The organism is Amycolatopsis sp. NPDC028719, from assembly GCF_055565395.1.
Genome location: NZ_JBVHUL010000001.1, coordinates 147,963 through 260,081 on the forward strand (window position 1 = coordinate 147,963; position 112,119 = coordinate 260,081).

General features: G+C 70.4%; 108 protein-coding genes and 3 tRNA genes (1 of these 111 cut by a window edge). 49 read left to right on the forward strand and 62 right to left on the reverse strand.

From position 1 onward, the window contains the following. Positions 1–137 precede the first annotated feature (137 nt). Both ACZ4TR_RS00715 and ACZ4TR_RS00720 read left to right on the forward strand, forming a co-directional pair. Positions 138–608, forward strand: a complete 471-nt coding sequence (locus tag ACZ4TR_RS00715; RefSeq protein ID WP_465285190.1) for a copper resistance CopC family protein — start codon at positions 138–140, stop codon at positions 606–608. A gap of 2 nt (positions 609–610) precedes the next feature. After that, complete coding sequence (locus ACZ4TR_RS00720; protein ID WP_465285191.1) at positions 611–1,639, forward strand: copper resistance D family protein; 1,029 nt, start codon at positions 611–613, stop codon at positions 1,637–1,639. Between the two features lie 211 nt (positions 1,640–1,850). On the opposite strand, the gene ACZ4TR_RS00725 is transcribed toward ACZ4TR_RS00720, so the two are convergent. Further along, positions 1,851–2,738 (reverse strand): phosphotransferase enzyme family protein, encoded by an 888-nt coding sequence (locus ACZ4TR_RS00725; RefSeq protein ID WP_465285192.1) that lies wholly within the window; start codon positions 2,736–2,738, stop codon positions 1,851–1,853. Positions 2,739–2,760: 22 nt separating this feature from the next. Beyond that, a complete protein-coding gene (locus tag ACZ4TR_RS00730) occupies positions 2,761–4,146 on the reverse strand; it encodes a helix-turn-helix transcriptional regulator (protein ID WP_364518364.1) in 1,386 nt (461 codons plus the stop codon). A 337-nt stretch (positions 4,147–4,483) separates the two neighbouring features. Here ACZ4TR_RS00730 and ACZ4TR_RS00735 point away from each other — a divergent pair, with 337 nt between their 5' ends. Continuing rightward, positions 4,484–4,819 carry a hypothetical protein gene (locus tag ACZ4TR_RS00735; RefSeq protein ID WP_364518366.1) on the forward strand — a complete coding sequence of 112 codons (336 nt, stop codon included), beginning with the start codon at positions 4,484–4,486 and terminating at the stop codon, positions 4,817–4,819. 12 nt (positions 4,820–4,831) lie between these two features. Beyond that, a complete protein-coding gene (locus ACZ4TR_RS00740) occupies positions 4,832–5,257 on the forward strand; it encodes a hypothetical protein (protein ID WP_364518367.1) in 426 nt (141 codons plus the stop codon). 380 nt (positions 5,258–5,637) lie between these two features. Here the strand turns inward: ACZ4TR_RS00740 and ACZ4TR_RS00745 are convergent, their stop codons facing one another. Together ACZ4TR_RS00745 and ACZ4TR_RS00750 are read right to left on the reverse strand one after the other, a co-directional pair. Further along, positions 5,638–6,906 (reverse strand): MFS transporter, encoded by a 1,269-nt coding sequence (locus tag ACZ4TR_RS00745; RefSeq protein WP_465285193.1) that lies wholly within the window; start codon positions 6,904–6,906, stop codon positions 5,638–5,640. Continuing rightward, a complete protein-coding gene (locus tag ACZ4TR_RS00750; protein ID WP_465285194.1) occupies positions 6,896–8,230 on the reverse strand; it encodes a GH1 family beta-glucosidase in 1,335 nt (444 codons plus the stop codon). The genes ACZ4TR_RS00745 and ACZ4TR_RS00750 overlap by 11 nt, the downstream gene beginning before the upstream one ends. A 129-nt stretch (positions 8,231–8,359) precedes the next feature. Here ACZ4TR_RS00750 and ACZ4TR_RS00755 point away from each other — a divergent pair, with 129 nt between their 5' ends. Then, positions 8,360–9,007, forward strand: a complete 648-nt coding sequence (locus ACZ4TR_RS00755) for a TetR/AcrR family transcriptional regulator (protein WP_364518373.1) — start codon at positions 8,360–8,362, stop codon at positions 9,005–9,007. 357 nt (positions 9,008–9,364) lie between these two features. On the opposite strand, the gene ACZ4TR_RS00760 is transcribed toward ACZ4TR_RS00755, so the two are convergent. Then, a complete protein-coding gene (locus ACZ4TR_RS00760) occupies positions 9,365–10,549 on the reverse strand; it encodes an amino acid deaminase/aldolase (protein ID WP_465285195.1) in 1,185 nt (394 codons plus the stop codon). Between the two features lie 85 nt (positions 10,550–10,634). On the opposite strand from ACZ4TR_RS00760, the gene ACZ4TR_RS00765 reads away from it, so the two are divergent. Beyond that, a complete protein-coding gene (locus ACZ4TR_RS00765; protein ID WP_364518377.1) occupies positions 10,635–11,930 on the forward strand; it encodes a D-arabinono-1,4-lactone oxidase in 1,296 nt (431 codons plus the stop codon). Here the strand turns inward: ACZ4TR_RS00765 and ACZ4TR_RS00770 are convergent. The 3 genes from ACZ4TR_RS00770 to ACZ4TR_RS00780 are packed head-to-tail and all read right to left on the reverse strand — an operon-like array spanning position 11,927 to position 14,210. Further along, a complete protein-coding gene (locus ACZ4TR_RS00770; RefSeq protein WP_364518379.1) occupies positions 11,927–12,877 on the reverse strand; it encodes a ribose-phosphate diphosphokinase in 951 nt (316 codons plus the stop codon). The genes ACZ4TR_RS00765 and ACZ4TR_RS00770 overlap by 4 nt on opposite strands. Beyond that, positions 12,874–13,524 (reverse strand): SDR family oxidoreductase, encoded by a 651-nt coding sequence (locus ACZ4TR_RS00775; protein ID WP_465285196.1) that lies wholly within the window; start codon positions 13,522–13,524, stop codon positions 12,874–12,876. The genes ACZ4TR_RS00770 and ACZ4TR_RS00775 overlap by 4 nt, the downstream gene beginning before the upstream one ends. A gap of 32 nt (positions 13,525–13,556) precedes the next feature. Then, a complete protein-coding gene (locus tag ACZ4TR_RS00780; RefSeq protein ID WP_465285197.1) occupies positions 13,557–14,210 on the reverse strand; it encodes a hypothetical protein in 654 nt (217 codons plus the stop codon). A 421-nt stretch (positions 14,211–14,631) separates the two neighbouring features. Here ACZ4TR_RS00780 and ACZ4TR_RS00785 point away from each other — a divergent pair, with 421 nt between their 5' ends. Then, entirely contained in the window at positions 14,632–15,702 is a 1,071-nt protein-coding gene (locus ACZ4TR_RS00785; RefSeq protein ID WP_465285198.1) for an HpcH/HpaI aldolase/citrate lyase family protein, read from the forward strand. Next, on the forward strand, positions 15,699–16,547 hold the full coding sequence (locus ACZ4TR_RS00790) for an HpcH/HpaI aldolase/citrate lyase family protein (protein ID WP_465285199.1): 849 nt from the start codon (positions 15,699–15,701) through the stop codon (positions 16,545–16,547). The genes ACZ4TR_RS00785 and ACZ4TR_RS00790 overlap by 4 nt, the downstream gene beginning before the upstream one ends. Positions 16,548–16,587: 40 nt before the next feature. Here the strand turns inward: ACZ4TR_RS00790 and ACZ4TR_RS00795 are convergent, their stop codons facing one another. From ACZ4TR_RS00795 to ACZ4TR_RS00840, 10 genes are all read right to left on the reverse strand, one after another. Beyond that, positions 16,588–17,457 carry a CU044_5270 family protein gene (locus ACZ4TR_RS00795; protein ID WP_465285200.1) on the reverse strand — a complete coding sequence of 290 codons (870 nt, stop codon included), beginning with the start codon at positions 17,455–17,457 and terminating at the stop codon, positions 16,588–16,590. Continuing rightward, positions 17,450–17,971: an RNA polymerase sigma factor gene (locus ACZ4TR_RS00800; RefSeq protein ID WP_465285201.1), complete on the reverse strand. Its 522-nt coding sequence runs from the start codon at positions 17,969–17,971 to the stop codon at positions 17,450–17,452. The genes ACZ4TR_RS00795 and ACZ4TR_RS00800 overlap by 8 nt, the downstream gene beginning before the upstream one ends. A 79-nt stretch (positions 17,972–18,050) precedes the next feature. Next, a complete protein-coding gene (locus ACZ4TR_RS00805; protein ID WP_465285202.1) occupies positions 18,051–19,436 on the reverse strand; it encodes an amidase in 1,386 nt (461 codons plus the stop codon). A gap of 9 nt (positions 19,437–19,445) precedes the next feature. Then, positions 19,446–20,201, reverse strand: a complete 756-nt coding sequence (locus ACZ4TR_RS00810; protein WP_465285203.1) for an SDR family NAD(P)-dependent oxidoreductase — start codon at positions 20,199–20,201, stop codon at positions 19,446–19,448. Beyond that, positions 20,198–21,610 (reverse strand): aldehyde dehydrogenase family protein, encoded by a 1,413-nt coding sequence (locus tag ACZ4TR_RS00815; RefSeq protein ID WP_465285204.1) that lies wholly within the window; start codon positions 21,608–21,610, stop codon positions 20,198–20,200. Before ACZ4TR_RS00815 ends, ACZ4TR_RS00810 begins: the two co-directional genes overlap by 4 nt. Then, positions 21,603–22,373: an ABC transporter ATP-binding protein gene (locus ACZ4TR_RS00820; RefSeq protein WP_465285205.1), complete on the reverse strand. Its 771-nt coding sequence runs from the start codon at positions 22,371–22,373 to the stop codon at positions 21,603–21,605. Before ACZ4TR_RS00820 ends, ACZ4TR_RS00815 begins: the two co-directional genes overlap by 8 nt. Continuing rightward, entirely contained in the window at positions 22,370–23,101 is a 732-nt protein-coding gene (locus tag ACZ4TR_RS00825) for an ATP-binding cassette domain-containing protein (protein ID WP_465285206.1), read from the reverse strand. The genes ACZ4TR_RS00820 and ACZ4TR_RS00825 overlap by 4 nt, the downstream gene beginning before the upstream one ends. Beyond that, the gene (locus tag ACZ4TR_RS00830; protein ID WP_364518402.1) at positions 23,098–23,904 is read right to left on the reverse strand and encodes an ABC transporter permease; all 807 of its coding nucleotides are present in this window, start codon (positions 23,902–23,904) and stop codon (positions 23,098–23,100) included. Before ACZ4TR_RS00830 ends, ACZ4TR_RS00825 begins: the two co-directional genes overlap by 4 nt. Continuing rightward, entirely contained in the window at positions 23,904–24,848 is a 945-nt protein-coding gene (locus ACZ4TR_RS00835) for an ABC transporter permease (RefSeq protein WP_364518404.1), read from the reverse strand. Before ACZ4TR_RS00835 ends, ACZ4TR_RS00830 begins: the two co-directional genes overlap by 1 nt. Continuing rightward, positions 24,845–26,335, reverse strand: coding sequence for an ABC transporter substrate-binding protein (locus ACZ4TR_RS00840; protein ID WP_465285207.1), 1,491 nt, complete (start codon positions 26,333–26,335; stop codon positions 24,845–24,847). The genes ACZ4TR_RS00835 and ACZ4TR_RS00840 overlap by 4 nt, the downstream gene beginning before the upstream one ends. A gap of 66 nt (positions 26,336–26,401) precedes the next feature. On the opposite strand from ACZ4TR_RS00840, the gene ACZ4TR_RS00845 reads away from it, so the two are divergent. Beyond that, positions 26,402–27,148: a FadR/GntR family transcriptional regulator gene (locus ACZ4TR_RS00845; RefSeq protein WP_465285208.1), complete on the forward strand. Its 747-nt coding sequence runs from the start codon at positions 26,402–26,404 to the stop codon at positions 27,146–27,148. A gap of 10 nt (positions 27,149–27,158) precedes the next feature. Beyond that, on the forward strand, positions 27,159–28,193 hold the full coding sequence (locus tag ACZ4TR_RS00850; protein ID WP_465285209.1) for a patatin-like phospholipase family protein: 1,035 nt from the start codon (positions 27,159–27,161) through the stop codon (positions 28,191–28,193). On the opposite strand, the gene ACZ4TR_RS00855 is transcribed toward ACZ4TR_RS00850, so the two are convergent. The 4 genes from ACZ4TR_RS00855 to ACZ4TR_RS00870 all read right to left on the reverse strand — a co-directional run bounded on the left by ACZ4TR_RS00855 (position 28,190) and on the right by ACZ4TR_RS00870 (position 33,950). Beyond that, positions 28,190–28,768: a class F sortase gene (locus ACZ4TR_RS00855; protein WP_465285210.1), complete on the reverse strand. Its 579-nt coding sequence runs from the start codon at positions 28,766–28,768 to the stop codon at positions 28,190–28,192. The genes ACZ4TR_RS00850 and ACZ4TR_RS00855 overlap by 4 nt on opposite strands. Further along, positions 28,765–29,538: a hypothetical protein gene (locus ACZ4TR_RS00860; protein WP_465285211.1), complete on the reverse strand. Its 774-nt coding sequence runs from the start codon at positions 29,536–29,538 to the stop codon at positions 28,765–28,767. The genes ACZ4TR_RS00855 and ACZ4TR_RS00860 overlap by 4 nt, the downstream gene beginning before the upstream one ends. Positions 29,539–29,599: 61 nt before the next feature. After that, the gene (locus ACZ4TR_RS00865; protein ID WP_465285212.1) at positions 29,600–30,640 is read right to left on the reverse strand and encodes a trans-sulfuration enzyme family protein; all 1,041 of its coding nucleotides are present in this window, start codon (positions 30,638–30,640) and stop codon (positions 29,600–29,602) included. Positions 30,641–30,731: 91 nt separating this feature from the next. Then, positions 30,732–33,950, reverse strand: a complete 3,219-nt coding sequence (locus ACZ4TR_RS00870; protein WP_465285213.1) for a penicillin acylase family protein — start codon at positions 33,948–33,950, stop codon at positions 30,732–30,734. A gap of 139 nt (positions 33,951–34,089) precedes the next feature. On the opposite strand from ACZ4TR_RS00870, the gene ACZ4TR_RS00875 reads away from it, so the two are divergent. The 3 genes from ACZ4TR_RS00875 (at position 34,090) to ACZ4TR_RS00885 (ending at position 36,178) form a co-directional block, all read left to right on the forward strand. Next, on the forward strand, positions 34,090–34,464 hold the full coding sequence (locus ACZ4TR_RS00875; protein WP_364518419.1) for an FKBP-type peptidyl-prolyl cis-trans isomerase: 375 nt from the start codon (positions 34,090–34,092) through the stop codon (positions 34,462–34,464). Positions 34,465–34,567: 103 nt separating this feature from the next. After that, complete coding sequence (locus ACZ4TR_RS00880) at positions 34,568–35,323, forward strand: S1 family peptidase (RefSeq protein WP_465285214.1); 756 nt, start codon at positions 34,568–34,570, stop codon at positions 35,321–35,323. A 114-nt stretch (positions 35,324–35,437) separates the two neighbouring features. After that, positions 35,438–36,178: a S1 family peptidase gene (locus tag ACZ4TR_RS00885; protein ID WP_465285215.1), complete on the forward strand. Its 741-nt coding sequence runs from the start codon at positions 35,438–35,440 to the stop codon at positions 36,176–36,178. Positions 36,179–36,312: 134 nt separating this feature from the next. Here the strand turns inward: ACZ4TR_RS00885 and ACZ4TR_RS00890 are convergent. Then, positions 36,313–36,395: transfer RNA gene (locus ACZ4TR_RS00890), tRNA-Leu, on the reverse strand. Positions 36,396–36,526: 131 nt separating this feature from the next. On the opposite strand from ACZ4TR_RS00890, the gene ACZ4TR_RS00895 reads away from it, so the two are divergent. The 7 genes from ACZ4TR_RS00895 (at position 36,527) to pknB (ending at position 45,973) form a co-directional block, all read left to right on the forward strand. After that, a complete protein-coding gene (locus tag ACZ4TR_RS00895; RefSeq protein ID WP_465285216.1) occupies positions 36,527–37,762 on the forward strand; it encodes a DUF3662 and FHA domain-containing protein in 1,236 nt (411 codons plus the stop codon). Positions 37,763–37,862: 100 nt separating this feature from the next. Then, entirely contained in the window at positions 37,863–38,324 is a 462-nt protein-coding gene (locus ACZ4TR_RS00900) for an FHA domain-containing protein FhaB/FipA (RefSeq protein WP_003079002.1), read from the forward strand. Next, positions 38,321–39,718: a PP2C family protein-serine/threonine phosphatase gene (locus tag ACZ4TR_RS00905; RefSeq protein WP_465285217.1), complete on the forward strand. Its 1,398-nt coding sequence runs from the start codon at positions 38,321–38,323 to the stop codon at positions 39,716–39,718. Before ACZ4TR_RS00900 ends, ACZ4TR_RS00905 begins: the two co-directional genes overlap by 4 nt. Next, a complete protein-coding gene (locus ACZ4TR_RS00910; protein WP_465285218.1) occupies positions 39,718–41,205 on the forward strand; it encodes an FtsW/RodA/SpoVE family cell cycle protein in 1,488 nt (495 codons plus the stop codon). Before ACZ4TR_RS00905 ends, ACZ4TR_RS00910 begins: the two co-directional genes overlap by 1 nt. After that, a complete protein-coding gene (locus tag ACZ4TR_RS00915; RefSeq protein WP_364518433.1) occupies positions 41,202–42,671 on the forward strand; it encodes a peptidoglycan D,D-transpeptidase FtsI family protein in 1,470 nt (489 codons plus the stop codon). The genes ACZ4TR_RS00910 and ACZ4TR_RS00915 overlap by 4 nt, the downstream gene beginning before the upstream one ends. 3 nt (positions 42,672–42,674) lie before the next feature. Beyond that, positions 42,675–44,015, forward strand: coding sequence for a serine/threonine-protein kinase (locus ACZ4TR_RS00920; RefSeq protein ID WP_364518435.1), 1,341 nt, complete (start codon positions 42,675–42,677; stop codon positions 44,013–44,015). Continuing rightward, complete coding sequence (pknB, locus tag ACZ4TR_RS00925; RefSeq protein ID WP_465285219.1) at positions 44,012–45,973, forward strand: Stk1 family PASTA domain-containing Ser/Thr kinase; 1,962 nt, start codon at positions 44,012–44,014, stop codon at positions 45,971–45,973. The genes ACZ4TR_RS00920 and pknB overlap by 4 nt, the downstream gene beginning before the upstream one ends. A 54-nt stretch (positions 45,974–46,027) precedes the next feature. Here the strand turns inward: pknB and ACZ4TR_RS00930 are convergent, their stop codons facing one another. The 4 genes from ACZ4TR_RS00930 to ACZ4TR_RS00945 form a co-directional block, all read right to left on the reverse strand. Then, positions 46,028–46,345, reverse strand: coding sequence for an effector-associated constant component EACC1 (locus tag ACZ4TR_RS00930; protein ID WP_364518439.1), 318 nt, complete (start codon positions 46,343–46,345; stop codon positions 46,028–46,030). Between the two features lie 98 nt (positions 46,346–46,443). Then, positions 46,444–47,085 (reverse strand): hypothetical protein, encoded by a 642-nt coding sequence (locus tag ACZ4TR_RS00935; RefSeq protein WP_465285220.1) that lies wholly within the window; start codon positions 47,083–47,085, stop codon positions 46,444–46,446. Further along, entirely contained in the window at positions 47,073–47,864 is a 792-nt protein-coding gene (locus ACZ4TR_RS00940) for an ATP-binding cassette domain-containing protein (RefSeq protein ID WP_465285221.1), read from the reverse strand. Before ACZ4TR_RS00940 ends, ACZ4TR_RS00935 begins: the two co-directional genes overlap by 13 nt. After that, complete coding sequence (locus ACZ4TR_RS00945; protein ID WP_465285222.1) at positions 47,861–48,505, reverse strand: aminodeoxychorismate/anthranilate synthase component II; 645 nt, start codon at positions 48,503–48,505, stop codon at positions 47,861–47,863. Before ACZ4TR_RS00945 ends, ACZ4TR_RS00940 begins: the two co-directional genes overlap by 4 nt. Before the next feature lie 111 nt (positions 48,506–48,616). Between ACZ4TR_RS00945 and ACZ4TR_RS00950 the strand changes: the two genes are divergently transcribed. After that, the gene (locus tag ACZ4TR_RS00950) at positions 48,617–49,945 is read left to right on the forward strand and encodes a ferredoxin--NADP reductase domain-containing protein (RefSeq protein ID WP_465285223.1); all 1,329 of its coding nucleotides are present in this window, start codon (positions 48,617–48,619) and stop codon (positions 49,943–49,945) included. Here the strand turns inward: ACZ4TR_RS00950 and ACZ4TR_RS00955 are convergent. Further along, the gene (locus tag ACZ4TR_RS00955) at positions 49,942–50,541 is read right to left on the reverse strand and encodes a LuxR C-terminal-related transcriptional regulator (protein ID WP_465285224.1); all 600 of its coding nucleotides are present in this window, start codon (positions 50,539–50,541) and stop codon (positions 49,942–49,944) included. The two genes, ACZ4TR_RS00950 and ACZ4TR_RS00955, sit on opposite strands and share 4 nt — an antisense overlap. Continuing rightward, positions 50,538–52,415, reverse strand: a complete 1,878-nt coding sequence (locus ACZ4TR_RS00960; protein WP_465285225.1) for a sensor histidine kinase — start codon at positions 52,413–52,415, stop codon at positions 50,538–50,540. Before ACZ4TR_RS00960 ends, ACZ4TR_RS00955 begins: the two co-directional genes overlap by 4 nt. Before the next feature lie 169 nt (positions 52,416–52,584). On the opposite strand from ACZ4TR_RS00960, the gene ACZ4TR_RS00965 reads away from it, so the two are divergent. From ACZ4TR_RS00965 to ACZ4TR_RS00975, 3 genes are all read left to right on the forward strand, one after another. Further along, entirely contained in the window at positions 52,585–53,298 is a 714-nt protein-coding gene (locus ACZ4TR_RS00965) for an ABC transporter ATP-binding protein (RefSeq protein ID WP_465285226.1), read from the forward strand. Next, positions 53,295–54,029 carry an ABC transporter permease gene (locus ACZ4TR_RS00970; protein ID WP_465285227.1) on the forward strand — a complete coding sequence of 245 codons (735 nt, stop codon included), beginning with the start codon at positions 53,295–53,297 and terminating at the stop codon, positions 54,027–54,029. Before ACZ4TR_RS00965 ends, ACZ4TR_RS00970 begins: the two co-directional genes overlap by 4 nt. Positions 54,030–54,129: 100 nt before the next feature. Next, the gene (locus tag ACZ4TR_RS00975) at positions 54,130–54,522 is read left to right on the forward strand and encodes an SCO5389 family protein (protein WP_103338170.1); all 393 of its coding nucleotides are present in this window, start codon (positions 54,130–54,132) and stop codon (positions 54,520–54,522) included. Here the strand turns inward: ACZ4TR_RS00975 and ACZ4TR_RS00980 are convergent. Genes ACZ4TR_RS00980 through ACZ4TR_RS00995 form a run of 4 tightly spaced genes read right to left on the reverse strand, consistent with a single transcriptional unit; the run spans position 54,491 to position 57,247 of the window. Next, positions 54,491–55,480, reverse strand: coding sequence for an LLM class flavin-dependent oxidoreductase (locus tag ACZ4TR_RS00980; protein ID WP_465285228.1), 990 nt, complete (start codon positions 55,478–55,480; stop codon positions 54,491–54,493). The genes ACZ4TR_RS00975 and ACZ4TR_RS00980 overlap by 32 nt on opposite strands. Next, on the reverse strand, positions 55,477–55,971 hold the full coding sequence (locus tag ACZ4TR_RS00985; RefSeq protein WP_465285229.1) for a protein-tyrosine phosphatase family protein: 495 nt from the start codon (positions 55,969–55,971) through the stop codon (positions 55,477–55,479). Before ACZ4TR_RS00985 ends, ACZ4TR_RS00980 begins: the two co-directional genes overlap by 4 nt. Before the next feature lie 53 nt (positions 55,972–56,024). After that, positions 56,025–56,180, reverse strand: coding sequence for a hypothetical protein (locus tag ACZ4TR_RS00990; protein ID WP_465285230.1), 156 nt, complete (start codon positions 56,178–56,180; stop codon positions 56,025–56,027). After that, on the reverse strand, positions 56,180–57,247 hold the full coding sequence (locus ACZ4TR_RS00995; protein WP_465285231.1) for a class E sortase: 1,068 nt from the start codon (positions 57,245–57,247) through the stop codon (positions 56,180–56,182). Before ACZ4TR_RS00995 ends, ACZ4TR_RS00990 begins: the two co-directional genes overlap by 1 nt. A 183-nt stretch (positions 57,248–57,430) precedes the next feature. Here ACZ4TR_RS00995 and crgA point away from each other — a divergent pair, with 183 nt between their 5' ends. Together crgA and ACZ4TR_RS01005 are read left to right on the forward strand one after the other, a co-directional pair. Beyond that, complete coding sequence (crgA, locus tag ACZ4TR_RS01000; protein ID WP_348952508.1) at positions 57,431–57,697, forward strand: cell division protein CrgA; 267 nt, start codon at positions 57,431–57,433, stop codon at positions 57,695–57,697. Positions 57,698–57,767: 70 nt separating this feature from the next. Then, positions 57,768–58,187, forward strand: a complete 420-nt coding sequence (locus tag ACZ4TR_RS01005; RefSeq protein WP_465285232.1) for a PH domain-containing protein — start codon at positions 57,768–57,770, stop codon at positions 58,185–58,187. Here ACZ4TR_RS01005 and ACZ4TR_RS01010 read toward each other — a convergent pair. Continuing rightward, a complete protein-coding gene (locus tag ACZ4TR_RS01010) occupies positions 58,184–59,146 on the reverse strand; it encodes a rhomboid family intramembrane serine protease (protein WP_465285233.1) in 963 nt (320 codons plus the stop codon). The genes ACZ4TR_RS01005 and ACZ4TR_RS01010 overlap by 4 nt on opposite strands. A gap of 31 nt (positions 59,147–59,177) precedes the next feature. Beyond that, the gene (locus ACZ4TR_RS01015) at positions 59,178–59,702 is read right to left on the reverse strand and encodes a peptidylprolyl isomerase (RefSeq protein WP_286000728.1); all 525 of its coding nucleotides are present in this window, start codon (positions 59,700–59,702) and stop codon (positions 59,178–59,180) included. Between the two features lie 89 nt (positions 59,703–59,791). On the opposite strand from ACZ4TR_RS01015, the gene ACZ4TR_RS01020 reads away from it, so the two are divergent. Next, on the forward strand, positions 59,792–60,328 hold the full coding sequence (locus ACZ4TR_RS01020; RefSeq protein WP_364518467.1) for a hypothetical protein: 537 nt from the start codon (positions 59,792–59,794) through the stop codon (positions 60,326–60,328). 64 nt (positions 60,329–60,392) lie between these two features. On the opposite strand, the gene ACZ4TR_RS01025 is transcribed toward ACZ4TR_RS01020, so the two are convergent. Together ACZ4TR_RS01025 and ACZ4TR_RS01030 are read right to left on the reverse strand one after the other, a co-directional pair. Continuing rightward, positions 60,393–60,845: a DUF6918 family protein gene (locus ACZ4TR_RS01025; protein ID WP_364518469.1), complete on the reverse strand. Its 453-nt coding sequence runs from the start codon at positions 60,843–60,845 to the stop codon at positions 60,393–60,395. A gap of 148 nt (positions 60,846–60,993) precedes the next feature. Next, positions 60,994–61,527, reverse strand: a complete 534-nt coding sequence (locus tag ACZ4TR_RS01030; RefSeq protein ID WP_364518470.1) for a DUF2020 domain-containing protein — start codon at positions 61,525–61,527, stop codon at positions 60,994–60,996. Between the two features lie 82 nt (positions 61,528–61,609). Between ACZ4TR_RS01030 and ACZ4TR_RS01035 the strand changes: the two genes are divergently transcribed. Genes ACZ4TR_RS01035 through ACZ4TR_RS01050 form a run of 4 tightly spaced genes read left to right on the forward strand, consistent with a single transcriptional unit; the run spans position 61,610 to position 65,536 of the window. Next, the gene (locus tag ACZ4TR_RS01035) at positions 61,610–62,284 is read left to right on the forward strand and encodes a hypothetical protein (RefSeq protein ID WP_465285234.1); all 675 of its coding nucleotides are present in this window, start codon (positions 61,610–61,612) and stop codon (positions 62,282–62,284) included. Position 62,285: 1 nt separating this feature from the next. Then, positions 62,286–62,924, forward strand: coding sequence for a pyridoxine/pyridoxamine 5'-phosphate oxidase (locus ACZ4TR_RS01040; RefSeq protein WP_465285235.1), 639 nt, complete (start codon positions 62,286–62,288; stop codon positions 62,922–62,924). A gap of 52 nt (positions 62,925–62,976) precedes the next feature. Next, positions 62,977–64,104: an SMP-30/gluconolactonase/LRE family protein gene (locus tag ACZ4TR_RS01045; RefSeq protein WP_465285236.1), complete on the forward strand. Its 1,128-nt coding sequence runs from the start codon at positions 62,977–62,979 to the stop codon at positions 64,102–64,104. A 43-nt stretch (positions 64,105–64,147) separates the two neighbouring features. Beyond that, positions 64,148–65,536, forward strand: coding sequence for an alpha/beta fold hydrolase (locus tag ACZ4TR_RS01050; RefSeq protein ID WP_465285237.1), 1,389 nt, complete (start codon positions 64,148–64,150; stop codon positions 65,534–65,536). A gap of 18 nt (positions 65,537–65,554) precedes the next feature. On the opposite strand, the gene ACZ4TR_RS01055 is transcribed toward ACZ4TR_RS01050, so the two are convergent. Together ACZ4TR_RS01055 and ACZ4TR_RS01060 are read right to left on the reverse strand one after the other, a co-directional pair. Then, a tRNA-Ala gene (locus tag ACZ4TR_RS01055) sits at positions 65,555–65,627 on the reverse strand. 27 nt (positions 65,628–65,654) lie between these two features. After that, positions 65,655–65,822, reverse strand: coding sequence for a DLW-39 family protein (locus tag ACZ4TR_RS01060; RefSeq protein ID WP_086679331.1), 168 nt, complete (start codon positions 65,820–65,822; stop codon positions 65,655–65,657). A 543-nt stretch (positions 65,823–66,365) separates the two neighbouring features. Between ACZ4TR_RS01060 and ACZ4TR_RS01065 the strand changes: the two genes are divergently transcribed. The 4 genes from ACZ4TR_RS01065 to ACZ4TR_RS01080 all read left to right on the forward strand — a co-directional run bounded on the left by ACZ4TR_RS01065 (position 66,366) and on the right by ACZ4TR_RS01080 (position 69,095). Further along, the gene (locus ACZ4TR_RS01065) at positions 66,366–66,803 is read left to right on the forward strand and encodes a VOC family protein (protein WP_465285238.1); all 438 of its coding nucleotides are present in this window, start codon (positions 66,366–66,368) and stop codon (positions 66,801–66,803) included. A gap of 22 nt (positions 66,804–66,825) precedes the next feature. Then, a complete protein-coding gene (locus ACZ4TR_RS01070; RefSeq protein ID WP_364518494.1) occupies positions 66,826–67,272 on the forward strand; it encodes a nitroreductase family deazaflavin-dependent oxidoreductase in 447 nt (148 codons plus the stop codon). Between the two features lie 82 nt (positions 67,273–67,354). Further along, positions 67,355–68,164, forward strand: coding sequence for an SDR family oxidoreductase (locus ACZ4TR_RS01075; RefSeq protein ID WP_465285239.1), 810 nt, complete (start codon positions 67,355–67,357; stop codon positions 68,162–68,164). A 58-nt stretch (positions 68,165–68,222) separates the two neighbouring features. Next, a complete protein-coding gene (locus ACZ4TR_RS01080) occupies positions 68,223–69,095 on the forward strand; it encodes a helix-turn-helix domain-containing protein (RefSeq protein WP_465285240.1) in 873 nt (290 codons plus the stop codon). A gap of 63 nt (positions 69,096–69,158) precedes the next feature. Here the strand turns inward: ACZ4TR_RS01080 and ACZ4TR_RS01085 are convergent. The 9 genes from ACZ4TR_RS01085 to dnaA form a co-directional block, all read right to left on the reverse strand. After that, a tRNA-Ile gene (locus tag ACZ4TR_RS01085) sits at positions 69,159–69,232 on the reverse strand. Between the two features lie 49 nt (positions 69,233–69,281). Beyond that, a complete protein-coding gene (locus tag ACZ4TR_RS01090; RefSeq protein ID WP_465285241.1) occupies positions 69,282–69,971 on the reverse strand; it encodes a DUF3566 domain-containing protein in 690 nt (229 codons plus the stop codon). A 38-nt stretch (positions 69,972–70,009) separates the two neighbouring features. Beyond that, complete coding sequence (gene gyrA, locus ACZ4TR_RS01095) at positions 70,010–72,604, reverse strand: DNA gyrase subunit A (protein ID WP_465285242.1); 2,595 nt, start codon at positions 72,602–72,604, stop codon at positions 70,010–70,012. 50 nt (positions 72,605–72,654) lie between these two features. Then, a complete protein-coding gene (gene gyrB / locus ACZ4TR_RS01100; RefSeq protein WP_465285243.1) occupies positions 72,655–74,622 on the reverse strand; it encodes a DNA topoisomerase (ATP-hydrolyzing) subunit B in 1,968 nt (655 codons plus the stop codon). A gap of 197 nt (positions 74,623–74,819) precedes the next feature. Beyond that, complete coding sequence (locus tag ACZ4TR_RS01105) at positions 74,820–75,434, reverse strand: DciA family protein (RefSeq protein WP_465286256.1); 615 nt, start codon at positions 75,432–75,434, stop codon at positions 74,820–74,822. Between the two features lie 130 nt (positions 75,435–75,564). Further along, positions 75,565–76,719, reverse strand: a complete 1,155-nt coding sequence (gene recF / locus ACZ4TR_RS01110) for a DNA replication/repair protein RecF (RefSeq protein ID WP_465285244.1) — start codon at positions 76,717–76,719, stop codon at positions 75,565–75,567. Positions 76,720–76,729: 10 nt separating this feature from the next. Continuing rightward, a complete protein-coding gene (gene gnd, locus ACZ4TR_RS01115; RefSeq protein WP_465285245.1) occupies positions 76,730–77,620 on the reverse strand; it encodes a phosphogluconate dehydrogenase (NAD(+)-dependent, decarboxylating) in 891 nt (296 codons plus the stop codon). A 31-nt stretch (positions 77,621–77,651) separates the two neighbouring features. Then, complete coding sequence (gene dnaN, locus ACZ4TR_RS01120; RefSeq protein ID WP_364518517.1) at positions 77,652–78,785, reverse strand: DNA polymerase III subunit beta; 1,134 nt, start codon at positions 78,783–78,785, stop codon at positions 77,652–77,654. A gap of 834 nt (positions 78,786–79,619) precedes the next feature. Further along, entirely contained in the window at positions 79,620–81,230 is a 1,611-nt protein-coding gene (gene dnaA / locus ACZ4TR_RS01125; RefSeq protein WP_465285246.1) for a chromosomal replication initiator protein DnaA, read from the reverse strand. 591 nt (positions 81,231–81,821) lie between these two features. Between dnaA and rpmH the strand changes: the two genes are divergently transcribed. The 10 genes from rpmH to ACZ4TR_RS01175 all read left to right on the forward strand — a co-directional run bounded on the left by rpmH (position 81,822) and on the right by ACZ4TR_RS01175 (position 88,451). Beyond that, positions 81,822–81,965, forward strand: a complete 144-nt coding sequence (gene rpmH / locus ACZ4TR_RS01130) for a 50S ribosomal protein L34 (protein WP_003082934.1) — start codon at positions 81,822–81,824, stop codon at positions 81,963–81,965. Between the two features lie 21 nt (positions 81,966–81,986). Further along, positions 81,987–82,421 (forward strand): ribonuclease P protein component, encoded by a 435-nt coding sequence (rnpA, locus tag ACZ4TR_RS01135; protein ID WP_364518521.1) that lies wholly within the window; start codon positions 81,987–81,989, stop codon positions 82,419–82,421. A 5-nt stretch (positions 82,422–82,426) separates the two neighbouring features. After that, positions 82,427–82,756: a membrane protein insertion efficiency factor YidD gene (yidD, locus tag ACZ4TR_RS01140; RefSeq protein WP_364518523.1), complete on the forward strand. Its 330-nt coding sequence runs from the start codon at positions 82,427–82,429 to the stop codon at positions 82,754–82,756. Positions 82,757–82,761: 5 nt separating this feature from the next. Continuing rightward, on the forward strand, positions 82,762–83,919 hold the full coding sequence (gene yidC, locus ACZ4TR_RS01145) for a membrane protein insertase YidC (protein WP_364518525.1): 1,158 nt from the start codon (positions 82,762–82,764) through the stop codon (positions 83,917–83,919). 30 nt (positions 83,920–83,949) lie between these two features. Then, a complete protein-coding gene (locus ACZ4TR_RS01150; protein WP_364518527.1) occupies positions 83,950–84,510 on the forward strand; it encodes a Jag family protein in 561 nt (186 codons plus the stop codon). 78 nt (positions 84,511–84,588) lie between these two features. Continuing rightward, positions 84,589–84,786, forward strand: coding sequence for a DUF6886 family protein (locus tag ACZ4TR_RS01155; protein ID WP_465285247.1), 198 nt, complete (start codon positions 84,589–84,591; stop codon positions 84,784–84,786). A gap of 275 nt (positions 84,787–85,061) precedes the next feature. Beyond that, on the forward strand, positions 85,062–85,745 hold the full coding sequence (gene rsmG / locus ACZ4TR_RS01160; RefSeq protein WP_465285248.1) for a 16S rRNA (guanine(527)-N(7))-methyltransferase RsmG: 684 nt from the start codon (positions 85,062–85,064) through the stop codon (positions 85,743–85,745). A gap of 77 nt (positions 85,746–85,822) precedes the next feature. After that, a complete protein-coding gene (locus ACZ4TR_RS01165) occupies positions 85,823–86,746 on the forward strand; it encodes a ParA family protein (RefSeq protein WP_465285249.1) in 924 nt (307 codons plus the stop codon). Then, the gene (locus ACZ4TR_RS01170; RefSeq protein WP_465285250.1) at positions 86,743–87,744 is read left to right on the forward strand and encodes a ParB/RepB/Spo0J family partition protein; all 1,002 of its coding nucleotides are present in this window, start codon (positions 86,743–86,745) and stop codon (positions 87,742–87,744) included. The genes ACZ4TR_RS01165 and ACZ4TR_RS01170 overlap by 4 nt, the downstream gene beginning before the upstream one ends. A gap of 80 nt (positions 87,745–87,824) precedes the next feature. Then, the gene (locus ACZ4TR_RS01175; RefSeq protein WP_465285251.1) at positions 87,825–88,451 is read left to right on the forward strand and encodes a hypothetical protein; all 627 of its coding nucleotides are present in this window, start codon (positions 87,825–87,827) and stop codon (positions 88,449–88,451) included. Position 88,452: 1 nt separating this feature from the next. Here ACZ4TR_RS01175 and ACZ4TR_RS01180 read toward each other — a convergent pair whose 3' ends face one another. Further along, positions 88,453–89,397, reverse strand: a complete 945-nt coding sequence (locus ACZ4TR_RS01180; protein ID WP_364518539.1) for a D-alanine--D-alanine ligase family protein — start codon at positions 89,395–89,397, stop codon at positions 88,453–88,455. Positions 89,398–89,424: 27 nt separating this feature from the next. Beyond that, positions 89,425–90,744 carry an aminotransferase-like domain-containing protein gene (locus ACZ4TR_RS01185; protein WP_364518541.1) on the reverse strand — a complete coding sequence of 440 codons (1,320 nt, stop codon included), beginning with the start codon at positions 90,742–90,744 and terminating at the stop codon, positions 89,425–89,427. Between the two features lie 213 nt (positions 90,745–90,957). On the opposite strand from ACZ4TR_RS01185, the gene ACZ4TR_RS01190 reads away from it, so the two are divergent. Continuing rightward, positions 90,958–91,602 (forward strand): GNAT family N-acetyltransferase, encoded by a 645-nt coding sequence (locus tag ACZ4TR_RS01190; protein WP_284743442.1) that lies wholly within the window; start codon positions 90,958–90,960, stop codon positions 91,600–91,602. A gap of 233 nt (positions 91,603–91,835) precedes the next feature. Here ACZ4TR_RS01190 and ACZ4TR_RS01195 read toward each other — a convergent pair whose 3' ends face one another. The 9 genes from ACZ4TR_RS01195 to ACZ4TR_RS01235 all read right to left on the reverse strand — a co-directional run bounded on the left by ACZ4TR_RS01195 (position 91,836) and on the right by ACZ4TR_RS01235 (position 103,371). Then, positions 91,836–92,984: an N-acetylmuramoyl-L-alanine amidase gene (locus ACZ4TR_RS01195; protein ID WP_285477675.1), complete on the reverse strand. Its 1,149-nt coding sequence runs from the start codon at positions 92,982–92,984 to the stop codon at positions 91,836–91,838. Between the two features lie 272 nt (positions 92,985–93,256). Beyond that, complete coding sequence (gene trxA, locus ACZ4TR_RS01200) at positions 93,257–93,580, reverse strand: thioredoxin (protein WP_020642536.1); 324 nt, start codon at positions 93,578–93,580, stop codon at positions 93,257–93,259. A 34-nt stretch (positions 93,581–93,614) separates the two neighbouring features. Further along, entirely contained in the window at positions 93,615–94,607 is a 993-nt protein-coding gene (trxB, locus tag ACZ4TR_RS01205; RefSeq protein ID WP_465285252.1) for a thioredoxin-disulfide reductase, read from the reverse strand. Between the two features lie 141 nt (positions 94,608–94,748). Further along, positions 94,749–95,540 carry a hypothetical protein gene (locus tag ACZ4TR_RS01210; protein ID WP_465285253.1) on the reverse strand — a complete coding sequence of 264 codons (792 nt, stop codon included), beginning with the start codon at positions 95,538–95,540 and terminating at the stop codon, positions 94,749–94,751. Then, positions 95,537–96,160 carry an RNA polymerase sigma factor SigM gene (gene sigM / locus ACZ4TR_RS01215; protein ID WP_086679039.1) on the reverse strand — a complete coding sequence of 208 codons (624 nt, stop codon included), beginning with the start codon at positions 96,158–96,160 and terminating at the stop codon, positions 95,537–95,539. Before sigM ends, ACZ4TR_RS01210 begins: the two co-directional genes overlap by 4 nt. Before the next feature lie 31 nt (positions 96,161–96,191). Further along, positions 96,192–97,781: a protein kinase family protein gene (locus tag ACZ4TR_RS01220; RefSeq protein WP_465285254.1), complete on the reverse strand. Its 1,590-nt coding sequence runs from the start codon at positions 97,779–97,781 to the stop codon at positions 96,192–96,194. Between the two features lie 79 nt (positions 97,782–97,860). Next, positions 97,861–99,801: a murein biosynthesis integral membrane protein MurJ gene (gene murJ / locus ACZ4TR_RS01225; RefSeq protein ID WP_465286257.1), complete on the reverse strand. Its 1,941-nt coding sequence runs from the start codon at positions 99,799–99,801 to the stop codon at positions 97,861–97,863. Positions 99,802–100,663: 862 nt separating this feature from the next. Beyond that, positions 100,664–102,820, reverse strand: a complete 2,157-nt coding sequence (locus ACZ4TR_RS01230; RefSeq protein ID WP_465285255.1) for a DUF6049 family protein — start codon at positions 102,818–102,820, stop codon at positions 100,664–100,666. After that, positions 102,817–103,371 carry an NUDIX hydrolase gene (locus ACZ4TR_RS01235; RefSeq protein WP_465285256.1) on the reverse strand — a complete coding sequence of 185 codons (555 nt, stop codon included), beginning with the start codon at positions 103,369–103,371 and terminating at the stop codon, positions 102,817–102,819. Before ACZ4TR_RS01235 ends, ACZ4TR_RS01230 begins: the two co-directional genes overlap by 4 nt. A gap of 99 nt (positions 103,372–103,470) precedes the next feature. On the opposite strand from ACZ4TR_RS01235, the gene ACZ4TR_RS01240 reads away from it, so the two are divergent. From ACZ4TR_RS01240 to ACZ4TR_RS01250, 3 genes are all read left to right on the forward strand, one after another. Further along, entirely contained in the window at positions 103,471–104,913 is a 1,443-nt protein-coding gene (locus ACZ4TR_RS01240) for a CCA tRNA nucleotidyltransferase (RefSeq protein ID WP_465285257.1), read from the forward strand. A gap of 102 nt (positions 104,914–105,015) precedes the next feature. Then, positions 105,016–106,353 (forward strand): sensor histidine kinase, encoded by a 1,338-nt coding sequence (locus tag ACZ4TR_RS01245; RefSeq protein ID WP_465285258.1) that lies wholly within the window; start codon positions 105,016–105,018, stop codon positions 106,351–106,353. 12 nt (positions 106,354–106,365) lie between these two features. After that, positions 106,366–107,217 carry a class I SAM-dependent methyltransferase gene (locus tag ACZ4TR_RS01250; RefSeq protein ID WP_465285259.1) on the forward strand — a complete coding sequence of 284 codons (852 nt, stop codon included), beginning with the start codon at positions 106,366–106,368 and terminating at the stop codon, positions 107,215–107,217. Here the strand turns inward: ACZ4TR_RS01250 and ACZ4TR_RS01255 are convergent, their stop codons facing one another. The 3 genes in view from ACZ4TR_RS01255 to ACZ4TR_RS01265 are tightly spaced (at most 35 nt apart) and all read right to left on the reverse strand, a layout consistent with a single transcriptional unit that may run on beyond the window. Next, on the reverse strand, positions 107,218–109,125 hold the full coding sequence (locus ACZ4TR_RS01255) for a TNT domain-containing protein (protein WP_465285260.1): 1,908 nt from the start codon (positions 109,123–109,125) through the stop codon (positions 107,218–107,220). A 35-nt stretch (positions 109,126–109,160) separates the two neighbouring features. After that, complete coding sequence (locus tag ACZ4TR_RS01260) at positions 109,161–112,010, reverse strand: ADP-ribosylglycohydrolase family protein (RefSeq protein WP_465285261.1); 2,850 nt, start codon at positions 112,008–112,010, stop codon at positions 109,161–109,163. A gap of 16 nt (positions 112,011–112,026) precedes the next feature. After that, positions 112,027–112,119, reverse strand: the 3' end of a protein-coding gene (locus ACZ4TR_RS01265; protein WP_465285262.1) for an ADP-ribosylglycohydrolase family protein. 2,151 nt of this gene lie beyond the right edge of the window; only the last 93 of its 2,244 coding nucleotides appear in the window; its start codon lies off the right edge, out of view; it ends in the stop codon at positions 112,027–112,029.

Consider the following 112,119-nt stretch of genomic DNA (forward strand, 5'->3'; position numbering starts at 1 on the left):
GGTCGGATACGCTACTGGGGCCCAAAAGGACAAGGGGGGGTGGGGGGGAAAAAGGAGGGGGGAGGGGGCGCCCCGCGGGGGGGGGGGGGGGGGGGGTTTTGGTTTTTGCCCCTCCCACCCCGGCGCTGGCGCACAACGTGCTGATCTCTTCGGACCCGGCGAACGGCTCGTCCGTCGCCGCCGGCCCGCAGAAGATCAGCCTGACTTTCGACCAGTACGTGCAGGGCGCGGACGTCAACCAGATCGCGGTGACCGGACCCGGCGGCGGCCAGTGGGCCGAGGGACCGATCAGCGTGGTGAACAACGTCATCAGCGCGCCCCTGCGGCCGCTCGGCCCGGCCGGGAAGTACACCGTCGGCTACCGCGTGCTGTCCGCGGACGGCCACCCGGTGACCGGTGAGCTCACCTTCACCCTCACCGCGGCGGGCACCGGCACGCCGGCGACCGTCGACGCGGCGAAGTCGCCGGGCAGCTCGTCGGCAGCGGCCCCGCAGTCCGGCTCGACCGGGGTGCCGATCTGGGTCTGGATCGCCGGCGCGGTCGTCCTGCTGGCGATCGGGCTGACCGTGGCCCTGCGCTCGGGCCGGTCCGTGGAAGAGAAGAACTGACGATGACCCAAGCCGAGACCACCGCGAAACCCCGCTATTGGACACTGCTGTGCGTCGTGACGGCAGGCCTGCTCGGCGCCTTGATCGGCGTCGCGCTCATGGCCACCACGCCGATCCCCGGTGTGGTGCAGCCCAGCGCGGTGGTCTCGGCCGGCATCCCGGTCGTCCGGGTCCTGCTCGACCTGGCCGCGGTCACGACCATCGGCCTGGCGCTGCTGTCCGTGCTCGTCGGCTACGACCGGCCGAAGCTCACCGAGCCGATCATGCGGCTGGCCCGGCCGGCCGGCGTCGCGGCCGCGCTCGTCTGGGCCACGACCGCCGTCGTCGCGCTGGTCCTGCAGACCGCCGAGTACAAGCCGGGCTCGTCGACGCTCTCGGCGGGCGACATCGGCGACTACATCGGGGCGGTCGGCGCCGGCAAGGCGCTCGTCATCGTCGCCGCGCTGGCGCTCGTCCACGCCGGGATCGGCGCGCTGGCCCTGCGCTTCGGCGAGAAGGTGCCCGCCGAGGTCCGCGTCGGGCTCGGCCTGTTCGCACTGCTGCCGCTGCCGGTCACCGGGCACGCGTCGAACTGGAACTACCACGACTACACGATGATCTCGATGGAGCTGCACGTCATGAGCGCCGTCGCCTGGACCGGCGGCCTCGGCGCGATGACCGTGCTCCTCGTCGCGAACCGGACGCTGCTGGCGCACGCGCTGCCCCGGTTCTCGAAGCTCGCGACGCTCTGCCTGGTCCTGTCCGCGGCGACCGGCCTGTTCAACGGGCTCGTGGAAATCTCGCTCAACCCGACCATCGGGTTCTGGGCGGCGATCTTCACGACGCCGTACGGGCAGCTCTTCGTCCTGAAGTTCGTGTGCACCGGCGTCATCGCGCTGCTCGGCGCGTACACCCGCTGGCGGCTGATGCCGCAGATCGCCCGGCACAACCGGACGGCGCTCGCCGCGTGGGCGACGCTCGAGCTGACCGTCATGGGACTCGCCTTCGGTTTCGCCGTGGTGCTGACGCGGGCGCCGGTCGTCGCGTCTTGAAAGCCCTTCCCCGCTGGTAGAGCCGGTCTGAGGTCACGGCGAGTAGCTGCAACTTGCGCATTGGGATGAGGGGTAGACCATTGGGGGCGACCGGTCGGACCGAACTTTTTACCCAGAGCTGACCGCATTTCCGAAGCGACGAACGGTCATTTGCCGTCGTCGAATGCACGTGCAGACTGTGGCGCCGGTCACATGAAGTGACAGATCACGCTCAGCGGTAACGCGTCCACCGCGTGTCCGTCCGGGCGTTCCGGAGGTCGTCCAACCGGCGGTAGAGCTCGGGCCGCACCTGCGGGCGGCTGCGCAGGATCGGCAGCACGCTCGTCGTCAGCTTCAGTTCGCGGATCGCCCGGAGCACGGCGAACCCGGGCCACGACGTGACGTCGAAGCCGTACGCCGCGGCGAACGTCCGGTAGCGCACCGCCGGGTCACCGAACCGCTCACGGCCGACGGCCAGCGGCGTCAGGTCCCACTCCGGCGGGCCGACACACGACGAATCGAAGTCGCAGAGCACCGGCCCGTCCGGCCCGGGGATGACGTTGCCCGGGTAGGCGTCACCGTGGACCAGGCCCCTGGGCAGCGGAAACTCCAGCTCGGCCAGCGCGGCTTCGAGCTCGGCGCAGCGTTCGAGCAGGAACTCGCGGTCGCCGGCGGTGAGCTCTTCGGCGTCGGACACCCGGGCCCGCACCGCGGCGAACGGCGCCCATCCGGCGAGACCGTCGGGCGCGGGCAGCGCGTGCACCTGGCGCAGCAGGCGGGCCAGGTCGGTGGACGTCGCCGGGCGGCCGATGCTCGGCACCTGGTGCCACACGGTCACGAGGTGCCCGCCGACCTGCAGCGGCTGCTCGATTCCGTCGAGCAGCCGGATCGCCGGGACGTCATGCCGTTCGAAGTGCCGGGCCACCCGCACCACGGTTTCGACGCGGTGCCGGAGCCGGGTGGAGCCGACGATCCGGATCACCAAAGGCGCGGTGACCAGCGCATACACCGCGTTGTTCGTGAATCGCAGCAGGCGCGCGCCCGCCGGGTCGAAACCCAGCTGCGCACAGGTCTCCGCCAGTACCCCCCGCAGCTTGCCGGAGGTGAACCGGCCGTCCAAGACGGTTCCGGCTCCTTCGGCGCTATGCGGCGTAGAAAGCGTTGAGGCGATCGGCGAGGTCACGGGCGTCGGCGTTGTTGCGGCGGCGCTCGGCCTCGTCCTGCAGAGGCCGCATGCGGTCCTTGACCCGCTCGGACTTGATGCCCTCGGCGCAGTCGATGGCCTTGCCGCCGACCTTGGAGCCGTGGTCGAGGTCGCCGTCCAGCAGGTGGTTGGTGGCCAGTGCGCTCAGCATGAACGTCTTGGAACGGGCCATTTCGTCGTCGTAGGACTCGACGGCCCTGGTCAACGCCGGGATCGCGTACTTCGTGTGCTCGGCGTTCTTCTGCGCGAGGACCGTGTGGACGGTGCCGACCATGGCGTAGACGTCGGTCTCGGTGAAGAACTTCACCCACGACTCGGCCTCGGCCAGGTTGGCGCGCTCGAACTCGTCCTTGCTCCGGCCGAGCAGCTTCACGGCCTGCTCTTCGTTGCCCATCATCGCGTAGGCCCACGCCTCGTTCGCGCAGAGCACGGAAACCGCCAGCTCGGAGCCGGATTCCTGGGCGGCGATCTGGCCCAGCTGGAACAGCTTCAGCGCGTCGTTCGGGGCGTCCTGGTGCAGGTAGACGCGGCCCATGCGGTAGAGCACGTTGGCCACCAGCGGGTGGTTCTCGCCCTGCTTGGCGAGGTCCAGCGCGTTGGCGAAGTGGCCGCGGGCGGAGTCCATCAGCCCGGTGTCGAAGGACGTCCAGCCGGCCAGGGAGTGGAGGTCGGCGAGCGCCACGTACAGCCGGTTCTTGACGATGTCCGTGCCGTGCGCCTCGAGCATCTGCTGGCCCCAGGACAGCTGCGCGACGACGGCGTCGCGGCAGAACCCGCCGCCGTACTGGTAGTCCAGCGCGCGCAGAGCCCGCGTCGCGGCCTCCACCTGGCGCACGTCGGTCATGCCGATGCGCCCGGGCGCCGGCGTCCGGGCCGGCCCCGCCGACCACGTGCCGGATTCCGGACCGAACACCGCCGCACCCATCGTGACCTGGGCGGCGTGCGCGAGGAACCTCCGTCGCTTCACGGACTCGTCCTCCTCAGCCTGCTGGCCGTCGGCGGAGCCGACGACGCGTATCGCCGTGGCCTCGTCGTAGGCGAGGCCCATGTATCCACGAGGGACACCCAGGCCGTCGGCGATCCGCGTGAGGACGTCGTAGGCCATGACCTGGCGACCCTTGAGGATCTCCGACACCTCGGACTGGGACTGGCCGGTCATCGCGGCGATCTGGCGCTGCGAGACACCGTGCTTGCGCAGGAGCCGGTAGACGGCGCTGATCTCGCGGGACGCGAGAGCCGCTCTCATCTCCGGCTGCTCCCACGCGTCAGCGGGAACTGCGTGGCTCTGCCGGGCGTCGGCACTGCCACCGTTACTGGCGTCCATCGCGCCCCCTCCACTGTCCGGTCGGGCGTCTGTGAAACAGCGTAGGCAAACCTGCGGAACCGTGTGAACAGCCGAACTGGTGCCCTGATCGGTCCGGGCGAAGTCCGTTGACCGCTTACCGTGGAACCTGGTCCGGTCACCGCTATGACGCCATTTCGACCTTCTATCGCACCCGGTTTCACCTCACTGTAGTTGTCAGATCTCCGTCACCGCCCGGACACCGGCAGCGAACACGGAGAGCTACGAAAACCGCAGTGCTTATGACAAGGCGATGTTGCAGAAGGCATCTTCAGAGCCCCGAAGGGTTCGGAGACGGCACGACAGAGCGGAGAAGGGCGTGGAGTTCGTGGACTCGTTCGCAGGGGGACATGCCGGAACGGCGACCCGCGCCGTACGGCCGGTGGTCTCTCCCATCTCCGCCGTCCGCCCGGTCACCCCCGCCGCCGCGGTGGACCCCCGCACCGCGAACGTCCGGCACTACGAGGGCGGTCAGCTGGTGTGGCGCGTGCAGTGCGGCGACCTCATCAGCCGCGAACGCGCGGTGACGGTGTTCGTCGAAGACAACCAGGTGGTACTGGTCTCGCCCCCCGGCGAGACCGCGCGGTTGACGTCCGGCCAGCTCGGACAGCTGCGCGCCGCGCTCAACGAAGCCGCCAAGATGGCGGAAAGGTAACGGTGAGCTGACATGGATCAGGTACTCGGGCAGGTCCTCCGCAATGCGGTCTGGGAGCGCCTCGACATGCTGACCGACCTGGCGAACCGCGCCGACGCCCAGTCGCTCGTCTCGGTCGCGCGCTCCGAACTCCCCCGCTTGACGGAGGCGTGGCGCGCGATGCTGAAGATGCACGAGCCGGACGAGCGCGGCGACTGCCCCACCTGCTCGACCCGGTGGCACCGCTGCAAGGCGCCGTGCTCGGTCTGGCAGGTCGCGCACGAACACCTGGTGGCCGGCGGGCTCGCGCCGCAGCAACAGGCTTCCGGCGACAGCCGGCTGCAGGGCCGCCGCAAGAGCCCGGTCCCGGCGCAGGCCCGGCCGGCCCCGGCCCCCACCGCGGCCGAGACCACCGGTCGCCACGCGCTGGTGAACCCGCGCCGAGCGGTCACGGCCTGACGGCCCCGGGCCGTCGCCACCTCCCGCGGTGATGACCCGACACCGGCCTTCGCGCCACCCCTGATCCGGCGAGCACGGCCGGCCGATCGCCCCATCGGACCCGCGCCCGCTCGCCCGGCCGGGGACTGTTTCGCCCGCACCCCCGAGCAGTGCGAACCGGTCCCCGGCCGCTTCACCCCGGTCCCCACCGCGATTAATCGAAAAAAATACGCGTTAGGCCTAGCCCAGGCGGTAATCCCCCGCTAGATTGATCATCGAAGAGGCCTGGACCACTGGTTCGCCTCGACGTGATCCGCCTGTGAGCGGCCCCTGAATTCCGCGGGCCGGTGCCGTTGCACTCCCCTCCCCCGACCGGCACCGGCCCGCGGTTCCACTTTCTCTCAGCGAACCGCTTTCACGCGGAGCACGAGCACCGCGGCCAAGAGCGTCGCGACGGCCGAAGCCGCGAACAGTCCCGAGTAGCCGCCCAGGTAGGCGAGCACGAGCGAGGTCAGCAGCGGGGCGACCACCTGCGGCAGCGAGTTCGCGATGTTGATGACGCCCAGGTCCTTCGCCCGGTCCTGCGCCGTCGGGAGCACCTGCGTCAGCATCGCCAGCGCGACAGCCATGTACGCACCGAAGCCGACGCCCAGCAGCGGGGACGCCGCGAGCGCGACCGGCCAGCTCTGCCAGATCACCAGCAGCAAAGCGGCCAGCGCCATCACGCCGGACGCCGCAAGGACGTATGGCTTACGCCGTCCGGACTTGTCCGAGAAGTGACCGGCGAGCACGGCACCGATCACGAGCGCGACGCCGTACAGCCCCATCATGATGAGCAGCCCCGTGTCCGGGTCTTCGTAGTGCACCGCGTCCTTGAGGAAGAACAGCAGGTAGAGCGTCCCGAACGCGTTGCCGAGGTTGATCATGAAGTGGCACGACCACGCCCACGCGAAGTCCGGGTGCCGCCGCGGCGAGACCCACAGGTTGCGCAGGACCTCGCCGGCCTGCGACGACGGCCGGAACTCGACCGGCAGCCGCGCGTCCGGCGTCCGGAGCACGAAGAACGCGGCGCCCACGACGACGATCACCGCGCAGACCGCGTACGCCAGCGGAATCCCGGCGATGCCGAGCATCACGACGACCACGACCGCGCCCAGCACCGTGCCGAGCATCTGCGCGATGCCGACGAGCCCGCCGACCTGCGCGCGCTGTCCGACCGGCACGCGGTCGGCGATGGCGGACATGAGCGTGGCGAGCATGCCGTTGAGCCCGGCCTGCACGAGGCACCAGCCGACGATCAGCAGCGCGACGTCCGGCGCGAAGGCCAGCACCAGCAGCCCGGCGGCCGCGACGGCCGCACCGATGACCGTCCACGGGTGGCGACGGCCGAAGCGCGAGCACGTCCGGTCGGACAGCAGCCCGACGGCCGGGTTGACGACCAGCGCCACGATCGCGCCGACGCCCATCACCAGGCCGAGCACGAACTCCTTGTTCACCTGGTCGAGCAGTTCGGCCTGCTGCGGCAGCAGCACCTGGATCGGCGCGTAGATCCCCAGCCAGAGCGCGATGTTCGCGAAGAACAGCAGGCTCATCCAGCCGGGGCGCACCCGCACGACGGGTTCGGCGAGGGCTTCCGGCAGGCCGGTCGTCTCGGTCGTCTCACTGCTCATCCCGCACCAGCTTCCGGTACCAGTGGAACGAGTCCTTCGGCGTGCGCCGCAGGGTTTCGTAGTCGACGTGCACGAGCCCGAAGCGCGGCGCGTAGCCCTTGGACCACTCGAAATTGTCCATCAGAGACCAGCAGAAGTAACCCCGGACGTCGACGCCGGCGTCCATCGCCTCGCGCAGCGCGACGAGGTGGCTGTGCAGGAAGTCGATGCGTTCGGGGTCGTGCACGCCACCGTCCTCGGCGACGACGTCGGCGAAGCTGCAGCCGTTTTCGGTGATCTGAATGGGCGGGAGCTTGTCGCGGTAGCGCCGGTGGAAGTCGAGCAGCAGCTCGCGCAGGGCGTGCGGGACGATCGGCGAGTCGTTCGTCGTCATCGGGTAGCCCTCGATCGGGCGAAGGTCGAAGGGCAGCGGGTTGCCCGGGCTGGGCTTCGCGACGCCCTGCGGCTCGTAGTAGTTGACGCCGTAGAAGTCGAGCGGCTGCGCGATGGTCGGCAGGTCGTCGGCGAACCCGGCGGGGAGGTGCTCGTGGAGCTGTTCGGGATAGCTGCCCAGCAGCACAGGGTCGGCGTAGAGCCGGTTGAGCAGCGCGTCGAGCCATTCGGCGGCTGCTTCGTCCTCGGGAGAGGCAGTGGAGTCATCGGACGGCCAGATCGGCGAGTGGTTGTTGGCGGTACCGATCTCGGTCGCGCCCGCCGCGCGGAGGGCCTGGACGGCAAGGCCGTGGGCGAGGTTCTGGTGGTGCGCGGTCGGGACGGCGTCGAGCAGGAGCGTCTTGCCGGGCGCGTACTCGCCGATCGCGTAGCCGAAGATGGACATCACCATCGGCTCGTTGAGCGGAATCCACAGTTTCACCCGATCGGCGAAGCGTTCTCCGAGGATGTGGGCGTATTCGGCGAAGCGCTCAGCGGTCGTGCGGGAGAGCCAGCCGCCGTCGTCTTCGATCGCCTGGGGGGTGTCCCAGTGGTAGAGCGTGACGGCGGGGGCGATCCCGGCTTCGCAGACGGCGTCGATGAGCTTGTCGTAGAAGCCGAGCCCCTCGGGGTTGGGCACGCCTTTGCCGTCGGGCTGGATGCGGGGCCAGGCGATGGACATCCGGTAGGCGCCGACGCCGAGTTCAGCCATCAGCGCGATGTCTTCGGGGTAGCGGTGGTAGTGGTCGGCGGCTACGTTTGCTTGTTCACCGCGGGCGATCTTGCCCTCGGTCGCGGCGAACGTGTCCCAGATGGACGGTCCGCGCCCACCTTCGCTGGTGGCGCCCTCGATCTGGAACGCCGAGGTCGAAACACCCCAAAGGAAGCCGGGCGGGAAGATCGGGTTCTGCACTGGCGCTGACCCCTTCGTCAGGCCACCCGTACGGGTGAACATGAAAAGTTCTCATATACTAGGTCGTCACTCGTCCGTGGGGAAGCCCGTCGGCACGATAAAGTCCCAGATCAGACGAGGAGGAGCGCCGTGTCCGACATCCAGGCCGCGAAGGTGCCGGCAGAAGCCACCCCCTTGCGCCGCCAGCCGGTTCAGCAACGCAGTGCGAAGCGGGTCGAGCAGATGCTCGACGCCAGCGCGGCGTTGATCGACGAACTCGGCTACGACGCACTCACGACGACTTTGATCGCCAAACGAGCGGGCGTCGCCGTCGGTTCGCTGTACCAGTTCTTCCCGGACAAACGAGCGGTCGTGCAAGCGCTTACCGCCCGCAACCTCGAGCGGTTCGTGGGCGCGGTGAACGAGCGGCTGAAGCAGCTCGGGCCGGAGCACTGGTGGGACGTCGTGGACTCGATCCTCGACATCTACCTGGAGATGCACCGCTCGGTGCCCGGGTTCTCGAAGGTCCACTTCGGCGACATCATCGACCGGCAGCTGCTCGACGAGACACGCGACAACAACGCGGTGATCGTGGATTCGCTGACGGACCTGGTGGCCACGCAGGTGGACCGGCCGGTGGAGGACCTGCGGTTCGCGATCGGCATCGCCAACGAGGTGGCCGACGCGCTGCTGAAGCTGGCCTTCCGGAAGGAGCCGAGCGGGGACGAGAAGATCGTCGCGGAGGCCAAGTACGTGGTGAAGGGCTATCTGGCGGCTCGGTTCGGGGAGCAGTCCTAGCTGTCCACAGAAGTTGTCCACAGGTATGCACAGCTGTGGACAACTCGGTGGTTTCGCCCGGGTTCGTCGGTAGGCGCCGATAGACTGGAAGCGGGGGTTCCCCCGGGGAGGGTGGGCCGCGTCCGGGCCTCGGCTGGTGAGCTGCTCGGCGGAACCCCGGGGCGCATCTCGGTCGGGACCGAGAGAGCGGCGGCTCCTCCGCGCTGGATCGCCGCCGTGCGCTCCCAAGACAGCGGCCGCTCTGGACCGGCGCCGTGCACTTCGCCGGCCGACACGCACCGGACGACTTTGCCCAGAGCGGATCGACTTCGGGCACGGGCGTCGCGTGGTGTGAACCGAGCCGCGTCCCGGGGCCCGTCAGCCGAAGTTCTGGTGCTCGCCCCGGTAGGTCGGGACCGTGCGTTCCACCCGGTCGCCCAGCACCAGGTGGTAGTGCGTGAAGCGCTCGGCCAGCTCGCCTGCCTTCGCGTGGCGCAACCACACCCGGTCGCCCAGCTGCAACGTCCGCGCCGCTCGGCCGGTCACCGGGGTCTGGACCTCGCCCGCTCCCTCGAAGCCGAGGAACTTCAGGCCCGTCGGGAGGTAGGGCGTCGGCTGGCGCGAGGGTCCCGTGGGCCCCGATGCGATGTAACCGCCGGAGTACAGCGTGGCGATCTTGCGCGTCGGGCGGCGGACTACCGGCAGGGCGAACAGCGCCGCCGGGCGGGGCTTGAAGCGCGTGTAGCCGTCGAAGAGCGTGGGGCCGATCAAGCCGGAGCCTGCCGCGATCTCCGTGACCACCGCGTCCGCGCCCGTGGACTCGATGCTTCCCGTGCCGCCGCCGTTCACGAACTCCAGGTCCGCCACTTCGAGAACCGCGCGGACCGCTTCGCCGCGGCGGCGGTTCAGCTCCGCCGCCGACCGGCGCTGCATCCAGCCGATCACCGCCTGGTTCAGCCGGCGGCCGGCCGCGTCGCCGAGGCCGGCGATCTGGCCCTCGTACGCCATCACGCCCACCAGGCGGAAGCCCGGCCGCGCCACGACCTGCCGGGCGAACGCCGATGCCTGCTTCGGCGTGAAGATCGGGGACCGCCGGGTGCCGACGTGGACTCCCGGCAGCGGGCGCCACGACGCGTCCAGCTCCAGGCACACGCGGATCTCCGGGTGGCCGTGGCCGAGAGCGGCGTCCACCAGATCCAGGTGCGCAGGCGAATCGACCATGATCGTGATCGCCGCGCGGGCCTCGTCGGAGGCGGCCAGGCGGCGGAGCGCCTCGTGGTCGGCCGTCGGGTAGGCGACGACCACGTCGTCCGTCGTGCCCTGCTCGACGTGCCAGATCGCTTCCGCCAGTGAGTAGCACATCAGGCCCGCGAAGCCCGGCATCGCGAGCACGCGCTCCAGCAACGCCCGGCAGCGGACCGACTTGCTGACGACGCGGATCGGCTTGCCCGCCGCGCGGCGGTGGAGGTCGTCGGCGTTCGCGTCGAAGGCGGCCAAGTCGACCACGGCCAAGGGGGGGTCGAGGTCCTTGGTCGCCAAGTCGTACACCGTCGCACTGGTCACGAGGTCTAAAGTACGACAACAAAGCTTGAAACGCGAATACTGTTCACATACTGTCTCGGACATTCGACCGATGGAGGGGGCGCGCATGACCCGGTGGACCAACTGGGCGGGCACGGCGTCCGCCTCGCCGCAGCACGTTCACCAGCCGCGCAGCGCGGCGGAGATCGCGGCGGTCGTCGAAGGCGTCGCCGCGGCCGGCCGGACCGTGCGCCCCTGGGGCAGCGGACATTCCTTCACGGCGATCGCGGTCGCCGACTCCGACGCGCTCGACCTGCGCCACTGGACCGGCATCGAGCGCGTCGACCTCGAAAGCCGCCAGGTCACCGTCCGCTCGGGCACCACGCTCAAGCAGCTCAACGCCGAGCTCGACGTGCTCGGGCTGGCCATGACCAACCTCGGCGACATCGACGCACAGACCATCGCGGGCGCGATTTCCACCGGCACGCACGGCACCGGCGCCCGCCTCGGCGGCATCGCCACCCAGATCGCCGCGCTCGAGCTCGTCCTGGCCGACGGCTCGGTCGTCACCTGCTCGGCGGAGCACAAACCCGACCTCTTCTCCGCCGCCCGCGTCGGCCTCGGCGCGCTCGGCGTGATCACCACCGTGACGCTCCAGTGCGAGCCGTCGTTCGTGCTGCGCGCCCAGGAGCGGCCGGAGCCGCTGGAGCAGGTCCTCGAGGGCTTCCACGACTTCGCCGACCAGAACGAGCACTTCGAGTTCTACTGGTTCCCCTACGGGAAGAACGCGCTGGTCAAGCGCAACAACCGGTGTGAGACCGCAGAGCCGCTGAGCAAGGTCCGCGAGTTCGTCGACTACCGGATCATGGAAAACGTCGCGTTCGGCGGACTCTGCCGGACCGGCCGGCTGATGCCGCGGCTCGTGCCGTCGCTCGGCAGCTTCGCGTCGAACGTCCTCTCCGCGCGCGAGTACAGCGACACCTCGCACCGCGTCTTCGTCACCGCGCGCAACGTCCGCTTCACCGAAACGGAATACGCTGTTCCACGTGAATCAGTGCTCGACGTGCTCGCCGAACTACGCGCCGTGGTCCCGACACTGAAGGACCCGGTGATGTTCCCGGTCGAGGTGCGGGTCGCCGCCGCCGACGACATCTGGCTGTCGACCGCGCAGGGCCGCGACTCCGCCTACATCGCCATCCACCAGTTCACCGGCATGCCGTACCGCGAGTACTTCAGCGCGTTCGAGAAGATCGCCGGCGCGGTCGGCGGCCGCCCGCACTGGGGCAAGATGCACGACCTCGACGCCGGCGTCCTCCGCTCGCGCTACCCGCACTTCGACGACTTCCTGCGCGTGCGCAAGGAAACCGACCCGAACGGCGTCTTCACGAACACCTACCTCGACCGGGTGCTGGGCCCGGCCTAGAAGAGCGCGGACACCGATTCGCCGTTGTGGATCCGGCGGATCGCCTCGGCCATGGCCGGCGCGATCGAGAGGATCTTGAGCTTTTCGGCGCGTTCCTCTTCGGGCACCGGGACCGTGTTGGTGCAGACGATCTCCAGCACCTCCGCCCGGCTGCCGATGCGCTCGATGGCCTTCGCCGCGAACAGCCCGTGCGTGCAGGCGACGCGGATCGACCGTGGCTCCAGCTCGGCGAGCTTGTCCAGCAGTTCGATGACCGTGCTGCCCTTGGCGATCTCGTCGTCGAGCACGATGACGTCGCGGCCGGTGATCTCGCCGATCACCGAGCTGATCTGGACGCGGTCGTCGGGGAAGCGTTCCTTCGCCCCGGCCGCGACCTGGACGCCGAGCAGCCGCGCGAAGTGCGACGCCTCCTTCGCGTTGCCCAGGTCGGGCGAGACGACGGTGGTGCGCGAAAGGTCGTACTGCCGGAAGTGCTTGGCCAGCTCCTTCAGCGCGTGCAGGTGGTCGACCGGGACGCTGAAGAAGCCGTGGACCTGCGGCGAGTGCAGGGTCATCGCGAGCACGCGGTTCGCCCCGGCCGTGGTCAGCAGGTCGGCGACCAGGCGGCCGCCGAGGGAGATGCGTGGCGCGTCCTTCTTGTCCGAGCGCGCGTACGAGTAGTGCGGCATCACGGCGGTGATCCGCGACGCCGAAGCGCCGCGCGCCGCGTCGAGCATCAGCAGCAGCTCGACCAGGTGCTCCTGCACCGGCTTCACGAGCGGCTGGATGATGAAGACGTCCCGCTCGCGGCAGTTCGCCTGCAGCTGCACCTCGAGGCAGTCGTTCGCGAACCGCCGGATCTCCGTCGGCTGCAGCGGCACACCCAGGTGTTCGCAGATCTCTTCGGCCAGCTCCGGGTGGGCGCTGCCGCTGAAGACGGCGATTTCTCTTGATGCTTGAGAGATCACAGCGCGGAGACCGCTTCGCCGATGGCATCCTCGCCCGAGATCAGCGTCAGGGTGCGGCGGACGGACGAGGGCGTGTCGAGCAGGGCCACGAGCACCGCGGCGACGTCGTCACGCGGGATCGGGCCGCGGCCCGTCTGCTCGGCCAGCAGCACCAGGCCGGTGCCCGGGTCGTCGGTGAGCGCGCCTGGCCGGAGGATCGTCCAGTCGAGGTCGCGGGCCTTGAGGTCGTCTTCCGCCGCGCGCTTGGCGCGCAGGTAGTGCCGGAACTCCTCGGTGACGTCGGGGTTGTCCGGGTTGTCCGCGCCGATCGAGCCCACCTGGATGTGCCGCCGGACTCCGGCGCGCTCGGCCGCTTCGGCGAACAGCGCCGCGGCGCCCCTGTCCACAGTGTCCTTGCGGGCGGTGCCGCTGCCCGGGCCGGCGCCGGCCGAGAAGATCGCCGCGTCGGCGCCCTTCAGGACTTCGGCGACGGCGTCCACATCGGAGTTCTCCAGGTCGAGCACGACGCCTCGGGCGCCGGCGGCCTCGAGGTCCGCCACGTGGGCGGGATTCCGGACGATCCCGACCGCTTCGTCACCGCGCGCGGCGAGCAGCCGCTCGAGCCGCAGCGCGATCTGACCGTGTCCACCAGCAATGACGACTCGCATGAGCCGACCCTATCCCCGTGCGATCGAGGCCGTCAGTCGAGGGAAGCGGGGGCCTCGGCGGTGCGGAGCAGGTGGTCGTAGACGACCTCGTTCACCAGCCGCGAGACCGGGTCCTCGGCGAGCAGCACGCGCTCGGTGCGGCCCTCGAGGTCGAGGTCGACGACCGCGTTCGGGTCGGCCGTCACGACGGCGAGACCGTACGCACGGGCGCGCGGCAGGCAGTTGCCGACGTAGTCCTCGGTGAGGACGGCCGGCGACGGCAGCACCAACGCGGCCTCGCCGTAGCGGGCGAACGGAACCGCGGAGGCCATCGCGGTGCGCCAGTGGCGCGCGACGGCCAGGACGCCGACGATCTCGGCGGCCGGGGCGGGGGCGGTTCCGGCCAGCTCCGGCCAGGTCCAGGTGTCGACGGTGGCGCGGTCGGCCACCGGGCCGGCACCCATCGCGATGCGTTCGGCGTGCACGTCGGTGCGAAGCTTGGCGACCACGCAGACCTTGCGGCCGAGGATCGTGGTCTCGGGGAGGACGACGCCGTTCCAGCCCAGCTGGGCGGCGGCGGTGCGGGCGAGCTCGTCGACGCTCGCGGGGAGCTCGATCGGCGGCACCACTCGGCTCGGCATCGACCGGCTGCGCTTCGCGCCACCGGCGACCGTCGAGCGCTCGGTGTTCTGAGGTGTAGCCGCCACGAGTCCGCCTCCTTCTAACCTGCACCGCTTCGTGACCGGTGAAAACCGGCACTCAATCTGTCTAACAGCGCGGCGGCGCGACGTCGCCGGGTAGTGCGAGTGGCTGCGATCGGCGGCGGCCAGCGGTCGATGACCGGTCGGTAGGCGGTCATCCGACTTCGGTCGAACGGTGCGGCCAACCGAGTGATCGCGAGTTGAGTGGCACTACCGTCCGCCCACAGCCGACTACCCGCGGCAGGATCCGGCAAACCTCGCCGGCTAGCCCGTTCGGCGCAACCCGGGGAAAATCCACAGTGGACGCAGGTCGCTGAGCAGCGGTTGTCCGCCGTCACCCCCACGGCGGTGACTTACGCCGCAGCGGCCTCACGCGCCCCGGACTAAAGTTACCGATCAGTCACTTAGTCGTCGCCGTGGAGGACCGATGCGCTCCCCGAAGGACTTCTTCGCCCCGCTCGCCCTGGGCGCGCCCGCCCCCGTGCGGGAGATCCCGGTGACGCCGTCCCGGATGATCCACTTCTTCGACCCGGGCAACGAGAAGATGGCCGCGAAGGTGCCGGACATCGCGACGAAGGTCGACGTCCTGCTCGGCAACCTCGAGGACGCCGTGCGCGCCGACCGCAAGGAGGCCGCGCGCGCCGGGCTCGTCGCCATCGCCAAGGCGAACGACTTCGGGAAGACGCAGCTGTGGACGCGCGTCAACAGCCTGGATTCGCCGTGGGTGCTCGACGACCTGGTGACGCTCGTCACCGAGATCGGCGACAAGCTCGACGTGATCATGGTGCCGAAGGTCGAGGGCGCGCAGGACATCCACTACGTCGACCGCCTGCTCGCCCAGCTCGAAGCGCGCGCCGGGCTCACGAAGCCGTTGCTCGTGCACGCGATCCTCGAGACGGCCAGCGGGGTGGCCAATGTGGAGGAGATCGCCGGCGCGAGCCCGCGCATGCAGGGCATCTCCCTCGGCCCGGCCGACCTGGCCGCGAGCCGCCGGATGAAGACGACCCGCGTCGGCGGCGGGCACCCCGGCTACCTGGTGCGCACCGACCCCACCGGCGACGACCTGAACGAAGGCCGGACGACCTACCAGCAGGACCTCTGGCACTACACGGTCGCGCGGATGGTGGACGCGTGCGCGATGCACGGGATCCTGCCGTACTACGGGCCGTTCGGGGACATCCGCGACGTCGTCGCGTGCGAGGACCAGTTCCGGAACGCGTTCCTGCTCGGCTGCGTCGGCGCGTGGAGCCTGCACCCGGTGCAGATCGACATCGCGAAGAAGGTGTTCTCGCCGTCGCCGTCCGATGTGGCCTGGGCGCGTCGCGTGATCGCCGAAATGGGTGACGGCACGGGCGCGGTGATGATCGACGGGAAGATGCAGGACGACGCGTCGGTGAAGCAGTGCCGCGTGGTCGCCGAACTGGCCGACGCCCTCGCGGCGGACGACCCCGAGCTCGCGGCCGCCTACGACAACGCCACCAAGGAGGCCCTCGGATGACCGAGCTGAAGCCGAGACGTTCCGTTCTCTACATGCCCGGCGCGAACGAGCGTGCGCTGGAGAAGGCCAAGACCATCCCGGCGGACGCGCTGATCCTCGACCTCGAGGACGCCGTCGCGCCGGACGCGAAAGAAGCCGCGCGCGAACGCGTGTGCGCCGCCGTCGGTTCGTACGGGACGCGCGAGGTGACGATCCGCGTCAACGGCCTCGACACCGAGTGGCACGACGCCGACCTGCGCGCGGCCGCGTCGGCCGGGCCCGCCGCGGTGGTCGTGCCGAAGGTGAACTCGGCGGCCGAGGTGCACAACATCGAGCGTGCGCTGGAGCTCGGCGGCGCGCCGGAGCACACGAAGATCTGGGCGATGGTCGAGACGCCGGTCGCGATGCTGCACGCGGAGGAGATCGCGGCGGCGTCCGAACGGCTGACCGTGCTGGTGATGGGCACCAACGACCTGGCCAAGGAGCTGCACGCGGAGTTCGTCCCGGGCCGCGGCCCGCTGCTCGGCGGCCTGTCGCTGTGCCTGCTGGCCGCGCGGGCGACCGGCAAGGTGATCCTCGACGGCGTCTACAACGACGTGAAGGACCTCGAAGGGTTCGAAGCCGAGTGTGAGCAGGGCCGGCAGTACGGCTTCGACGGGAAGACGCTGATCCACCCGGCGCAGGTGGAGCCGTGCAACCGGATCTTCGCGCCGTCCGAAAAGGAGATCGACCGGTCGCGGCGGATCATCGAGGCTTTCGAGAAGGCGGGCAGCGGCGTGGTCACCGTGGACGGCCGGATGATCGAAAACCTGCACGTCGACAACGCGCGGCGGGTGCTGGCGCTGGCCGAAGCCGTCAAGAGCTGACGGCCGGTGGCCGGGCGGGTCGCCCGGCCACCGGTGCGGTTCACTTCGGCAGCGAGTCCGTCCATTCGGCACTGACCTCGGCGCCCTGCGGACCGGAGGCCCCGTAGATGCCGCCGTCCGCCGTTACGAACATCGACGTGTGGTTGATGCGTGCGGTCGCGGGGTCGACGACCAGGCGGTAGTCCCCGGGCAGCAGGAAACCACGGCCGCCCGGGACCGGGCCGAGGTCGCGGACGCCGGGGTACGCCGCGATCGCGCGGAAGGCCGCTGCTCGCACGGCCGGCGGCGCCGGCAGCGCCGACACCAGGGACACCATCGACAGCAGCAGCTCCCGCTCCCGGTCCGCCGCGGTGAACGGGCCCGCGCTCGTCCGGGCACCGCTGTGCGCGATCGCGTCGGCGAGCCAGTCCTGTAGCGCCGCCGGGTCGGTGGGCAGGGTCCGCAGCTGCTCGAAGGTCACGTTGGTGGCGGCCAGCTGCAGCCGGGACAGCCCCAGCGGCATGACCCGGCCGCCGGACTTCTCGCCGCGGAACCACATGCGGCCGTCGGCGCTGAACCAGTTCTCGTAAACCAGGTTGTCCGACGCGGTTTTGACGTGCCAGTACTTGCCGGTGCCCGCCGGGGCGTGTTCGGCCACCGTGGCCGCCGCCAGCAGAACCTGGGTGCCGGTCACGACCGGGGCCACCGCCTGCGGCCGCGGCCCGTGAGCCGGGGTGCCGGGCAGGGTCGCGACCATGACGGCCGCCGCGGCCGCGGCGGCCACCAGACCCGCGCCGAGCGCAAACGGGCGCACCCGCCGTCGTGGCGCGGCGAGCATCCGGTTCTGGAGCCGGTGGCGGCTCCGGTCGACGACATCCTGAGCGGGCTCGCCGGGGATCAGCGCCGCGCGCAGCGTCTCGAGGTCATTCATCGCGGGCCTCCTGGGCCAGAACGGGGGTGAGCTTCTTGCGGGCGCGGTTCAGCCGGGAGCCGACCGTGCCCGGGGAGATGCCGAGTGCTTCGGCGACTTCCGCGTAGCCGAGTTCGCCGAGGGCGACGAGCAGCAGGACGTCCCGCTCGCCCGCGGACAGCTGGGCCAGCGCCTGGCCCAGCTGCCCGGCCGCGATGGCCGACAGGACGCGGTTTTCGTGGCCTTCGGCGGGCCGGGGCGCCTCGAGCCGCGAGAGTGCGCGGTAGTGCCTGGCTTCCTTGCGGCGGTGCCTCGACACGAGGTTCGTCGCGATGCCGAACAACCAGGCACGTGGGTCGCCGCGGGTGGCGTCGAACGTCTTCCGGCGGTCGAAGGCGACCAGGAACGTCTCCGCCGCGACGTCCTCCGCCGCCTGGGCGCCGAGGCGGCCGGCGACGTAGCGATAGACGGCCGTGAAGTGGCGGTCGTGCACCTCGGTGAACGACTCCGCGCCGAGCACCGGGGCCGCCGTCATGGGGCTGCCTCTGTCATGGAGATCCTTCCCGTCGGCGACAGCTTCACCACCACTTCGCCGCGGGCCCGGATCTTCTTCCCTATCCGATCGGCCAGGGACGCTGCGGCCCGCGGAGGCCTTCGTACGCCGCGGCGGCGCGCAGGACGCCGACGTCGTCGAAGCGGCGGCCGCTGATCTGGAGGCCGATCGGGCGGCCGTCGTCGGTGTAACCGCAGTTCACGGACACCGCGGGCTGGCCGGACATGTTGTACGGCACCGTGAACGCGATGTGCTCGAACGGGCGGGCCGGGTCGTTCGTCGGGGACGCCCACTCCGCCGGCGGTGCCGCGACCGGGCACGTCGGGGACAGCACGATGTCGAACGCCGAGGTCGCGCGCAGGGCCGCCACGCTGATCACGTCGATCTGGGCGAAACCGCGGTAGACGTCCACTCCGGACACCTCGGCGCCGCCCGCGGCCCAGTCCGCGATGTACGGGAGCACCTTCGCGCGCCGCTCCGCCGGCAACCCGAGCATGTCCGACCACGCGCGCGTGCGCCAGAAGACGTCCAGGCCGCTGAGCATGGCGCGCGTGAGGAAGGGGCCGACCGGCTCGACGATCGCGCCCGCGGCTTCGAAGGCGCGGGCCGCCGCCGAGACCGCGTCGCGCGTCGCCGGGTCGACCGGGAGGCCCACGCCGGGGTCGAGGTGCAGGCCGACGCGCATGCCGGACAGGGAGCCGTCGAGCGACGACCACGACAGGTCGGCCGGCGGCAGGCTCAGGTGGTCGCGCGCGTCGGGGCCGGACAGGACGCTCATCAGCAGCGCCGTGTCGGCGACCGTGCGGGTCATCGGGCCGGCGACGCGGCCGAGGAACGGCGGGTCGACCGGCACCCGGCCGAAGCTCGGCTTCAGCCCGACCAGCCCGCACCAGCCCGCGGGCAGCCGGATCGAACCGCCGATGTCGGTGCCGACGTGCAGCGGGCCGTACCCCGCGGCGGCCGCCGCGCCCGCACCCGCGCTCGACCCACCCGGGCTCGCGGACGTCACCCACGGGTTCCGCGCCGTCTCGTGGAAGCTCGACAGCCCGGACGTCAGCATCCCGTAGTCCGGCATCGTCGTCTTGGCCAGCAGCACGCCGCCGGACTCGCGGACGCGCGCGGCCGCCGGTGCGTCCTCGGCGGCCGGGACCAGCGCGGTCGCCGCCGTCCCCAGCGGCACCGGGGTGCCGCGCGTGGCGATGTTCTCCTTGAGCGTCAGCGGGACGCCGTCGATGGGGCCCAGCGGTTCGCCGGACGCCCAGCGCGCTTCGGACGCCTTCGCGTCGTCGAGAGCCGCCGAAGGGTCGTACGCGTACAACGCGTTCAACTCGGGCTCGCGCGCCTCGATGCGTGCGAGGACGGCTTCGGTCACCTCGACCGGCGAGAGCGTCTTCGCGCGGTACCGCGCGACGAGTTCGACGGCGGTCAGGTCGGGCAGCTCGGTCATGAACGCTCCTCAGGAAGCAGGCGGTTCGAAGCGGCCGTCGACGGCGGTCCAGCCGCCGTCGACCGCGAGCACGGAGCCGGTCACGAACGACGAAGCGTCCGAAGCGAGGTACACGACGGCGCCGGCCAGCTCGTCCGGACGCGCCCATCGGCCCAACGCGCCCTTCTGCGCGTACGCGTCGTACCACTCCGGGTTCGCCTTGATCTGCGCGGTCAACGGGGTTTCGACGACGCCGGGGGCGATCGCGTTGACCCGGACCCCGGCCGGGCCGAACTCCGCGGCGGCCGTCCGGAACAGCTGGACGAGCCCGGCTTTCGTCGCCGCGTACGGGCCCTGGCCGGGCTCCACGGTCGTCCCGCGGATCGACGAGAAGCCGATGATGCTCCCCCGCCCCCGCGCGACCATGCCGGCGCTGAAGACGCGGACGACCTCGAACGACACCCCGAGGTTCAGCGCCAGGACGCGGTCGAACTCCTCCCGCGTGTAGTCCAGCAACCGTTTGCGGACGTTCGTCGCGGCGGTCAGCACGACGATGTCCTGCGGACCGAGGTCCTTCGCCGCGCGGTCGATCGCGCCGGGTTCGAGCAGGTCGACCTCGTATACCTCGCCGACGCCGGTTTCGCGGGCGGCCTCGACGTCCCGGTCCGCGCAAACCACGTCGGCGCCGTGTGCGGCCAGGGCTCGCGCGGCTTCGCGGCCGATCCCGCCCGCACCGAGCACGACGGCACGACGGCCGTCCAGGCGGAAGAGGTTCTCGTAGTTCACGGGCGCAGCACCGCCATCCTCGTCACGGTCAGCTCTTCGACGGCGAACCGCGGCCCTTCGCGGCCGATGCCGGAGTCCTTCACCCCGCCGTACGGCATGGTGTCGGAGCGGAAGCCGGGCACCTCGTTGACGACGACGCCGCCGACCTCCAGCTCGTCGAGCGCGCGGAACGCCGTGTTCAGGGACTTGCTGTAGACGCTGGCGTGCAGGCCGTAGCGGGAGGCGTTCACCGCGGCGAAGGCTTCGTCCACATCGGACACCGTGCGCAGGCAGACGACCGGGCCGAAGATCTCCTCGTCCCAGGCCTCGACGCCGTCCGGGACGTCGAGCAAGACGGTCGGCCGCAGGACTGTGCCGTCGACACCACCGCCGACCTGGCGGGCGCCGGACTTCTCGATCCACGCGGCGACGCGGTCGGTGGAAGCAGGGTCGATCAGCGCCGACACCCGCGTCTTCTCATCTCGCGGGTCACCGGTGACAACCTCGTCGAGGCGGGCCAGCACGCGTTGGGTGAACTCTTCGGCGACCGACGAGACGACCAGCACGCGCTGGACCGAGATGCACGCCTGGCCGGAGGCGTAGAACCCGCCGCGCAGTACGGCGTCCGCGGCCGCGTCGAGGTCGGCGTCCTCGGCAACGACCAAGGCGGCGTTCGAGCCCAGCTCCAGCAACGTCTTCGTGGGAGCCGCGTCGCGAGCGATGCGATGGCCGACCGCGGCCGAGCCGGTGAACGAGACCGCGCCGATCCGGCGGTCGGTCGTCAGCGCGGCACCTACCGAGGCATCCCCGGTGACCAGCTGAACCATCGCCGGGACAGGTGCCAACGTACGCACGAGGTGAACCAGCCACAGCGTCGCCAGCGGAGTCTGCGGCGCGGGCTTCACGATCACCGGGCAGCCCGCGGCGATCGCCGGCGCGATCTTGTGCGACGCCAGCAGCAGCGGGTAGTTGAAGCCCGCGATGCCGACGACGACGCCGATCGGCTTGCGTTTCCAGAACCCGACCAGGCCGTCGCCGGCGGGCAGGAGGTCCAGCGGCACGGTCTCGCCGTGCAGCCGGGAGACCTCTTCGGCCGCGGCTTCCCAGGTGACGATCGTGCGCGCGACCTCGACGCGGCAGTCGACCAGCGGCTTGCCGGTCTCGAGCACGAGCAGGTTCTCGAACTCCTCGCGGCGCTCGGCCAGTGCGGCGGCGACGTCGTTGAGCAGCTTGCGGCGCGTCCGCGAGGGCAGCGAAGCCACTTCGCGCGCGACGGCGACAGCCTCGTCGACAGCCCGCTTCGCCAGCTCCGGCGTCCCGATGGGCGCGGTGCCGATGACGCTCCCGTCGTAGGGGAAAACGATTTCTTGGCTGTCTACAGTGGACACCCATTCCGCGCCGACCGGCAGGCCGTCCGGGTAGTCAGGCATCGTCACCTCCGCTCAACCGGGCCAGTTCCGCACGCAGGTTCGGGGCGGCGGCCAGGAGTTCCCGGGTGTATTCGTGCTCGGGCGCGTCGTAGACCTGCGCCACGTCGCCCAGCTCGACGATCTCGCCGCGGCGCATGACCGCGACGCGGTCGCAGACGTGCCGGACGACGCCGAGGTCGTGTGACACGAAGATCAGCGTCAGCGCGAACTGCTCCACCAGCGAGCCGAGCAGGTCGAGGATCTGGCCGCGCACGGAGACGTCGAGGGCGCTGACCGGTTCGTCGGCGATCAGCACGCTCGGGTTCGGCGCGAGCGCGCGGGCGATCGAGATCCGCTGCCGCTGGCCGCCGGAGAACTGGTGCGGGTACCGCCCCGCCGCGTCCGCGGGGAGTCCGACCGCCGCGAGCAGTTCGTCGACGAGCTTCGGGTTCCGGCGCCCCAGCGGTTCGGAGATGATGTCCGCGACGCGCATGCGCGGGTCGAGGGAACCCATCGGGTCCTGGAAGACGATCTGCAGTTCGGAGCGCAGGAAGCCCAGCTTCCGCTCCGGGACGTCGTCGATGCGCCGGCCTTGGAACGAGACCGTGCCGGCGGTCGGCTTGTCGAGCGCGGCCAGCAGCCGGACCAGCGTCGACTTGCCGGAACCGGACTCGCCGACGATGCCGAACCGCTGCCCGGCTTCGACGTCGAAGCTGACGCCGCGCAGCGCGTGCACGTCTCGCCGGGCGTAGCGGCGTTCGAGGTCGCGGACTTCGATGATCATCGCCGGGCCTCCAGGTCCGAAGCGTCGAGGAGCTTGCGCGTGTACTCGTGCTTCGGCTGCGTCAGCACTTCGCGCGTCGAGCCCGCTTCGACGATCTCGCCGTCCAGCATCACGAGGACGCGCTCGCACACCGACGCCACCACCGCGAGGTCGTGCGTGATGAACAGGAGCGCACTTTCACGTGAAAGTGCGCTCCTGATGAGGGTGAGGATCTGGGCTTGGACCGTGACGTCGAGGGCCGTTGTGGGCTCGTCGCAGATCAGCAGCGACGGCTCGTTGGCCAGCGCCATCGCGAGCACCACCCGCTGGCGCTGCCCGCCGGACAGCTGGTGCGGGTAGGCACGGGCCGTGCCCGGCAGGCCGACCGCGTCGAGGAGTTCTTCCGCGGACCGGCGGCGGCCGTGGATCCGGCCCGGCTCGGTGACCTGGCGGCCGACGCGCATGGCCGGGTTCAACGCCGTCATCGGCTCCTGGAAGACCATGGCCAGCTCGTCGCCGCGCAGCCGGGACATGTCCTTTTCGGACATTCCCAGCAGCTCGCGATCGCCGAGCCGGATCGAGCCGGACGCGTGCAGCTCCTCGGGCAGCAGGCCCATGATCGACAAGGCCGTGAGCGACTTCCCGGAGCCCGACTCGCCGATCAGCCCGACGCGCTCGCCGGCGCCGATCTCGAAGGAAACATCTCTGACCAGCGAGTTCACACTGAGTCCCGAAACTGAGAGCGTCATACCTTCGCCGCCAATCGGGGGTCGAGGCGGTCGCGCAGGCCGTCGCCGAGGAGGTTGAAACCGAGCACCGCCACCGCGATCGCGATGCCCGGCACCAGCGCCAGCCGTGGCTGCACGGTCAGGAGCTCCTGGGATTCCTGCAGCATCCGGCCCCACGACGGCGTCGGCGGCCGCGTGCCGAAACCGAGGAACGACAACGCCGCTTCGGCGAGCACGGCGATCGCGAACGACACCGACGCCTGCACGATCAGCAGTCCCGAGATGTTCGGCAGCACGTGCCGCACGGCGATGGTCAGCCGCGACCGGCCGCCGGCGCGCGCGGCGAGCACGAACTCCGTGCTCATCACCTGCAGCGTCCCGGACCGGGCGATCCGCGCGAACGACGGGATCGTGGCGATGCCGATCGCGACCATCGCGGTCAGCGTGTCCGCGCCGAACACCGCGCCGAACATGATCGCCAGCAGCAGCGCGGGGAACGCGAGCACGAGGTCGTTGACGCGCATGACGAACTCGCCCAGCCACCGGGGCGACATCCCGGCGAGGATGCCCAGCGGGGTGCCGATCACCGCGGCGATGCCGACCGCGACCACGCCGACGTACAACGTGGTCCGGGCGCCGACCATGATCTGGCTGAGCAGGTCACGCCCGAACTTGTCGGTACCGAACAGGTTCGAACCGCCGAAGCCCAGGAGCCGGTGCGCGGCGTCGACCTTCACCGGGTCGAACGGCGTCCAGAAGAACGACAGCACCGCGGCCAGCACGACCAAGCCGACAAGCACGCCGCCGATCACGAGATTGCGCATCACGAACCTCGCAGTCGCGGGTCGAGCACGGTGTAGAGGACGTCGACGACGAAGTTGACCAGCAGCACCCCGACCACCAGCACGAGCACGATTCCCTGCACGGTCAGCAGATCACGGGAGGCGACGGCGTCCAGCAGCATCGAACCGAGGCCTGGCAGCACGAACACGCGCTCGACGACGACCGCGCCGATGAGCAACGTCGCCAGCTGCAGACCCAAGACCGTCACCACGGGGACCGAGGCGTTGCGCAAGCCGTGGCGCACCAGCGCCTGTCCCGGCCGCAAGCCCTTCGACCGCGCCGTGCGCAGGTAGTCCTGGCCGAGCGTGTCCAGCACCGCCGATCGCACGTACCGCGTGAGCACCGCGCCCTGCACCAAACCGAGGGACAGCGCCGGAAGGACCAGACCGCGGAAGAACTCGCCGAAATTCTGGTTCGGCGGCGTCCACCCGCCCGACGGCAGCCAGCGCAGCTGCACCGCGAAGATCTGCACCAGGATGATCCCGGCCAGGAACGCGGGAATCGCGACACCGATCTGCGACAGCCCCGAAACGCTCGCACCGGACGCCTTTCGGTGCTTCACCGCGGCGAACGTGCCCGCGGGGATCGCGATCACCAGCGCCACCAGCATCCCCGCGCCGACCAGCCACAGCGTGACGCCGAGGCGGTCGAGCAGCTGCGGGCCGATGGTGTCGCGCGTGACGTACGAGCGGCCGAAGTCGCCGTGCAGCACCCCGCCGATCCAGTCGAAGTATTGGGTGACGAGCGGGCGGTCGATACCGAACTCCGCGCGCGTCTTGGCCAGCAGCTCCGGCGTCGCGTTGACGCCGAGCGCGACCTGCGCCGGATCGCCCGGCAGCACCGCCATGAACAGGAACACCACGATCGACGCGACCAGCACGCTGACCACGAAGATCGCCACCCGGCGCAGCACCTTGGCCGTCATCGCGGTGCCAATCCGGTGAGGTCGAACGACTCGCTGACCTGGTTTTGGACGAATCCGCCGACCTTCGCCTTCGCGACGATGACGTTCGGGAACAGGAACAGCCAGTCCGCGGCGGCGTCGGTGTTCAGCTGCCGAGCCACCTGCTTCATGTCCGCGACTTGCTGCTCCGGCGTCCCGCTGTCGGCTTCGGCCAGCAATTGCTGGACGCGCTTGCTGTCGTACCCCCAGTAGTACTTCGGCTTCCCGAACGTGGTGATGTCCCGGGCCTCGACGTGCTGGATGATCGACAGGTCGTAGTCGTGGTCGGTGAACACCTGCTTCAGCCAGACCGCGGGGAAGTCGAGGGGCTCGATCGTCGTCCGCACGCCGACGTCGGCGAGCTGCGACTGCACGACCTGCGCGGCCGACACCGCGTACGGCAGGTTCGGGATCCGCAGCCGCAGGTTCAGGTTCGTCGCCCCCGCCTCGGTCAGCAGCGCCTTCGCCTTCGCCGGCTCGAACGGATAGACGTTGGACAGGTCCTCGTACCAGGGATCGGTCGGCGGGACCATGCTGCCGATCAGCGTTCCGCGGCCCGCCCACGCCGTGTCCAGCAACGCCTTCCGGTCGATCGCGTAGGTCAGCGCCTGGCGCACGCGAACGTCGTTCAGCGGCGCCCGCGCGTTGTTCATCGCCAGCGTGACCTCGCTGTTCGACGTGCCCTGGACGACCTGGAACCGGTCGTCCGCCTGGAACTGCGGGATCGAGTCCGGCGCGGTGATCGCGGAAATGACGTCGATGCCGTTGCTGTAGAGCGCGTTGTTCAGCGCGGTCGGGTCCTTGATGTACTTGAGGACCACCGTGGTGTAGGCCGGTTTCCGGCCCCAGTACCCGGGGTTCGCCTTCAGCACCACGGAGTCGCCGCGCTTGCGGGCAGCCACGGCGTACGGCCCGGTGCCGACCGGCTTGGTCGCCAGGTCCGCGACCCCGGTCGGGCTGAACATCGCGCCGAGCCGGCTGGTGAGGCTGAACAGCCAGCCGTTGGACGGTTTCGACAGCACGACCCGCGCGTGGTCCGGCGCGACGACGTCGACGTGGTCGACGACGTCCATCGTGGACTTGATCGAGATCGTCCAGTCGGTCTTCACGCGCAGCAGCGAGAACTTGACGTCCTCGGCGGTGAAGGGCGCGCCGTTGCTGAACTTGACGCCCGGTCGCAGCTGGAAGTCGTACGTCTTGCGGTCCGGGCTGATCGTCCAGGACTTCGCGAGCAGCGGCACGACGCGACCCTGCGAGTCGAGCTTCACCAGGCCTTCGTAGACGTTGTAGAGCAACGCCTGCGGGATCGCGGCACCGTCGGTCTTGGTGAAGTCGAAGTTCGCCGGCTCCGCCGTGAAGCCGACGGAAAGCGTGTCCGGACCAGCGGAAACGCTGGCCGACGAGCCGGCCGAGCAGCCGGACACCACGAGCAGCAGCGCCACTGCCAGCACGGGAATCCGGGCTTTCATCTCGCCTCCAGGTCGGTACACTGGTCTGACCAGTAGCCTGCACGCGACGGACGTCGAGGTCAAGGGATGCGGTTCGAACCGGTGGCTCCGGTCCGCGCGTACGAGCGGGTCGTCGAGCAGATCGAGCAGGCCGTGGTCAGCGGCGCGCTCAAGCCGGGCGAACGCCTGCCGAGCGAACGCGAGCTGATGATCCAGTTCGGCGTCGGCCGCTCGACGGTCCGGGAAGCCCTGCGCGTGCTGCAGGCCGCGGAAATGATCCGCTCGCGCCCCGGCGACCCGCGCGGGCCCGAGGTGCTGGCCGCGTCCCCCGCCGCGTTGCACCGCTCGATGCACCGGCTCGCGCGCGCCGACCACGTCGGGCTCGCGGAGCTGTTGCAGTTCCGGATGATCCTCGACGGCTCGGCCCACCTGCTCGCCGCCGAGCTCCGCACCGACGACGACCTGACCGGCCTCGACACGGCGCTGGAAGCGATGCGCGAAGGCGTCTCGCACGGCTATGCGGAGTTCAGCCGCGCCGACGTCGCCTTCCACGAGGTGATCGCGCGCATCTCGCGCAATCCCCTGCTGGTGGTCAGCGAAGAAGTCGTGCGCGGGGTCGTGCTGGAGCTGATCGAGGACAAGCTCGAACACGCCAGCAACCGCACGTCGCTGATGCGCGCGTGGCTCTCCCACCACGCCGAGGTGCTCGACGCGATCCGCTCGGCCGACGGCGCCGGCGCGGCCCACCTGGCCAAGCAGGCGTTGTACGACAACTACGCCGAATACGTGCCCGCCGGGCAACGGCCGCTCCTCACACCGTTGCTGCGGTCCTAGACTGCGCGGGATGGACACGGCGAAACGGGACGGCGTCGGGCTCGCGCTGTCCGGCGGCGGCTACCGCGCAATGCTCTTCCACGCCGGCGCGCTCTGGCGGCTCAACGAACTCGGCTGGCTGCCGAAGCTGACCACCGTCTCGAGCGTCTCCGGCGGATCGATCGCCGCCGGCGTCCTGGCGCACGCGTGGCACAAGCTGTGGTTCGGCGAAGACGGCGTCGCGGAGAACTTCGGCAAGGAAGTCGTGCAGCCGCTGCGGAAACTGGCCCGCACCCACCTCGACGTCCCGGTGACGCTGAAGGCCATGGTGATGCCGTGGCGCAGTGCCGGCGAGGAGCTGGCCCGCCGCTACGCGAAGCACCTCTTCGGCGACTGCCGCCTCGCGGACCTCGACCCGGCCGGGCCGAACTTCGTGTTCACCGCGACCAGCCTGCAGGACGGCTCGCTGTGGTGGTTCTTCCGGCAGCCCGGCCCGCACGGGCAGGTGCCGCTGGCGACCGCGGTGGCCGCGTCGTCGGCCTTCCCGCCGCTGCTTTCGCCGGTCGTGATCCCGGATCCGCACCAGCCGGACCGCAAGATCGTGCTCAGCGACGCGGGCGTGTACGACAACCTCGGCCTCGACCCGATCGAGAACCAGCGCGCGACCGTCCTGGTCAGCGACGCCGGCAAGAAGATGAAGCACGAGGAACGGCCGAAGCACAACTGGCCGATGCAGCTGTTCCGCGTGCTGACCGTGATGGACAACCAGGTCCGCGAACTGCGCACCGGCTCGCTGCTGAAGTCCTACCAGGACAAGCGGTTCGCCGGCACATACTGGGCGACCTACAGCGACATCACGCACTTCGAGCTGCCGGACGCGCTGCCGGCGCCGGTCGAGCGGACCCGCGAGCTGGCCGTGACGAAGACGCGGCTGACCAGGATGTCCGAGCAGGTGCAGGACCGGCTGATCAACTGGGGTTACGCGGTCTGCGACGCCGGGATGCGGCGCTGGGTCTGTCCCGAATCGACGGTCAAGCCGGCTTTTCCGTACCCGGGCGGTTGCTAGGCCGCGAGGTTCGCGTAGACGACGATGTTGTCCTTGTAACTGTGCTCGGCGTGGTCGAACACGCCACCGCAGGTGATCAGGCGCAGCTCGGGCTTGTCGCTGTTGCCGTACACGGCGTCCTTCGGGAACGTGTCCTTCGGGACCTGCGTGACGCGGTCGACGACGAACTTCAGCTTCCGGCCGTCGCTGCGGTCGACGTCGACCTCGTCACCGGGTGCGAGGTCCTTGAGCTTGTAGAAGACGCCGGGCTTCTTGTCGCCGTCGACGTGCCCGAGCACGATCGCCGGACCGACGTCGCCGGGAACCGGCGAGAGCTTGTACCAGGCCGCCTGCATCGGTGTGTGCACCGAGGGAACGGAGATCGAGCCGTCGGTCTTGACCGCCACGGCGAGGAGACTGGACTCCGCGCCGATCTTGGGAATCTTGACGGTGGTCGGCCGAAGTCCCTTGAACGGCGCGGTCACCGGCACCGAGGCCGGAACCGGTGCCGGTGCCGCCTTGGGTGCTTCCGGGGTGCTGCAGGCGGCCAGCGTCAGGACGAGCGCGAGGGCCGCGCCCACCCGGCGGAGCGTCACCTGGCCGTGCCGCCGAAGCCGGTTTCGACCCCGCCCTTGGGCGCGACCTTGACCTGGGCCTTCGGAGCGGCGTTGCCGGCAGCGGTGGTGGTCGTGGCGGTGGTCGTGGCGGTCGAGGTCGCCGTGGTCACCGGCGCGGTGCTCGACGGGACCGTGCTGCTGCTGGTCGGCGTGCTGCTGGTGCTGGTCGGCGGCACCTCCGGCTGCTGGAACTCGACGGTGCCGTTGCCCTCGACACCGTCGGCGCCCGCGCAGGTCCAGCTGAACTTGCCGGTGGTGGTGCTGGCGGGCAGGTTGTCCACCCGGACCGTGTAGTTCCAGGTCCGGCCGTCGGACTCGTCCTGGTCCGGGCCACCGGTGACGCTCAGGTACTGGGTGGCGAGGTTGCCGGGCGCACCCGCCGCGCAGTTGATGACCAGGACACCTTCGCCGCCGAGGCCGACGAAGCCGGCGCCGGTGTTGTCCTGGAAGTCGTCCTTCGGCGGTTCGCTCGATGCGGAAGTCGAGGTCGAGGTCTCCGGCTTGGTGCCGGTCGTGGCCGGCGCCGAAGTGGTCCCCGTGGTCGTGACCGGCGTGGACGGTGCCGTGGTGGTTTCCGAAGTGGACGGAGCCGTGGTGGTGGTCGTCGTCTCGGAAGTGGACGTGGACGTGGTCGTTTCCGTGGGTGAGGTGCTGGTCTCGTCGTCCGCCAGCGCGACCGGCGCGGCGGCGAAGGTGGCCAGCGCAGCCGCCGAAACGACCCCCGCGACCCGGTTCAGCGTTCTACCCACGATGACTCCCAACAGCGGTTGACCTGCGATGCCGCGACTATCGACGATTTGTCGACCGGCGTTACTCCGCTAACGCGCTGTTCAGGTCTCGCCACAGGTCGTCAGGGTCCTCCAGGCCGACGCTGAACCGGATCAGCCCCGCCGGCACGCGTTCCTCGCCCGGGAGCCACGCCCGCCGTTCGACCAGGCTTTCCACGCCGCCGAGGCTCGTCGCCGGGACGATCAGCCGGACCGACTCGCAGAACCGGTCGGCCGCCTCCGCGTCGGCCAGCTCGAAGGACACCATCATCCCGAAACCCGGGTAGCGCACCCGCCGCACCGCGGGGTGCTCGCCGAGGCGCGACGCGAGCAGCGCGGCGGTGCGGGACTGCTCGGCCAGCCGGACCGGCATGGTCCGCAGGCCCCGCAGCGCGAGCCAGGCTTCGAGCGCGCCCGGCGTCGAGCCGACGCGGGTCCGCGCGCCCTGCAGCTCGGCGGCGACGGCCGGATCCTTGGCGACGGTGATGCCCAGCAGCAGGTCGCTGTGCCCGCCGATCAGCTTGGTCCCGCTGTGCACGACGACGTCGGCACCCAGCTCCAGGGGCCGCTGCTGCAACGGCGTCGCGAAGGTGTTGTCGACGACGACCCGGCCGCGCGCGGCGGCGGCGATCGTCTCGATGTCCATGACGTCGAGGGTCGGGTTGGTCGGCGACTCGAGCCAGACCAGGTCGGACGTCGCGGCTTCGGCGACCCAAGCCGCGGTGTCGGTCGGCTCGAGCTCGGTGACGGCGAGCTTGCCGAGCTTCTGCGCGTGGGCGAGCACCCCGCGCGTCACGGCGTAGCTGAACGTCGGCACGACGACCCGCGACCCGACCGGCAGCAGGTCCAGCACCGCGGACAGCGTCGCGACGCCGGACGCGAACGCCGTCGCGTGGCCGCCTTCCAGCGCACCGACGGCTTCTTCCAGCGCGTGCCAGGTCGGCGTCCCGTCGCCGCGCGCGTACACGAAGTCACCACCGGCCCGGTAGGTGCTGGTGGCGACGAGCGGGGTGTTCAGCGGTTCGCCGGGGCCGTGCGGCCGGCCGGCGGCGATGGCCTTGGTGCGGGGCGTCCAGTCGTCCATGCGAACACGGTAACCGCAGGTCATGCGCCGGTCACTGTGACGAAGACGGCCGGCTCGCCCCCGCGTCCAGAGGCGAGCCGGCCTGGCTCCTTCAGTGCGCGTACACCTCGAACTCGTACAGCGAGTACCCGTACTTCGTGGCGCGCTGGACGCCCTGCAGCTTCACGAACCGGGCCTGCGCCGGCGCGAAGGACACGTTGTCCTGTCCGCCGTTGCCGTCCGTGACGACCGCCGCGTCCGTCCAGTTCACCGCATCCGGCGAGGTCTGGATCTTGTAGCTCTTGCCGTACGCGGATTCCCAGCTCAACGCCACCCGCGAGACCTGCTGCACCGAACCGAGATCGACGGTGATCGCCTGGTCGTCGCTCCAGTCGCTGGCCCAGCGGGTCGAGGTGTTGCCGTCGATCGCGTTCGACGCCGGGGAGTTGTAGAAGCCGGACTCGGCGCTCGTGGCACTGACCGTCTTCCCCGGCGCGAGGTTCGCGACGTTGTCCCCGCGGTGGGCCGCGTACTCGACGACCTGCTGGAACGTCGGGCGGTTCTGCCAGCTGATCTTGTCCTGCGTGATGCCGCCGAGCGGGTTGTGCACGATCGTGTCGGCGCACCACTGGTCACCGGCCGAACAGCTCGCGTCACCGGGGTAGACGGTGTTCGCGGGCTGGCCGGCGGCGGTGGTCAGCGAGTCGACGAGCGCCTGGCGGCACGTCGTGACGTTCCCGCCGCCGCAGAACGTCTGGCCGAGCGGACCGGCCACCGGCTGGCCGAGCACCTGCCGGATGTCCTTGCTGACGTAACCCCACCAGCCGAACTGGAACGACGAGCCCTTGTGCGGCTGGCCGGTGTGCTGCCCGTTGCCGTTCTGCCAGCCGGACGGGCTTTCGTTGATGCCCAGCACGCCCGTCATCGCGTTGTAGACGTCGTCGCCCATGCCCGGCTTGAACTCGGCCTGGACCAGCAGCGGCCACCAGGCGTCGAAGATGCGGATCGCGTCGGCGTCCGCGTACGCCTTGCTGCCCGGCGAAGTCTCCTTGCGCAGGTGGCCGTTCGAGAGCCACGTCTTGAGCTTCGCCTCGGCGTCCGCGGCCGCCCCGGTGGTCGGCGTCTTGTCGAGCACCTGCAGCAGCAGCGGCAGGACGCGCTCGGCCCGCAGGTCGGCGAGCGCGGCGTCCTCCATCGCCTGGGTCAGGTTGACCCGGGTGACCTTGGTACCGCTGGAAACCAGCTGCTTCACGCGCGAGTCGAGCAGGTCGACGCGGTGCACGGCCGACTTGTCCGCGCCCGCGGCCGCGTAGCCGTTGGCCTGCGCGTTGTTCCAGCTGACGTAGTAGTCCTGGTTGATCGACTGCGGGTGCTGTGACGCCGGCGTGTAGTTCGCGACGTTCCCGGCCGGGTTCCAGCCGATCCAGTCGTGGCCCTGGTCGCCCCACACCGGCATGTTCGGGTCCACATCGGACTGCCGCACGGGGTTGCTGCCCGAGTTGAAGTAGGCGATGTCCTTGGAGTCGGCGTAGAACCAGTTGAACGTGTAGTTGATGTCGGCCGCGGCCTTCTGGAAGTCGGCCGCGGACTTGACGAAGCCCGGGTCGTTCAGCTCCTGGAAGCCGATCAGCGAGTCGACCTCGTGGAAGTACGACGAGCGCAGGGCCGCGTACGCCACCGGCTTGCCGCCGACCGTCGCCCGGCTCTGCACCGGACCGTACTTCGTCCGGTAGCTGCGCAACGTGTACGAGCCCGCCGCGGTCCCGTCGGCCACGGTCGGCTTCCAGGCGTTCTTGACCTCGACGGTGTCCATCGGGATGCACTGGCCTTGCCAGGTGTAGTAGTTCGAGTCCTTCGTCGGCGCCTTGCCGCTCGGGTCGCACAGCGTCAGCGCGTAGGTGTCGATGATGTCCTGCGCCGACGTCGTCGCGCTCCACGAGTAGTCCTGGCCGCGGCCGAGGAGCGTGTACATGCTGAGGCCGGCGAAAGCCGCGCCGCGCGAGCTGATACCCGGGCCCTGCAGCTCCTGCAACAGCAGCAGCTGCGGCGCGAAGTAGCCGGTCTGCGGGCCGAACACCGCGACCGGGTGGCCGCTGGCGGTCTTCGCGCCGGAGACGAGCAGCGCGTTGGACATGCCGTGCTTCTCGCTCAGCATGTTCCCCGGCAGCACGCCGTTGTCGAACATCCCGCGGGCGGGTTCCTGGTCGGCGGGCGCGGGAACGTCCACAGTGGACGGCGTCGCGGTCGCGGCCGAGCCGGTCTTGTCGAACACCAGCTGCTGCCCGGTCACCGAGCCCTTGTCCGGCAGGGCCCGCCCGGCCGCGTTGGCCGGCGTCTTGCCGTACGGGAAGGTCTGGCCGTCGTGCAGCGTCTTGACGGCTTCGGGGTCGTCCTCCGCGCGCAGGCTCTGCCACACCTTCTCGCCCTGCACGACGCCGTACTTCTCCTGCATCGCGAGCTTCGCGATGGCGTTCTGCACCTCACCGCCGCCGCCCGCGCCGAACTCGGCGCCGACCAGCGAGGCCAGCGCGACGAGGTCGGTCAGCTTGAACGGGTCGATCGTCCCGGCGTTGGTGATCGCGTCGACGTGCCCGGTCAGCACGTACTCGCCCGGGAAGTACCGGCCACTGTGGGAGTCGTTGATGTACTTGTTGATTCCGTCGACGTAGGCCTGCGCGTCGGCGAGGCCCTGCGCGCCCCGCGGGCCGTTGGCCGCGACGCGGTCGATCTGCTGCTGCAGCTCGGCCTCGGTGTACGGCGCGTTCGCGAAGAACTGCTGCTCGAGCTCGCGGTTCGCCTCGGCGCCGCCGGCGAACGGCGTCACCTGGCCGCGGGCGGCGTGGCGCAGCACGTCCATCAGCCACAGCCGGTCCTGCGCGGCGGCGTACCCGGCGCCGAACTCGGTGCCGGCGCGGGTGGTCCCGGTGATGTGCGGGACGCCGAGTGCCTTGTCCCGCACGATCGTGACGTCCGACCGCGGCTTCGTCGTGCTCGCGACCTGGTCGGCCGCGACGCCGAACGAAGCGTCGTTGAAGTACTGGCTGATCGTGCTGGTGGTCAGCGACTTGTAGCCGCCCGCCAGGGACGCGTACTTGCCGATCTGGTCGGCCGCGTGGTCGGGCCGGGTGCCGAGCACCTTGTGCGCCAGGATTTCGGCGAGGGTGGCGCTGCCCTGTTCGCCGGGCGGCAGGATGTCGCTGCACTGCCCGCCGCAGTAGTCGTCGGGCGACACGGCCGCCTGCGCGGTCGGAGCGGTGACGGCGACCTGGGCGAGACCGGCCACGAGGGCCCCCAGTGCCGTCAGGGTCAGGGCGCGGATGCCACGTCGCATGCCGGGCTCCCCTCAGTCAGAAGAGTGACGAAGCGCACGCTACCGAGCAGTAGCCGAAGTGTGAAGACTTTTCGCGTTTTTCAGCCCTTGGACGTAGTCCGTTCGGCGCAGCCTCGCGCGCGTGGGTACGGTGAGTGCCATGACCTTGGAAAAGCCCCAGATCGACCGCCCCGAGGGCAACCCTCCGGCCGACCTCGAGATCACCGACATCACGGTCGGTGACGGCGCGGAGGCCACGCCCGGCAAGGCCGTCACCGTGCACTACGTCGGCGTCTCGCACTCGACCGGCGAGGAGTTCGACGCGTCCTGGAACCGCGGCGAGCCGCTGCGGTTCGGCCTCGGCGCTGGCCAGGTCATCTCCGGCTGGGACAAGGGCGTCGAGGGCATGAAGATCGGCGGCCGCCGCAAGCTCGTCATCCCCCCGCACCTCGCTTACGGCGACCGCGGCGCGGGCGGCGTCATCAAGCCGGGCGAGACCCTCGTCTTCGTCGTCGACCTGGTCGGCGTCAACTGACTTTCCGGCGGTGGCGGGGATTCCCGCCACCGCCTTTCCGTTCTTCGCTACCCTCGCCCCCGTCGCCGGCCCTTGAAGCCGGCCCTGATCCGGGGGTTTTCCCATGCGCACTCGCGCTTTGCTGTCCGCGACGTTCTTCGCACTGGCCGCGGCGGTGGTCACCGCGGCACCGGCTTCGGCCGTGGCCAACGGCTCCGACGTCCCGCAGGGGACGTTCAAGTTCGCCGCGAAGCTGACCATGACGGACATCCCGAAACCCGATGGCACCAAGTACAACAGCGCCTGTTCGGGTTCCCTGATCGCCAAGAAGTGGATCATCACGGCCGGCCACTGCTTCCACGACGCGGCCCGCAACCCGGTGTCCGGCCCGGTGCCGTACCCGACGTCCGTGCTGCTGGGCACGACGACCGTGGACAAGCCGGGCGTCACCCGCAACGTCGTGACGGTGTACCAGTCGCCGAGCAACGACATCGCGGTCGCCGAGCTCGACAAGCCGGTCTTCGGCATCGAACCGCTGTCGATCAACCACCGGACGCCGGCGATCGATCAGCAGGTCACGCTGGCCGGCTGGGGCAGCCTCACTTCCGTCGACCCCACGCCGGGTACGAAGCTCCAGCAGGGACAGCTGAAGGTCGCGACCGTCGACCCGCAGTACGTGGGCGTGAAGGGCTTCGCGCCGACGTCCACGACGAGCGCGTGCACGTACGACTCGGGCGCGCCGTACTTCGTCCCGTCGGGCAAGAGCGGCGGCCGCCTGGTGTCCATCGAGAGCGACGGCCCGGACTGCCCTCACGACCAGGCGGAAGCCACGGCCCGCGTGGACGTCGTCGCGGACTGGATCGCCTCGCACATCGGCTGACCGCGTCCGGGCGTCACCCGGTGGGTTATCGGGTGACGCCCGGCCAGGGAATTCCGCGGGGAGCGCCGCGGCCCTAACGTCGAACGTCGATCACCGACTCGACGAAGGGGAAGAATGCGCCTGCGCGCCCTGCTCGCCGCTGCTGTCCTGACCATCACCACCGCCCCGGCCGCCTTGGCCGCGCCAGGGGTCGCCCACGGCTCGGACGTCCCGCCGGGGCAGTTCGGGTTCGTCACGAAGCTGGCCATGACGAAGATCCCGCGCCCGGACGGCTCGACCTACGGCAGCTATTGCACCGGCACCCTGATCGCACCCGCCTGGGTCCTGACCACCGGCCACTGCTTCCACGACGCGAACCGCAACCGCGTCTCGGGCAAGGTCCCGTACCCGACCACGGCGACCCTGGGCCTGGTCGACGAGGCGACGGAGTCCGGCATCGCCCGCAAGGTGACCGAGGTCGTCCAGGCCAAGGAGAACGACGTGGCCCTGGCGAAGCTCGACTCCCCGGTGACCACCGTCGCGCCCCTGCAGGTGAACCGCACGGCGCCGAAGGTCGGGCAGCAGCTGACCCTGGCGGGCTGGGGCAGCCTGACGGGCACGGACCCCAAGCCGGCCTCCCGCCTGCAGCAGGGCACGGTGGCGGTGGCGAAGGTGGAACCGACCACCCTGGGCGTCCGCGGCGCGGCTCCGGAGATCACGACGAGCGCGTGCACGTACGACTCGGGAGCCCCGTACTTCACGGGGACCGAACTCGTCGCCCTCGAAGCCACGGGCCCTGGCTGCCCCCACGCGGGCATCGAAACGACGAGCCGGGCGGACGTCGTGGCGGCCTGGATCACCAAAACGACGGCTTGATACACCCCGAACTCCGCCGTGAGCGAACACCACGCAGAGCCAAACGGGTGATATTCCCCACCTGACCAGAAAAAGTTTCGTTGCTCGCGGCACACGAAAAAGGGCCCCGGCAACCAGCCGGGGCCCTTTCGATGTGGGCGAGGAGGGAGTTGAACCCTCACGTCCTTTCGGACACACGGACCTGAACCGTGCGCGTCTGCCATTCCGCCACTCGCCCGAGTGCTTCACTTCGACAGCGAGGAGAAGACTAGCAGGTGGTTTGAACGGGTTTCACCGGGGGCCGTGTCGAGGCTCGCTCACCCGGATAGGATCGATAGCGGAAGCACACGTGTGAGGAGGTTTTCCCCGGTGAGCCGCGTCGAGCGTTTTGACAGACGCCTCGAGAACCTGGTGGGGAACACTTTCGCGCGCATGTTCGGTGGCAACGTCGTCACGCAGGAAGTGGCGATCGCCCTGGAGCGGGAGAGTGAGGAGAACGTTCGTGAGCTGGCAGGCGGTCGGCAGCTCGCCCCCAATCACTACATCGTGTCCCTGGGGGCGGCTGACCACGAGCGCATGGCCGGTGACGAGCAACGGGTCACCCAGGTGCTGGCCAAGGCGGTGGCGGAACACCTCGCCGCCGAAGGCCTGGACACCTATGGTGACGTCGTCGTATCACTCGAGCGCAACGAGGCGCTGCATACTGGACAGTTCAAGACCCGTTCGTCCGTCGATCCCGACGCCCGCCCCTCAGGCGCCGGTTCACCGCGGTCGGCACGACCCAGCAACGCAGGAGACCCAGCAATGAGCCAGCCCCCCGGCTACGGCCAATACGACCAGGGTGACCCGTACGGCCAGCAGGGCCAGTACGGCTACGGACAGCAGGGTGGCCAGCAGCCCGGGTACGACCAGGGTTACGGCCAGCAGCAGGGCGGCTACGACCAGTACGGCCAGCCACAGCAGGGTGGCGCCTACGACCAGGGTTACGCCCAGCAGCAGGGTGGCTACGACCAGGGTGGGTACGCCCAGCCCGCGCAGGGCGGTGGCTACGACCAGGGCGGCTACGCGCAGCCCCAGGGCGGCGGCTACGACCAAGGCGGGTACGCCCAGCCCCAGCAAGGTGGCTACGAGCAGGGCGGCTACCAGCAGCCGGGCTACGACCAGTACGCCGGCCAGCAGCAGCCGGGCTACGACCAGTACGGCGGCCAGCAGCAGGGTGGCTACGACCAGTACGGGCAGCAGGCGTACGCCCAGCCGGGCGCCGACCCGTACGCCCAGCAGCAGGGTGGGTACGCCCCGCCCGCGGCCGGCCGCCAGCTCGCGGCGAGCCTGCAGCTGGACGACGGCTCGAACCGGACGTACTCGCTCAAGCAGGGCGGGAACGTCGTGGGCCGGGGCCAGGACGCGGACTTCCGCCTGCCGGACACCGGCGTCTCGCGCCGGCACCTGGAGATCACCTGGGACGGCCAGAGCGCGACGCTCGCCGACATCGGCTCGACCAACGGCACGACCGTGAACGGCACTCCGGTCCAGACCTGGCAGCTCGCGGACGGCGACGTCATCCGGGTGGGGCACTCCTCGCTCGTGTTCCGTACGCAGGGCTGACTGGGAGCACGGAATACTGTTCCCGCAGAATTGACGTGCGGGGGGACCGCGGCGTACCCGCGTCGCGGCTGCACGGACGAGTCGGGAGCGGACACACCAAGTGCCAGAGCTGGTCGTACAACTCACCAGGGTGGGCTTCCTCGTGCTGCTCTGGCTCTTCGTGTTCGCCGCGCTCAGAGTCGTCCGCTCGGACCTCTACGCGGCGTCGGGTATGCGCGTCCAGGTGCCGACCTTCGGACGCAAGAAAGAGAAGAAGCCGCGCAACAGCAAGTCGCCGCAGCAGCTGCTGGTGACCCACGGCGCGCTGGCCGGAACCCGCATCGCGCTCGACGGGCGGCCGATCCTGATCGGCCGTGCCGACGACTCCACGCTGGTGCTCGACGACGACTACGCGTCGACCCGGCACGCCCGGATCGCCCAGCGCGGTGAGGACTGGTACGTGGAAGATCTGGGCTCGACGAACGGGACGTATCTGGACCGGGCTAAGGTCACTGCACCCCTCCGGGTCCCGCTCGGAGTCCCCATCCGGATCGGCAAGACGGTGATCGAGCTTCGCCCATGACTCTCGTCCTCCGCTACGCAGCCCGCAGCGACCGGGGCCTGGTGCGTTCGAGCAACCAGGACTCCGTGTACGCCGGCCCTCGCCTGCTCGCGCTCGCCGACGGTATGGGTGGCCACGCGGCGGGTGAGGTGGCCAGCAAGGTCGTCATCGCCTCGCTCGCGCCGCTCGACGACGACGAACCCCGCGACGACCTGCTCGCCCAGCTGCGCGAGGCGGTGGCGAACGGCAACGCCGCGATCGCCGAGCTCGTCTCGCAGGACCCGGACCTGGACGGCATGGGCACGACGTTGACCGCTGTGCTGTTTGCCGGCACCCGGCTGGGGCTGGTGCACGTCGGCGACTCCCGCGCGTACCTCCTGCGAGGCGGTCAGTTCGCGCAGATCACGCGCGACGACAGCTTCGTCAACGAACTGCTCGAACAAGGCCGGATCACGCCCGAAGAGGCGGCGGTGCACCCGCAGCGGTCGCTGCTGCTGAAGGCGCTCACCGGGCACGAGGTCGAGCCGAGCCTGACCGTGCGCGAAGCCCGCTCCGGCGACCGGTACCTGATCTGCTCGGACGGCCTGTCCGGCATGGTCAGCGACGAGACACTGACCGAGGCCGTGCAGATCCCGGACCCGCAGCAGTGCGCGGACCGGATGATCGAGCTGGCGCTCAAGGGCGGCGGCACCGACAACGTCACGGTGATCATCGCCGACGTCGTCGACGTCGACTTCGGCGAGGACGCGCCCATCGTGGGCGGCGCCGCCGGGGACGGCAGCGACGAGCTGCACCAGGGCGACTCGCCCGCGGCGCGGGCCAGGGCACTGACGCAGCCGGCGCCGCAGCCGCGTCCCGAGCTGCCGCAGCCGAGCGTGGACCCGAAGGCCAAGCGCCGGAAGCGGTTCCGCTGGCTCGCCGGTGCGCTGGTGGTCCTCATCGTGCTCGCCGCGGCCGCCATCGCGACCCGGTACTTCGTCCTGAGTCAGTACTATGTCGGCGAAGGTGCGGACCAGGAGGTCGTGATCTACCGCGGCGTTCCCGGCAGCATCCTCGGCATCGACCTGCACACCTACGAGCAGGGCTCGTGCCCGCCCAACCAGGTGTGCACGGACAAGCTGCGCGTCGACCAGCTCCAGGAGGACGCGCGGCTGGCGGTGCAGAACGGCGTCAAGAAGGACAGCCTCGACGACGCGCGGAAGTACATCGACGACTTCCTGCAGCTGCACAAGCGCTTGAACAACTGCGCGCCGCCGGGCGGTCAGCCGTCCACGACGCCGACCCCCACGGTCTCGCCGACGCCCACCCCGTCGGCCCCGGCCGGCTCCACTGCTCCGTCGTCGGCGAACCAGCCAGCGGGGAGGGACTGCTCGACGCCGAGTTCGACGGCACCGACGACGGGAGGCGGTAACTGATGAGCCAGCCTGCCGCGCGCACCGCCGAGCCGCTCGCCGCGCAGTTCCAGACGAACCCGCCGCGCGAGGTCCCGACCCGCCGCAACACCGAGCTGGTGCTGCTGGGGTTCGCCGCGTTCATCGTCACCATCGCCCTGGTGCTGGTGGAGGCGAACCAGGAGCAGCAGCTCACCTGGTCGATCGTCTGGCTCGGCCTCGCCTACCTCGCGATCTTCGCCGCGGCGCACCTGGCGGTGCGCAAGTGGGCGCCGTACGCGGATCCGGTGCTGCTCCCCTGCGTCGCGCTGCTGAACGGCATCGGCCTGGTGATGATCCACCGGATCGACCTGGCGCTGGCGGAACGAGCCACGCAGAACGGCAAGGACTACACCCCCGCCGTCACCGCGCAGGTGCTGTTCACGGTCATCTCCCTGGCGTTCTTCGTCGCGGTGCTGATCTTCGTGAACGACCACCGCACGCTGACCCGCTACGGCTACACCGCGGGCTTGGTCGGGATCGTCGCGCTGGCCCTGCCGGCGCTGCTGCCGTCGAGCCTGTCCGAGGTCAACGGCGCCAAGGTGTGGCTGAAGCTGCCGGGGTTCTCGATCCAGCCGGGCGAGTTCGCGAAGATCCTGCTGATGGTCTTCTTCGCCTCGTTCCTGGTGTCGAAGCGCGACCTGTTCATGGTGGCGGGCAAGAAGTTCCTCGGCGTCGAACTGCCGCGCGCCCGTGACCTGGGCCCGATCCTCATCGCCGCGGTCGCCTGCATCGGCATCCTGGTGTTCGAGAAGGACCTCGGCACGTCGCTGCTGTTCTTCAGCGTCATCCTGATGATGCTGTACGTGGCGACCGAACGGATCATCTGGGTCGTCCTCGGTCTCAGCTTCTTCGTCGGCGGCTGCCTGATCGCCTACAACCTCTTCACACACGTCCAGCAGCGCGTGGCCAACTGGCTGGACCCGCTGGCCACCTACGACAAGCTCGGCGGCGGCTACCAGATCGCGCAGGGCCTGTTCGGGCTCGGTACCGGCGGCATCGGGGGCACCGGGCTCGGCGCCGGGCGCCCGGACATGGTCCCGGAGGCCAACACCGACTTCATCACCGCCGCGATCGGCGAAGAGCTCGGCTTCATCGGCCTCGCCGCCGTCCTGATGCTGTACCTGCTGGTCGCGATGCGCGGCATGCGGAGCGCGCTCGCGGTGCGGGACACGTTCGGCAAGCTGCTCGGCGGCGGGCTGGCGTTCACCATGGTCATGCAGATCTTCGTCGTCGTCGGCGGGGTCACGAAACTCATCCCGGAGACCGGTATCACCGCCCCCTTCCTGTCGAAGGGTGGTTCGTCGCTGCTGGCGAACTACATCCTCGTCGCGTTGCTGCTCCGGATCTCCGACGCCGCCCGGCGGCCGGCGGCCCGCCCGAAGCCGCAGGCCCAGCCCCAGGCACCGATCGCCGAGGCGCACACCGTGCTCGTGCAGCGCCCGCCGGCGGACGGAGGCGCCCAGGCATGAACACCCCGCTGCGCAAGGTCGGCATGGCGATGCTCGTCATGGTCGTCCTGCTGCTGGCGAACGCCACCTACATCCAGGTGGTGAAGGCCGACGACTACCGCACCGACTCGCGCAACGCGCGGGTCCTCTACGACGAGTTCGCCCGCCGCCGCGGCCAGATCGTCTCGCAGGCGAACGGCGAAGTGCTGGCGAAGGTCGACCCGTCGAACGACAAGTACAAGTACACCCGCTCCTACGTCGACGGGCCGATGTACGCCCCGGTCACCGGCTACTACTCGATCAACTACGGCTCCGGCGGCCTCGAGCGCTCCGAGGACGACGTCCTCAACGGCTCGGACCCGCGGCTGTTCGTGCGCCGGCTGTCGGACATGGTCACCGGCCGCGACCCCAGCGGCGGCAACGTCCGGCTGACCATCGACCCGGCCGTGCAGAAGGCGGCGTACGACCTGATGACGCAGAAGAACTACACCGGCGCGGTCGTCGCGATGGAGCCCAAGACCGGCCGGATCCTGGCGATGGTGTCGACGCCGTCGTACGACCCGAACAAGCTGGCGTCGCACACGTCGAAGGCGCAGACCGACGCCTGGAACTCGTACGTCAAGGACGACAAGAACCCGATGCTGAACCGGGCGATCTCGGAGACCTACCCGCCGGGGTCGACGTTCAAGCTGGTCACCGCCTCCGCCGTGCTCGAAGACGGCAAGGGCCCGGACACCCCGGTCAACCCGGCGCCGAACACGAAGCTGCCCGGCACGAGCGTCACGCTGGAGAACTACGCCGGCGAGCCGTGCCCGGGGACCACGTTCAAGGACGCGCTCGCGCACTCCTGCAACGTGCCGTTCGCGGAGTTCGCCGGCCAGCTCGGCGCGGACAAGATGAAGAAGACGGCGGCGAACTTCGGCATCGGGCAGACCGACCTGACCGTGCCGATGAAGGTCGCGCCGTCCACGGTCGGCCCGCTCGACTCCCAGGGCGCGCTCTACCAGAGCGGCATCGGCCAGCGCGACGTCCGGCTGACCCCGCTGCAGGACTGCCTCCTCGCGGCCACCGTGGCCAACGGCGGGATGGCGATGAAGCCACAGCTGGTGCAGTCGGTACTGGCGCCGGACCTGTCGACCATCGAGGACTACAGTCCCACCGAGCTCACCGGCACGGCGGCACTCTCGTCGTCGAACGCCGCGATCCTCAAGGACATGATGATCGCTTCCGAGGGCTTCACCAAGGGCGGCGGCAAGCGCCCGGACATCCAGATCGCGTCGAAGACCGGCACGGCCGAGCACGGCACGGACTCCAAGAACACCGCCCCGCACGCCTGGTACACCGCCTTCGCCCCGGCGAACGACCCGCAGATCGCGGTCGCCGTCATCGTCGAAGACGGCGGCAACCGCGGGCTCGCGGCCACCGGCGGCTCGGTCGCCGCGGAGATCGGCCGCGCCGCGATCAACGCCAAGCTCGGGGGTGGATAGCGCATGCTGTCCTCCGGTCAGCTGCTGGCCGACCGCTACAAGCTGACGAGCCGGATCGCCGTCGGCGGGATGGGCGAGGTCTGGCAGGCCAGTGACACCCGGCTTGACCGGACCGTTGCCGTCAAGATCCTCAAGGCTGAACTTTCCGGCGATGCCGAGTTCCTCCACCGCTTCCGCACCGAAGCGAGGATGACGGCGTCCCTGAACCACCCCGGCATCGCCGCGGTCCACGACTACGGCGAGACCATCTTCGACGGTGACCTGCCGATCGCGTACCTCGTGATGGAGCTCGTCGACGGCGACCCGCTGGCCGGGCTGCTGGCCAAGCACGGGCGGCTGTCGGCGGAGTTCACGCTCGACATGCTCGAGCAGGCGGGCAACGCGCTGCAGGCCGCGCACGAGCAGGGCCTGGTCCACCGGGACGTCAAGCCGGGCAACATCCTGGTGACGTCGGCGGGCCAGGTGAAGATCACCGACTTCGGCGTGGCGAAGGCGGCCGACGCCGCCCCGGTCACGCGCTCCGGCATGGTCATGGGCACCGCGCACTACATCGCGCCGGAGCAGGCGCTCGGGCACCCGGCCGAGCCGGCGTCCGACGTCTACTCGCTCGCGGTGTGCGGTTACGAGTGCCTCGCCGGGCACCGGCCGTTCCTGTCCGAAAACGCGGTGACGGTCGCGATGATGCACATCCGCGACATCGCGCCGCCGCTGCCGCCGGACGTCCCGCCCGCCGCACGCGCGGTGATCGACGCGACGCTGGTGAAGGACCCGCGGCAGCGCTACAACAGCGGCGGCGAGTTTGCGGCCGCCGTCGCCGCGGTCCGCGCCGGGATGCCGCTGCCGACGCCGCGCGGGCTGGTCAACGCCTCGTACGCGACGGGCCAGCAGCCGGTGGTGCAGCAACCGCAGCAGCAGCAACAGCCGGTGCAGCAACCGGTGCCGCAGCAGCAGGTCCCGCCGCAGCAGCAGCACATGCCGGTCGGCCCGCCGTCGCCGGCGGTGAACCCGATGGTCGCCATCGGCCCGCCGTCCCGGCCCGTGCTGCGTCCGGTCATGGCGCCGGTGCACCGGAAGAAGTCCCAGTGGGGCTGGTGGGCGCTGCTCGCGGCCATCCTGCTCGTTGTCCTGGTGGCGGCCATCGTCCTGGTGGCGAAGATGATCGGCAGTTCGGGCTCGCCACCGCACACCAGCCAGACGAGCCAGGTGGTCCCGGGCAGACAGCCGCCCGCGGGGGAACCGCCCGCATCGGGCGCGTTACCGGCGGACTCTCCCGGCACGACCGACGATGGCCAGCAAGGCATCCTGACCACACCTTGGACGGAATGGAACGGCACCCAGAGATGAGCACACCCAGACTGCTCTCCAACCGGTACGAGCTGGGCGAAACGCTCGGCTACGGAGGCATGTCCGAGGTCCATCACGGCCACGACGTGCGCCTCGGCCGGGAAGTCGCGATCAAGATCCTCCGTGCCGATCTCGCCAGGGATCCGCAGTTCCTGGAGCGCTTCCGCCGCGAAGCGCAGAACGCCGCCGCCCTGAACCACCCGGCGATCGTCGCGGTCTACGACACGGGCGAAGCGAACGCCGAGTTCGGCCCGCTGCCGTACATCGTCATGGAGTACGTCGAAGGCCGGACGTTGCGCGACATCGTCAAGACCGAAGGCCCGATGTCGCAGAAGCGCGCCATGGAGGTCATGGCCGACGTCTGCGCGGCGCTCGACTTCTCCCACCGTCACGGCATCGTGCACCGCGACGTCAAGCCGGCCAACGTGATGATCACGAAGAACGGCGCGGTCAAGGTGATGGACTTCGGCATCGCGCGCGCGATGCACGACGGCCAGTCCGCGATGACCCAGACCGCCGCGGTGATCGGCACGGCGCAGTACCTGTCGCCGGAGCAGGCCCGCGGTGAGTCGGTCGACGCCCGTTCGGACGTCTACGCCGCCGGATGCGTGCTGTACGAACTGATCACCGGTGAGCCGCCGTTCACCGGCGACTCCCCGGTCGCGGTCGCCTACCAGCACGTCCGTGAGGATCCGAGCCCGCCGTCGTCGGTGAACCCGGCGGTGGCGCCGGAGCTGGACGCGGTCGTGCTGAAGGCGCTGGCCAAGGGCCCGGCGAACCGCTACCAGTCGGCGGCCGAGATGCGCTCGGACCTGGTGCGCACGCTCTCGGGCCAGCGCCCGGCGGCGCCGATGGTGATGTCCGAGGACGAGCGCACGCAGGTGATGAACACCGACCGGCGCCAGCCGCAGCGTTACGAGGAGTACGACGCCCCGGACGACGAGGACCCGAAGGCCAAGCGCCGGCGCCGGACCATCCTGGCCGTGCTGGGCGCGCTGTTCGTGCTCGGCGCGGTGCTGCTGATCATGTGGCTGTCGAACGCGTTCAAGAGCAACGACGAACCGACCACCGTAGCCATCCCCGACGTCAAGGGGCAGTCGGAACTGGCGGCCAAGAACACCTTGCGTGAGAAGGGCTTGAACAACTTCGCGCCGAACAAGACGGTGCCTTGCGGCGTTCCCGACGCGAGCGGCAACGTGCCCTGCACGAACGACCAGGTCAACCAGGTCATCGACATCACCCCGGGCGTGGGCACGCCGGTCGCCAAGGAAGCGCAGATCACGCTCACCATCGGCCAGGCGCCGGGCAAGGCGAAGGTGCCGGACCTCAAGGATCTCACCCCCGGGGAGGCGGAAGCGAAGCTCAAGGAAGCCGGGCTGACGCTGAACCCGTCGGTGCAGGAAGTCGACGTCGACGACTCGAACGACGCCGGGAAGGTCGTCAACCAGACTCCCCAGGCCGGCAACGAGGTCCAGCAGGGCACGAGCGTGTCCATCTCCATCGGCAAGGGCAAGCAGCTCAAGCAGGTCCCGAACCTCATCGGCAAGACCTTCTCCGAGGCCAGCTCCACCCTCACCGGCATGGGCTTCACCGTGAAGCGGGTGGAGCAGCAGTCCGACCAGCCGAAGGAACAGGTCATCCAGCAGACCCCGAACGGCGGCCAGGTGACGGCGGGCAGCCAGATCACCTTGACCGTCTCCACGGGTCAGCCGGAAAACACCAAGATCGAGATGCCGTCCCTGGTCGGCATGACGGTCGACGAGGCTCAGCAGAAGCTGCAGAGCATGGGCTGGACCGAAACCCTGAAGGAGCAGTCCGACCGGACGAGCAACAAGCCCGAGGGCCAGATTACGAGGCAGAGCGTCTCGCCGGGTACGCAGATCGACAAGGACCAGAAGATCACGGTTTCGGTGTCCGAGGGCCCGTTGTTCCCGACGTCGACAGCCGGTGGTCAGTAACGGAAATCCACGAAGAAGGCCCGCACGGTTCGCCGTGCGGGCCTTCTTCGTCGTTCAGGCTTTGTCGAGAAATCCTTGGACGGCACCGAGGACTTGCTCGGCGTCGCTCGCGGGACCGCAGTCGAGCTCCAGTTCTTCGGCCGCGCCGGAGCGTTTGACCTTCAAGGAGACGCGACCTTCCCGGTAGCGCGGCAGCCAGGCGAACAGCGAACGGCAGAAGACACCGGCGGAGTTGCTGGTCACGCCGACCACGACGGCGTCGAACAACTGGACGCGGCCGCGCAGCTCGTCCTCGCCCCGCAGCCAGGCGGCGAGGTCTTGGAGCTCGCCGTCGGAGTCCGGTCCGGTGATCGCGACGATCCCAGCCGTCACCCGTTCTCCCTTCGCCCAGAACCGAAGGACCCGAACCTTAGCCGGGTTCGAGCACCCGCCGGTACCCTGCCGCGGAAATTGAAGATGGCAAATTGCACTCAGGAACGACGCTGCCCGAGCCGCGCCACGACGAGGAAGCTCGCGGCCAGCACCACCACCGACGTCACCACGGCCAGGACGAGCGGTGCGCCGACCGGTTCCTCGTCGGTCAGGGCGTGCAGCAGCGGGTGGACCAGCGGGATCTTCGCCAGCAGCACGACGATCGTCGTGACGACGGCGGCGAGCACCGTCCAGCCGACCCGCTGCACGAGCAGCCGCGAGCACGGCAGCGCGATCGCGATGCCCAGCAGCGCGCACGCCAGGTGGGCGAGCAGCCCGATGCCCAGCGCCGCCGGCTGGAACTTCAACGACTTGAGCGCCGACCACGTCTCGGTGATCACGGTGAGGAGCGCTGAGCACGCCAGCACGGTGAGGATCGCCCCGGTGATCATCCGCCGCCACTGCCGCGCGTGGCTGAGGGTGACCAGCCTCTGCACCGGATCCTCGATGTCGAGCAGCGCGATCGTCAGCCAGCACGACACGACGAGCAGGCCGCCGGCGCTCACGCCGAACAGCGGCAGCGGCGGCGAATGCGGGTCGGCGTAGAGGATCACGCACAGCGCGAGGTAGGCCAGCAGCGCCGGCAGGTACCGCTGCGAATGGCCGAGCAGCGCCAGGTAGTAGCGGGTCAGGGCGAGCACGGTGCCACCTCCCGCACCGACCAGCCGTCCTTCAACGCCCTCAGCAAGACGGCGTCCACCGAAGCGACCTCGACCGTGAGCACGACTTGGGGGCCTTCCGCGACCGCGTGGCGCACGCCGGGCTCGTCCACCCATCCGGTGCCGTGGCCGCGCAGCACGATCCGCGTCGTCGGCTCGGCGCTTTCCGCCGTGAGCCGGCCGTCGTTCATGAGGTGGACGACGTCGGCGTGGTCGTGCACCACCTGCGGCCGGTGGTCGGTGAACACGACGCTCGCGCCCCGCGCCCGCGTCTCGGCGACGACCTCACCGAGGATCGCGTGCGTCCCGACGTCGAGCCCGGACCACGGCTCGTCGAGGATCAGCAGGTCCGGCCGCACCATGACGGCCTGCGCGAGCCCGACCTTCTGCGCGTTGCCCTTGGACAGCGTGCGCAGCGGCGCCGTCGGGCCGCCGACCAGCGCGAGCCGCTCGAGCAGCGGGTCGATCACCGAGAGGTCGGCGAGCCCGTGGATGCGCGCCATGTGCCGCAGGTACGCCCGCGCGCCCATGCGCTGACCGGCCGGGAAGCGGTCCGGCAGGTAGCCGATCCGCGGGGTGCCGGTGAGGGTGCCGGTGGTCGGGTGCGAGACGCCGGCCATGATCCGCAGCAGCGTCGACTTGCCGGAGCCGTTGCTGCCGAGGACGCCGACGACGTGCCCGGGCTCGACGCTCAGGTCGACGTCGTGGAGGACGAAGTCACCGCGCCCGTACCGCTTGCCGACTCCCTCGAGCCGGATCACGCAACAGCGGCCTTCTGAAGCGCCTTGGTCGCCCGCTCGAGCTCGTCGACGCGGGCCGGGTCGACGGGATGACCCGCCGCGGCCAGCCAGTTGGCCAGCATGCGGTGACCGCCCTCGGTGAGCACCGACTCGGGGTGGAACTGGACGCCTTCCAGCGGCAGCTCGCGGTGGCGCATGCCCATCACGATGCCGGTCTCGGTGCGCCCGGTGACCTCGAAGACGTCGGCCGGGATGGTGTCGGGCACCACGGTCAAGGAGTGGTACCGGGTGGCCGTGAACTCCTCCGGCAGGTCCTTGAGGACGCCCGTGCCCTCGTGCCGGACCTGGCTCGTCTTGCCGTGGAGCAGCTCGGGCGCGCGGTCCACGGTCGCGCCGTAGACGACGCCGAGCGCCTGGTGGCCGAGGCAGACGCCGAGCATCGGCGTGCGGGTCTCGGCGCACTTGCGGATGACGTCCATGCTCTGACCAGCGCGTTCGGGAGTTCCGGGGCCCGGCGAGACGAGCACGGCGTCGAACTCGGGCACGCGGTCGAGGTCCACGACGTCGTTGCGCCAGACCGTGCAGTCGGCGCCGAGCTGGGCCAGGTACTGGACCAGGTTGTAGACGAAGCTGTCGTAGTTGTCGACGACGAGAACGCGCATGTGTCGAGCCTACCGGCTCCCAACCAGTGGACCGTACCGTAAATCACATTTTAGGTTAGGGCAACCTAACCTACCGTGGAACGAGTGAGCCGATCTCTTCGCGTAGCCATCGTGGGCGCTGGTCCCGCCGGCATTTACGCCGCCGACATCCTGGACAAGTCCTCCGACAGCGTGGGATCCGCAACGATCGACCTCTTCGAACGGATGCCGGCGCCTTTCGGGTTGATCCGCTACGGCGTCGCTCCCGACCACCCGCGGATCAAGGGCATCGTGACGGCCCTGCACAAGGTGCTCGACAAGCCGAACATCCGCCTGCTGGGCAACATCGACTACGGCACCGACATCAAGCTCGACGAGCTGCGCGAGTTCTACGACGCGGTGATCTTCTCGACCGGCGCGTCCGCCGACCGCGAGCTCGACATCCCGGGCATCGACCTCGACGGCAGCCACGGCGCCGCGGACTTCGTGTCCTGGTACGACGGCCACCCGGACGTGCCGCGCACCTGGCCGCTCGACGCGTCTTCGGTCGCGGTCCTCGGCGTCGGCAACGTGGCGCTGGACGTCGCGCGCATCCTGGCGAAGACGGCCGACGAGCTGCTGACCACCGACATCCCGGACAACGTCTACCAGGGCCTGAAGGCCAGCCCGATCACCGACGTGCACGTGTTCGGCCGCCGCGGCCCGGCCCAGGCGAAGTTCACGCCGCTGGAGCTGCGCGAGCTGGACCACTCGCCGAACGTCGAGGTCATCGTGTCCCCGGAGGACATCGAGTTCGACGACGGCAGCATCGCGGCGCTGCGGGCGTCGAAGCAGATCGACATGGTCGTGAAGACGCTGCAGGAGTGGGCGATCCGCGAGCCGGGCTCGCGCCCGAAACGGCTGCACCTGCACTTCTTCCACTCGCCCACGGAAGTCCTGGGCACGGACGGCCGGGTTTCCGGCCTGCGCACGGAACGGACCGAACTGACCGGCGACGGGAACGTGCGCGGCACCGGCGAGTTCCACGACTGGGACGTCCAGGCGGTGTACCGCGCGGTGGGCTACCTGTCGTCGCACCTGCCGGAGCTCCCGTTCGACCACGTCCACGGCGTGGTCCCGAACCAGGCGGGCCGCGTGCTGGATCTCGACGAGAACCAGCTCCCGGGCGTGTACGTGACGGGCTGGATCAAGCGCGGACCGGTGGGCCTGATCGGCCACACGAAGGGCGACGCGGCGGAGACGATCGCGAGCCTGCTGTCGGACGCGGAAACGCTGGCCGCCCCGAAGTACGCGTCCCCGGACGCGATCCTGGAGTTCCTGGCGGCGCGCGGGATCCCGTTCACGACCTGGGAAGGCTGGGGCAAGCTCGACGCGCACGAGAAGTCGCTGGGCCTGGCCGCGGGCCGAGAGCGGATCAAGGTCGTGGAGCGCGAAGAGATGACCCGGGTTTCGCGCGGCTAAACGGCACCGAGGTACGCGAGGACGGCCAGCACGCGGCGGTTCGTGTCATCCGAAGCCGAGATACCGAGCTTCTGGAAGATGTTCGCTGTGTGCTTGCCGACCGCGCCCTCACTGAAGTGCAGCCGTCCGGCGATCGCCGCGTTGGAGCAGCCCTCCGCCATCAAGCCGAGGACCTCGCGTTCGCGCGGGGTCAGGGCGGCGAGGGGGTCGGACGCGTTGCCCGCCACCAGTTTCGCGATCACTTCGGGGTCCATCACCGTGCCGCCGGCCGCGACCCGGCGGACCGCGTCGATGAACTGGTCCGCGTTGAAGACCCGGTCCTTCAGCAGGTAACCGATCGCGCCGGTGCCGTCGGCGAGGAGTTCGCGGGCGTACAGCTGCTCGACGTGCTGGGACAGCACCAGAATCGGCAGGCCCGGGAATTCACGCCGGGCCGCCAACGACACCTGCAGGCCTTCGTCCGTGTTCGTCGGGGGCATGCGAACGTCCACAACGGACACATCGGGCCGGTGCTCCCGCAGTGCTGCCGCCAGCTCGGGACCGCTGCCGACCGCCGCGACGACGTCAAACCCGTGGGCCGCCAAGAGATGCGTCAAGCCGTCTCGGAGGAGGTATTGGTCTTCGGCGATGACGGTTCGGGGTCGCCCCCCTTGGGGGCTCCGGGTGGCAGAGCCCCCGGCCCGGGGCGAAGCCCCGGATGTATCAGGCACGGGATCTCCACGGTCGCCCTCGTCGGCCCGCCGATCGGGCTGGTCAGCGTCAACCTACCGTCGAAGCCGCCCAGCCGTCGCTCGATTCCGCGGAGTCCCGAGCCCCGCGCCGGGTTCGCGCCGCCCTTGCCGTCGTCGGTCACGACGACCGTCAGCTGGTCGTCGGCGAATCCGACATCGATCGACACCCGCCCCGCGCCGTGCTTGGCCGCGTTGCCCAGCAGCTCCGACACCGCGAAGTACGTGCACGCCTCCACCGGCTCCTCGATGCGTCCCGGCAGTGAGCCCGTGACCTGCGCCTTCAGCGGGCTGTCCAAAGCCAGCGCGCGCACGGCGTCCAGCAGCCCGCGCTCGGACAGCACCGGCGGGTGGATGCCGCGGATCAGGACCCGCAGCTCGGTGAGCGCTTCCGACGACGCCGCGCGCAGCTCGGCCGCGAGCCGCTTCGCCGCCGCCGGATCGGTGTCGACGAGCGCCTCGACCGCGCCGAGCTTCATCCCCATCGCGACCAGCCGCGACTGGATGCCGTCGTGCAGGTCGCGTTCGATCCGCCGCAGCTCCGCCGCCTGCGTCACGGTGACGTCGCTGCGGGTCTGCTTGAGCCGTTCGACGCGCTGGGCGAGCCGGGTCGCGTCCGTCGGCCCGAGCCAAACCCGCGCGAACCGCGCCTGCTGCCGGGCCAGCCACGTCGTCGGTGCCAGGCCGGCCGCCAGCGCGGCGAGGCACAGCGGGGTTTGCGCGAGCGCGCCGAGGTGCGTCGACACCTCCGGCAGGAAGAGCCACTGGACCGGCGACGTCACGAAGGGCCGCCACACCCACAGCATCGCCAAGCCGATCGATCCCCAGCTGAGCAGCGCGGCCGCGGGCAGGGTCAACACCAGCGACACCAGCGGGATCAGGCCGCCGGCGGCGAGGTCGCGCCAGGTGGCCCGGTCGCGCAGGACCCATCGCCGTCGAGCGTGCTGGACCGGCCAGAACGGCTCCTCGTACAACCGCTTGCCGACCTGGAACAGCCCGTCCGGGCGGGGCACGGGGAGACCGGGCGGCGGGAGGTACGGACGCGGGACCCGCACGCCGGTCCAGTTCCCGGCCTCACGCCGGAGCGTGTCCGTGATGGTCCGGCTCCCCAGCACGACCGGTGCCGCCACGGGCGCAGCGACGATGATGACGGCCAGCTGCCACACCGAGAAAACCAGGTGCACCACGGAAAGCGCGAGGATGCCGGCCTGGTGGCCGAGTGACTCGAGGTGCCGGTGCAGCCAGTTCTTGCGGTGTTCGACGACCGGGCGGGGGCCGAGCCACCAGCGCGTCCACCGGCCGTAGCCGCGCAGCACCACCGGCCCGCCGAGCAGCACAGCGATCGGCAGCAGCAGCGTGACCAGCGGGTTCAGCAGCTGCCAGGTGAACTCCCGGCCGGCCGCCGGGTCCTCCAGCGCCCACGTGAGCCGGTGCTGCCAGCGGACCCAGAACGCCCGCTTGTAGAGCTGGTTGCCGTCGCGGTACCAGCCGTCGCGCTCCCGCACCGGTTCCGGCGGCTCGGGCTGGTACGGCGGTTCGATCGCGACGCCGCACCAGCGCGCGGCCAGCGCCCGGGCCGTCGACGAGCGGCCCCGCGTCCATTCGACCGCCGGGCCGAGGAAGAAGATCAGGCCGACGCACAGCACGGCGAACGCGATCAGCTCGACGAGCACGTCGAACCAGCTGAGCAACGAGAACGCGGCCAGTGCGCAGGCCCGCCCGAGGGCACGCAGGTACGTCATCCGGCACCTCCTTCCCCGCAGATCTTGGCCGGACCACTCCGGTCCACGCACTGCCCCAAGCTCCCCGACCGGGGTGGGCCCAGCCCCACCCCGGCTTCAGCAAAACCCTACTTGAGCTGGGGATTCAGCGTCATTCTGCGCGGCGCCGAACCTTCGTAGCTTCATAACCATGCCCCTCATCGAAGTCACCGACCTCCGCAAGAGCTACGGCTCCCGGGTCGCGGTCGACGGCGTTTCCTTCACCGTCGAGCGCGGCGAAATCTTCGGCATCCTCGGCACGAACGGCGCCGGGAAGACCACGACCGTCGAATGCCTGCAGGGCCTTCGCCAGGCCGACAGCGGTGAGATCTCCGTGCTCGGCCTCGACCCCGCGGCCGACCGCGCCGCGCTGACCCGCCGCGTCGGCGTCCAGCTGCAGGAAAGCCGGCTGCCCGCGAAGCTGCGGGTCCGCGAGGCGCTGGAGCTGTTCGCGTCCTTCTACCCGGACCCGGCCGACGTCGACGTCCTGCTCGACCAGGTCGACCTCCGGGACCACGCCCGCGCGTACTTCGGAAAGCTTTCCGGCGGTCAGAAGCAGCGTGTGTCGATCGCGCTGGCGCTGGTCGGCAGCCCCGAGCTGGCCATCCTCGACGAGCTGACCACCGGGCTCGACCCGCACGCCCGCCGGGAGACGTGGCGGCTGGTCGAAGGCGTGCGCGCCACCGGCGTCACCGTCCTGCTGGTCAGCCACTTCATGGACGAGGCCGAGCGGCTCTGCGACCGCGTCGCGGTCTTCGACGCCGGGCGCGTGGTCGCCACCGGCACCCCGGCCGAGCTCCGCGCCGCGGCCGGAACCTCCACTTTGGACGACGCGTTCGTCTCGCTCACGAGGAGCATGCTGTGAACACTTTCGCCAAGATCACCGCCACCGAAACGAAGCTCTTCCTCCGCACGCCGTTCATGGGCGTCGCGGGCATCCTGCTGCCGGCCGCGGTGCTGCTGGCGGTCGGCGCCATCCCGGGCATGACGGAGCCCAGCCCGGCCGCCGGCGGGTACCGGTTCATCGACGCGTGGGTGCCGTCGGTGATCGTCCTCAGCCTCGCGATGCTGGCGCTGCAGTCGATCCCGGGTGCCGTCGCGACCTACCGCGAGCAGGGCGTGCTGCGCCGGCTCGCCACGACCCCGGTGCACCCGGCGAACCTGCTGGGCGCGCAGCTGCTGATCCACGTCGCGGTCGCGCTGGCGGGCATCGGCCTGACACTGGGCGTGGCCCACGCGGCCTACGACGTCCCGATGCCGAAGCACCCCCTGTTGTTCCTGGTGACGCTGCTGCTGGGCACGGTCTCGATGTTCTCGTTCGGCCTGCTGGCGGCGGCGGTCGCCCGGACGGCGAAGGCCGCCGGCGGCTTCGCGATGATCGCGTTCCTGCCCACGATGTTCTTCGGCGGCGTGTACCTGCCGCGGGCGTTGCTGCCGGAGGTCCTCCAGCGGATCGGCGACTACCTCCCGCCGGGCACGCAGGCCTTGCAGGACGCCTGGGTGGGCGCCGGCGTGCAGCCGCCGCAGCTGGTCGTGCTCGCCGCGTTCGCGGTGCTCGGAACGGCGCTGGCGGCGAAGCTCTTCCGCTGGGAGTGACCCCGCCTTCCGCCATATTGGTGATGATCATCGTTTTCTCTTGTGGCCGGGCCACCCGGCCGGTAGCCAGGGAGGTGGCCCTGCTCAAACTGGAGGTTCGATGTCCCTGGACGTGTCACCCGCGCTGCTGGAGAAGGCCGAGCGCGGGGAGGTCACCGACGCCGAGTTCGTCACCTGCGTCAAGGAATCCCTGCCGTACGCCTGGGAGGTCATCACCGGCGTCATCGCCGACGCCGAGGGAGCGGCGGACGGCTTCGCCGACAACGAGACGCCGCCACCGAGCGAGGCCGCCCGCGGCCAGCTCCTGCGGGCCCTGGCCTCGGACGCGATCCGCGGCGGCCTCGAACGCCACTTCGGCGTCAAGCTGGCCTTCCAGAACTGCCACCGGGTCGCCGTGTTCAAGAAGTCCGAACTGGACGGTGACCGGTACCGCGCGTTCGTCTCACCGCGCGGCCAGCTGCTCAACCAGAGCCCGGAGCTGCGGGACTGCTAGCCCGCAGCGCGGGCAGCACCTCGGTGCCGATCCGCGCGATGTTCGCGTACGTGCCCTCCGGCGTACCCGACGCTTCCACGAGCATCAGCACGTGGGAGACGCCGGTGCGCCGGAGGCTCGTTTCCAGGACCCGGACGCAGTGGTCCGCCTGGCCGACGGGGTGAATTTCGCAGAGCCGTTCGGTGTACTCCCCCGGATCCCGCGCCGGCCCGGGCCGCCCGTCGACCGTGACGTGCGCGGCGAGCCCGTCCTTCAGCCACGCCGGCAGCGCCTCGCGGACGACGCGGGCGTCGCCCACCTGGCAGAGCACGGTCGAGACGTGGTCCGCGGGCTTTCCGTAGGCCGCGACGGTGGCCGCTTTCTCTTCGTCGTCCGCGTGCAGGCCGAGCAGCAGCGGCAGATCCCTCGCCGCGGCCAGCCGCACGGCATCCGACGCCGGCCCACCACAGGCCACGACGACGTCCGGCCGCCGCTCCGGGGCCGGCACCACGGGCACCTCCCGGAAGGCGAAGTGCCGTCCCCGGGCACGCGCCCGGCCAGTGGTGGCCTGCAGGAAGACGTCGAGGGTCTCCTCGAAGCCCGTCTCGTAGCGGTCCAGGCCGGTGCCGAAGACCTCGAGGTCCTGCCACGGGCCGCCACGCCCGACGCCGAGCCGCAGCCGGCCGCCGGAGACGGCGTCGAGCATCGCCCACTGCTCGGCCAGCGCCACCGGGTGCGTGGTCGACAGGACGCTGACGGCGGTGCCGACGCGAATCCGCGACGTCCGGCCGAGCACGTGCGCGGCCAACGTGACGGCGGACGGGCACACGCCGTAGGGCATGAAGTGGTGCTCGGCGAACCAGACGTCATCGAAGCCGGCTTCTTCGGCCAGCTCGGCGGCGCGGACGGACCGGCGGAGGACGTCGGAGTCGCGTTGACCGGGGAACCGGCCGCTGACCAGGAAGACCCCGAACCTCAAGGGCCGAGCCCGACCAGCAGGCGCGCGGCCGGCAGCCCGCTCTCGAGGTACTGCACGAACAGCTCGTTGTGCAGCGCCCACGGCGACCGCCGCTGCCGGACCAGCGCGATCGCCTCCGGCACGCTGAGCCCCAGCTCGACCAGCGCCTGCGCCACGACCAATCCCGACCGGTTGAGCCCGGCGTGGCAGCGCACGAGCGTCGACCGGCCTGCGCGCACCGCCTCGGCGGCGAGCAGCGCGAACCGCTCGACCTCGCCGATCTGCGCCTCGCTCAACGGCCCGTCCGGCATCTCGGCGAAGTGGTGTTCGACGCCGGGCGGCGGGCCGTGCCCCTCGCGCTGGTACAGGCTCAGCACGAGGTCGAACTCGCGCCCGACGACGACCGGCTCCTCGCCCGCGCGGACGTGCCCGCCCATCCACAGGCCCGGCCGGATCTCGTTCCAGGCCGACTCCGGCGGCGGGTTTTCCCGATCCTTCTGGCGTGTCTTCACGGCAGCCCCTTCCCCGAGAGGGGCAACGGTCCGCACGCCCGGCGGGTTCCGGCTCAGTTGACCGCGACCTCGTTGAACCACAGCCGCGGCTCCAGCCACGGGAACACCACGAACATCAGCAACGCCACCACACCCAGGGCGAGGACCACGGCGATCGACAGCTTCACCGCGAACGGGCCCGGGAACTTCCGCCAGAGCCACCCGTACATCAGGCTTCTCCGATCTTCGAGAGGAGGTCGCCGTAGTCCTTGACCTGGTTCTTCGGCACCTGCTGGGTCAGCACCGACGTGATGATGAGCCGCTGCTGGGCGGAGAACTGCGGGTGGCACGTGGTGAGCGTGAGGAGCGCGGCCTGCTGGGCCTTCGGCAGCGTCTCCGCGTCCTTGTACGGGACCGGGTTCACCGCGGTGCCCTGGCTCGGCAGCACGACCTTGCGGCCGAAGGTCTCGTCGTACGCGCCGCCGTCCTCGGCGTTCGGGTCGCGCAGGGTCGAGACGCCCTTGCACTTCGGGTCGGCGCCCTTGCCGCCGGCCCAGTCCTCGATCTCGTCGTCGTAGGGCAGGACCTTGTAGATGTAGAAGTCGGTCGAGGTTTCGATCACGATCTGGTCACAGGAGGAGAGGTTGTCCAGGTCGTTGAACGGGGCACCCTTGCCGACGCGGTGGCCGGCGACGGCGAAGTTGCCGGGCTCGCCGGGCAGCGACGTGCCCTTGTAGTGGCCGGGGCCGACCTCCAGGGCGGCGTCGTCGGTGCCCTCCTGGATCGTGAAGTTGTAGTCGACGCCGAACGTCGGGATGTGGATGCGGGCGAACGCCTTGCCGTCGATCAGCTCGGGGTGCAGCGTGCGGTCGTGCGCCCACTCGCCGTCGAGCTGGTCGCTCGCCTCGGACTGCTTGCCCGCCGAGAACAGGTCGGTCACGTACAGCTCGTAGACCATGAACAGCAGCACGACCAGGCCCAGCGTGATGAGGATTTCGCCGGCGGTCCGGATCGCGACGCCACCCTTGCCCAGCGGCGCCGGGGGCGGCTTCTCCTTGGTGGCGGTGCCACCCTTGCCGACCGGGGCGAACACGACCGTCTCCTCGGCCGAGCCCGGCGGCGGGACGGGGCTGCTGTAGCGGCGCGGCGGCGGCCCCTGCGGACGCCGCGGCGGCGGGCCCTGGGGCCGCGGCGGCACCTGGCCGCGAGGGGGCGTGGCGGGATTCCGGCGCTGGGGCACGGGCCGTTGCCCGGGGTGTCTGCGCCGGTCGTCATCCGGTCCTTCGCGCGTAGTCACGCAAGCTCCTCTCAAGCCGCGTCCGACCCTTGGTGACCCCGACGTCACGGTACGGGAAATCCGACCACTCCCGGCCGCTGCTTTCCTGCGGTCGTTTACGTTAACGTGTGCACGTGGCGCTGGTTGCGCACCCCGAGCGGGTCATCGCCACCGACCAGCCCGAACAGCACCGCGAGGAACACGATGCCCAAGTCCAAGGTCCGCAAGAAGACGGCTTACACCCCGCCTGCCGACCGGCGTACGCCGGTGAAGGTGCGGGCGGCCGGTCCCACCGGTCTCGCCTGGAAGATCCCCATGTTCGGGCTGATGCTCCTGGGCCTGATCTGGCTGCTGGTGAACTACATCGCCGGGGACAAGATCTCCTGGATGGCCGACCTCGGGAACTGGAACTTCGCCGGCGGGTTCGCGCTGATGATCGCGGGCCTTCTCATGACCATGCGCTGGCGCTGATTATTACTCCGAATGGCGGCTTGACGCCGAATTACACCGGTGTGACTCATCCCCAGTGTGGATAACCCCTGTGGATAACTACCCCACCTCGTGGGCGCCGCGTCGGGCCCTTGTGGTATCGGCGTGGGCGGTCACCGCGCTGCTGCTGGTCGGCGTGGTGGCCGACGGGCTGACCGGCGACCGCGGCGGCCTGGTGCTGTTCGCGCTGGCGACGGTCGCCGTCGGCGCGTTCGCCGCCCATGCGACGCTCGTCCGGCCCCGGCTGGCCGCCGACAGCGAGGGCCTGGTGGCCCGGACGCTGGGCGGCACGCACCGGCTGCCGTGGGCGCAGACCCGCACGCGGCTGCGCACCACCCGCCGGCTGGGCCGCGACGGCGTCACGCTCGAGATCGAGCACGAAGACGAGCTGCACATCTTCGGATGGCTCGACCTCGGCGAAGACCCCCGCGACGTCCTGGACGTGCTCAGCACGCTGCGCGCCCGCAGCTAGCCGCAGGTGTAGTACAGGCCCTGGCGGTACTGGACGAATTCGCAGGTCTCCGGCGGGAACTGCGAACCGCGGTAGATCATCAGGCCGATGAGCGCGACGGCGATGATCCCGATGCCGATCGCCTGCCAGCGCGCCTGGTTCGCCTGCGGGGCGTAGAGCAGCGCGACGGTGACCAGCGCCCCGGTCACCAGGCCACCTGCGTGCCCCCAGATGGAGATGCCCGGGATGCCGAAGGTGATAAAGGCGTTCAGCGCGAGCGTGATGATCAGGCCGGTGGGGTTGAGGCGCAGCTTCAGCACGGTGACCCCGTAGGCGCCCATCAGGCCGAACAGCGCTCCGGACGCGCCGGCCGTGCCGGGAACCCCGCTCGTGTCGCCGAACAGCAGCACGGCCGCCGACGCGCCGAGCATGGAGACGAAGTAGAGCGCGAGGTACCGGGCGCGGCCGGTGACCTGCTCCAGCGACCGGCCCATCATCCACAGCGAGAACATGTTGACCGCGATGTGGATGGGTCCGTAGTGCAGGAACCCGTTGGTCAGGACGCGCCACCACTCGCCGTGGCCCAGGGTCGCGTCGCCGTAGAGGGCGCCGTGCTGGAGGAACGACGACAGGTCGTTGTCGTTGAGGCTGCCCGCCTGGACGACCGTGATCAGGAAGACCAGGACGTTCACCGCGAGGATGACCTGGGTGACGAGCACCGACTGGGACAGCCGCGCGCCGAAGACGGTGCGCTGGCCGAACCCGGCCTCCTGGTAATCGCGGTGCTGCCGGCGTTGCTGCTGGGTGCCGCTGTGCACGCAGTCGGTGCACTGGAAGCCGACGGGGGCTTCGCGGAGGCAGTCCGGGCACGCCGGACGCCCGCACCGGGAACAGCTCAGTCCGGTCGGGCGGTTCGGGTGCCACCAGCACCCGGGCAGCGCGGCTTGGGGTTCGACGGCGGGGTTCGGCGGTTGGCTCACGATGAGACCAACCTACCGAAACCTGACCGGCTCAGCCCTCGTGGTCGATCGTGACCTTCTCGATGACGACGTCGGTCAGCGGACGGTCCGCGGGCCCCGTCGAGGTACGAGCGATCGCGTCGACGACGTTGCGCGACTCCTGGTCGGCCACCTCGCCGAAGATCGTGTGGCGGAAGTTCAGGTGGGTGGTCGGCGCGACGGTGATGAAGAACTGCGAGCCGTTGGTGCCGGGCCCGGCGTTGGCCATGGCCAGCAGGTACGGCTTGCTGAACTGCAGCTCGGGGTGGAACTCGTCGCCGAACTTGTAGCCGGGGCCGCCGCGGCCGGTGCCGGTCGGGTCGCCGCCCTGCAGCATGAAGCCGTCGATGACCCGGTGGAAGATCGAACCGTCGTAGAAGGGGCCGGAGTTCGTGCCCGCCGCGTTCGGCTGGGTGTACTCCTTGGTGCCCTCCGCCAGCCCGACGAAGTTCGCGACCGTCTTCGGCGCGTGGTCGGGGAGCAGGTTCAGGTTGATGTCACCCTGGTTGGTGTGCAGCGTAGCTTTCACGAGTCTCATCGTGCCATCAGCAGCGGGGCGCGGCGAAAAGGGGCACGATAGGTTACGGGTAACAGAGCAGTGTCAAAACGAATGATGAGGTGAAGTCCATGTCCCGGGCGACAGCCCAGGCCGCCGAGACCGCCGACAAACTCGTCTCCGAGGGCGTCAAGCACGGCCGGCGCGCGCAGAAGCAGCTCGCGAAGAAGACCGAGCTCACCCGCAAGGAGCTCAAGAAGAGCTCGAAGGCCGCTCGCCAGGAGGCCCTTTCCCGGCTCTCCGAGCTGCGCAAGCCGGGTCGCAAGGCGAAGAAGGCCGCCATCAAGGCCGCGAAGGCGGCCGGCGACTCGAAGCGCCGCGGCAAGAAGGACTTCAAGGCGGCGAAGAAGGACTTCTACGCCGCTGTCGTCGAGGCGAAGGCCGCGGCCAAGGGCACGCGCAGCCGTCGCAAGTGGCCGTGGCTGCTCGGCCTGGTCGTGGTCGGTGCCGGTGCCGCCTACGCTCTCCGCTCGAAGCAGGAGCCGCCGGTCGCGCCCGCGCCGCCGAAGGCCACCCCGCCCGCGCCGAAGCCCGCCGAAGCGGCGAAGCCGAGCCCGCAGGCGAACGGCAAGGCGCCGTCCGCGACGCCTGCCGAAAAGAAGAACTGAACGCGGCACGAAGAGGCCCCCGGGCGTGCACCCGGGGGCCTCTTCAGTGGTGCCTGGAGTCCGCTCAGACCGCGGCGGCGTGCTTGTCGATCAGCGCGCCGAGGCGGGGCAGGGCCTCCTCGACGTTCTTCTTGCCGTTCGGGCGCAGCTTGCCGTAGACCTTCTTGATGCTGTCCCGGCTGCTGCGCTCGGCGCGCGAGTCGGTGACGCTCAGGAGCGCGTCGGAAGCCTCGTCCGAGCGGCTGGACAGGTAGGCACCGAAGTCGTTGCCGCCCTTGGCGCGGTAGTCGCCGTAGAACGGCTCGAGCGCGGTGGCGAAGTCCGGCAGCAGCGTGTCGACGGCCGAGGGGATGATGCCCGGCTTGATCTTCTTGACCGCGGCGAAGCCGGTCTTGACGACGGCACCCGAGACGCCGCCCTTGTCCGAGACCTCGGCGTCGACGAGGGTCTCGAAGTCGGTCACGACAGCCGGGCGACGGCTGGAGTCGAGCAGGATTTCCTTGAGGGTGTCAGCCACGATCTAGTCCTTTGTCGTTGCAGATTTTGTGCCCGGCCCCCGGGGGTGGGGATCCCCCGATGGCTGCGGTGCGCGAGTCCACGAAGCCTGCGCGTGACGCACAGGGTAATACAAGATCAACATCACTCACCCGTGTGGAGCCCGCTACCTAGAGCTTCAGGGCAGCGATAGCCTTCTTGACCACTGTGCGTGCCTTCACGCTCTGCTTTTGGTTAGTGGTCGCGATGACCGCCGCGGTCCCCTTCGCGACCGCGTAGACGGCCCCGTCGTCGGTCGACTCGTACCCGCCCTTCCACCCGGCCGGATCGCTCGCCGGGTTCGACGAATCGACCGGCGCCACCTTGTTGACCAGCGCGGTCGCCGTCTTCGCGTCCCCGACGTACACCCGGACGGTGAGCTGGACCTTCCCGTCCGGGCGGTAGAAGAAGCACGCCGGGTGCGGCTTGTCCGCCGACACGCGCACCTTCGACACGTGCTGGCCGTTCGAGTCGGCCACGAACTCGCTGTCGAGGTACGGGCAGTCCTCGGTCGCGGCCGGCTGGGGATCCGGCGGCAGCTCCGAACCCGCGTTCGCGCCGGCGGACGCCGACGGCGGGCTGGGGGCCGCGGTACCGGACACGATGGAGGGGCCGCAGCCGGCCAGCAGCACCACGGCGGGTGCGAGAAGTACGAGTCGTCGCATAGCGCGCACAGTCAACCATGAAGCATGTGTGAAAACCGCTGGCTGAATCCGCCGAGACGGTCGGACGTGCGACGATTGCGCCGTGCTTACCCCCGAGCAGTACCTCGGCGCGGTGGCCGAGCGCATCCAGCGCTCCGGCGGCCAGTTGAACACCGTGCAGATCGGGCCCGCGCTCTGCCCCGTCGGGCTGTTCACCGAGTCGGTGATGCTGTCGACGATGAACTACTGCGTCATCGCCGCGGCGGTCCCCGAGGTCACGGCCGCCGCGCTGTACGACTTCACCGGCCGCGCCACCCAGCACGCCCGCGCGAACCTCGTCGGCACCGTGGGCTGGACGGCGGCGTCGGTCGTCATCGCCGGCCTCGTCGGCCAGCGCGTGTACCCGGACGCCGCGCAGGCCGCGTCGGCGAAGTCGGGCAACCAGTTCGGCGGCGAGACGCGGATGGTGGCGGTCGACGTCTCGGCCGGGCAGCGGTTTGCGTTCGTCGGCGGGAAGTTCTGGGGCGCCGCGGTGCAGGGGTCGGTCAACGCCAAGCTGACGTACTGCTTCCCGGAGCCCGCCGAGGTCTACCAGCAGGTGCAGTGGCAGCAGGCGCAGCAGCAACCGCAGCTCCCGCCGGCCCAGCAGGCGCCGCCCGGCTGGCAGCAGCAGCCGCCGATGGCCGCGCCGCCGGTGCCGCCCCCGCCGTACGCCGGGCAGGCCGGTCCGCAGCCGCCCGTCTACCCGCCGCCGGGGCACCCGCCGTACGGTTACTGACATGGTGGAGTTGCGTGGCTGGCGGTCGTTCCCCGAAGAACTTCCCGTGTTCACACCGGAAACGGCGCCCGCGGACCCGCAGTCGCTCTTCGTCGAGTGGCTGACCGAGGCCGGCGAGCACGTGCTGGCGCCGCACGCCGTCACACTGTCCACAGTGGACGCAGACGGTGCGCCGGACGCGCGGGTGGTCATCCTCAAGGACGTCGGCCCGGCCGGCTGGGCGGTCGCCACCAGCTCGGAAAGCCCGAAAGGCCTGCAGCTGCGCAAGGATCCGCGCGCCGCGCTGACGTTCTTTTGGCCCGGCCGGGGCCGGCAGGTCCGGCTGCGCGGCCCGGTCTCCCCCGCGGCGCCCGAGGTGTCCGCGGCGGACTTCCTGGCGCGGCCGCCGGCGTCGCGCGTCGAGGCGTTCATCGGGCACCAGTCGCAGGTGCTGCGCGACCCGGCGGATCTCGACGCGGCGGCCGCGGAAGCGGAGCGCTGGGTGGCGGAAAACCCGGACACCGCCCCGGAAACGTGGACGCGGTACCTCGTCGACCCGGACGAAGTGGAGTTCTGGCAGGCGAGCCACGACCGCCGGCACGTGCGGCTGCGGTACCGGAAGTCCGACGGTGGCTGGGTACGCGAGCGCCTCTGGCCTTGACGGTCCGGGCGCGGCGGCGTAGGCAGGAAATCCGACAAAACGGAGGCCCCGCATGCGCCGAACCGTCGTCCTCACCGCCACCGCCGCGCTCACCGCCGGGCTGTTGTCCGGCGCTTCCGCCGGTGAAGTCTCTTCGGCACAGCACCCCGCCGTGTTCGAGACGGTGTTCGCGTCGCCGCTCGGCCTCGAAGGCCTGACCACCGACGGCCGCGGCAACCTCTACTCGCCGGCGCGCGGCGCCGATCCCTGCCCGGTCTACCGCGTTGCGGCCACCGGCGGCCCGGCAGCCGTCGTCGGCACGATCCCGGCGCCGTGCAACCCCGCCGGGCTCGCGTTCGACCGTCGCGGCCGGCTGTACGTCGCGAACGGCGAAACCGTGGTGTCCTTCGTGCCGGACGCGGCGAACCCACCGGCGGCGACGGTGTTCACGAGCGGTGTCCCGGGCGCGAACGGCCTGGCGTTCGACCGGTCGGGCGCGCCGTGGATCTCCGACGGCGGCACCGGCCAGGGCCGGGTCTGGCGGGCTGGCGCGGACGGCGTCGCTCTCGAGCAGTTCCGGGTGCAGCCGATGGTCAGCGACGTCATCGCCGGCGGGGTCGGCCGGGACGTGCGCGGCCTGCCGCCCGGCACGGTCACGATCACGCCGGCCGGCCGGACCGCCGCTGACACCGCGGGCTCGCAGCACATCGTCGCCAACGGCCTGGCGTTCACCGCGGACGGCACGCTGCTGGTGGCGGACACGGCGCGGGGCGCGCTTTGGCGCGTGCCGATGGACCGCGGCGGCCGCCCCCGCGCGGCGGCCGGCTGCGACGTCGCGTTCCCGGCGAACACGCTGTGCCTGGACGACCTCGAGGTCCAGCACCCCTACCTCGAAGGCGCCGACGGGATCGTCCTCGACCGGGCAGGCAACGTCTGGACGGCGGCGAACGAGCGCAACGCGATCGTGCTGGCCCGCCGCGACGGCCGCGTCACCGAGTACTTCCGCAACCCGGCCGACGCGACGTCGAAGCTGCGCAACGCCGGACCGCTGGAGTTCCCGACGAGCCCGGTGCTGCTCCCGGACGGCCGCCTGTGCGTGACGCAGTCCGACGGCAACCGCCGCGACAACGCACCGAACACGGCAGGCGAAGCGAGCCCGGCGGGTCCGGTCCGGGCGAAGATTTCCTGCGTCCGTCCCTGATCGGGGGTATGCCGCACCCGGGTCGTTGTGGCGATGATGGATCATGCGTTCGAAACTGCTGACCGCCGGGCTGGTCCTGGCGCTGACCGCCGCACTCGGGGGTGTGGCCGCGGCCGACGCGCGTCCTGGGGGACGGCCGAAGCTGACGGACCCGCATCCGTGCCCGGGACAGCCGGGCTTCACGTGCTCGACGCTGACCGTGCCGTTCGACCACACCGGCCGCCGGCCGGGCACGCTCGACCTGCCGGTCGCGACGTCCGACAACGTGACCGCGCCGAAGGGCGTGCTGCTGTTCCTCACCGGCGGCCCCGGGCAGGGCGGCGTCGGCACGATCACGCGGATCGCGACGCAGAGGTTGCCGGAGGTCGCGAAGGACTACCGGTTCGTCATGCTGGACCAGCGCGGGACGGGTGCGGGGGCGCTGAACTGCCCGGGTCTGCAGGCGCAGATGGGCAGTTCGGACATCGCGACGCCGACGCGCGACGCGGTCACCGAATGCGCGCGCATCCTTGGCGACACGGCCCCGCTGTACTCGACCGACCAGAGCGTCGCGGACTTCGACCAGCTCCGGCAGGCGCTGGGAGAGCGGAAGATGGTGGTCGACGGCGTCTCGTACGGCTCGTTCACGGCGGCGCGCTACGCGATCGCGCACCCGGGCAACGTCAGCAAGGTCGTCCTCGACTCCGTGCTGCCGCACCACTCGACGCCGGCCACGACGCTGTACCTGACGGGCTTGACGGCCGAAGCCCGCGTCTTGCGGCTGGCGTGTTCAGTAGCCCCGGCCTGCGGCTTCGACCCGGCCGACGACCTCGCGTGGGTGGTGCGCCACCGCACTGCGGCCGACGGCGTGAAGATCTTCGACGCGATCGTCGCTTACGAGTTCTCCGATCCGACGTACCGCTCCCCGGACGCGGGCGACATCATCGGCGCCCTGCACGCGGCCCGCGGCGGCGCACCGGAGTGGCTCGACCAGCTGGTCGAGGGCTACACGACCGAGGACGTCCCGCCGGCGGCCTACAGCACGGGCCTGCACGCGGCGACGCTGTGCGCGGATCAGCGCTTCCCGTGGGGCACCTCGGCGACACCGGTGTCCGTGCGGCAGCCGTTGTTGTCGTTGACGGCGCGGGCGCTGCCGGCGTCGGCGACTTGGCCGTACACAACGGAAGTGGCAACGCACCAAGGATTCATCCAGGGCTGCCTGCCGTGGCCGGCGGAGCGCGTCGGCTCGAACCCGGCGGCGAAGCTGCCGAACGTCCCGGTGCTGCTGCTGAACGGCGACCGCGACCTGTCGACGCCGTTGGAGTGGGCGCGGGAGGAGGCCGGCGTTGCGCCCCAGGGAAAGCTGGTGATCGTGCCGGGCGAGTCGCACTCGATCCAGAACCGCGAGCGCGGCCACACGGGCCGGGACGCGATGATCAGCTTCCTGAAGTGAGGCGACCGCACGGATGTGTGGAGCTGAGGGGAATCGAACCCCTGACCCCCGCCTTGCAAAGGCGGTGCTCTACCAATTGAGCTACAGCCCCGGGGGCGGGCTTGCGCCCGCCGGAAACTCAGTTGTGGGACGCACCCGCCGGCTTGGCCGGAGTGGTGCCGTTGTTCGAGGGGACCGGCGCGGTCGCCTCACGCCAGAGGTCGGCTTCGGCCTTGGCCGCCTTGTTGCGCTTCACGACGAACAAAACGCCGCCCGCGATGACCGCGAGTGCCAGCAGCTTCTTCACCGAAGCCCCCTTCTCAGCTTGCTTCCCTTACCCCGCGATGTTACTGCACCGGCGCGGGACACTGTCGGGGGCGGTGGTTCCACGTGGAACCATGATCTCGCAGGTAACGCACGTCACATCCGCAGGGAAATACGGGGACGGGGTGTCCCGTTGTACCCATTGGTCGATGTGCCCACCGTGTCCCCCGGGCCTCAACCAACGCCTTCGCGGAGTTCCGTCCGGCTGGAGCCGCGATGCGCCTCATCGCCGAGAGGCGACCGTGGCGCGCGTCGACCGTAACCGCTCAGCCCTGCCGGTACCTTCTCTTCCCGGCAGGGCTGACCTGTATCCGGGACATCTCAGGGCCGGTCCCCGATGTCGTCACTTTCCGTCGAAGACACCCTCGAAGGGGTCAGACACCGACGGAAGGAGTCCCCACCATGGAGCGCGACTGATCCGGCGGGCGCTCGAAAACCGATCTGTGGTTTGGTGTCGAGAACGCCGGACCGGCTCCGTCCCAGGGGCACGAGCGGCCACGAAGGCCGTGTGACCAGGGGAGAAACCATGACGATCCAGCGGCTGGACAACATCGGCGTCGTCGTCGACGACATGGCGGCGGTCATCGCTTTCTTCCTCGAGCTCGGTCTGGAGCTCGAGGGCAAGGCGACGGTCGAGGGACCGGCCGTGGACCGCCTCGTCGCACTCGACGGCGTCCGCTGCGACCTGGCCGTGGTGCGAACCCCGGACGGCCACGGCCGGCTCGAGCTGATGAAGTTCCACACGCCGGCATCGCCCGCCACCGCCGAGCCGGACGCGCCGGTCAACGCCTTCGGCTTCCGTCGCATCATGTTCGCCGTCGACGACCTCGAGGAACTCCTGCCCCGGCTGCGCACCCACGGTGAGCTGATGGGCGACCTGGTGAAGTACGAGAACGGCTACCGGATCGCCTACGTCCGCGGCCCCGAAGGCCTCATCGTCGCGCTGGCCGAAAAGATCGCCTGACCTCTCCGGAAGGATCACCACCATGGCCATCGCCGACGACCTCGACCGCGCCACCGACTCGCAGTGGGACTGGGTGGCCGAGCAAACCCGCACCTACCTGGACTCGGGCGGCACCGAGGGACACGAATCGAACGGCTTGTACACCCTCATCCTCGCGACGACCGGTCGCAAGACGGGCGTCCCGCGCCGCACCTGCCTGATCTACGGAACGGCGGGAGACGACCTCGTGGTCGTCGCTTCGAAGGCCGGAGCGGACGAGGATCCGGCGTGGTTCAAGAACCTCCAGGCGAACCCGAGCGTCGGAGTCCAGGTGGGAACCCGCCGCCTGACGGCCCGCGCCCGCGTCGCAACCCCCGCCGAGCGCGGGCCGCTCTGGACTCAAATGGCGAAGATCTTCCCGCTGTACGACGAATACGCGCAGAAGACGGACCGCGAAATCCCGATCGTCCTGCTCACTCCCCAGGACTGAATCGCGGCCCGATCAGGGGCTCTAGCAGTACCTGTATCAGCAGGATCTCCCGGACGTCCAAGATGCCTGTGAACCTGCCTATATGGCAAAGGGACAAAATCAGTTCACCACTCACGCGAACCTTTTCGATCTGAGTGGGAAGTACGCACTCGTCACTGGCGGCACCAAAGGAATCGGGACGATGATCGCGCGCGGCCTTCTGCAGGCGGGCGCTCGCGTCGTCATCAGCTCACGGGACGCGGACGCGTGCGCGGAGGCACAGCAACTGCTGTCCGAATTCGGCGACGTTCAGGCAATCCCCGCCGACCTGTCCAAGCACGACGAGTGTCAGCGCCTCGCCGATCTCGTCAAGGCCGGCTCGGAACGCCTGGACATCCTCGTCAACAACGCGGGAGCGATGTGGCGAGAGCCGCTGGAGCGGTTCCCGGACGAGGCCTGGGACACAGTGCTCGACCTCAACCTCAAGTCGCCGTTCTGGCTGGTGCAAGCGCTTCTCCCCGCACTTCGCCGGGCCGGCACCGCCGATGATCCCGCGCGGATCATCAACATCGGCAGTATCGCCGCCATCCACGTCGCCGAGTCGCCCAACTATTCGTACGCCAGCAGCAAAGCCGGACTCCATCAACTCACCCGGGTGCTGGCCAGGGAACTGGGCCCCCAGCACGTCACGGTGAACGCGGTGGCCCCAGGGCCGTTCCCGTCGCGGATGATGGCGTCCACGCTCGAAGCCGTCGGCGACACGATCGCGGCGAAGGCCCCTCTGCGCCGGCTCGGCCGCGACGACGACATGGCGGGTATCGCCGTGTTCCTCGCCAGCCGGGCCAGTTCTTACCTCACGGGCGCCATCATCCCGGTGGACGGCGGCATCGCCACGACCGCAACAGGTACCTAGGCGTCGGGGGCACCGGCAGAACCTCCCTTCGGCTGCGGACAGCGCCTACGGTGACGAGGTGACCACGATCGACTTGCGCACCGAGATCAAGGAGTTCCTGAGCTCCCGTCGCGCGCGGATCACGCCCGAGCGGGCCGGCCTGCCCGCCTACGGCGGCAACCGCCGGGTCAAAGGCCTGCGTCGCGAAGAGGTGGCTCTCCTGGCCGGGGTATCGGTCGACTACTACGTGCGCATGGAGCGCGGCGGCCTCGCCGGCGCCTCCGACGAGGTGCTCGAGGCGGTGGCCTCGGCCTTGCACCTCGACGAAGCCGAGCGCGATCACCTGTTCCACCTTGCGCGGCAGTCCCGGTCGCCCGGCGGTCCACGCCGCCGGCGCCCCGCCGTGACGGTGCGTCCGGCGCTTCAGCGGGTGCTCGACGCCATCACCGATGCGCCGGCGTGGATTTGCAACGGCCGTTATGACGTGCTGGCCACGAATCACCTCGCCCGCGCGCTGTATTCCCCGGTACTGGCCGACCCGCGACGGCCGGCGAACACCGCGCGGTTCGTGTATCTGGATCCCGAACCGGCAGAAACGTTCTTCGTCGACTACGACCGAATCGCCCGCGACGTGGCCGCGAAGCTACGCATGGAAGCCGGCCGCAATCCGCACGACGAGGAGCTGATCGCCCTGGTCGGCGAGTTGTCGACCCGCAGTGAACTGTTTCGGCAGCGGTGGGCATCTCAGGACGTCCGGCTTCACCGGTCCGGACTCAAGCGTGTGCACCACCCGGTAGTGGGCCGGCTCGACCTGGACGTCGAGTCGATGGAGCTGTCCGCCGAACCCGGCCTGCTCCTGAACGTCTACACCGCACCCGCCGGCACGGCGACCGCGGACGGTTTAGCCCTATTGGCGTCGTGGGCCAGCCAGGAGAGGGTTTCGTCAGACTGACAGTCACCCAGGTCATGCAAAAAGCCCGGTTCACCAACACGGTGAACCGGGCTTTGACTTGCGTGGGCCTACCAGGACTTGAACCTGGGACCTCTTCGTTATCAGCGAAGCGCTCTAACCGCCTGAGCTATAGGCCCTTGAACGAGGAGAACTTTACAGGACCCCCGAGGGGGCCCTGCAACCGGGTTACTCCCGTTCCGACAGCGTGACCTCGAGGCCGCCCGCGAGGTCGGCCGACACGTTGTAGATGAACGCGCTGACCGTGGCCAGGGCCGACACCAGGACGATGTTGATCGCTCCCAGGATCGCCGCGATGCCGAACACGCGGCCCGCGCTGATCAGCGGTTCCGAGGATGCGTTGGCGCCCTCGCCGCCCACCAGGGACGAGTACGTTCCGTTCAGCTTGTCCCAGACGCCCATGCCGTCCAGCACCGTGTACAGGACGCCGACCGCCACGAGCCAGACGAAGAACATCGCGACGCCCAGGACCAGGGACAGCTTCAGCACCGACCACGGGTCGAACCGCTTCACCTGCAGCGAAGCCCGGCGCGGGCCGCGGCCCGGGCGCCGCAACGCGCTCGGGCGGGCTCGCTGGGACGACGCCGACGGGACGGCCGCCGCGGACGGCTCGCCGCTCGGCGGGGTGTCTCCACTTCCGCCGAACAGGCGAGGCGCCGCGCTGCCGGTGACCACTGTGTGCTGCTCCGGGGAGACCGGCTGGGTCTCCTCGGCCGCCGGCTCGGGTTTGTAGAGCGCCTCATCCGTGGCCAGCTTCACCGTTGCCTCGGAGTCGCCGTCCTTGCCGACCCGCTGCCAGGGTGGGCTCGCCGGAGTCCCGTTCGAACCCGCTGCCTCGGGATTCTCGGATGGTGTCACGAAGAGTCAGTCCTTACCCGTGCCGTGGTGACGCCGTCTCACTGCTCCGGCGGCGCCGTCGTTTCTTCGTCCGCTTCTGTCGTCTCGGCCGCGGCTTCCGACCCGGCTTCCACCGTGTCTTCCGCCGTGACGTCCGCTTCCGCGTTGTCGTCACCGTTGGCGACGTCCGAGGGCTCGTCCGCGTTGCGTGCGACCGCGAGAAGAGTGGTGCCTTCGCCGAGATTCATCAGCCGGACCCCCTTCGTCTGCCGCCCTGCCTTGCGCACGTCGCCCGCCGGCGTGCGGATCACGCCGCCGCTCGAGGTGATCGCGTAGAGCTCGTCCTCGGCGTCGACGATGAGCGCACCCACCAGCCTGCCACGTTTGCGGTCGTGCTGAATGGTGAGCACACCCTTGCCGCCGCGGCCCTGCACCGGGTAGTCCTCGATCGGCGTGCGCTTGGAGTAGCCGCCGTCCGTCGCGACCAGCAGGAACTTGCCTTCCTTGACCACGCTGATGCCGAGCAGCTCGTCACCGTCGTTGAACCGCATGCCCATCACGCCGGAGGTCGGGCGGCCCATCGGCCGCAGCGCCTCGTCCGTCGCGTGGAAGCGGATCGACTGGCCTTCGGCCGACACCAGGAGCAGGTCGTCCTCCGCCGCCGCCAGCACCGCGCCGACCAGCTCGTCGCCCTCGCGCAGGTTGATGGCGATGAGGCCGCCGGAGCGGTTCGAGTCGAAGTCGGTGAGCTTGGTCTTCTTCACCAGGCCGCGCTTGGTGGCGAGCACCAGGTACGGCGCGACTTCGTAGTTCTTGATCTGGATGACCTGGGCGATCTGCTCGTCCGGCTGGAACGCCATGAGGTTCGCCACGTGCTGGCCGCGCGCGTTGCGGTTGGCCTCGGGCAGCTCGTACGCCTTGGTCCGGTAGACGCGGCCCTTGTTCGTGAAGAACAGCATCCAGTCGTGCGTCGAGCAGACGAAGAAGTGCTGGACGATGTCGTCCTGCTTCAGCGTCGCGCCCTGCACGCCCTTGCCGCCGCGCTTCTGCGAGCGGTACAGGTCGGTTTTCGTTCGCTTGGCGTACCCCGTGCGGGTGATGGTGACGACGACGTCCTCGACCGCGATGAGCTCTTCGTCGGTGACGTCGCCACTGAACCCGATGATCTTCGTGCGCCGGTCGTCGCCGTACTTCTCGACGATCGCCATCAGCTCGTCGCGGATGATCGCGCGCTGGCGTTCCGGCTTCTCGAGGATGTCCTTGAGGTCGGCGATCTCCAGCTCGATCTCGGCCAGCTGGTCGATGATCCGCTGGCGCTCCAGGGCGGCGAGGCGCCGCAGCTGCATGTCGAGGATCGCGGTGGCCTGGATCTCGTCGACGTCCAGCAGCTCCATCAGGGCCGGCCGGGCCTCGTCCGCGGACGGCGACCGCCGGATCAGCGCGATGACCTCGTCGAGCATGTCGAGCGCCTTGACGTACCCACGCAGGATGTGGGCCCGCTCCTCGGCCTTCTTCAGGCGGTACTTGGTCCGCCGGACGATGACCTCGACCTGGTGCTTCACGTAGTGCCGGATGATCTGGTCGAGCCGCAGCGTGCGCGGCACGCCGTCGACCAGGGCCAGCATGTTGACGCCGAAGTTCTGCTGCAGCTGGGTGTGCTTGTAGAGGTTGTTCAGCACGACCTTCGCGACCGCGTCGCGCTTGATCGTGACGACGATCCGCATCCCGGACCGGCTGTTGGACTCGTCGGCGATGTCGGCGATGCCGGTGAGCTTGCCGTCGCGGACCAGGTTCGCGATGTTCTCGACCAGGTTGTCCGGGTTGACCTGGTACGGCAGCTCGGACACGACCAGGATCGTGCGGCCCTTCGCGTCCTCTTCGACCTCGACGACCGCGCGCATCCGGATCGAGCCGCGGCCGGTGCGGTAGGCGTCCTCGATGCCGGACGTGCCGAGGATCATCGCCCTGGTCGGGAAGTCCGGGCCCTTGACCCGCACGAGCAGCGCGGCCAGCAGCTCGTCGTCGGTCGCCTCGGGGTTCTCCAGCGCCCAGACGACGCCTTCGGAGACCTCGCGCAGGTTGTGCGGCGGGATGTTGGTCGCCATCCCGACCGCGATCCCGGAACCACCGTTGACCAGCAGGTTCGGGAACCGCGACGGCAGGACGTCCGGCTCCTGCGTACGGCCGTCGTAGTTGTCGGAGAAGTCGACGGTGTCTTCTTCGATGTCGGCCAGCATCTGCATGGCCAGCGGCGCGAGCCGGGACTCCGTGTACCGCATGGCGGCCGCGGGGTCGTTGCCCGACGAGCCGAAGTTGCCCTGGCCGTCGATCAGCGGGTACCGCAGCGACCACGGCTGGGCCAGCCGGACCAGCGCGTCGTAGATCGCCGAGTCACCGTGCGGGTGGTAGTTGCCCATGACGTCGCCGACGACGCGGGAGCACTTGTTGTACCCGCGGTCCGGCCGGAACCCGGAGTCGAACATCGAGTAAAGGATCCGGCGGGCGACCGGCTTGAGGCCGTCACGCACGTCCGGCAGCGCCCGCGAAACGATGACGCTCATCGCGTAGTCGATGTAGGAGCGCTGCATCTCCTGCTGGATGTCGACCGGCTCGATCCGGTCGTGTTCCGGAGCCGGCGGCAGAGTTTCCGTCATGAGGTCCTTCTCGAGTGGAGAGTCCTAGCGGGACAAAGAGCGGGGAACGCCTACACGTCCAAGAAGCGCACGTCCTTGGCGTTGCGCGTGATGAACGACCGGCGGGCCTCGACGTCCTCGCCCATCAGGACGGAGAACAGCTCGTCCGCCTGGGCGGCGTCGTCCATCGTGACCTGGCCCAGCAGCCGGTTCGCCGGGTCCATCGTGGTCTCCCACAGCTCTTCGGCGTTCATCTCGCCGAGACCCTTGTAGCGCTGGATCGCGTCGTCCTTCGGCAGGCGCTTGCCGGCCTCGACACCCGCCTGGATGACGGCGTCGCGCTCGCGGTCGGAGTACGCGTACTCCGGCTCCGCCCGCGGCCACTTGATCTTGTACAGCGGCGGCCGCGACAGGAAGACGTGGCCGTGCTCGATCAGCGGCGCCATGAAGCGGAACAGCAGGGTGAGCAGCAGCGTGGTGATGTGCTGGCCGTCGACGTCGGCGTCGGCCATCAGCACGATCTTGTGGTAGCGCAGCTTCGAGAGGTCGAACTCGTCGTGGATGCCGGTGCCCAGCGCGGTGATCAGCGACTGGACCTCGGTGTTCTTGAGGACGCGGTCGATGCGGGCCTTCTCGACGTTGATGATCTTGCCGCGGATCGGCAGGATCGCCTGGTACATCGAGTCGCGGCCTTCCTTGGCCGAGCCGCCGGCCGAGTCGCCCTCGACGATGTAGAGCTCGCACTCCGCCGGGTTGGTCGAGCGGCAGTCCTTGAGCTTGCCGGGGAGGCCGCCGATCTCCAGCGCGCCCTTGCGGCGGACGAGGTCACGCGCCTTGCGCGCGGCCATCCGGGCCTGCGCCGAGGAGATCGACTTGTTGATGATCGTCTTCGCCTCGGTGGGGTTGCGCTCGAACCAGTCCGCCAGCCACTCGTTCGACTGCTGCTGCACGAACGTCTTGGCCTCGCTGTTGCCCAGCTTGGTCTTGGTCTGGCCCTCGAACTGCGGCTCGCCCAGCTTGATCGAGACGATCGCGGCGAGGCCCTCGCGCACGTCGTCACCGGTCAGGTTGGCGTCCTTCTCCTTGAGCAGCTTCTTGTCGCGCGCGTACGAGTTGACGACGCGGGTCAGCGCGGCGCGGAAGCCCTCTTCGTGGGTGCCGCCCTCGTGCGTGTTGATCGTGTTGGCGAACGTGTAGACCGACGGCGTGAAGCCGGTGTTCCACTGCATCGCGACCTCGACCTCGAGGCCGGTGCCCTTCGCGTCGAAGGAGATCACGCTGGGGTGGATCGGGTCCTTGCTGCCGTTGATGTGCTTGACGAAGTCCTCGAGCCCGCCCGGGTAGCAGTAGACCTTCTCCTTGACGCGGGCGACCTTGCCCTCGGCGTCGGCCTCGGCATCCTCGTCGGCGACGCGCTCGTCGCGCAGGGACAGCGTCAGCCCCTTGTTGAGGAACGCCATCTCCTGGAGGCGGCGCGAGATCGTCTCGAAGTTGTACGTCGTGGTCTCGAAGATGCCGCCGTCGGCCCAGAACGTCATCGTCGTCCCGGTCTCGGTCGCCGGGCCGAGGTCTTCGAGGGGCCCGGGGATCTGGTCGGTGTACAGCTGGCGCCAGCTGCGGCCGCCGTACTTGACCTCGGCGAGCAGCTTCGTCGACAGCGCGTTCACCACGGAGATGCCGACGCCGTGCAGGCCGCCGGACACCGCGTAGGAGTCGCTGTCGAACTTGCCGCCCGCGTGCAGCTGGGTGAGCACGACCTCGATGGTCGGCTTGTTCTCCTTGGGGTGCATGTCGACCGGGATGCCGCGGCCGTCGTCGACGACGCGCACCCCGCCGTCGGCGAGGAGGGTAACCTCGACCTTGGTGGCGTGCCCGGCCATGGCTTCGTCGACCGAGTTGTCGACGACTTCCTGGACGAGGTGGTGCAGACCGCGTTCACCGGTGGAACCGATGTACATGCCGGGGCGCTTGCGGACCGCTTCGAGGCCTTCGAGCACCGTGATCGACGACGCGTTGTACTCGTGCTTGTTCTCGGTCACCGGCGTTGTTTCTCCTCGTCTCGCCCGAGCGGACACTCGCTCCCCTCCAGTGTACTTGGCCGCGTCCGCTGGCATGCGGCAAGGACACCCCTGAGCGCGTCGCAGACGGACGAAATCGGTCCGAGCCGAGTCTTGACGTATCTCGGGAGGTCTGGATGCGTTCTCGGGGCATTCAACCGAGCATCACGCAACCGGGGTCAGCCGTACGTGTCACGGGGGCCGCGGCCCGACACGTGCCGAGGCCCTTTCCGCCAGCTCGGGGCCATCGGACCCTGGATCCGCATGCGCTTGACGACGCCGTTGCCGACCCCCGCCGCGATCTTGGCCAGCAGTTTTCCCTGCAGCAGCCGGAGCTGGGTGGCCCACGCCGTGGAGCTGGCGCGGACGGTAAGCTCGCCGTCCTTGAGCGCGACCGGCTGCGCGTGCTCGGCGACGTCTTCGCCGACCAGCCGGCCCCACTGGGCGAAGACGCGGGCGGTCGTGACGCTCTCGTTCCAGCCGCGGTCGGTGACCAGCCGCGAGACGAGCCGGCCGAGCGGCTGCGGGTCGCGTGGGTCCGCACCCGGTCCCGACCAGCGCCGGCGCCGGGGGTTCTGGCCCCCGCCGCCGACGGTGCGCCGCCGGTACCCCGGCGACGTGCCGCGTTCCTTGGCCTTGGCCTTCGCCGCTTCGAGCGCGGCGTGGGCGAGATCCCGGCCCGTGGTCCCGTTCGGAGCAGCGCCGTCTTCACCCTGCGTGCCCGAAGGCGCGTTCCCAGGTGGGTTAACCCCCGCGCGGGGGGCGTCAAGCGTCCGTTTCGGCGGTTTGGTCACGCGCGGCGATAACTCGGGCACGGGTTTATCCACACTGTCCACAGGTTTGTCCCCAGATCGGTGGGTAACTGCTGTGTCGGCGATCACACGGCGTGTGCGACTTGATCTTGCCGAACCCGGTTCGGTCTGTTCAGCCACGCGAAATCTCACCATCCGCCACCACGAACCGGGACCCGGCCAGCTCGCCGGGCACGTCTTCGTCGACCGCGGCGGTCACCAGCACCTGTTCGGCGCTCGCGGCCACCTCGGCCAGCCGGGCCCGGCGCTTGCGGTCCAGCTCGGCGAACACGTCGTCGAGCAGCAACACCGGCTCACCGGCCTCCGCCCGCAGCAGCTCGTAGCTGCCGAGCCGGAGGGCGAGCGCGAACGACCACGACTCGCCGTGGCTCGCGTAGCCCTTGGCCGGCGCCTCGCCCAGGATCAGCTCCAGCTCGTCCCGGTGCGGGCCGACGAGGCTGATCCCGCGCTCGAGCTCCGCCTTCCGAGCTTCGCCGAGCGCCTTGAGGAGGACGTCCTTGAGGACTTCGGGTTGCGCCCGCTCGCCAGCCGGTACGCCGTACGTCTCCGGCAGGGCCGCGCCCAGCGAAGACCGGTACGAAATCTTCGCCGGCCGGGAGTCCGGAGCGACGCCCATGTACGCCGAAGCCGCGTACGGCCCGAGGTCCGCAACGAGGTTCAGGCGCGCGGCGAGCAGCTCCGCACCCGCCACCGAGAGGTGGTCGTCCCAGACTTCCAGCGTCGACAGCGCGTACGGGTCTTCGCGACCCGTACGCCGTTTCCCGGCCGTCTTGAGCAAGGCGTTGCGCTGCTTCAGCACCTTCTCGTAGTCGGCCCGGACCCCCGCGTACCGCGGCGCGCGCAGCACCAGGAGCTCGTCGAGGAACCGGCGTCGCTCGCCCGGGTCACCCCGGACCAGCGCGAGGTCCTCCGGCGAGAACAGCACCGTGCGCAGGATCCCGAGCACGTCACGCGGCCGGCCGACCGCGCCGCGGTTGACCCGGGCGCGGTTCGCGCGGCCGGCGGTGATCTCGAGCTCGACCGTCAGTTCGCGGTCCTCGTTGACCACCGCGACCCGCACCAGCGCGCGCTCACAGCCGTGCCGGATCAGCGGCGCGTCCGTCGCGACGCGGTGCGAGCCCAGCGTCGCGACGTACCCGATCGCTTCGAGCAGGTTGGTCTTGCCGCGACCGTTCTGGCCGACCAGCACGGTCGGCCCGGGTTCGAGGGCGAGATCGGCCTGGGGCCAGGAGCGGAAGTCGGTGACCTGCAGGTGGCGCAGATACACCCGGAACTCCTTATCCGCCGACCTTCTTCACGGCGTGCCCGCCGAACTGGTTGCGCAGCGCGGCGACCGCGCGCATGGCGGCCGAGTGCTCCTGGCGCGAAGCGAACCGCGCGAAGAGCGCGGCCGAGATGACCGGCGCGGGCACCGCGTTGTTGATCGCCTCTTCCAGCGTCCAGCGGCCTTCGCCGGAATCCTCGACGTACCCCTCGAGGTCGTCCAGCTCCGGGTCTTCGTCGAGCGCGCGCACGAGCAGGTCGAGCAGCCAGGACCGGACGACCGTGCCGCGCTGCCAGCCCTTGATCACCGAGGGCACGTCGTTGACGACCTTCGCCGCCTCGAGCAGCTCGAAGCCTTCGGCGAAGGCCTGCATCATGCCGTACTCGATGCCGTTGTGGATCATCTTCGCGTAGTGACCCGCGCCGACGTCCCCCGCGTGCGAGAAGCCTTCCTCGCGCGGGCCTTCCGGGCGCAGCGCGTCGAAGATCGGCATGGCCTTTTCGACGTCGGCCGCGGTGCCGCCGACCATCAGGCCGTAGCCGTTGTCCTTGCCCCACACGCCACCGGACACGCCGCAGTCGACGTAACCGATGTTCTTCGCCGCGAGCAGATCGGCGTTCAGCTTGTCGTCGGTGTACTTCGAGTTGCCGCCGTCGATCACCATGTCGCCCTCGGCGAGCAGGTTGCCCAGCTCGGTGACGGTCTGGCGGGTCGGGTCGCCGGCCGGGACCATGATCCAGACGATCCGCGGCCCGTCCAGTTTGGACACCAGGTCTTCGAGCGACGTGGTGTCGCTGACGTCCGGGTTGCGGTCGTAGCCGACCACCTCGTGACCGGCCGCGCGCAGCCGCTCACGCATGTTGAAGCCCATCTTGCCCAGGCCGATCAGACCGAGCTGAACCATGAGATCCCCTTACGTACTAACGAAAAGCGGGTCAGCCCGGGAGGCGGACCGGCATCAGGAGGTAGAGGTAACCGGGGACGACGTTGCCCTCCGGGTCGGCGGGCTTGATCAGCGCGGGCCGGTTCGGCGTGGTGAACGTCAGCTCCGCCCGGTCGCTGTGGAGCGCGCCGAGGCCGTCGACGAGGTAACCCGGGTTGAACGCGATGGTCACCGGCTCACCTTCGTACTCGACCTGAAGCTCCTCTTCGGCGCTTCCCTCGTCATCGCCACCCGCGGACAACCGCAGCGTGTTGTCCCCGAATTCCAGTCGTACCTGAGTCCCCCGCTCCGCCACCAGTGAAACGCGCTTGATGCTCTCGGTGAGAGCGGACACGTCGATGACCGCGCGTGACGTGTGCGACGCGGGCAGCAGCTGGCGGTACGGCGGGAACTCCGCGTCGAGCAGGCGGGTCGTCGTGTAGCGCCCGGAACCGGACAGGCCGAGCAGGCCTTCGCCGCTGGCGAGGGCGAGGCGGATCGTGGCGCCGCTCGCGCCGAGCGTCTTGGCGGCTTCGGCGAGGGTGCGCGCCGGGACGAGCACCGCGGCGTCGGCCAGGCCCTCGGCCGGCTGCCAGGTGAACTCGCGCATGGCGAGCCGGAAGCGGTCGGTCGCGACGAGGGTCAGCGAGCTGCCGGAGATCTCGAGCCGCATGCCGGTGAGCATCGGCAGCGTGTCGTCCTTGCCCGCGGCGACGACGACCTGGGTGACGGCCTGGCCGAACGCGTCGCCGGCGAGCTCGCCCGCGAAGGCGGGCTGGGACGGCAGCTGCGGGTAGTCCTCGACCGGCATGGTCGGCAGGGAGAACCGCGCGCTGCCGCAGGTGATGGTGGCGCGCGCGCCGTCGACGGAGATCTCGACCGGCTGCGCGGGCAGTGACTTGGTGATATCGGCGAGGAGGCGCCCGGACACCAGCAGGCGGCCGCCGTCGGCGATCGTCGCCGGGACGCCGACCGTGGCCGATACCTCGTAGTCGAAGCCCGAGACCGTCAGTGCGTCGGTGTCGCCGTCGGAACCGGCGTCGAGGAGCACACCGCCCAGCACCGGCACGGGAGGCCGGGAGGGGAGGCTTCTCGCCACCCACGCGACGGCGTCGGCGAGCCCGTCACGCTCGACGCGGATCTTCATGCGCGCATCCTTTCGACGACCGAGCCCCTGGCGGCTCGGGCCAGGCCTCGCTCTGGCGGGGCAGTGACCGGCTGCCCCCTCCGGCCGGTCCGCCCTCCGCGAGAGCGGCCGGAGCACGGACCAGGTGCAGGCGTCCACGTTAGGCCGTCGCGGCGGCCCGCGTCACCTCGGGCTGCTCTTCGCTTTGTCGACATGACGACACGTTCTCGCGGCTGTCCCCAGATTCGCCCGCCGCCTGTTTTTATCTTTTTCTCTCTTAGAAGAGATCTAAAGGCAGTAACAGTAGTAAGTGTTGTGGATTGTGTGGATGGAGCTCCTTTGCGCAGGTCGGAGGGGTCGCGGGCGTGTGGAGAACCATGGTGGCAGTCCTGTGGGTAGATCGGGGCGTCGGTGGATGGTTTCGGGCGACCCCCGATTCGTCCACAGTTGCCCACAGTTGTCCCCATGGTTGTCCCCAGGTGTACGGCGATCCGTCCCCAGGGTCTGGGGGTGCGCGGAGGGGTCCGAACCCCTCTTCCGAGTGATGGGCCCCTCCTGTGCACACAATGTGGGCAACCTGTGGAATCAGCGTGGACAAGGGTGTGGATTCACTGTGGATCACCTGTGGGCGGGGTGTGGACGGAATCCGCGTCGTCGCTGATCAGAGATCCGCTGGCACTGTGGGCAAACTGCCCACACCATGGGGAAAGTTCCTTGTGTACAAACAATTTCCGCGAGTTTGCGAAGCGCGCGTACGCGGCTTCGCTGCTTCGCTCGCTTCGGACAGTCCAAAGACGACAAAGGGGCGTCCACAGTGCGTGGACGCCCCGAAGTCGTTGCGGGATAAGGGATGTGCTACTGACGCGCTCGCTGCTTGATGCGCGAGGTCAGCTCTTGCACCTGGTCGTAGATCCGCCGGCGCTCGGCCATCTCCTTGCGGATCTTCTTGTCCGCGTGCATGACGGTCGTGTGGTCGCGGCCGCCGAACGTCTGCCCGATCTTCGGGAGCGACATGTCGGTCAGCTCGCGGCAGAGGTACATCGCGATCTGGCGGGAGGTGGCGAGCGCCTTCGTCTTGCCGGGGCCGCACAGGTCGTCGAGCGTGACGTCGAAGAACTCGGAGATGACGCCCATGATCGTGGGCGCGGTGATCTCCGGGGCGTGCGAGTCGGGGATGAGGTCCCGCAGCACGATCTCCGCCAGCGCGGCGTCCACCGGCTGCTGGTTCAGCGACGCGAACGCGGTGACGCGGATGAGCGCGCCTTCGAGCTCCCGGATGTTCGCCTCGACGCGCGAGGCGATGAACTCCAGGACGTCGCCCGGCACCGCCAGCCTGTCCTGCGCCGCCTTCTTGCGGAGGATCGCGATGCGCGTCTCGAGCTCGGGCGGCTGGATGTCGGTGATCAGGCCCCACTCGAACCGCGTCCGCAGCCGGTCTTCCAGCGTCTCGAGGCGCTTGGGCGGGCGGTCGGAGCTGACGACGATCTGCTTGTTCGCGTTGTGGAGGGTGTTGAAGGTGTGGAAGAACTCTTCCTGCGTACCTTCTTTGCCTTCCAGGAACTGGATGTCGTCGACGAGCAGGATGTCGATGTCGCGGTAGCGCCGCTGGAACGCGACCTTGCGGTCGTCGCGCAGCGAGTTGATGAAGTCGTTCGTGAACTCTTCGGTCGAGACGTACCGGACGCGCATGCCGGGGAAGAGCCGTTGCGCGTAGTGGCCGACCGCGTGCAGCAGGTGCGTCTTGCCGAGCCCGGATTCGCCCCAGATGAAGAGCGGGTTGTACGCGCGGGCCGGTGCTTCGGCGACGGCGACCGCGGCCGCGTGCGCGAAGCGGTTGGACGCACCGATGACGAAGGTGTCGAAGGTGTACTTCTCGTTCAGCTTCGTCTTCGACGTCTGCGGCTGCGCCGGCGCGGTGTAGGGCTGGCCGGCGATCGGCTGGCCGGAGAACGTCGGCCAGATCTCGTGGACGGCGGCGAGCGCTTCGCCCTCTTCGTCGACCTCTTCGTCCGTGTCGTCACCGTCGTCGGGCTTCGGCGCGGCGGACTGGTGCGAGGGCATCGGCGGGGTGGGCTCGGGACGCGGCGGCGGCAGCATCGGACCGGGGCCCGGCCGCGGCACGGGCGCCGGCTCCGGGCTGACCCCGTTTTCCACTCGGCCGGGTGACGGCACGTAGTGCGGAGCGGCGACCGGCGCGACGGCTTCGGTGCTGTCGACCTTCACCGCGAGCGAAATGGCGCGGCCTAGCCGCCGGGAAAGCGCGTCGGTGATCGCGCCGCGGAGGCCGCGTTCGATCGCTTCCTTCGCGAAGTCACTGGGGGCCGCCAGGAGCGCGGTGCCGTCGAGCAGGCCGATCGGGCGGGTCACGCGCATCCAGGCGCGCTGCTGGGGGGACAGGGTCCCGTCGGACAGTTCGCGTACCACCTGTTCCCAGATGACGCCCAGATTGTGCTGGTGCTCCGACACCTGTTCGGCTCCCCTCCCCTCGTCGGCGTGGACGACCGACGCCCCTGGTCACGCGGTCCGGCGCCCCTGCGCTGCCTGCGTGTGCATCGGCACAGCGAATATCCACATAGTTGTCCACAGCTGTGCACTAATGTACGGCGACCCGCGGCGACGCCACCTGCGGGCTCGTCGTACGCCGGTGGGCACTCCACCACCCGGATACTCGTGCACCTCGACCGGTGACCCGAGAGAGGCACGCTAACAAGCCCCGCCCGCTGCCACAAGGCATCCTGGGCCGCCAGCATTTCACGGTGTACGGCGGGTGGCCATTCGGTGCCGCGGCGTCGATGATCTCGGCGTCACGCCCGGTCGCGGACCGTGGCGAAGGGGGTGCTTGCCGGACGTCCGACGGGGGTGCGTACCCTCGTAAGGTCTCCCGTATCCGACGGGTGCTATTCGCGTGCCCACGTTGTCGTCGCTCGTCGTGACGAGGCCACACGTTGGTAGGAGACACCAGAGACTGCCGTGCGCCCGCACGACACGCCAGGTGGGGGGAAGAGTTTCTTCCCCGGGCTGGTGGGAACACGGACACCGCGACACACAGGAGAAGCAGTGAGCAAGGGTAAGCGCACCTTCCAGCCGAACAACCGCCGTCGCGCGAAGACGCACGGCTTCCGCCTGCGCATGCGTACGCGTGCCGGCCGGGCCATCCTGGCGGGCCGCCGTCGCAAGGGCCGCGCCGCGCTGTCCGCCTGATCCGGCACGTCGGGGCGCGCCGTGCTGCCGGCTGCCGCACGTCTGCGGCGGAGTGAGGACTTCCGGATGGTTCTCCGTCGGGGGTCCCGGGCAGGCAGGCGTCGCCTCGTCGTCCACGCACTGACCACGGACCCGTCCGAGGCCGCCGACGTCACGTCGGCGGCCAGGGCGGGTTTTGTGGTGAGCAAGGCCGTCGGCAACTCGGTGGTCCGCCACCGCGTCACCCGCCGGTTGCGTCACCTCGTTTCGGCCCGGCTCGGAACCCTTCCCCCTGGTAGTGCGTTGGTCGTACGGGCATTGCCGCCGTCCGCGTCCGCGTCCAGCGCGGAGCTCGGGGCCGATCTCGACGCTGCACTGCGCCGTCTGGGACTGTCGCCGTCGCGCCGTCCGGCCGGGGATGCCCCGCGCCCGACGCGTCCCGCGGACGCGGCCCCCGACCACGGATCAGCGGTGTGACCGGCATGCGAGCCACCCACGAGCACGACCACGTCGATGACGGCACCGCCGAGCCCGCGCCTCCGCGGCCCGGTCCCGTCGCGTGGGTCCTGTTGCTCCCCATCAAGCTCTACCGCAAGGCGATCTCGCCCTTCCTCCCGCCGGCTTGCCGGTTCTACCCGAGCTGCAGCGCGTACGCAGTCGAAGCCCTGACCCGGCACGGCGCCGGCGGCGGCTCCTACCTCGCGCTGCGCCGGCTGCTGCGCTGCGGCCCGTGGACCCCGCCCGGCCGCGACCCGGTCCCCGAGAAGTTCTCGTGGCGCTACCGCAGACCTGAAACACCGATCGAGGAGTAGCAGCAGTGCTCGATTTCATCTACTACCCCGTGTCCTTCATCCTCTGGTGTTGGCACAAGGTCTTCGGGTTCGTCTTCGGTGAAGCGACGGCGATCTCCTGGATCCTCGGCATCATCTTCCTCACGTTCACGGTCCGCGGCATCATGTTCAAGCCGTTCGTGAACCAGGTCCGGTCGATGAAGAAGATGCAGGACTTCGCGCCGGAGATGAAGAAGGTCCAGAAGAAGTACGCCAACGACCGGCAGCGCCAGGCGCAGGAGATGCAGAAGCTCCAGCGCGAACACGGCGTGAACCCGCTCGGCAGCTGCCTGCCGATGCTGCTGCAGATCCCGGTGTTCATCGGCCTGAACCACGTGCTCCGCGCGTTCACCATGCCGCCGCCCGGTGGTGGCCCGAAGACCGAGAACTACTTCTTCTCCCAGGCCGACGTCCACTCGTACGTCTCCGCGAAGCTCTTCGGCGTCAACCTCGGCGAGGCCGTCTACAACGGTGTCGGCGTCGTCAGCGGCGGGGCCGCGAACGTCGGCTTCCAGTGGGGCGTGCTCCCGGTGGCGCTGCCGCTGATGATCGTCGCGTCCATCGCCACGCACCTCACCGCGCGGCACTCGGTGGCTCGCCAGAACGCCGCGTCGGCCACCCCGCAGACCGCGATCATGAACAAGCTGACGATGTACATCTTCCCGCTCGGTGTGCTCGTCTTCGGTGCGCTGTTCCCGCTCGGCCTCCTCTTCTACTGGCTGGCGAACAACGGCTGGACCCTGATGCAGCAGCGCCTCGTCTACACGAAGATCGACAAGGAAGAGGCCGCTCGCAAGGCCGAAGCCATCGAGAAGCGCGCGTCGCTCGGCCCGAAGCCGGGGCAGAAGCCGGCCGCGCCGAAGGTCGGCCAGAAGCCGGTCCAGCAGAAGAAGAACCAGTCCGCGCAGGGCGGCTCGCAGAAGAAGGTCACGAAGGCGGGTTCGGCCCACGGCTTCGCCCAGACCACGCCGGCCGAGGCCGCCGCGAAGGCGAAGGCGGACGCGGCCGCGAAGGCGGACAGCGCGACCGTGGCGGACCCGGCCCCCGCCGAGACCAACGGCCAGAACGGCTCGAAGGACAACGGCACCGGGGTGCCGGGCCTTCTCAAAGACTCGACCAGGAAGTCGGGCCGGAAGCGCCGCTGAGGCGCGACCGGTTCGGAGAGGAGACGAATGATGTCGGAGACGATCGACACGATCGACGCCGATCAGGACGACGTGACCCCGGAGCCGGCGGCCGACGAAGCCGGCGAGCAGAAGTCGGGGGGTGGCGACGACGTCCTCGTGCAGGAGGGCGACATCGCCGGTGACTACCTCGAGCGGTTGCTCGATCTACTGGACTACGACGGCGACATCGACTTGGACGTCGAGGCGGGCCGCGCGATCGTGAGCATCGACGGCGGCGAGGACCTCGAGAAGCTCGTCGGTCCCCGCGGCACGGTGCTCGAGGCGCTGCAGGAGCTGACGCGGCTCGCGGTCCAGCAGGAGACGGGATCGCGGAGCCGGCTGATGCTGGACATCGCGGGCTGGCGCGCGGACCGCCGCGAGGAGCTGCGCGAGCTCGGCCGCTCGACGGCGGAGTCGGTCCTGCAGAGCGGCGAGCGGGTGCGGCTGCAGCCGATGAGCCCGTTCGAGCGCAAGGTCGTCCACGACGCGGTGGCGACGGTCGCCGGCGTCACGAGCGAGAGCGAGGGCGAAGACCCGAAGCGCCGCGTGGTGATCTTCCCGGAGTCCTGAGTTCAGTTCTTCCGAAGCGGCCCCACTTGACTCGGTCAGGTGGGGCCGCTTCTTTTGTGTGCATGCGTCCTCTGCCCGGTGAGGTGCTCCACTTCTCGGAGGGACCCGACGATCACCTGCTTCTCCCCGCACGTCGCCGCGACGGCTCAGCAGCCGGGGGCGTACGTCTGGGCGGTCGACGCGGCTCAGGCACCGGACTACTGGTTCCCGCGGCAGTGTCCCGCGCGCTGGTTTGGACGGTGTACCGGTGCTGCCGGACCTGTGTGCGTTCGTTGACGCGTTGTCGGCGAGCCCGCTCGGCTTCAGCGGGATCCGGCTGCGGAACGCTCAACCGCGGCCGAGCGAATTACATCGATGATGTTTCACGTGGAACGCGTACCGTCCCGATCGGCGACCTAGGCTCGTCGTTTCACGTGGAACCATCCCCAGACCGCCGCTAGCCGAGTGGAGTTGTCCACATCTGCGGTCTGTCGGCTCGTATTCGACTCGACATCAGGGACAATCGAACGAGCGCCGTTTCACGTGAAACGCGCGGACGAGGAGTAGACGGAGTGAGCTTGGATCAGGCTGCGGTGGCGGTGCGGGCCGCGGCAGGGCGGGTGTTCGGTGAGCACGTGGACCGGGCCGCCGGGTACGTCGAACTCCTGGAACGTCATGGGGTCGAACGCGGGCTGATCGGACCGCGGGAGGTCGAGCGGCTGTGGGAGCGGCACGTCCTCAACTCGGCCGTCATCGGTGAGCAGATCCCGGAGGGTGCCCGCGTCGTCGATGTCGGGTCGGGCGCTGGGCTTCCGGGAGTACCGCTCGCGATCGCGCGGCCGGACCTCGATATCGTCTTGCTCGAACCGATGGCCCGCCGGGTGGACTGGCTGGCCGAGGTGGCCGAGAAGCTGGAACTCCCGATCACCATCGTCCGTGGACGCGCGGAGGAGCGGCCTGTGCGTGAGCAGCTCGGTGGCGCCGACATCGTCACCGCCCGCGCGGTCGCTCCGCTCGCCCGGCTCGCGGACTGGTGCCTGCCGCTCGTCCGGTCCGGAGGCTTCCTGGTTGCCCTCAAGGGCGCCAGTGCGGCGGACGAGATCGAGCGGGACGGTGCCGCCATCAGCAAGGCCGGCGGGGCCGACCCGCTGATCGTCGAATGCGGTGCCGCAGTACTAGAGGTCCCCAGCACGGTCGTGAAGATCCGTCGCCTCCCGACGGCGAGCAAGCCGAAGGCGCGGAGCAGGAAGCGTTAACGAGCCGCGGTGTTCCACGTGAAACGACGCGACTCGACCACCGACCAGACGTCTATATGGAGGAGGTGTCGAGACCGGTGAATCCCCCGCCGTCCGACTCCACGGAGACCACGCCCGACGTGGGCTGGACCCCGATCGCCGAAGAAGCCACCCGCGCCGCGCGTCTGCTGCACCCGGAGCGGACGCTTCCCCGCCCCGGCCGGCGTCGCGTGATGACCGTCGCCAACCAGAAGGGCGGCGTCGGCAAGACCACGAGCACGGTCAACCTCGCCGCCGCCCTCGCCGTCCACGGGCTCAAGACGCTCGTCGTCGACCTCGACCCGCAGGGGAATGCGAGCACCGCGCTCGACGTCGACCACCGGTCCGGGACGCCGTCCATCTACGAAGTGCTCATCGGCGAGGTGACGCTCGCGGACGCCGCCCAGCCGACCGAGCAGTCCCCCAACCTCTTCTGCGTTCCCGCGACGATCGACCTCGCCGGCGCCGAGATCGAGCTCGTCTCGATGGCGTCCCGCGAGTCACGGCTCAAGGAGGCGATCTCCTCGGAGATCCTCGACGAGATCGGTGTCGACTACGTCTTCATCGACTGCCCGCCCTCGCTCGGCCTCCTGACGGTCAACGCGATGGTCGCGGCGCAGGAGGTGCTCATCCCGATCCAGTGCGAGTACTACGCGCTCGAAGGGCTCGGGCAGCTGCTGAGCAACATCGAGCTCGTGCAGCAGCACCTCAACCGCGAGCTCCGCGTCTCGACGATCCTCCTCACAATGTACGACGGCCGGACCAAGCTGGCCGACCAGGTGACGAACGAGGTGCGGAACCACTTCGGCGACACGGTCCTCAAGACGGTCATCCCCCGGAGCGTGAAGGTGTCCGAGGCACCTGGGTACGGCCAGACCGTCCTCGCTTACGATCCCGGTTCACGCGGTGCGATGAGCTACGTCGACGCGGCGAAGGAGATCGCCGAACGTGGCGCACAGTTGGAGAAGGGTAGTTCCACATGACCGAGCGCAGAGGAGGACTGGGGCGCGGCCTCGCCGCCCTCATCCCGACCGGGCCCACCGGGGGTGGTCCCCTGCCCGCGCCCGCCGACGCGACGGCGGCGGAGAAGAAGGCAGCCGAGGACAAGGGCTGGTTCGCGGCGAACGGTCAGGCGAAGACGCACGGCGGCGAGGTCGCCGGCGCGGTCTACCGCGAGATCCCGGTCGGCTCGATCAAGCCGAACCCGAAGCAGCCGCGTCAGGTCTTCGACGAGGACGCGCTCTCCGAACTCGAGCACTCGATCCGCGAGTTCGGGCTCATGCAGCCCATCGTCGTCCGCGAGCTCGGGGAAGACGAGTACGAGCTCGTCATGGGCGAGCGGCGGCTGCGCGCGTCGCAGCAGGCGGAGCTCGAAGCGATCCCGGCGATCGTCCGGCAGACCGCCGACGAGTCGATGCTGCGCGACGCGCTCCTGGAGAACATCCACCGCGTCCAGCTGAACCCGCTCGAAGAGGCGGCGGCGTACCAGCAGCTGCTCGACGAGTTCGCCGTCACGCACGAAGAGCTGGCGAGCCGCATCGGCCGCAGCCGGCCGGTCATCACCAACACGATCCGGCTCCTCAAGCTTCCCCTGCCGGTGCAGCGCCGGGTGGCCGCGGGCGTCCTGTCCGCCGGCCACGCCCGCGCGCTGCTGTCGCTGGAGGACGCCGACAGCCAGGAAGAGCTCGCCGCGCGCATCATCGCGGAGGGCATGTCGGTCCGCGCGACCGAGGAAGCAGTCACGCTCAAGAAGAGCGAGAAGCCGGCCAAGCCGAAGCCCGCGGCGCGCAAGCCGATCCAGGCGCCGGGGTTGCAGGAGCTCGCGAACCGCCTCTCGGACCGGTTCGACACCCGGGTGAAGGTCGACCTCGGCCGCCGCAAGGGCCGGATCACGCTCGAGTTCGGCTCGGTCGACGACCTCGAACGCATCGTCGCGATCATCGACGCGAATGGGGCGAATCAGACACCGAAAACCGATTAGGGATCACCCCAGGGTGTTTCGTCACGGTGATGATTGCGGAAAGCCAACCTCGCCGCGACGCTGAGCAACGAGGGGGAAGCGTGTGGGATCCGACCGGAACCATCGGCCGCGCGCTCTGGATCGGGGGTGGGCAGTGGGCCGGGAAGTCGACGGTCGCCCGGCTGCTCTCCGTCCGGCACGGGCTGACGGCGTACCACTACGACTACCACGACGCGCGCGGCCACTTCGATCGCCGGCTCGCACGCGGTGAACACGTCGAGCGCGATCCGGAGGAGAACTGGGTCCGTCGCACGCCGGAGAAGATGGCGGCCGACTCCCGCGAGATCTTCGCGCTGCGGTTCAAGTGGACGCTCGACGACCTGCGCGCGCTCGACTCGCCGCGGCCGCTGATCGCCGAAGGCTGGGGGCTGCGCCCGGAGCTGGTCGTGCCGCTGCTCGACTCGCCGCGCCGGATGATCGTCATGGTGCCGACCGACGAGTTCCGGCTGCACCAGGCGGCCACCCTGCCGCGGGCGGGTTCGGTCACGAACAAGGTCAGCGATCCGGAGCGCGCGCAGCGAAACCGGCTGGCGCGGGATCGGGTGCTCGCACAGGACGCCGTCACGCGGGCGCGAGAGTTCGGCGTCCGGGTCCTGGAAGTCGACGGCTCCCGAAAAACAGAAGAAGTGGCCGACCACGTGGCCGACCACTTCCGTCCGTACCTTTGACTCAGCGGGAGATCGCGCGCCCGATCAGTTCGGCGAAGACCGTGCCGAGCGACTTGCCCGCCGCCTCGATCGCCATCGGGACCGTCGACGTCTCGGTGAGGCCCGGCGAGGGGTTCACTTCCAGGAAGTGCACCGTGCCGTCCGGCGCGACGATCGCGTCGGTCCGCGAGATGTCCCGAAGGCCGAGGACGCGGTGCGCGGCGACGGCGAGTTCGGCCGCCGCCTTGGCCGCGGCGTCGTCGAGCCGGGCCGGGGTGAAGAAGTCGGTCAGGCCGGCGGTGTAGCGGGCCGTGTAGTCGTACACGCCGCTCTCCGGGACGATCTCGACCGCGGGGAGGGCCTCCGGTCCGTTCTCGCCCTCGATGACCGTCACGGCCACCTCGACGCCGTCCACGAACCGCTCGGCGAGCACCGTGTCTCCGTACGCGAAGCAGCCGACCATCGCCGCCGGCAGTTCCGCCGCCTCGCGCACGACCTGGGTGCCGAGCGCCGAGCCGCCCTGGTCCGGCTTGAGGATCAGCGGCAGGCCGAGCTGCTCGACCATCGCGTCGAGCACCGCCTGGGCACCGAGCTCGCGGAACGTGCTGTGCGGCAGCACCACCCAGCCCGGCGTCACGAACCCGGCGTTCTCGACGAGCGCCTTCGCCGTCGGCTTGTCCCACGCGCGGCGGCAGCCCTGGGAGCCGGTGCCGACGAACGGCACCTCCAGCATCTCCAGCACCGTCTGCACCGAGCCGTTCTCGCCCTCGCCGCCGTGCAGGGCGACGACCACCGCGTCCGGCCGCTGGGTGCGCAGGCGCTCCAGCAGCCCCGCGTCGGTGTCCCACTCCTCGATGCCGAGGCCCTCGGACTTCAACGCCGCGGAGAGCCGTCGGCCGGACCTCAGCGAGACGTCGCGTTCGTGCGAAAGCCCGCCGGCGAGCACGGCAACGGTACGGTCGACCACCGTGGAAACTCCTTAGGAAGGTAAGAACTAGACCGTGTCCGGGGACGGGTTCTGCGGCCCCTGGATCTGGCGCGAGCCCACGTTACCGAAGGTGCGGGCCAGGTCCATTTCGGACTCCAGCACGGCCGCCAGCCGCCGGACGCCCTCACGGATCCGCTCCGGCGTCGGGTAGCAGTAGGACAGCCGCATCTGGCGGCTGCCGAACCCGTCGGCGTAGAAGCCGGTTCCGGACGCGTACGCCACCCGCGCGGTCACCGCGCGCGGCAGCATCGCCTTCGTGTCGACGCCTTCCGGCACCGTCACCCAGACGTAGAAACCGCCGTCCGGCTTGGTCCAGGAGCAGCCCGGGGGCAGGTACTGGTCGAGCGCGGAGAGGATCGCGTCGCGCCGCTCGCGGTAGTTCTCGCGGAACTTCTTGATCTGGCCCTTCCAGTCGTGCGTGGCCAGGTAGCGCGACACGATCATCTGGTTGAACGTCGGCGGGCACAGCGTCGCCGACTCCGCGGCCAGGACGAGCTTTTCGCGCACGGCGTGGGGCGCGAGCACCCAGCCGACGCGCAGGCCGGAGGCGAACGTCTTCGAGAACGAGCCGAGGTACACGACGTTGTCGGGGTCGGTCGAGCGCAGCGCCGGGTAGGTCTGGCCGTCGAAGCCGAGCAACCCGTACGGGTTGTCTTCGACGACCAGGACGTTGTGGTCACGGCAGATCTCGAGGATCTCCTCGCGACGCTCGACGGCCAGCGTGACGCCGGCCGGGTTGTGGAAGTTCGGGATCGTGTAGAGGAACTTGACCCGGCGGCCGGCCTTTTCCGTCTGCGCGAGCGCCTCGCGCAGGAGCTCCGGCACCAGCCCGTGCTCGTCCATCGCCACGTGCACGACCTGCGCCTGGTAGGCGGCGAACGAGCCCAGCGCGCCGACGTACGACGGGCCTTCGGCGATCACGACGTCACCCGGGTCGCAGAACAGCCGCGTGACCATGTCCAGGCCCATCTGGGAGCCGACGGTCACCACGACGTCGTCCGGGTGGGCCTTGATGCCTTCCAGCGCCATGATTTCGCAGATCTGCTCGCGCAGCACCGGGACGCCGTGCGCCGAGCCGTACTGCAGGGCGACGAGCCCGTCTTCGGCGATGATCTCCGCCACCTGCGCCGAGAGCGTGTCGAGCGGGAGCGCGGCCAGGTTCGGCATGCCCCCGGCCAGCGAGACCACCTCGGGCCGGCTGGCCACCGCGAACAGCGCCCGGATCTCGGAGGCGGTCATCCCGGCGGTGCGCGCGGCGTACCGCTCGAGGTGCGGGTCGAGGTTCTGGCGGCCGCTGTGCGGCTTGCTGGGGCGGTTCTCGGTCATCGACGATTCACCCGGGGCTCGGTTGACAGGGCTGCTTGTAAATGGCACGACAGATCCCGTCGAGTGTAACCGTGCACCCATCCGGTACCCCTGGCCTTTCGGTGCTTGTCACATCGGCCTATCCTCGACCCAGGCTCCCGTGATCGTGCTGCTCCACCGCGCGGCTTGACGACCGGGCAGCCGTCGGGAGCGCAGGGGTCAGGGAGGTCGCGGGTGTCACGTCGCGTCGTGGGCGTCACACTGGACAACCTGGAGCACCTGCCGAAGAGCTGCCGCAGGTGCGTTTACTGGGAGCTGGCCCCGCACCTGAAGAACCAGGCCGAGGAGTTCGGCGCCACCGAGGTCGAGAAGGAAGCCTGGGTCTCGAGCGTGCTGCTCGAGTGGGGTTCCTGCGGCCGCATCGTCTACAGCGACACGCTGCCGGTCGGGTTCGTGCTGTACGCACCGCCGAACGCCGTCCCGCGCTCGCTGGCCTTCCCGACGTCCCCGCCGAGCGCGGACGCGGTCCTGCTGACGGCGTTCCAGGTGCTCCCGGAGTTCCGCGGCGGCGGCCTCGGCCGGATGCTCGTCCAGGCGGTCGCCAAGGACCTGACGAAACGCGGCGTGCGCGCGATCGAGGCGTTCGGCGACGCTCGTCCCGAGGAGTCGGACCCCGACGGCGGCCACAGCTGCGTGCTGCCGGCGGCGTTCCTGCAGAGCGTCGGCTTCAAGACCGTCCGCCCGCACCAGAAGTGGCCGCGCCTGCGCCTGGAACTGCGCTCCGCGATCACCTGGAAGGAAGACGTCGAGGCGGCGCTCGAGCGGCTGCTCGGCCAGGTGACGATCACCACGGCCGAGCCCAGTCTCGGCCGCGCCTGAGCTGCGTCTCTCCACTAGGCCGCAAACGTTTGCGCCGCAGCTCCACCTGGCCCGAAACGACGGATTCCGTCGTGTGTGCACAGCTGTGGAAGAAGTGCCGAGTTATCCACAGAGCGCTGATAGGAGCGGTGGACAAGCTGTGGAGAACTGCCCGAAAACCTGGGGACGCACAGGCTGCGTCCCCAGGGGTGGTGGGGCAGGTGAAGGTGAGCCGCTAGGGGTTGTGGTCAGCCCTATTCGGCCTTGGCGAGCTCGTGCGCCAGGACGTCGGCGAACGTGAACGTTCCCGTCGGCTGGTCGCCTTCGCCGAGCAGGTACAGGCGCTTGACGGCGATCAGGATGCCTTCCGCGACGATGTCGCGGAACGCCGGGTCGCCGAGCTTGCGGGCGTCGTCCGGGTTCGTCAGGTAGCCGATCTCGACCCGGACCGCCGGGCAGCGGGTGCGGGTGAAGATGTCCCACGACTTGTAGTGGGTGCGGTTGTCCTGCAGGCCCGTGCGGGCCGCGACCTCGCGCTGGATGAAGCCGGCCAGCAGCTCGCCCACCGTGGACGTCGTGCCGTTGCCGTTGCCGAAGTGGAAGCTCGCGACGCCTTGCGCGCGCGGCGAAGGGTTCTTGTCGCTGTGCAGCGAGAGGAACAGGTCGGCGCCCGCGTCGTTGGCGAACTGGGCACGCTCGAGCTCGGTCGGGCTGTGGTTCGGGCCGCGGGAGATCAGCGCCTCCATGCCCGTGGCCTTCATCCGGCCTTCGAGCCGGCGGGCCAGGTCCCACGCGATGTCGGCCTCGCGCAGGCCGCCGGCGACCACGCCGAGGTCGTCGCCGCCGTGGCCGGGGTCGATCACGATGCGCTTGCCGCGCAGGCGGGGGCCGGCCTGGCGCACCTGCTCCTGCTCGCGCAGGAACACGGGGCGGCCGCCCCGGGCCCGCGGCGAGGACAGACGGTGCAGCTCCCGGATGGTCGCGGGGCCGCACATACCGTCCGGCGTCAGGCGCATGTCGCGCTGGAACGTCTTGAGCGCGCGCTCGGTCGCCGCGCCGAAGTAGCCGTCCGGGCGGCCGGCGTCGAAGCCCAGCTCCGTGAGCCGCTCCTGCAGCGTGAAGACGTCGTCTCCGTGGACCGGGGACGCGATCATGTAGGACAGCGGGCGGCTGCCCAGGTGGTAGCTGGCGCCCTTGAGCGCCTGGAAGGTCGCCGGACCCACGATGCCGTCGGTCATCAGCCCACGGCGCTGCTGGAAGGCACGCACGGCGTGCTCGACGGCGACGTCGAACGTGTCGTAGTCATCGGTACCGGTGACCGGCGGGAGCAGGTCCATCCCGGCCAGGATGGACCTGATCTCGGCGACGTCCGGACCGGCGTCACCGCGGCGGAGTACCCGCATGCACTCCTCGCTCTTCCTAGGGCACCGATTCGGGGGCTCGGTGCGTGGCAAGAAACCTTCGCTGGGAGGGACCCAGGTCCTCTATTGTGCCCTGCCAACTCTGGGTGACAGCGCAGGCCCGGTAGGTGGGTCAAGAGCCCGATCGTGGTGCGCTCTCGATGGCCCCCGTCACGCTCGATTCACCCACATGGGTGGGATTACCTCGAACGGCGACGGACCCGGGGTCCGCAGGAGGGTTCCCGCAGGCCCCGGGTCCGCCGGGCTGGTTCGGTTCAGAGGACGTCGGCGAGATCCGACAGCAGCGCGGCCTTCGGCTTGGCCCCGACGATCTGCTTCACCGGCTTGCCGCCCTGGAACAGGATCAGCGTCGGGATCGACATCACCTGGTAGTCACGCGGCGTGTTCGGGTTCTCGTCGATGTCGATCTTGGCGATGGTCAGCTTCTCGCCGTTCTCGGCCGCGATCTCCTCGAGCACCGGGGCGACCATCTTGCACGGCCCGCACCAGGTGGCCCAGAAGTCGACCAGAACCGGCTTCTCGCTGGTCAGGACCTCGTCGACGAACGTCGCGTCGGTCACCTTCACGGTGTTGGACATGGTTTCTCCTTCAGGTTGGTCGAAAGCCGGAAAGTCAGTGGGTGCCCGCGCCGTAGCCGCCGCCGACCAGCTCGGCCGCCTCGTGGGCGTCCGACTCGCCGTGCTCCGCGAGCCATCGTTCCGCGTCGATCGCGGCGCTGCACCCGGAACCCGCGGCGGTGATCGCCTGCCGGTAGGTGCGGTCCACCAGGTCACCGGCCGCGAAGACGCCGTCGAGGTTCGTGAACGACGTCCGGCCCTGGGTGACGACGTAGCCGTCCTCGTCCAGCTCGACCTGCCCGCGCACCAGCTGGCTGCGGGGGTCGTGCCCGATCGCGACGAAGAAGCCCGACACGTCCAGCGTCGACTCCGAGCCGTCCTTGGTGTCCTTCAGCTTCAGGCCTTCGACCTTGCCGTCGCCGACCACGCCGGTGATCTGCGAGTTCAGCTTCCACTTGATCTTCTCGTTCGCGCGGGCGCGCTCGAGCATGATCTTGGACGCGCGGAACTCGTCGCGCCGGTGCACGACCGTGACGGACTTCGCGAACTTCGTCAGGAAGGTCGCCTCCTCCATCGCCGAGTCGCCACCACCGGCGACCACGATGTCGTGGTCGCGGAAGAAGAAGCCGTCACAGGTCGCACAGGCCGAGACACCGCGCCCGAGCAGCTCCTGCTCACCCGGCACGTTCAGGTACCGCGCCGCGGCACCCATGGCGAGGATGACCGCGCGGGCGGCGTAGCGCTTGCCGTTCGCGTGGACGTACTTGACGTCCCCGGTCAGCTCCAGCGACTCGACGTCCTCCGCGCGCAGCTCGGCGCCGAAGCGCTCGGCCTGCTTGCGCATCTCCTCCATCAGGTCCGGACCCATGATGCCGTCGCGGAACCCGGGGAAGTTCTCGACCTCGGTCGTCGTCATCAGCGCGCCGCCGAACTGCGTGCCCTCGAACACCAGCGGTTCCAGCTGGGCCCGTGCCGCATAGACGGCAGCGGTGTATCCGGCAGGACCCGACCCGACGATGATCAGGTTCCTGATTTCCTCGGCAGCCACCCGTGACCTCCGCTCGTAGTGACCCGTGTACCAGGCTCAACACGATCGTAGGGGCCGGTGTTCCCGGCGGTGACAGCCGCTCATGGGGGCTCCGGGTGGCGGAGCCCCCGGCCCGGGGCGAAGCCCCGGATGTCACAGCCGCTACTTCTCCCCGACGACCTTGTCGAACAGCACGGCCGGATTGCCCGGTCCGCAGTCCGCGCCGAAGGCCACGAGCCGGAACTGGGCGAGCTTGCCGGTGGTCAGGATGATCATGACGCCGGCCTTGCCGCCGACGTTGACCGGGCGGATGCCCTCCGGGCGCACCTTGGGGTCGAGCCCGGCGGCCGCGATGCACGCGTCCAGCTTGTCCTCGGTCCGCAACGGGCCGAAGTCGCGGACGCCGACCGCCTTGCCGATCAGGGCCTGGGCGCCGCTGCCGTCGTTGCCGACCGACGGGCCGGACGGCGGCGGGGCCGCGACGTTGGGGGTGCCGGGCTGCTGCGACGTACCCGGGATCGCGATCGTCACGGCGACGACCGCCGCCGCGGCCGCGGTCAGGACGCCGGCGGCCCAGCCGAGCCGCTTGTTCCGGCGCCGCCGGGCCGCCGCGAGGTCCACCACCTGGGCGTCCCCGCTCCCGGCCTGCTGCGGTGCCGGCGCCGTGCGCTGCTCGGGAAACTTGGCGGCTGCTTCGGCGGCCAGTGCCGCGTCCAGCCGGGCCGCGAACTCGGCGGGCATCGGCGGGGCGGGCGCGTCGGCGAGCGAGGCCAGGTCGGCCTGCGTGGCGTCGAGGGCGTCCAGGATGGCGCGCGCTTCGGGATCGGCGTCGACCAGCGGCCACAGCCGCGTGGTCTCAGCGTCGTCCAGGACGCCGGCGTGGAGGTCGGCGAGCACGTCGACAGACCAGGGCGGACCGACGGTCCCCCCGATCCCCCGGCTTTCGTCCGTCATCGTCCCTCCCCGCTACCCGGCTGGCGCCCGGCCCGTTTGCTTTCGTGAGTTGGGACGTTCGCAATCGCATCGGGGTTCCGCAGGTGTCCGAGAACCTTCGCGAGTTTTCCGCGGCCCCGGGCGCACCGGCTCTTCACGGTGCCTTCGGCGATGCCGAGCATCTTCGCGGTCTCGGCGACGGAGTAGCCCTCGACGTCGACGAGCACGATCGGCGCGCGCTGGTCTTCCGGCAGCTGGTCGAGCGCCTCGCGCACCAGCAGGCTGGTCTCGCGCTCGGCCATCGAGTCGCGCGGGGTGGCGGGCTCGTTGAAGCCGGTTTCCGGCAGCGGCACGGTCGGGCGCGCCTGCCGGCGGCGGATCCGGTCGAGGCAGGCGTTCACCACGATCCGGTGCAGCCACGTCGTGACCTGCGACTCCGCGCGGAACTTGTCGGCGGCGCGGAAGGCCGAGATGAACGCGTCCTGCAACGCGTCGGCGGCCTCTTCCGGATCGCGGACCGTGCGCAGGGCGACCGCCCACATGCGGTCGCGATGTCGCTGGACGAGTTCGCTGAACGCATGGGGGTCCCCCGCGGCGTGAGCCGCTATCAGATCCGCATCCGTGGGAGCTGCAGCTGTCACCCGCAAGAGCCTACTGACCCTGTCGGGCGCGTCACCCCGCAGGCAGGAAGGCCAGGTCGGCGATTTCCGTCTGGAACTTCCCGTCGTCGCCACCCAGTGCGGTGATCCAGACGATGAAGTACTCCCCTTGCGCCGGCTGGGCCAGCGCGATGGTCGTCTCGCCGTCCTTCAGGTCGCCGTTGCCGACCACCTTCGTGTCGGCGAAGTCCGGGTTCTTCTCGGTCGCCGAACGGATCTCGACCTTGGTGCCCGGCGTGCCGCCCTCGACCTTCACCTGGCTGAGGGTGATGGGGTCCTTGAAGGTGACGACGAGCCCGACGCCCGGCTTGATGGCGGGGAACTGCTGCTTGTACTGCTCGGTCCGCCACTGCGTCTCGGGCTTGTCGTCGGTGGCGTACTTCGCCCGCGCGGTGTTGTCGCCCTTGCCCTCGGGGTTGTAGACCGCGACGGCCTGCGGCTTCACCGCGGCTCCCACGACGGGCGACGGCGGTGGGGCCGGCTGGCTCGTCGCGGGCGGCTGGCCGGCCGGCTGGCTCGACGCCGGCGGCGCCGCGACGTTGATCGTCGGGCCGCTCGCCTTCGAGTCGCCCTGGAAGACGTTGATCAGCATCAGCCCGCCCCAGGCGAGGATGACGACCGTCGCGACCACCAGCACGGTGACGCCTAGCGCGAGCTTGCGCCGCCGTGCGACGTCCTTGACCGGCTTCTTCGTCGTCCAGACCGTGCCTTCGGCCTCGGCGGCCTCCCCGCCGACGGCCTTGATCAGCTGCGTGCGCTCCTCTTCCTCGGCCACCTGGTCGAGCATCCGGAGGATGGCCGCGCTGGTGCGGATGCCGCCGTTGCCGCCGTCCTCGATCGTGCGGACGGCCAGCGACGAGAGGTCGGCGGGCACCGTGGGGATGAGCTGCCGCGGCGGGACGATGCGCCCCTGCGGCGTGGTCGGGGCCGGCTGGATCGCGGGCGGGCCGCCGGGCAGCGCCCAGCGGCCGGTGAGCAGCAGGTAGAGAACCGCGCCGAGCGCCTTGACGTCGTCGCGCAGCGTCGCCTCCGGCAGCGGGCCGGGGAACGCGAGCTTCAGCGCGCCGTTCGGCGTCAGCCGCAGCCGCTGGGGGTGGTCGAGCCCGAGGACGAGCCCGTTCTGGTGGGCCTGTTCGACGGCTTCGGCCAGCGCCTGCACCATCCGCGCGGCCGCGGCGGGCGCCACCGGCCGCTGCGCGACGAGGTCGACCAGGTCGCTGCCCTTGGTCCACTCCGCGACGACGACGCCGAGCAGGCCTTCGCTGGAGGTGATGCCGCTGCCGAGGGCGAGCACGTCGAGCACGCGGGCGACCCCGCCGTGGCCGAACTTGGACGCGTGGGTCGCGCGTTCGAGGGTGCGCCGCGCGAGCCGCGCGGCTTCCGGGTCGGCCGGGTCGCCGACCAGCAGGGTCAGCGCGACGTCCCGCTTCAGCTGCCCGTCACGGGCACGCCAAAGGTGCGCGTCACCGCGCTCGTCCACGCCGAACTGCGCGAGGAGGCGGTAGCGGCCGTCGCCGACCACACGCCCGGGGGCCAGCGATCCGACCTGGGCCTTGCCCACGTGGTTCGCACCCCCCGCCTGTTCGCTCCGCCTCGTGTCCACCCGCACTCTCCCGTTAGCTCCCCGCTCCAAGGTTACCCAGAATACGACGCGGGAGTCGTCGCCATCCGTACCGGAATCGTTACCCCCGCTTGATCAACCGGGTGAACCTCGAAGTCGCCGGTTTCAGCTCTTCGACCTTCAGCGCCATGAGTACCCCGAACGAGACGACGATCCCCACGATGCCCTGCAGGAAGAGCTTCGCCCAAGCCCCCAGTTTCGGGCCGAACGCGTCCGGCACGAGCTGGCCGGCCACCCAGGCGGCGCCGACACCGAGGGCGCTCGCGACGACCGTGAACAGGATCACGCCGATCACCCGCTTGCTGCGCAGGTTGCCGAGCGTCACCCAGAGCCACACCTGGCCGAGGATCGCGCCGACGACGAACGTCAGCGCGTTGACCATCATGACGCCGAGCACGACGTTGTCCGGCGACAGCAGCACCGGGCACAGGTACAGCAGCGGCACCTTGACCAGCGTCATCACGATCATGATCAGCGTCGGTGTGCGGGCGTCCTTCATGGCGTAGAAGACGCGCATCTGGAGCATGACCAGCGCGTACGGCAGCAGCGCGAACGCCGAGATCGCGAGTGCGTCGCCGAGCCGCTCGGCGGTGTCGATCGTGCCCTTGCCGAAGGTGAACAGCGCGATGCCGATCGAGCCGCCGACCACGGTCATCACCGCGGAGATCGGGACCAGCATCACCGTCGACATCCGGGACGCGTACGACAGGTCGCCGATGAGCTTCTTGTGGTCGCCGTCGGCGGCCGCGCGGCTCATCCGCGGCATGATCGCCGTCAGCAGCGAGACGCCGATGACGCCGTACGGCAGCTGGAAGAGCAGCCAGGCGTTGCTGTACGCGGTCACACCACCGGGTGAACCGCTGGTCAGCACGCGCGTGTTGATCGTGTACCCGACCTGGCTGACCGCGACGTAGCCGAGGATCCACAGCGCGAGGCCGCCGAACTCCTTCATCTGCTTGTCGATGCCCCAGCGCCACTTGAACCGGAAGCCCGAGCGGAGCAGCGGCGGCACCAGCAGGAAGGCCTGGGCGATGATGCCGGCTGTGACGCCGATGCCGAGCGTCAGCACCTTCGGGTCGGTGATCGACGGGTTCGCGGTGTCGATGTCCCCCGGCATGACCCAGACGACCAGGATCGTGAAGATGACGACCAGGTTGTTGACCACCGGCGCCCACGCCGTCGGGCCGAAGATCTGCTTGGCGTTCAGCACCGCCGAGAGCAGCGCGAACACGCCGTAGAAGAAGATCTCCGGCAGCAGCAGGTAGGCGAACGCCGTGGTCAGCGAGGAGCTGGCCTTGCCGGAGCCGTCGACGTACAGGCTGGTGAACGCCGGGGCCGCGAGCACCGCGACCACCGTGCCGATCAGCAGCAGCGAGAACGCCACCGTGATGAGCCGCTGGGTGTAGGCCGCGCCGCCGTCGGGATCGTCCTGGGAGCGCACCAGCAGCGGCACCACCACGCTGGCGAGGACGCCACCCATCAGCAGCTCGAAGATGATGTTCGGCATCGTGTTGGCGACGTTGAACGAGTCGTTCGCGATGCCCTGGCCGATCGCGGCGACCAGCAGCAGCTTCCACAGGAAGCCGGTGATCCGGCTGATCAGCGACGCGATCGCCATCCGGCCGGACGCCTTCGCCAGCGACGGCGCCTTGGCCGGGGCTTCCGCGCCCGGTTCGACCGGCTTGACGAGCGGCGTCTTGAGCGCCGGCATGACCTGGGTGGCCAGCGCGTCGTACGGGCGCATGACGTCCGGGTCGGCGACCGGCCAGCGCGAGTTCATGGGGACGCCGGCGGTGCGCGGGATGAACCGCGTGGCCTCCGGGTCGGGCGGGCGCTGAGCCTCGTCCTGCCACGGCCGGACCGGCGCGGGACGCCGGGACCCGCGTCCGCGCGGAGGCACCGGGATACCCGGCGGGGGCGTCCCGGGAGCCGGGTTGCCCGCGGCCGGGGTGCCCGGCGGCGGAGTCGCGGGTGGCGGTAGCGGCGGACCCGGCTGCGGCAGCCGGCCCGGGGCCGACGGCTGCGCCGGCGGGCCGGGGATCGGCGGCACGGGCTGGACGCGGGTGGGCGCCGGGCCACCGGCGGCGCGGGGCGGCTGCCCGCCGCGCGGCGGGGCGCCCGGCGGGGGCTGCTGGGGAGGCGGGCCCGGCGGCGGCGGGACGCGCCGGGCCGGACGCGGTTCGCGCGGCGGCGCCTCGTCGTGGACGGGCCAGGCGTCGTGCGGGGGTACGTCGTCGCGCACCGGCCGGCCGTCGCGCACGGGAGCGTCGTCGCGGACGGGCCGCTGCTCGCGAATCAAGCCGTCGTCACGGACCGGGCGCCCGTCGCGTGGCGGCGGTGCGTCCTCTCGCGGCGGCCGTCCGTCGCGCACGGGTGGGCCGTCGTCGCGGACCGGACGGCGGGGACGGCCGTCTTCGCGGGCCGGTCGCCTGGGCGGGGCGTCGTCACGAGCGGGCCGCCGGGGCGGTGCGTCGTCCCGGGCGGGCCGGCGAGGTCCCCCGTCCTCGCGGGGCGGGCGCTGGTCGCGGACAGGCGCGTCGTCCGGCGCCGGCATCTGGCGCGTGTGGCCGTTGCGGGGCGGCTGGCGGCGGCCGCGCTCCGGAGGAGGCGGCTTCGGGGCCGGCGGCTGCTGGGGTGGTGGCTGGCGGCGGACCGGCTGCGACGCGCGCGGCGGTCCGTCACCCCGTTGCGGGGGCGGAGCGCCTTCGCGCCGAGGACGACTCGCACGCTCGGGTGGTAAGCCCGGCTCTCTCTCCAACGCGTGCCCAATCCTCGGTGCTCGGTCCGGTGCCCGCGGCCCGGTGCCGCGTACGTGCGGACCAAGAGTAATCGGGAACCGCCCGGAACACTCGAAGGCCGAAGGATCAGTCCACCAAGTCGCGCCCCGCGCGGGCGTCCTTCACCCGTCGGTAGATGCGCCGTGAAGCCAGCAGAAGTAGGGCCACACCTGCGGCGACGGTCGCGATGATGGTGATCGCGCCGTACTCCGTCGACGTCAGTTCGAACCGCGCGGATGACCCGAGAGGGGTACCGGTGGGCGTGCTCAACGACACATCGACGCTGAACCGGCCGGCCCGCAGCGCCTCCACGGGGAGGAAGTACTGGCGGCCGCCGCCCGCGGGGAACGACACCTCCTTGCCTTCGTCCGCGCGGAGGCCGGTGTTGTTGTTGAGCGAGAACCTCGCGTTGATCCCGACCGGCAGGTCGTTCACCACGTACACCGGCAGCGGGGAGTTGCCGGACGCCAGTGCGATGATCTGCTGCGGCTGCCGGACGCTCACCCGGTCGCTGATGGCCCCGATCTCGGCCCGCGCGTTCGCGGTGGCCGCGTCGGCGGGCAGGCCCCGCCAGCCGGTGGAGGCACCGCGCAGCTCGGCCAGCCGCACCGACGCGACGACGTCCTCCGGCTTCACCCGCTTGGTGGGGTCCAGCTGCATCGCGGAGGACACCCCGGTGGCCTGGTCGTCGAGCTTCGACAGCGTCGAGACGACGACCGGGTCGATGGCCGCCCCGGGGTCCTGGCCGCCGTCGCCGACCGCGCCGGAGCCCGCCGGGTCCGCGGACAGCAGCGACGGGAGCGACTCGGCCGTGACCACCCCGGCGTCGAGGAAGTTGCCGGCCTGCTGCAGGTACGCCGTGAGCTCGGCCGCCGGGGCGTCCCAGCGCCGCGGCGGGGCGACGAGCAGGTGCTCTGGGCGCTCCTGCCCGGCCGGCAGGCCGAGACCGGCCCGGAAGGCGAGCGCGCCGAGCCCGTTCTGGCTGGAGACCGCCCGCTCGGTGTTCGCGGCGACGGTGACCGAATCGGGCACGCTCGGCACGCCGGTCATGGCCGCGGAGATGAGCGAATCGGTCGGCTGGGCCCGGACCGCGCTGCCCTGCACGGTGACGCCGCCGCCCACGCCGGCGGGGACGAGCTTCGCCGCGTCCGTGAGCACGGTCTTGACGCCGGCCTGGGTCAGCGCGGTGAGCACCGCCTCGTTGAGGGTGCCGTCCGGCCACAGCACGCCGGTCTGCGGCGTGACCCCGGCCACCTGCTGGATCGTGGCGGCGGCCGCGGCCGCCTGGGCGACCAGGATGGGGTCGCCGGGACGGATCCGGGAGACGGTGTCGAGGTCGGCGTCGGCGAAGGGCAGCGCCACCGCGCACCGGCCGGTCAGCAGGGAGCGCAGCGAGGTCAGCCACGTCTTGGCGGTCTGGACGCCCTTGCCGTCGACGTTCCCGTTGTCGGTGTGGACCTGGTAGCCGCGGCTCATCGAGTCGACGGTGGCCAGCAGGTCCGGGTCGAGCGCGAAGCACATCGACTTCGCGAGGTCCGCGTCGCCACGCACGGCCGTGGACGCGGCCGTGACCAGCGCGTTCAGCCGGCCGTCGGGGCCGATCTCGTCGGCCAGCCGGTCGTCGCGCAGCACCAGCGGCTGGCCGTACGGCGCCGCGTAGACCGGCGGGACACCGCTGGTCAGCGGCCAGAGCAGGGTCATGCTCGGCGCGCCCGCCGACGAGTGCCCGGCGGACTTGCCCGGCCCGGCCAGCACCGGCATCAGCATGCTGACCGCGCCCAGCCGGGCGGCCCCGCCGAACTCCGGGGTGCCGTTGACGTTCACCAGCAGCGGGTAGACGCCGGGGCGGCCGAACTGCGCGGCCTTCGAGCCGGTCAGGTTCACCGTGATGTTCAGCGGCGCGCTCTGCCCGGGCTCCAGCACGTCGGCGACCGAGGTGAAGTCGGTCAGCGGGGCGTCCTTGATGACGGCGCCCGACAGCACGTCGTTGACCCCGCGCGAGGTCGTCACCCGCTCGCCGGCCTGCAGGCGGACCTGCGGCCGGGTGACCTTCCGGTCGCCGGTGTTGGTCACCGTGCCGGCGACGGTCAGCGTCGTCGTCGAGCCGGTGATCACGCGCGGGTTCAGCTCGGCCAGGTCGACCCGCAGGCGGGCGCCCCCTTGTGCCTCCGCCACCGTGGCTCCGGTGAGGGCGGGGACGGCCAGGAAGAGGACGGAAAGGAAGGCTGCGGCGAACCGCTTCACTCGGGGGCTCCCTCAGGGGCGTGCTCGTCTCGTCCGTGGACGTCCGGGCGCGCGAAAAGTTCCTTGAGCATGTGACTGGCCTTCCGGACGAGCTTGCGCTCGTCGGAGTAGGCGAGCTTGGTCTCCAGCTCGGCCAGCGGGACCCAGGCCACCTCGGTGACCTCGACGTCTTCGTCGGAGAGCTCGCCGCCGAGCGATTCCAGCAGGAAGTGGTGGACGGTCTTGTGGATCCGCCGCTTCTCGGCCACGAACCAGTAGTCGATGGTGCCCAGCGGCTGCAGCACGCGCGCGGAGATGCCGGTTTCCTCCTTGACCTCGCGCACGGCCGTCTGTTCCACCGTCTCACCGTCCTCGATGTGGCCCTTGGGCAGCGACCACAGCAGTCTGCCGTGCCGGTCGAGCCGGCCGATCAGCACCGCCTGTTCGCGCTCGGCGTCCACCACGAGGCCCCCGGCCGACGTCTCGTCGACCGTGGTCAGGCGCCTGCCGCGCTGACGCCTGCGCCGCCTCCGCGGCTTCGAGGCGCCGGGGCGGCCGGCTGATCCAGACATGCTGCGATGCTAGAGCAAACGGTTGCCCCGGTAGGCTGGCTCTCCGTGTCCTGTCCGGTGGTGCCTGTAGTAATCGCACCCGAACCCAGTGGGATTTTCGTGAACGACGTGGTCGCCAAGGAGAACGCGGTGGTGGAGCTGATGCGGCTCTCCCCCCTGGCGGACGAGCTGGCCGAGAGGTTCGCCCGGGCCGGGCACCGCCTGTACCTCGTCGGCGGGAGCGTGCGCGACGCGCTGCTCGGCCGGCGCTCCGGCGACCTCGACTTCACCACCGACGCGCGCCCGGACCGGGTGCTGAAGATCGTCAGCGAGTGGGGCGACGCGGTCTGGGACGTGGGCATCGCGTTCGGCACGGTCGGCGTGACGAAGAAGGGCATGCAGCTCGAGATCACGACGTTCCGCGCGGACAGCTACGACCGCGTCGGCCGCAACCCCGAGGTCACCTTCGGCGACAGCATCGAAGGCGACCTGCTCCGCCGCGACTTCACGGTCAACGCGATGGCCGTCGAGCTGGCGACGAAGACGTTCATCGACCCGCACGACGGCCTGAGCGCGCTGCGGGAGAAGGTCCTCGACACGCCGGCGACGCCGCAGGAGTCGTTCGCCGACGATCCCCTGCGGATGTTGCGCGCCGCCCGCTTCGCCGCGCAGCTCGGCTTCACCGCCGCGCCGCGCGTGGTCGACGCGATGGCGTCGATGGCGAACGAGATCGACCGGATCACCGCCGAGCGCGTGCAGGCCGAGCTGTCGAAGCTGCTGCTCGCCGACGACCCCCGGCCCGGCATCGAGCTGCTGGTCGACACCGGCCTCGCCGACCGCGTGCTCCCCGAGGTGCCCGGGATGCGGCTGGCGATCGACGAGCACCACCAGCACAAGGACGTCTACCAGCACTCGCTGACCGTGCTGGCCCAGGCGATCGACCTGGAGAAGTCGCACGAGCCGACGTCGGAGCCGGACCTGATCCTGCGGCTGGCGGCGCTGCTGCACGACGCCGGCAAGCCGGCGACGCGGGAGTTCCAGCCCGGCGGCGGCGTGAGCTTCCACCACCACGAAGTGGTCGGGGCGCGGATGGCCCGCAAACGTTTGCGGGCGCTGAAGTTCTCCAAGGAGATCATCGACGACGTCTCCCAGCTCGTGTTCCTCCACCTGCGGTTCCACGGCTACGGCAAGGGCGAGTGGACGGACTCGGCGGTCCGCCGGTACGTCACCGACGCCGGCCCGCTGCTGACCCGGCTGCACAAGCTCGTCCGCGCCGACTGCACCACGCGCAACCGCCGGAAGGCGGCGGCGCTGCAGGCGACCTACGACGACCTCGAGGCCCGCATCGCCGCGCTCAAGGCCAAGGAGGACCTCGACCGCGTGCGGCCGGACCTCAACGGCGAGGAGATCATGGAGCTGCTGGGCATCAAGCCGGGTCCGGACGTCGGCAAGGCGTGGAAGTTCCTCAAGGAGCTGCGCCTGGACCGCGGACCGCTGGAGCACGACGACGCCGTCGCGGAACTGAAGAAGTGGGCGGCGGAGCAGGGAATCGGAAATTCCTGACCGACTTACCGTGAATTTCGTGGAAGCCTGGACCTGGCCGCCGCGGATCGGTGATACTCCCTAACCTCGGTTCACCGACGTGACCAGGGGGTTGTCCGCGCGATGTCCACCGAAGCGCCCGACCCGCCGAAGCCGGCGACCGGCGGCAGCTTCTTCGTGGCACTGCTGCGGCAGGGCGCGCCCGCGATCGCGACGGCCACCAGCGAGCTCTCGGACGAGATCGCCGACCCGACGCCGATCCACGCGCTGAAGCGGATCTCGAAGATCGCCGGCTCGATCGACCCGAGCCGGCGCGACGGCCTGCTGCTGCGCGCCACGCGGTACGTCGTGCTCATCCCGCTGGCCTTCCGGCTGCTCGCCGTGCCCGGGCAGTTCGGCGTCTACGCCATCCGGAACGGCGCGAGCGGGCTGCTGCCGGTCGGGGTGTTCACCTTGCTCTCGGTCGCGCTGAACGTGATCGGCTTCCGCTGGATGTTCCGCTCGGCACCGTTCCGCGGCCGGGACGCGGGCAAGCTGCTCGCGGTCGATCTCGTCTTCACCACGCTTTCGCCGCTGGTCCTCGCGCTGACCGTCCCCACCGCGGTGTACTTCGACGCGCTCGCGGTCAGCAGCGTCCACCTCCTGGGCGAGGCCGGGCTGCTGACCCTCGCGCTGGGCGTCCCCAGCGGGCTCGTGTTCGGTCTCGCGAGCTTCCCGCTGCGGATGCTCGCGAACTGGCTCAACACCGGTCGGTTCCACGTCGGCGCGGCGTTCTCGACCTTCTCGGCGCTGCTCGCCGAGCTGTTCCTGGCGGCCGCCGCGCTGGTGCTGACCGGGCTCGGCACCCGGCTGGCCCTGGCGTACGGCACCCGCAACGGCCGGCTGGCCGAGCGCGCCCAGCAGCACCGGATGCTGCACGACACCGTGCTGCAGACGCTCGAGGCGATGGCGCTGTCCGGCACGTCGAACGCCGAAGAACGGCTGGTCGAGATCCAGCGGCTCGCGCGGGCGCAGGCGATGGAGATCCGGCAGACGATCGAGTCGGCGGCGTCCGAGCGGGCCGAGGACGGCGCCCGGCCGCTCGGTGAGAAGCTCGCCGCGCTCGCCGCCGAGATGGCGCGGGACGGGCTGCGCGCCCAGCTCGTGGTGGCCGAGCTGGACGACGACACGCTGTCGGAGGTCCGGCAGATCGCCATCCGCGACGCCGTGCGCGAGGCCATGCGGAACACGATGAAGCACTCCGGCACCGACCGGGTCGTGGTGCGCGTCGAGGAGCGCGAAGGCGGGATCGCGGTGATCACCCGCGACCACGGCGCCGGCTTCAGCGCGGCCGATCACCCGGCCGGGTTCGGCATCAGCGAGTCGATCACCGCCCGGCTGGCCGAAGTCGGCGGAACCTCCCTGGTCGAGTCGGGACTCGCCGGAGGCGGCACACGGGTGACGTTGTGGGTGCCCTTCTGATATCTCCTGAGCATGACCTCGATCGAGCTGCTCGCCGACGCCCTCGCCGCCCACCGCGCCGGTGACCGCGACCAGGCCGCCGACCTCGCCGCCCGGGCCGGCCGCGCCGGGTCGTCGCTGGCCGGTGAACTGCACACCTACCTCGCCGGTGACGGCTCGGCCTCCGTGTACGACCAGCCGAGCGCCTTCACGGCGTTCATCCGCGGCGGCGGCAACGTCTGGCTGTACCGGGCGTTGAGCACCGCGCTGGCCGCCCGCTACGACGAAGCAAAGCCGGAATCCCTGCTCGACCTGGGGTGCGGCGACGGCTTGGCCGTCGTGCCCGCGCTGGAGCAGGCCACGCACGTGCCCAGCCGGATCGATCTGGTCGAACCGTCGGCCGCGCTGCTCGAGGGCGTCCACGAGCGGGTGCCGTCGGCCCAGTGCTGGCAGTCGACCGCCCAGGAGTTCCTGGCTCGCGACGACCTCGGCTGGGACTTCGTCCAGTCGACGTTCGCGCTGCAGTCGATCGAGCCGGACCAGCGCGCGGAGGTGCTTCGCACGCTCCAGTTGCGTACCGGGACGCTGGTGCTCGCCGAGTTCGACGTCCTGGAGTACGTCGAAGGCTCGCCGGAGCACCTTCGCTCGCTCGTCGAGCGCTACGAACAGGGCGTCGCGGAGTACGGCGAAGACGCTTCGCTCGTCGCGCAGGGCTTCCTGCTGCCGGTCCTGCTCGGGATCGTCGACGGGCAGGAGCGGACGAACTGGGAGCACCCGGCCGCGGACTGGGTCGCGCAGCTGGAGACGGCGGGCTTCACCGACGTCGGCGTCGAACCGCTCGCCGACTACTGGTGGTCGCCCGCCGTCCTGATCACCGCGTCCTGATCAGACCCGGCTGACGGACCCCGTCTCGAGGTGCTGGGCGAGCGGCCGGGGGAGCAGGTAGGCGACCGCGCCGCCCGGCATCCCGCTCCACGGCGCCGTCACGCCGGTCAGCACCCGCACCGAGCGCTGCACCCGGTAGAGCCGCTTGTCACGTTCGCGTTCGAACGCCAGCGACGTCTCGACGAACCGCGTGCCCTCCGCGTGCACCAGGTTGCCGGTCTCGGGGCCGAACCGGACGACCGTCGTGCCCGGCGCGAGCACGATCAGGCGCTTGCCGCGGTAGAAGTTCAACGGCGGTTCGCCGCGCATCGGCAGGATCGGCCAGTCGGCGGGCAGGTCGGACTCCTCCGCGGGCCGCGGCGGCTGCATCAGCAGCACGCCGAGGAGGAACCGGGCCGCGTCACCGAGCGAGCCGAACGCCACCGGCTCGTCGGACGGCGGCCGCGAGACCTCCCAGCCGTTCTCGGCCCGCCGCAGCGTCCAGACGCCCTCGGCCGGGATCTCCTTGGCGCCGATCCGGTAGGCCGCGGCCGGCACGCCGTGCTCGGCGAGCCGCTGCTGGAGCAGCTCCAGCGTCTCCGCGCCCCGCAGGTCACGCACCTCTTCACCGCGGGCGACGCGCACGAGCGCACGCTCGTCCGGCAGGTCCGCGGCCGTCTGCGGCGGCCGCGGCCGGCCGAGGACCTCGGCTTCCGCCGTCGCGCGGACGAGGTCGCCGACGAACGGCGGGCGGAACCCGGCCGCCCGGATGTGCTCGACCAGCTCCGGCTCCGGCGGCACCCCGTACTTGCGCAGGTAGTGCGGCACGGCGGCGGGCCAGATCCAGGTGCCGTCGGTGTGGAACGCGTTCGGCACGTCCGGCTTCGCGCCCGGCACGCCGAAGATGTCCGGCAGCGGTGCCGGCCGGTGCAGCGCGACCGGCGCCCGGAACAGGTAGTCGAGCACGCCGCGGACCTGGTCCGGCGGCACCGGCGGCCGGTTGACCACCGGGCGTTCGCCTTCGGCGTGCGAGTCGGCGGCCCGGGCGAGCCGGAACGTGATGTCCAGCGGCAGGCCGGCCTTCGCGGTCAGCCACCCCGGCACGTGCTTCGGCGACCGCGGGAAGTTCGCCAGCTCCAGCTCGTAGGCGGCGGTCGACGGGCGGCCGCCCTCGTTGGGCGGCACCCGCCAGTCCGGCTCGCGGTCGGCGTCGAAGTCGAAGTCGAACTGCGATTCCGCGTCGAGCGTGAACGTGCCCTGGAACCAGGTGCCCACCTCGGGCTGGAACATCGCGGCCCGCAGCCGCGCGAAGAGCCCGCCGAGCCGCGGCACCGCGGGCAGCGAGACCGACACGGGGCCGTCCTCGTCACCGACCGCGCGGACCTCGATCTCGGAGTAGTCGCCGACCTGCCGGAACTGCGCGCCGACGCGGGCCCAGCCGCCGGGCACCGTGTGCAGCAGCGTCCGGCCGATGGCGCGCAGCAGCGCGTTCTGGTCGCCGGTGCCCGGCTGCGGCCGCGCCTCCGGCGTCTCGGTGAAGTCCAGCCGCGTCTGCCACAGCGCCGTGACCTGCTTCGCCGGCACCGTGACCGAGAAGTCGGTCAGGCCCAGCTGCGCCGCGCGGGCGGCGTCGTCGCGGACCCAGCGCAGCGTCAGCTCCGGTCGCGCGCCCGGCGCGACCTCGAAGACTTCGCCGTCGTACTCGCCGAAGGTGCGCAACGTGAACGTCGCCGGCACCTCACTCGCCGGCACGACCCGCGCCGGCCGGCCCTCGAACTCCTTGTCGAAGCCCTCCGGCGCCTCGTCTTCCGGCAGCACGGACAGCAGCACCGTGCCGTCCGTGGTCGACCGTTGCGCGCGGAACGTCCCCTCGCCCCACGCCGCGTACAGGCCGTCCGGGCGTTCGGCCACCTCAACCCGGTAACGCACGTTTGTCCTCCCCTGACCCCAGTGACATCGGAAACTTAGTCGACCGGGTACCGAGCGAACCACCGGTCGTCACCCGGCGCATCCGGGCCGAACTCGGTGAGCGCGTCGTCCACCAGGCCGACGATGACATCGCGGAGCTCCAGCCGCTCCAGCCAGCTCGGCCGCAGGGCCTCTTCGCCGTACATCGCGCCGACGAGATTGCCGCAGACCGAACCGGTCGAGTCGCTGTCCCCGCTGTGGTTGACCGCCGCGAGCAACGCCGTGTCGGCGTCGGTGGTGGTCAGCGCGACGTACACGGACATCGACAACGCGGTCTCGCCAATGTTGCCCTGCCCGAGCGATTCGAGCTTCTCCGGCGTCGGCGGCCCCTGTTCCGCCAGCGCCAGCGCCGCGTCGAGCGCCGCGCTCTGCTCTTCGTGTCCCGGGTGCTTCACAAGCTCGTCCCGCGCGGCCGCGAGGGCGTCGAGCAGCGGTTTCCCGTGCAGCAGGCCGTGGACGAGCACCGCGAAGCAGCCCGAGGACAAATACCCGCTCGGGTGACCGTGGGTCAGCGCCGCGCTCTCGGCGCCGAGCCGGAACACCTCGGCGAGGTCGTCGGACCACAGCGCGATCGGTGCCACGCGCATCACGCCGCCGCAGCCTTTCGAGTTGTTCACCGGGCGTTCGATGGTGCCCCGGACGCCCGAGCGGCCGTACGCCTCCAGCTCGCCGAAGCAGGTCAGGCCCGGTGCGCGGCGGCTGAACAGCTCCTGGTGCGTGATCAGCCAGCCGTCGGGCGCCTCGACGTCGGACTGCGGACCGCGCGCGCGGTCCCAGGTGACGCCCTGGGTGTGCAGCCAGCGCTGGTAGGCCATCTGCAGGGAGTGCACGACGTCGGCGGAACCGGTCCGCCGCCGCTGGGCATGCGCCCGGATCAGCGCTTCGAGCGTGAAGAGCGTCATCTGCGTGTCGTCGGTGATCCGGCCGACGCCGCCGTACGCGGGGATGAAGTCGGTGATGCCGGCCGGACCGGCGATCTCGCGGATCCGGTCGATCGAGTCGAACTCGGTCTTCGCGCCCAGCGCGTCGCCGATCGCCCCGGCCAGCAGGCTCCCCCGGAGTCGTGAGCGCAAGTCCGGTCCCTTCGGTTTCGGGGTGAAGCGGCCGCTCGGGTAGCGGCGTTCCCAGCGTGGGTGTTCCGCGGTCTCCGTCTGGAGGCCGTTGCGGTTGAAGTACCAGAAGACGTCGCCGGCGACGTCGTCGAGCAGGCCGAGCTCGGGCAGCGCCGCGACCCACGCGGCGGGCAGGCCGGGGACACCGACCCTTGCGCCGACGAGCGCTCCGGCGATCGCGCCCGCGACCGGGCCGGACCGCGCGGCGAGCGTGATCGCCGCTTCCGGGTCGTGGCCGCGCTTGGCCGCGGCGAACAGCGCCCGGCCGAGCACCGACCGGACGCTCCGGCCGTCACCGATGCTCTCCAGCTGCATGATGTCGTCGGCGTCGCGGTCTTCACGCAACGCCAGCGTCGAGGTCGCCAGGCCGCCGCCGATTTCCCGCAGGCGCAGGTGGACGGGCAGCGCGAACGTGTCGCGGGTGAGCAACGCCTGGAACAGCGCGATCAGCAGCTCGACGCCCTCGGTGACTTCCGCGCCGACGTCTCCGGTCAACGCGCGCGCGACGTCCTTCGCGTACTGCTCGCCGTCGATGCCGTCGATGGCGACTGCCCCCGCCGGCGTCGCGGCCAGCGCCGTGGCCAGCAACGTCGAGAGAGCGTCGGGTGCGGGACCCGCGCGCCGCGTCGCGACCGCGAGCCAGCCGACCGGGTCCGGATGCGGCAGCTCCGCAGGCACGTCGCCGGTCGGTACCGGCGGCAGGCCGCGCAGCACGCTGTCGGTGTGGAACAGCAGGTGACGCGTCAGGCCACCCAGCGTGCCCACGTCTCCGCCGCCCAGCGCGTCTCCGATCGCGAAGCCGACGTACGCGCCGACGATCCGGTGCCACGCGAAGCGCGCGGCCGGCGTGCCGAAGGCGGAGAACTTCCCGAACGTCCACGGCACCGGCCGGGGGCGGGCGTCCTCGTCGACGTGCGCGATCAAGCCGTTCGCGGCCAGGTCGGCCGGCCATTCCGGGTCCTGGCCCGCCCGCCGCCGCACGCCGTTGCGGTACTGCCAGGCGAACCCGCGCAGGTACCGGACGCAGTCCTCGGAGGACAGCTCGAAGTGGTGGTCGCGGGCGTGGTCGACGGCGTACCGCAGGTGCCGTTCCAGCAGGTCGGGCGGCTCGACGCCGAACTCCGCGACCAGCGCGGGCAGCGCCTCGGCGACCTCGGGCCCGGCTTCGGGCGCGGGCTCGTCGAACTGCGGCCGCGGCTCGCCGGGACCGGTGCCGGCCAGCTCGGCTGCGGTCAGGCTCCGGACGAGCCCGGTGCCGGGGTCGAGGGTCAGCCCGGTCGGCGGCCGGCCGGCCAGCAGGTCGCGGACGACGACCCGCCGGCGCCGCGGATACCGCCCGGGCACCTTCGCCGACGAGCTGTAGGCGATGACTTCCTGCCCATTGCCGGGGACCTGGCGCACGAGCGGTTCGCCGTCCGGCAATGGCACGAGAACTTCGCAGTCGAGCAGCGCCGTCACGAACTCCGCGCGGCTGATCCAGTTCGCGCCGAGGTAGTTCAAGAGTTTCCCGGCGTCGGTCGTCGCCGGCGGAAAGCCGAGCCAGGCCGGGCCCGGACGGTACTGCTCGTTGGCGCGGTGCGGGCCCGTCGGCTCCCCGAACAGCGTGTACTGCGCCCAGCCGCGGATGGCGCGCACCGGGATGCCAAGATCGGGAAACGCCTTTTCGTCGAACTCCGGATCGACGTCGGGCCGCCATTCGACGAAGCCGTCGTCGATGGCTTCCGCTTCTGTCATTCTCCCCATCCTCGCGTCAATGCCGCGGGTACCGCTCGATCCACTCGTCGCCGAGCGCGCTCAGCGCCGAGTGCCGGTCGAAGTGCCAGTAGGCGTCCGAAGCGACGTT

Excerpts from the sequence above, each read along its gene's own strand:
- yidD (WP_364518523.1), top strand. The coding sequence starts at position 82,427 with ATGCGAGCCACCCACGAGCACGACCACGTCGATGACGGCACCGCCGAG.
- ACZ4TR_RS01235 (WP_465285256.1), bottom strand. The coding sequence starts at position 103,371 with ATGTCTGGATCAGCCGGCCGCCCCGGCGCCTCGAAGCCGCGGAGGCGG.
- ACZ4TR_RS01020 (WP_364518467.1), top strand. The coding sequence starts at position 59,792 with ATGTCCCGGGCGACAGCCCAGGCCGCCGAGACCGCCGACAAACTCGTC.
- ACZ4TR_RS00965 (WP_465285226.1), top strand. The coding sequence starts at position 52,585 with ATGCCCCTCATCGAAGTCACCGACCTCCGCAAGAGCTACGGCTCCCGG.
- ACZ4TR_RS01185 (WP_364518541.1), bottom strand. The coding sequence starts at position 90,744 with ATGACCGAGAACCGCCCCAGCAAGCCGCACAGCGGCCGCCAGAACCTC.
- ACZ4TR_RS00740 (WP_364518367.1), top strand. The coding sequence starts at position 4,832 with ATGGATCAGGTACTCGGGCAGGTCCTCCGCAATGCGGTCTGGGAGCGC.
- ACZ4TR_RS01015 (WP_286000728.1), bottom strand. The coding sequence starts at position 59,702 with ATGAGACTCGTGAAAGCTACGCTGCACACCAACCAGGGTGACATCAAC.
- ACZ4TR_RS00765 (WP_364518377.1), top strand. The coding sequence starts at position 10,635 with ATGACCCGGTGGACCAACTGGGCGGGCACGGCGTCCGCCTCGCCGCAG.
- pknB (WP_465285219.1), top strand. The coding sequence starts at position 44,012 with ATGAGCACACCCAGACTGCTCTCCAACCGGTACGAGCTGGGCGAAACG.
- ACZ4TR_RS00960 (WP_465285225.1), bottom strand. The coding sequence starts at position 52,415 with ATGACGTACCTGCGTGCCCTCGGGCGGGCCTGCGCACTGGCCGCGTTC.
- ACZ4TR_RS01040 (WP_465285235.1), top strand. The coding sequence starts at position 62,286 with ATGGTGGAGTTGCGTGGCTGGCGGTCGTTCCCCGAAGAACTTCCCGTG.
- ACZ4TR_RS01210 (WP_465285253.1), bottom strand. The coding sequence starts at position 95,540 with ATGACGGACGAAAGCCGGGGGATCGGGGGGACCGTCGGTCCGCCCTGG.
- ACZ4TR_RS00865 (WP_465285212.1), bottom strand. The coding sequence starts at position 30,640 with ATGGACGACTGGACGCCCCGCACCAAGGCCATCGCCGCCGGCCGGCCG.
- ACZ4TR_RS01065 (WP_465285238.1), top strand. The coding sequence starts at position 66,366 with ATGACGATCCAGCGGCTGGACAACATCGGCGTCGTCGTCGACGACATG.
- ACZ4TR_RS01150 (WP_364518527.1), top strand. The coding sequence starts at position 83,950 with ATGTCGGAGACGATCGACACGATCGACGCCGATCAGGACGACGTGACC.
- ACZ4TR_RS01075 (WP_465285239.1), top strand. The coding sequence starts at position 67,355 with ATGGCAAAGGGACAAAATCAGTTCACCACTCACGCGAACCTTTTCGAT.
- ACZ4TR_RS00775 (WP_465285196.1), bottom strand. The coding sequence starts at position 13,524 with ATGCGAGTCGTCATTGCTGGTGGACACGGTCAGATCGCGCTGCGGCTC.
- ACZ4TR_RS00730 (WP_364518364.1), bottom strand. The coding sequence starts at position 4,146 with ATGGACGCCAGTAACGGTGGCAGTGCCGACGCCCGGCAGAGCCACGCA.
- ACZ4TR_RS00815 (WP_465285204.1), bottom strand. The coding sequence starts at position 21,610 with ATGCCTGACTACCCGGACGGCCTGCCGGTCGGCGCGGAATGGGTGTCC.
- ACZ4TR_RS00820 (WP_465285205.1), bottom strand. The coding sequence starts at position 22,373 with ATGATCATCGAAGTCCGCGACCTCGAACGCCGCTACGCCCGGCGAGAC.
- ACZ4TR_RS00790 (WP_465285199.1), top strand. The coding sequence starts at position 15,699 with ATGACCGAGCTGAAGCCGAGACGTTCCGTTCTCTACATGCCCGGCGCG.
- ACZ4TR_RS00905 (WP_465285217.1), top strand. The coding sequence starts at position 38,321 with ATGACTCTCGTCCTCCGCTACGCAGCCCGCAGCGACCGGGGCCTGGTG.
- ACZ4TR_RS00880 (WP_465285214.1), top strand. The coding sequence starts at position 34,568 with ATGCGCACTCGCGCTTTGCTGTCCGCGACGTTCTTCGCACTGGCCGCG.
- ACZ4TR_RS00875 (WP_364518419.1), top strand. The coding sequence starts at position 34,090 with ATGACCTTGGAAAAGCCCCAGATCGACCGCCCCGAGGGCAACCCTCCG.
- ACZ4TR_RS01260 (WP_465285261.1), bottom strand. The coding sequence starts at position 112,010 with ATGACAGAAGCGGAAGCCATCGACGACGGCTTCGTCGAATGGCGGCCC.
- ACZ4TR_RS00800 (WP_465285201.1), bottom strand. The coding sequence starts at position 17,971 with ATGACGGCGGCCCCGGTGCTCGGCGCGGAGTCGTTCACCGAGGTGCAC.
- ACZ4TR_RS00845 (WP_465285208.1), top strand. The coding sequence starts at position 26,402 with ATGCGGTTCGAACCGGTGGCTCCGGTCCGCGCGTACGAGCGGGTCGTC.
- ACZ4TR_RS00805 (WP_465285202.1), bottom strand. The coding sequence starts at position 19,436 with ATGACCGAGCTGCCCGACCTGACCGCCGTCGAACTCGTCGCGCGGTAC.
- ACZ4TR_RS01070 (WP_364518494.1), top strand. The coding sequence starts at position 66,826 with ATGGCCATCGCCGACGACCTCGACCGCGCCACCGACTCGCAGTGGGAC.
- ACZ4TR_RS00830 (WP_364518402.1), bottom strand. The coding sequence starts at position 23,904 with ATGCGCAATCTCGTGATCGGCGGCGTGCTTGTCGGCTTGGTCGTGCTG.
- trxA (WP_020642536.1), bottom strand. The coding sequence starts at position 93,580 with ATGTCCAACACCGTGAAGGTGACCGACGCGACGTTCGTCGACGAGGTC.
- ACZ4TR_RS00945 (WP_465285222.1), bottom strand. The coding sequence starts at position 48,505 with ATGCGCGTTCTCGTCGTCGACAACTACGACAGCTTCGTCTACAACCTG.
- dnaN (WP_364518517.1), bottom strand. The coding sequence starts at position 78,785 with ATGAAGATCCGCGTCGAGCGTGACGGGCTCGCCGACGCCGTCGCGTGG.
- ACZ4TR_RS00915 (WP_364518433.1), top strand. The coding sequence starts at position 41,202 with ATGAACACCCCGCTGCGCAAGGTCGGCATGGCGATGCTCGTCATGGTC.
- ACZ4TR_RS00785 (WP_465285198.1), top strand. The coding sequence starts at position 14,632 with ATGCGCTCCCCGAAGGACTTCTTCGCCCCGCTCGCCCTGGGCGCGCCC.
- ACZ4TR_RS00910 (WP_465285218.1), top strand. The coding sequence starts at position 39,718 with ATGAGCCAGCCTGCCGCGCGCACCGCCGAGCCGCTCGCCGCGCAGTTC.
- ACZ4TR_RS00975 (WP_103338170.1), top strand. The coding sequence starts at position 54,130 with ATGTCCCTGGACGTGTCACCCGCGCTGCTGGAGAAGGCCGAGCGCGGG.
- gyrA (WP_465285242.1), bottom strand. The coding sequence starts at position 72,604 with ATGACGGAAACTCTGCCGCCGGCTCCGGAACACGACCGGATCGAGCCG.
- ACZ4TR_RS00795 (WP_465285200.1), bottom strand. The coding sequence starts at position 17,457 with ATGAATGACCTCGAGACGCTGCGCGCGGCGCTGATCCCCGGCGAGCCC.
- ACZ4TR_RS01250 (WP_465285259.1), top strand. The coding sequence starts at position 106,366 with ATGACCTCGATCGAGCTGCTCGCCGACGCCCTCGCCGCCCACCGCGCC.
- ACZ4TR_RS01030 (WP_364518470.1), bottom strand. The coding sequence starts at position 61,527 with ATGCGACGACTCGTACTTCTCGCACCCGCCGTGGTGCTGCTGGCCGGC.
- ACZ4TR_RS01045 (WP_465285236.1), top strand. The coding sequence starts at position 62,977 with ATGCGCCGAACCGTCGTCCTCACCGCCACCGCCGCGCTCACCGCCGGG.
- ACZ4TR_RS01170 (WP_465285250.1), top strand. The coding sequence starts at position 86,743 with ATGACCGAGCGCAGAGGAGGACTGGGGCGCGGCCTCGCCGCCCTCATC.
- ACZ4TR_RS01245 (WP_465285258.1), top strand. The coding sequence starts at position 105,016 with ATGTCCACCGAAGCGCCCGACCCGCCGAAGCCGGCGACCGGCGGCAGC.
- ACZ4TR_RS00825 (WP_465285206.1), bottom strand. The coding sequence starts at position 23,101 with ATGACGCTCTCAGTTTCGGGACTCAGTGTGAACTCGCTGGTCAGAGAT.
- ACZ4TR_RS00885 (WP_465285215.1), top strand. The coding sequence starts at position 35,438 with ATGCGCCTGCGCGCCCTGCTCGCCGCTGCTGTCCTGACCATCACCACC.
- ACZ4TR_RS00920 (WP_364518435.1), top strand. The coding sequence starts at position 42,675 with ATGCTGTCCTCCGGTCAGCTGCTGGCCGACCGCTACAAGCTGACGAGC.
- ACZ4TR_RS01195 (WP_285477675.1), bottom strand. The coding sequence starts at position 92,984 with ATGCGGGTACTCCGCCGCGGTGACGCCGGTCCGGACGTCGCCGAGATC.
- ACZ4TR_RS00840 (WP_465285207.1), bottom strand. The coding sequence starts at position 26,335 with ATGAAAGCCCGGATTCCCGTGCTGGCAGTGGCGCTGCTGCTCGTGGTG.
- ACZ4TR_RS00850 (WP_465285209.1), top strand. The coding sequence starts at position 27,159 with ATGGACACGGCGAAACGGGACGGCGTCGGGCTCGCGCTGTCCGGCGGC.
- ACZ4TR_RS00720 (WP_465285191.1), top strand. The coding sequence starts at position 611 with ATGACCCAAGCCGAGACCACCGCGAAACCCCGCTATTGGACACTGCTG.
- ACZ4TR_RS00870 (WP_465285213.1), bottom strand. The coding sequence starts at position 33,950 with ATGCGACGTGGCATCCGCGCCCTGACCCTGACGGCACTGGGGGCCCTC.
- gnd (WP_465285245.1), bottom strand. The coding sequence starts at position 77,620 with ATGGTTCAGCTCGGTCTGATCGGCCTGGGCAAGATGGGCTTCAACATG.
- ACZ4TR_RS00835 (WP_364518404.1), bottom strand. The coding sequence starts at position 24,848 with ATGACGGCCAAGGTGCTGCGCCGGGTGGCGATCTTCGTGGTCAGCGTG.
- ACZ4TR_RS01050 (WP_465285237.1), top strand. The coding sequence starts at position 64,148 with ATGCGTTCGAAACTGCTGACCGCCGGGCTGGTCCTGGCGCTGACCGCC.
- ACZ4TR_RS00990 (WP_465285230.1), bottom strand. The coding sequence starts at position 56,180 with ATGTACGGGTGGCTCTGGCGGAAGTTCCCGGGCCCGTTCGCGGTGAAG.
- ACZ4TR_RS00745 (WP_465285193.1), bottom strand. The coding sequence starts at position 6,906 with ATGAGCAGTGAGACGACCGAGACGACCGGCCTGCCGGAAGCCCTCGCC.
- crgA (WP_348952508.1), top strand. The coding sequence starts at position 57,431 with ATGCCCAAGTCCAAGGTCCGCAAGAAGACGGCTTACACCCCGCCTGCC.